This is a genomic window from Planctobacterium marinum, from assembly GCF_020687805.1.
GTDB lineage: Bacteria > Pseudomonadota > Gammaproteobacteria > Enterobacterales > Alteromonadaceae > Planctobacterium > Planctobacterium marinum.
The window spans coordinates 1-115,343 of sequence record NZ_JAJEWQ010000009.1 but is presented as its reverse complement, the minus strand read 5'-3'; the positions used below and the strand labels follow the sequence as shown (position 1 = coordinate 115,343).

Annotated in this window: 107 protein-coding genes and 3 pseudogenes (1 of these 110 running past the window's edge); 77 read left to right on the top strand and 33 right to left on the bottom strand. The window is 44.3% G+C overall.

Going from position 1 to position 115,343, the window contains the following annotated elements; genetic code table 11:
* The 13 genes from LJ740_RS21695 to rpsQ form a co-directional block, all read left to right on the top strand.
* Positions 1 to 17 carry the end of a hypothetical protein gene (locus tag LJ740_RS21695; protein WP_229531232.1) on the top strand. Its footprint begins 160 nt before the window's first position, so 17 of the gene's 177 nt are visible here — the last part of the coding sequence; the start codon falls outside the window, past its left edge; its stop codon occupies positions 15 to 17.
* Positions 18 to 98: 81 nt separating this feature from the next.
* Positions 99 to 311 (top strand): hypothetical protein, encoded by a 213-nt coding sequence (locus LJ740_RS21690; protein ID WP_229531231.1) that lies wholly within the window; start codon positions 99 to 101, stop codon positions 309 to 311.
* 221 nt (positions 312 to 532) lie between these two features.
* Positions 533 to 844 (top strand): 30S ribosomal protein S10, encoded by a 312-nt coding sequence (gene rpsJ, locus LJ740_RS21685; RefSeq protein WP_229531230.1) that lies wholly within the window; start codon positions 533 to 535, stop codon positions 842 to 844.
* An 18-nt stretch (positions 845 to 862) separates the two neighbouring features.
* The gene (gene rplC / locus LJ740_RS21680) at positions 863 to 1,501 is read left to right on the top strand and encodes a 50S ribosomal protein L3 (protein ID WP_229531229.1); all 639 of its coding nucleotides are present in this window, start codon (positions 863 to 865) and stop codon (positions 1,499 to 1,501) included.
* 17 nt (positions 1,502 to 1,518) lie between these two features.
* Positions 1,519 to 2,124, top strand: coding sequence for a 50S ribosomal protein L4 (gene rplD / locus LJ740_RS21675; protein WP_229531255.1), 606 nt, complete (start codon positions 1,519 to 1,521; stop codon positions 2,122 to 2,124).
* Positions 2,121 to 2,420, top strand: coding sequence for a 50S ribosomal protein L23 (gene rplW, locus LJ740_RS21670; RefSeq protein ID WP_229531228.1), 300 nt, complete (start codon positions 2,121 to 2,123; stop codon positions 2,418 to 2,420). Before rplD ends, rplW begins: the two co-directional genes overlap by 4 nt.
* A 14-nt stretch (positions 2,421 to 2,434) precedes the next feature.
* The gene (gene rplB / locus LJ740_RS21665; protein ID WP_229531227.1) at positions 2,435 to 3,259 is read left to right on the top strand and encodes a 50S ribosomal protein L2; all 825 of its coding nucleotides are present in this window, start codon (positions 2,435 to 2,437) and stop codon (positions 3,257 to 3,259) included.
* 15 nt (positions 3,260 to 3,274) lie between these two features.
* Positions 3,275 to 3,550, top strand: coding sequence for a 30S ribosomal protein S19 (rpsS, locus tag LJ740_RS21660; protein ID WP_229531226.1), 276 nt, complete (start codon positions 3,275 to 3,277; stop codon positions 3,548 to 3,550).
* A 10-nt stretch (positions 3,551 to 3,560) separates the two neighbouring features.
* Positions 3,561 to 3,899, top strand: coding sequence for a 50S ribosomal protein L22 (gene rplV, locus LJ740_RS21655; protein ID WP_229531225.1), 339 nt, complete (start codon positions 3,561 to 3,563; stop codon positions 3,897 to 3,899).
* Between the two features lie 3 nt (positions 3,900 to 3,902).
* Positions 3,903 to 4,607: a 30S ribosomal protein S3 gene (rpsC, locus tag LJ740_RS21650; RefSeq protein ID WP_229531224.1), complete on the top strand. Its 705-nt coding sequence runs from the start codon at positions 3,903 to 3,905 to the stop codon at positions 4,605 to 4,607.
* A gap of 2 nt (positions 4,608 to 4,609) precedes the next feature.
* Entirely contained in the window at positions 4,610 to 5,020 is a 411-nt protein-coding gene (gene rplP, locus LJ740_RS21645) for a 50S ribosomal protein L16 (protein WP_229531223.1), read from the top strand.
* Positions 5,020 to 5,211 (top strand): 50S ribosomal protein L29, encoded by a 192-nt coding sequence (gene rpmC, locus LJ740_RS21640; RefSeq protein ID WP_229531222.1) that lies wholly within the window; start codon positions 5,020 to 5,022, stop codon positions 5,209 to 5,211. The genes rplP and rpmC overlap by 1 nt, the downstream gene beginning before the upstream one ends.
* Positions 5,211 to 5,459, top strand: a complete 249-nt coding sequence (gene rpsQ, locus LJ740_RS21635; RefSeq protein ID WP_229531221.1) for a 30S ribosomal protein S17 — start codon at positions 5,211 to 5,213, stop codon at positions 5,457 to 5,459. Before rpmC ends, rpsQ begins: the two co-directional genes overlap by 1 nt.
* 76 nt (positions 5,460 to 5,535) lie before the next feature.
* Here rpsQ and LJ740_RS21630 read toward each other — a convergent pair whose 3' ends face one another.
* Positions 5,536 to 5,760, bottom strand: coding sequence for a hypothetical protein (locus LJ740_RS21630; protein WP_229531220.1), 225 nt, complete (start codon positions 5,758 to 5,760; stop codon positions 5,536 to 5,538).
* Positions 5,761 to 6,168: 408 nt separating this feature from the next.
* On the opposite strand from LJ740_RS21630, the gene LJ740_RS21625 reads away from it, so the two are divergent.
* From LJ740_RS21625 to LJ740_RS21600, 6 genes are all read left to right on the top strand, one after another.
* Positions 6,169 to 7,236, top strand: coding sequence for a hypothetical protein (locus LJ740_RS21625; RefSeq protein WP_229531219.1), 1,068 nt, complete (start codon positions 6,169 to 6,171; stop codon positions 7,234 to 7,236).
* A gap of 153 nt (positions 7,237 to 7,389) precedes the next feature.
* On the top strand, positions 7,390 to 9,036 hold the full coding sequence (locus LJ740_RS21620; RefSeq protein ID WP_229531218.1) for an AMP-binding protein: 1,647 nt from the start codon (positions 7,390 to 7,392) through the stop codon (positions 9,034 to 9,036).
* 247 nt (positions 9,037 to 9,283) lie between these two features.
* Positions 9,284 to 10,018, top strand: a complete 735-nt coding sequence (locus tag LJ740_RS21615) for a queuosine precursor transporter (protein ID WP_229531217.1) — start codon at positions 9,284 to 9,286, stop codon at positions 10,016 to 10,018.
* 340 nt (positions 10,019 to 10,358) lie between these two features.
* Positions 10,359 to 12,185: a S8 family serine peptidase gene (locus LJ740_RS21610; RefSeq protein ID WP_229531216.1), complete on the top strand. Its 1,827-nt coding sequence runs from the start codon at positions 10,359 to 10,361 to the stop codon at positions 12,183 to 12,185.
* 251 nt (positions 12,186 to 12,436) lie between these two features.
* Complete coding sequence (locus LJ740_RS21605) at positions 12,437 to 14,107, top strand: S8 family peptidase (RefSeq protein ID WP_229531215.1); 1,671 nt, start codon at positions 12,437 to 12,439, stop codon at positions 14,105 to 14,107.
* A 93-nt stretch (positions 14,108 to 14,200) separates the two neighbouring features.
* Positions 14,201 to 17,347, top strand: a complete 3,147-nt coding sequence (locus LJ740_RS21600; protein ID WP_229531214.1) for a ligand-binding sensor domain-containing protein — start codon at positions 14,201 to 14,203, stop codon at positions 17,345 to 17,347.
* Here LJ740_RS21600 and LJ740_RS21595 read toward each other — a convergent pair.
* The 8 genes from LJ740_RS21595 to LJ740_RS21560 all read right to left on the bottom strand — a co-directional run bounded on the left by LJ740_RS21595 (position 17,344) and on the right by LJ740_RS21560 (position 26,430).
* Positions 17,344 to 20,349 (bottom strand): ATP-binding protein, encoded by a 3,006-nt coding sequence (locus tag LJ740_RS21595; RefSeq protein ID WP_229531213.1) that lies wholly within the window; start codon positions 20,347 to 20,349, stop codon positions 17,344 to 17,346. The genes LJ740_RS21600 and LJ740_RS21595 overlap by 4 nt on opposite strands.
* 93 nt (positions 20,350 to 20,442) lie before the next feature.
* Entirely contained in the window at positions 20,443 to 20,913 is a 471-nt protein-coding gene (locus LJ740_RS21590; RefSeq protein ID WP_229531212.1) for a very short patch repair endonuclease, read from the bottom strand.
* Between the two features lie 14 nt (positions 20,914 to 20,927).
* Entirely contained in the window at positions 20,928 to 21,284 is a 357-nt protein-coding gene (locus tag LJ740_RS21585; RefSeq protein WP_229531211.1) for a hypothetical protein, read from the bottom strand.
* A 110-nt stretch (positions 21,285 to 21,394) separates the two neighbouring features.
* On the bottom strand, positions 21,395 to 22,060 hold the full coding sequence (locus LJ740_RS21580; RefSeq protein ID WP_229531210.1) for a response regulator: 666 nt from the start codon (positions 22,058 to 22,060) through the stop codon (positions 21,395 to 21,397).
* 103 nt (positions 22,061 to 22,163) lie between these two features.
* Entirely contained in the window at positions 22,164 to 23,399 is a 1,236-nt protein-coding gene (locus LJ740_RS21575; RefSeq protein WP_229531254.1) for a mechanosensitive ion channel family protein, read from the bottom strand.
* A 5-nt stretch (positions 23,400 to 23,404) separates the two neighbouring features.
* Positions 23,405 to 24,289, bottom strand: coding sequence for an acyltransferase (locus tag LJ740_RS21570; protein WP_229531209.1), 885 nt, complete (start codon positions 24,287 to 24,289; stop codon positions 23,405 to 23,407).
* Between the two features lie 5 nt (positions 24,290 to 24,294).
* Entirely contained in the window at positions 24,295 to 25,185 is an 891-nt protein-coding gene (locus tag LJ740_RS21565) for an acyltransferase (RefSeq protein ID WP_229531208.1), read from the bottom strand.
* Positions 25,186 to 25,233: 48 nt separating this feature from the next.
* A complete protein-coding gene (locus LJ740_RS21560) occupies positions 25,234 to 26,430 on the bottom strand; it encodes an Nramp family divalent metal transporter (RefSeq protein ID WP_229531207.1) in 1,197 nt (398 codons plus the stop codon).
* A 195-nt stretch (positions 26,431 to 26,625) separates the two neighbouring features.
* Here LJ740_RS21560 and LJ740_RS21555 point away from each other — a divergent pair, with 195 nt between their 5' ends.
* The 4 genes from LJ740_RS21555 (at position 26,626) to cydB (ending at position 30,393) form a co-directional block, all read left to right on the top strand.
* Positions 26,626 to 27,321 carry a substrate-binding periplasmic protein gene (locus tag LJ740_RS21555; protein ID WP_229531206.1) on the top strand — a complete coding sequence of 232 codons (696 nt, stop codon included), beginning with the start codon at positions 26,626 to 26,628 and terminating at the stop codon, positions 27,319 to 27,321.
* Positions 27,322 to 27,442: 121 nt separating this feature from the next.
* On the top strand, positions 27,443 to 27,991 hold the full coding sequence (locus LJ740_RS21550; RefSeq protein WP_229531205.1) for a GbsR/MarR family transcriptional regulator: 549 nt from the start codon (positions 27,443 to 27,445) through the stop codon (positions 27,989 to 27,991).
* Between the two features lie 39 nt (positions 27,992 to 28,030).
* The gene (locus LJ740_RS21545; protein WP_229531204.1) at positions 28,031 to 29,398 is read left to right on the top strand and encodes a cytochrome ubiquinol oxidase subunit I; all 1,368 of its coding nucleotides are present in this window, start codon (positions 28,031 to 28,033) and stop codon (positions 29,396 to 29,398) included.
* On the top strand, positions 29,395 to 30,393 hold the full coding sequence (cydB, locus tag LJ740_RS21540) for a cytochrome d ubiquinol oxidase subunit II (RefSeq protein WP_229531203.1): 999 nt from the start codon (positions 29,395 to 29,397) through the stop codon (positions 30,391 to 30,393). The genes LJ740_RS21545 and cydB overlap by 4 nt, the downstream gene beginning before the upstream one ends.
* A gap of 15 nt (positions 30,394 to 30,408) precedes the next feature.
* Here cydB and LJ740_RS21535 read toward each other — a convergent pair whose 3' ends face one another.
* Positions 30,409 to 30,879 (bottom strand): cupin domain-containing protein, encoded by a 471-nt coding sequence (locus LJ740_RS21535; RefSeq protein WP_229531202.1) that lies wholly within the window; start codon positions 30,877 to 30,879, stop codon positions 30,409 to 30,411.
* A gap of 100 nt (positions 30,880 to 30,979) precedes the next feature.
* On the opposite strand from LJ740_RS21535, the gene miaE reads away from it, so the two are divergent.
* A complete protein-coding gene (miaE, locus tag LJ740_RS21530; protein WP_229531201.1) occupies positions 30,980 to 31,552 on the top strand; it encodes a tRNA-(ms[2]io[6]A)-hydroxylase in 573 nt (190 codons plus the stop codon).
* A 12-nt stretch (positions 31,553 to 31,564) separates the two neighbouring features.
* On the opposite strand, the gene LJ740_RS21525 is transcribed toward miaE, so the two are convergent.
* Together LJ740_RS21525 and LJ740_RS21520 are read right to left on the bottom strand one after the other, a co-directional pair.
* On the bottom strand, positions 31,565 to 32,791 hold the full coding sequence (locus LJ740_RS21525) for a class I SAM-dependent methyltransferase (RefSeq protein ID WP_229531200.1): 1,227 nt from the start codon (positions 32,789 to 32,791) through the stop codon (positions 31,565 to 31,567).
* An 18-nt stretch (positions 32,792 to 32,809) separates the two neighbouring features.
* Positions 32,810 to 33,988, bottom strand: a complete 1,179-nt coding sequence (locus LJ740_RS21520; RefSeq protein ID WP_229531199.1) for an O-fucosyltransferase family protein — start codon at positions 33,986 to 33,988, stop codon at positions 32,810 to 32,812.
* A 169-nt stretch (positions 33,989 to 34,157) separates the two neighbouring features.
* Between LJ740_RS21520 and LJ740_RS21515 the strand changes: the two genes are divergently transcribed.
* Positions 34,158 to 35,723, top strand: a complete 1,566-nt coding sequence (locus LJ740_RS21515; RefSeq protein WP_229531198.1) for an O-fucosyltransferase family protein — start codon at positions 34,158 to 34,160, stop codon at positions 35,721 to 35,723.
* 60 nt (positions 35,724 to 35,783) lie between these two features.
* Positions 35,784 to 36,380: an O-fucosyltransferase family protein gene (locus tag LJ740_RS21510; protein ID WP_229531197.1), complete on the top strand. Its 597-nt coding sequence runs from the start codon at positions 35,784 to 35,786 to the stop codon at positions 36,378 to 36,380.
* Here the strand turns inward: LJ740_RS21510 and LJ740_RS21505 are convergent.
* The 5 genes from LJ740_RS21505 to LJ740_RS21485 all read right to left on the bottom strand — a co-directional run bounded on the left by LJ740_RS21505 (position 36,374) and on the right by LJ740_RS21485 (position 42,860).
* A complete protein-coding gene (locus tag LJ740_RS21505) occupies positions 36,374 to 37,396 on the bottom strand; it encodes a glycosyltransferase family 15 protein (protein ID WP_229531196.1) in 1,023 nt (340 codons plus the stop codon). The two genes, LJ740_RS21510 and LJ740_RS21505, sit on opposite strands and share 7 nt — an antisense overlap.
* A gap of 43 nt (positions 37,397 to 37,439) precedes the next feature.
* Positions 37,440 to 38,513, bottom strand: coding sequence for an O-fucosyltransferase family protein (locus LJ740_RS21500; RefSeq protein WP_229531195.1), 1,074 nt, complete (start codon positions 38,511 to 38,513; stop codon positions 37,440 to 37,442).
* A 138-nt stretch (positions 38,514 to 38,651) separates the two neighbouring features.
* A complete protein-coding gene (locus LJ740_RS21495) occupies positions 38,652 to 40,625 on the bottom strand; it encodes an acyltransferase family protein (protein ID WP_229531194.1) in 1,974 nt (657 codons plus the stop codon).
* Between the two features lie 102 nt (positions 40,626 to 40,727).
* On the bottom strand, positions 40,728 to 41,753 hold the full coding sequence (gene gmd, locus LJ740_RS21490; protein WP_229531193.1) for a GDP-mannose 4,6-dehydratase: 1,026 nt from the start codon (positions 41,751 to 41,753) through the stop codon (positions 40,728 to 40,730).
* An 84-nt stretch (positions 41,754 to 41,837) separates the two neighbouring features.
* On the bottom strand, positions 41,838 to 42,860 hold the full coding sequence (locus LJ740_RS21485) for a glycosyltransferase family 15 protein (RefSeq protein WP_229531192.1): 1,023 nt from the start codon (positions 42,858 to 42,860) through the stop codon (positions 41,838 to 41,840).
* A gap of 201 nt (positions 42,861 to 43,061) precedes the next feature.
* Here LJ740_RS21485 and LJ740_RS21480 point away from each other — a divergent pair, with 201 nt between their 5' ends.
* From LJ740_RS21480 to LJ740_RS21460, 5 genes are read left to right on the top strand one after another with little or no spacing between them, the layout of a single operon-like run.
* On the top strand, positions 43,062 to 45,536 hold the full coding sequence (locus LJ740_RS21480) for an STT3 domain-containing protein (RefSeq protein WP_229531191.1): 2,475 nt from the start codon (positions 43,062 to 43,064) through the stop codon (positions 45,534 to 45,536).
* A gap of 58 nt (positions 45,537 to 45,594) precedes the next feature.
* Complete coding sequence (locus LJ740_RS21475) at positions 45,595 to 46,656, top strand: glycosyltransferase family 2 protein (RefSeq protein WP_229531190.1); 1,062 nt, start codon at positions 45,595 to 45,597, stop codon at positions 46,654 to 46,656.
* An 18-nt stretch (positions 46,657 to 46,674) separates the two neighbouring features.
* Positions 46,675 to 47,496, top strand: a complete 822-nt coding sequence (locus LJ740_RS21470) for an ABC transporter permease (RefSeq protein WP_229531189.1) — start codon at positions 46,675 to 46,677, stop codon at positions 47,494 to 47,496.
* A 6-nt stretch (positions 47,497 to 47,502) separates the two neighbouring features.
* Positions 47,503 to 48,255 (top strand): ABC transporter ATP-binding protein, encoded by a 753-nt coding sequence (locus LJ740_RS21465; RefSeq protein WP_229531188.1) that lies wholly within the window; start codon positions 47,503 to 47,505, stop codon positions 48,253 to 48,255.
* A 28-nt stretch (positions 48,256 to 48,283) separates the two neighbouring features.
* A complete protein-coding gene (locus LJ740_RS21460) occupies positions 48,284 to 49,246 on the top strand; it encodes an NAD-dependent epimerase/dehydratase family protein (protein WP_229531187.1) in 963 nt (320 codons plus the stop codon).
* Here LJ740_RS21460 and LJ740_RS21455 read toward each other — a convergent pair.
* Positions 49,243 to 50,346, bottom strand: a complete 1,104-nt coding sequence (locus tag LJ740_RS21455; RefSeq protein WP_229531186.1) for an O-fucosyltransferase family protein — start codon at positions 50,344 to 50,346, stop codon at positions 49,243 to 49,245. The genes LJ740_RS21460 and LJ740_RS21455 overlap by 4 nt on opposite strands.
* A 161-nt stretch (positions 50,347 to 50,507) precedes the next feature.
* On the opposite strand from LJ740_RS21455, the gene LJ740_RS21450 reads away from it, so the two are divergent.
* The 10 genes and pseudogenes from LJ740_RS21450 (at position 50,508) to LJ740_RS21405 (ending at position 62,639) form a co-directional block, all read left to right on the top strand.
* On the top strand, positions 50,508 to 51,512 hold the full coding sequence (locus LJ740_RS21450) for an NAD-dependent epimerase/dehydratase family protein (RefSeq protein WP_229531185.1): 1,005 nt from the start codon (positions 50,508 to 50,510) through the stop codon (positions 51,510 to 51,512).
* 60 nt (positions 51,513 to 51,572) lie between these two features.
* The gene (locus tag LJ740_RS21445) at positions 51,573 to 52,331 is read left to right on the top strand and encodes a glycosyltransferase family 2 protein (RefSeq protein ID WP_229531184.1); all 759 of its coding nucleotides are present in this window, start codon (positions 51,573 to 51,575) and stop codon (positions 52,329 to 52,331) included.
* A gap of 30 nt (positions 52,332 to 52,361) precedes the next feature.
* Positions 52,362 to 53,582: a hypothetical protein gene (locus tag LJ740_RS21440; protein WP_229531183.1), complete on the top strand. Its 1,221-nt coding sequence runs from the start codon at positions 52,362 to 52,364 to the stop codon at positions 53,580 to 53,582.
* Between the two features lie 80 nt (positions 53,583 to 53,662).
* Positions 53,663 to 54,160, top strand: a pseudogene (locus tag LJ740_RS21435) (SPFH domain-containing protein); the annotation flags it as partial.
* 146 nt (positions 54,161 to 54,306) lie between these two features.
* Entirely contained in the window at positions 54,307 to 55,770 is a 1,464-nt protein-coding gene (gene gmtY / locus LJ740_RS21430; protein ID WP_229531182.1) for a gamma-mobile-trio recombinase GmtY, read from the top strand.
* A gap of 7 nt (positions 55,771 to 55,777) precedes the next feature.
* Positions 55,778 to 58,666: a gamma-mobile-trio integrase GmtZ gene (gmtZ, locus tag LJ740_RS21425; protein WP_229531181.1), complete on the top strand. Its 2,889-nt coding sequence runs from the start codon at positions 55,778 to 55,780 to the stop codon at positions 58,664 to 58,666.
* The gene (gene gmtX, locus LJ740_RS21420) at positions 58,666 to 59,352 is read left to right on the top strand and encodes a gamma-mobile-trio protein GmtX (protein ID WP_229531180.1); all 687 of its coding nucleotides are present in this window, start codon (positions 58,666 to 58,668) and stop codon (positions 59,350 to 59,352) included. Before gmtZ ends, gmtX begins: the two co-directional genes overlap by 1 nt.
* A 10-nt stretch (positions 59,353 to 59,362) precedes the next feature.
* Positions 59,363 to 59,803 (top strand): VPA1267 family protein, encoded by a 441-nt coding sequence (locus LJ740_RS21415; protein WP_229531179.1) that lies wholly within the window; start codon positions 59,363 to 59,365, stop codon positions 59,801 to 59,803.
* Positions 59,800 to 61,965, top strand: a complete 2,166-nt coding sequence (locus tag LJ740_RS21410) for an AAA family ATPase (RefSeq protein ID WP_229531178.1) — start codon at positions 59,800 to 59,802, stop codon at positions 61,963 to 61,965. Before LJ740_RS21415 ends, LJ740_RS21410 begins: the two co-directional genes overlap by 4 nt.
* Before the next feature lie 149 nt (positions 61,966 to 62,114).
* On the top strand, positions 62,115 to 62,639 hold the full coding sequence (locus tag LJ740_RS21405; RefSeq protein WP_229531177.1) for a hypothetical protein: 525 nt from the start codon (positions 62,115 to 62,117) through the stop codon (positions 62,637 to 62,639).
* A gap of 12 nt (positions 62,640 to 62,651) precedes the next feature.
* Here the strand turns inward: LJ740_RS21405 and LJ740_RS21400 are convergent, their stop codons facing one another.
* On the bottom strand, positions 62,652 to 62,936 hold the full coding sequence (locus tag LJ740_RS21400) for a hypothetical protein (protein ID WP_229531176.1): 285 nt from the start codon (positions 62,934 to 62,936) through the stop codon (positions 62,652 to 62,654).
* A gap of 250 nt (positions 62,937 to 63,186) precedes the next feature.
* Complete coding sequence (locus tag LJ740_RS21395; RefSeq protein WP_229531175.1) at positions 63,187 to 63,822, bottom strand: SET domain-containing protein-lysine N-methyltransferase; 636 nt, start codon at positions 63,820 to 63,822, stop codon at positions 63,187 to 63,189.
* Between the two features lie 197 nt (positions 63,823 to 64,019).
* On the opposite strand from LJ740_RS21395, the gene LJ740_RS21390 reads away from it, so the two are divergent.
* The 9 genes from LJ740_RS21390 (at position 64,020) to LJ740_RS21350 (ending at position 75,598) form a co-directional block, all read left to right on the top strand.
* Positions 64,020 to 64,655 carry a restriction endonuclease subunit S gene (locus LJ740_RS21390; RefSeq protein WP_229531174.1) on the top strand — a complete coding sequence of 212 codons (636 nt, stop codon included), beginning with the start codon at positions 64,020 to 64,022 and terminating at the stop codon, positions 64,653 to 64,655.
* A gap of 44 nt (positions 64,656 to 64,699) precedes the next feature.
* Complete coding sequence (locus LJ740_RS21385) at positions 64,700 to 66,223, top strand: type I restriction-modification system subunit M (protein WP_324255645.1); 1,524 nt, start codon at positions 64,700 to 64,702, stop codon at positions 66,221 to 66,223.
* A complete protein-coding gene (locus LJ740_RS21380) occupies positions 66,213 to 67,445 on the top strand; it encodes a restriction endonuclease subunit S (RefSeq protein ID WP_229531173.1) in 1,233 nt (410 codons plus the stop codon). Before LJ740_RS21385 ends, LJ740_RS21380 begins: the two co-directional genes overlap by 11 nt.
* 20 nt (positions 67,446 to 67,465) lie before the next feature.
* A complete protein-coding gene (locus LJ740_RS21375; RefSeq protein WP_229531172.1) occupies positions 67,466 to 68,830 on the top strand; it encodes an AAA family ATPase in 1,365 nt (454 codons plus the stop codon).
* On the top strand, positions 68,814 to 69,449 hold the full coding sequence (locus tag LJ740_RS21370) for a retron system putative HNH endonuclease (RefSeq protein ID WP_229531171.1): 636 nt from the start codon (positions 68,814 to 68,816) through the stop codon (positions 69,447 to 69,449). The genes LJ740_RS21375 and LJ740_RS21370 overlap by 17 nt, the downstream gene beginning before the upstream one ends.
* Positions 69,449 to 72,751 (top strand): type I restriction endonuclease subunit R, encoded by a 3,303-nt coding sequence (locus LJ740_RS21365; RefSeq protein WP_229531170.1) that lies wholly within the window; start codon positions 69,449 to 69,451, stop codon positions 72,749 to 72,751. Before LJ740_RS21370 ends, LJ740_RS21365 begins: the two co-directional genes overlap by 1 nt.
* Entirely contained in the window at positions 72,751 to 73,584 is an 834-nt protein-coding gene (locus LJ740_RS21360; protein WP_229531169.1) for a M48 family metallopeptidase, read from the top strand. The genes LJ740_RS21365 and LJ740_RS21360 overlap by 1 nt, the downstream gene beginning before the upstream one ends.
* Before the next feature lie 125 nt (positions 73,585 to 73,709).
* Positions 73,710 to 74,321, top strand: a complete 612-nt coding sequence (locus LJ740_RS21355; RefSeq protein WP_229531168.1) for a transglutaminase-like domain-containing protein — start codon at positions 73,710 to 73,712, stop codon at positions 74,319 to 74,321.
* Positions 74,322 to 74,599: 278 nt separating this feature from the next.
* Positions 74,600 to 75,598 (top strand): SPFH domain-containing protein, encoded by a 999-nt coding sequence (locus LJ740_RS21350; protein ID WP_229531167.1) that lies wholly within the window; start codon positions 74,600 to 74,602, stop codon positions 75,596 to 75,598.
* A gap of 694 nt (positions 75,599 to 76,292) precedes the next feature.
* Here LJ740_RS21350 and LJ740_RS21345 read toward each other — a convergent pair.
* From LJ740_RS21345 to istA, 3 genes and pseudogenes are all read right to left on the bottom strand, one after another.
* Entirely contained in the window at positions 76,293 to 77,723 is a 1,431-nt protein-coding gene (locus LJ740_RS21345) for a hypothetical protein (protein ID WP_229531166.1), read from the bottom strand.
* 273 nt (positions 77,724 to 77,996) lie between these two features.
* The gene (istB, locus tag LJ740_RS21340; protein WP_229531165.1) at positions 77,997 to 78,731 is read right to left on the bottom strand and encodes an IS21-like element helper ATPase IstB; all 735 of its coding nucleotides are present in this window, start codon (positions 78,729 to 78,731) and stop codon (positions 77,997 to 77,999) included.
* Between the two features lie 9 nt (positions 78,732 to 78,740).
* A pseudogene (gene istA / locus LJ740_RS21335) lies at positions 78,741 to 80,264 on the bottom strand (IS21 family transposase).
* A 654-nt stretch (positions 80,265 to 80,918) separates the two neighbouring features.
* Here istA and LJ740_RS21330 point away from each other — a divergent pair.
* The 12 genes and pseudogenes from LJ740_RS21330 to LJ740_RS21275 all read left to right on the top strand — a co-directional run.
* Positions 80,919 to 81,368: pseudogene (locus LJ740_RS21330) on the top strand (SPFH domain-containing protein); the annotation flags it as partial.
* 16 nt (positions 81,369 to 81,384) lie between these two features.
* On the top strand, positions 81,385 to 81,558 hold the full coding sequence (locus tag LJ740_RS21325; RefSeq protein WP_229531164.1) for a hypothetical protein: 174 nt from the start codon (positions 81,385 to 81,387) through the stop codon (positions 81,556 to 81,558).
* Positions 81,524 to 81,844, top strand: coding sequence for an NfeD family protein (locus LJ740_RS21320; RefSeq protein ID WP_229531163.1), 321 nt, complete (start codon positions 81,524 to 81,526; stop codon positions 81,842 to 81,844). Before LJ740_RS21325 ends, LJ740_RS21320 begins: the two co-directional genes overlap by 35 nt.
* A 53-nt stretch (positions 81,845 to 81,897) precedes the next feature.
* Positions 81,898 to 82,773, top strand: a complete 876-nt coding sequence (locus tag LJ740_RS21315) for a DMT family transporter (RefSeq protein ID WP_267498392.1) — start codon at positions 81,898 to 81,900, stop codon at positions 82,771 to 82,773.
* A gap of 155 nt (positions 82,774 to 82,928) precedes the next feature.
* Positions 82,929 to 83,330 carry a 30S ribosomal protein S6 gene (gene rpsF / locus LJ740_RS21310; protein WP_229531162.1) on the top strand — a complete coding sequence of 134 codons (402 nt, stop codon included), beginning with the start codon at positions 82,929 to 82,931 and terminating at the stop codon, positions 83,328 to 83,330.
* 21 nt (positions 83,331 to 83,351) lie between these two features.
* Positions 83,352 to 83,579, top strand: coding sequence for a 30S ribosomal protein S18 (rpsR, locus tag LJ740_RS21305; protein ID WP_229531161.1), 228 nt, complete (start codon positions 83,352 to 83,354; stop codon positions 83,577 to 83,579).
* A 28-nt stretch (positions 83,580 to 83,607) separates the two neighbouring features.
* A complete protein-coding gene (gene rplI / locus LJ740_RS21300; RefSeq protein WP_229531160.1) occupies positions 83,608 to 84,060 on the top strand; it encodes a 50S ribosomal protein L9 in 453 nt (150 codons plus the stop codon).
* A 253-nt stretch (positions 84,061 to 84,313) separates the two neighbouring features.
* On the top strand, positions 84,314 to 84,880 hold the full coding sequence (locus LJ740_RS21295) for an RNA polymerase sigma factor (protein ID WP_377306704.1): 567 nt from the start codon (positions 84,314 to 84,316) through the stop codon (positions 84,878 to 84,880).
* On the top strand, positions 84,873 to 85,406 hold the full coding sequence (locus tag LJ740_RS21290) for a hypothetical protein (protein ID WP_229531159.1): 534 nt from the start codon (positions 84,873 to 84,875) through the stop codon (positions 85,404 to 85,406). Before LJ740_RS21295 ends, LJ740_RS21290 begins: the two co-directional genes overlap by 8 nt.
* A gap of 71 nt (positions 85,407 to 85,477) precedes the next feature.
* Positions 85,478 to 86,434 (top strand): DUF4097 family beta strand repeat-containing protein, encoded by a 957-nt coding sequence (locus tag LJ740_RS21285; RefSeq protein ID WP_229531158.1) that lies wholly within the window; start codon positions 85,478 to 85,480, stop codon positions 86,432 to 86,434.
* A gap of 143 nt (positions 86,435 to 86,577) precedes the next feature.
* Positions 86,578 to 87,990 (top strand): replicative DNA helicase, encoded by a 1,413-nt coding sequence (dnaB, locus tag LJ740_RS21280; RefSeq protein ID WP_229531157.1) that lies wholly within the window; start codon positions 86,578 to 86,580, stop codon positions 87,988 to 87,990.
* Between the two features lie 41 nt (positions 87,991 to 88,031).
* Entirely contained in the window at positions 88,032 to 88,553 is a 522-nt protein-coding gene (locus tag LJ740_RS21275) for an SEL1-like repeat protein (protein WP_229531156.1), read from the top strand.
* Between the two features lie 10 nt (positions 88,554 to 88,563).
* On the opposite strand, the gene LJ740_RS21270 is transcribed toward LJ740_RS21275, so the two are convergent.
* The 3 genes from LJ740_RS21270 to LJ740_RS21260 form a co-directional block, all read right to left on the bottom strand.
* Positions 88,564 to 88,983, bottom strand: coding sequence for a secondary thiamine-phosphate synthase enzyme YjbQ (locus tag LJ740_RS21270; protein WP_229531155.1), 420 nt, complete (start codon positions 88,981 to 88,983; stop codon positions 88,564 to 88,566).
* A gap of 24 nt (positions 88,984 to 89,007) precedes the next feature.
* Positions 89,008 to 89,472: a chemotaxis protein CheX gene (locus LJ740_RS21265; protein WP_229531154.1), complete on the bottom strand. Its 465-nt coding sequence runs from the start codon at positions 89,470 to 89,472 to the stop codon at positions 89,008 to 89,010.
* 147 nt (positions 89,473 to 89,619) lie between these two features.
* On the bottom strand, positions 89,620 to 90,051 hold the full coding sequence (locus LJ740_RS21260) for a transcriptional repressor (protein ID WP_229531153.1): 432 nt from the start codon (positions 90,049 to 90,051) through the stop codon (positions 89,620 to 89,622).
* A 261-nt stretch (positions 90,052 to 90,312) separates the two neighbouring features.
* Here LJ740_RS21260 and LJ740_RS21255 point away from each other — a divergent pair, with 261 nt between their 5' ends.
* From LJ740_RS21255 to dusA, 3 genes are all read left to right on the top strand, one after another.
* Positions 90,313 to 91,545, top strand: coding sequence for an OmpA family protein (locus LJ740_RS21255; protein ID WP_229531152.1), 1,233 nt, complete (start codon positions 90,313 to 90,315; stop codon positions 91,543 to 91,545).
* Positions 91,546 to 91,764: 219 nt separating this feature from the next.
* The gene (locus LJ740_RS21250) at positions 91,765 to 92,835 is read left to right on the top strand and encodes a c-type cytochrome (RefSeq protein WP_229531151.1); all 1,071 of its coding nucleotides are present in this window, start codon (positions 91,765 to 91,767) and stop codon (positions 92,833 to 92,835) included.
* A gap of 126 nt (positions 92,836 to 92,961) precedes the next feature.
* A complete protein-coding gene (gene dusA, locus LJ740_RS21245) occupies positions 92,962 to 93,978 on the top strand; it encodes a tRNA dihydrouridine(20/20a) synthase DusA (protein WP_229531150.1) in 1,017 nt (338 codons plus the stop codon).
* A gap of 45 nt (positions 93,979 to 94,023) precedes the next feature.
* On the opposite strand, the gene nadE is transcribed toward dusA, so the two are convergent.
* The gene (gene nadE, locus LJ740_RS21240) at positions 94,024 to 96,000 is read right to left on the bottom strand and encodes an NAD(+) synthase (RefSeq protein ID WP_229531149.1); all 1,977 of its coding nucleotides are present in this window, start codon (positions 95,998 to 96,000) and stop codon (positions 94,024 to 94,026) included.
* A 296-nt stretch (positions 96,001 to 96,296) separates the two neighbouring features.
* Here nadE and LJ740_RS21235 point away from each other — a divergent pair, with 296 nt between their 5' ends.
* The 8 genes from LJ740_RS21235 to LJ740_RS21200 all read left to right on the top strand — a co-directional run bounded on the left by LJ740_RS21235 (position 96,297) and on the right by LJ740_RS21200 (position 103,821).
* Positions 96,297 to 96,572, top strand: coding sequence for a hypothetical protein (locus LJ740_RS21235; RefSeq protein WP_229531148.1), 276 nt, complete (start codon positions 96,297 to 96,299; stop codon positions 96,570 to 96,572).
* 519 nt (positions 96,573 to 97,091) lie between these two features.
* The gene (gene pspA / locus LJ740_RS21230) at positions 97,092 to 97,754 is read left to right on the top strand and encodes a phage shock protein PspA (RefSeq protein WP_229531147.1); all 663 of its coding nucleotides are present in this window, start codon (positions 97,092 to 97,094) and stop codon (positions 97,752 to 97,754) included.
* A gap of 21 nt (positions 97,755 to 97,775) precedes the next feature.
* Positions 97,776 to 97,976 (top strand): PspC domain-containing protein, encoded by a 201-nt coding sequence (locus tag LJ740_RS21225; RefSeq protein ID WP_229531146.1) that lies wholly within the window; start codon positions 97,776 to 97,778, stop codon positions 97,974 to 97,976.
* A 20-nt stretch (positions 97,977 to 97,996) separates the two neighbouring features.
* The gene (locus LJ740_RS21220; RefSeq protein WP_229531145.1) at positions 97,997 to 98,323 is read left to right on the top strand and encodes a hypothetical protein; all 327 of its coding nucleotides are present in this window, start codon (positions 97,997 to 97,999) and stop codon (positions 98,321 to 98,323) included.
* Positions 98,324 to 98,378: 55 nt separating this feature from the next.
* The gene (locus LJ740_RS21215; RefSeq protein WP_229531144.1) at positions 98,379 to 99,350 is read left to right on the top strand and encodes a DUF2333 family protein; all 972 of its coding nucleotides are present in this window, start codon (positions 98,379 to 98,381) and stop codon (positions 99,348 to 99,350) included.
* Between the two features lie 193 nt (positions 99,351 to 99,543).
* Positions 99,544 to 101,364: an assimilatory sulfite reductase (NADPH) flavoprotein subunit gene (locus tag LJ740_RS21210; protein WP_229531143.1), complete on the top strand. Its 1,821-nt coding sequence runs from the start codon at positions 99,544 to 99,546 to the stop codon at positions 101,362 to 101,364.
* Positions 101,364 to 103,064, top strand: coding sequence for an assimilatory sulfite reductase (NADPH) hemoprotein subunit (gene cysI / locus LJ740_RS21205; RefSeq protein WP_229531142.1), 1,701 nt, complete (start codon positions 101,364 to 101,366; stop codon positions 103,062 to 103,064). Before LJ740_RS21210 ends, cysI begins: the two co-directional genes overlap by 1 nt.
* Positions 103,057 to 103,821, top strand: coding sequence for a phosphoadenylyl-sulfate reductase (locus LJ740_RS21200; RefSeq protein ID WP_229531141.1), 765 nt, complete (start codon positions 103,057 to 103,059; stop codon positions 103,819 to 103,821). The genes cysI and LJ740_RS21200 overlap by 8 nt, the downstream gene beginning before the upstream one ends.
* A 34-nt stretch (positions 103,822 to 103,855) precedes the next feature.
* Here LJ740_RS21200 and LJ740_RS21195 read toward each other — a convergent pair whose 3' ends face one another.
* Positions 103,856 to 104,764 carry a TIGR03899 family protein gene (locus tag LJ740_RS21195; RefSeq protein WP_229531140.1) on the bottom strand — a complete coding sequence of 303 codons (909 nt, stop codon included), beginning with the start codon at positions 104,762 to 104,764 and terminating at the stop codon, positions 103,856 to 103,858.
* A gap of 314 nt (positions 104,765 to 105,078) precedes the next feature.
* On the opposite strand from LJ740_RS21195, the gene LJ740_RS21190 reads away from it, so the two are divergent.
* The gene (locus LJ740_RS21190) at positions 105,079 to 107,313 is read left to right on the top strand and encodes a bifunctional diguanylate cyclase/phosphodiesterase (protein WP_229531139.1); all 2,235 of its coding nucleotides are present in this window, start codon (positions 105,079 to 105,081) and stop codon (positions 107,311 to 107,313) included.
* Here LJ740_RS21190 and LJ740_RS21185 read toward each other — a convergent pair.
* Positions 107,310 to 107,882: a uracil-DNA glycosylase family protein gene (locus LJ740_RS21185; protein WP_229531138.1), complete on the bottom strand. Its 573-nt coding sequence runs from the start codon at positions 107,880 to 107,882 to the stop codon at positions 107,310 to 107,312. The two genes, LJ740_RS21190 and LJ740_RS21185, sit on opposite strands and share 4 nt — an antisense overlap.
* Positions 107,883 to 107,971: 89 nt before the next feature.
* Between LJ740_RS21185 and LJ740_RS21180 the strand changes: the two genes are divergently transcribed.
* The gene (locus LJ740_RS21180; protein WP_229531137.1) at positions 107,972 to 108,322 is read left to right on the top strand and encodes a pyridine nucleotide transhydrogenase; all 351 of its coding nucleotides are present in this window, start codon (positions 107,972 to 107,974) and stop codon (positions 108,320 to 108,322) included.
* On the opposite strand, the gene sthA is transcribed toward LJ740_RS21180, so the two are convergent.
* Together sthA and LJ740_RS21170 are read right to left on the bottom strand one after the other, a co-directional pair.
* Positions 108,302 to 109,738 carry a Si-specific NAD(P)(+) transhydrogenase gene (gene sthA, locus LJ740_RS21175; protein ID WP_229531136.1) on the bottom strand — a complete coding sequence of 479 codons (1,437 nt, stop codon included), beginning with the start codon at positions 109,736 to 109,738 and terminating at the stop codon, positions 108,302 to 108,304. The genes LJ740_RS21180 and sthA overlap by 21 nt on opposite strands.
* A 73-nt stretch (positions 109,739 to 109,811) precedes the next feature.
* Complete coding sequence (locus LJ740_RS21170; RefSeq protein ID WP_229531135.1) at positions 109,812 to 110,945, bottom strand: acyl-CoA desaturase; 1,134 nt, start codon at positions 110,943 to 110,945, stop codon at positions 109,812 to 109,814.
* Positions 110,946 to 111,048: 103 nt separating this feature from the next.
* Between LJ740_RS21170 and fabR the strand changes: the two genes are divergently transcribed.
* Positions 111,049 to 111,660, top strand: a complete 612-nt coding sequence (gene fabR, locus LJ740_RS21165) for an HTH-type transcriptional repressor FabR (RefSeq protein ID WP_229531134.1) — start codon at positions 111,049 to 111,051, stop codon at positions 111,658 to 111,660.
* Between the two features lie 14 nt (positions 111,661 to 111,674).
* Here fabR and trmA read toward each other — a convergent pair whose 3' ends face one another.
* Entirely contained in the window at positions 111,675 to 112,775 is a 1,101-nt protein-coding gene (gene trmA / locus LJ740_RS21160) for a tRNA (uridine(54)-C5)-methyltransferase TrmA (RefSeq protein ID WP_229531133.1), read from the bottom strand.
* 162 nt (positions 112,776 to 112,937) lie between these two features.
* On the opposite strand from trmA, the gene LJ740_RS21155 reads away from it, so the two are divergent.
* Entirely contained in the window at positions 112,938 to 114,206 is a 1,269-nt protein-coding gene (locus LJ740_RS21155) for a DUF5610 domain-containing protein (RefSeq protein ID WP_229531132.1), read from the top strand.
* A gap of 50 nt (positions 114,207 to 114,256) precedes the next feature.
* Here the strand turns inward: LJ740_RS21155 and LJ740_RS21150 are convergent, their stop codons facing one another.
* Positions 114,257 to 114,709 carry an RNA recognition motif domain-containing protein gene (locus tag LJ740_RS21150; protein ID WP_229531131.1) on the bottom strand — a complete coding sequence of 151 codons (453 nt, stop codon included), beginning with the start codon at positions 114,707 to 114,709 and terminating at the stop codon, positions 114,257 to 114,259.
* Positions 114,710 to 115,343 lie beyond the last annotated feature (634 nt).

Below are 115,343 nucleotides of genomic sequence, written 5' to 3'. Positions count from 1 at the left end.
ATGACGCCACACACTAAGATGGTGCTTTAGTCTAACTTTCCGAACTTTCAGTGAAAAATAGGCAGTCCGTCAAGGATTGCCTTCATAGGAGATAGAAAATGAAAGCGAAATTTATTCAGTATAGTATTTTAGGGCTGGCAATTATGAATCTGCTTTCCCTTTTGTATAAAATGTTTTTTGTGGATGGTATTTCATTTGAACTGGCAGAGTTTCAAAATTTTCTGCTGTTATGGATTTTGGCAGAGCTGTTAGAGCAACGAAATAAGGCGGCAAATAGTAATGCCGTGGAAGAGCAACAAGTTCAGTCATAATAGTAGCCTTATATTGCAAATAACCCTTGCACAAATATTAAACATGCGTATAATGCGCGCCCACTGAGTTCATAGAACCAGTCCCTGAATGCATTATTTATAAGGCGTTTGGGAACTAACAGGGCCTCAATTGGAGGTCATCGTTATATAGGCACCCCTCCCCCAATAATAGGGCGGTAGGAGTGTATTTTTTTGTTCTTTATCGTTTGGAGCTTTGGTCGATGGCTAATCAAAGAATTCGTATTCGCTTAAAAGCGTTTGATCATAAATTAATTGATCAGTCTACAGCGGAAATTGTAGACACCGCCAAACGTACTGGTGCGCAAGTAAGTGGTCCTATCCCACTTCCTACTCGCAAAGAGCGTTACACCATTCTTATTTCACCTCACGTAAACAAAGATGCGCGTGATCAGTATGAAATTCGCACTCACAAGCGTTTGGTCGATATCATCGAACCTACCGACAAAACAGTCGACGCTCTGATGAGATTGGACTTGGCTGCCGGCGTTGATGTTCAAATCAGCCTGGGCTAAAGAGAGAGGGTGTAAAAAATGTCGATTGGATTAATCGGTCGTAAAGTAGGTATGACTCGTATCTTCACTGAAGAAGGCGGTTCTGTACCTGTGACTGTTATCGAAGCTACCCCTAACCGTATTACACAGCTTCGTACTGCCGAAAAAGATGGCTATCGCGCTTTGCAGGTAACTGCTGGTACAAAAAAGGCTAACCGTGTTAATAAAGCTGCAGCAGGTCACTTTGCTAAAGCTGGCGTTGAAGCGGGCCGTGGTTTGTGGGAATTCCGTTTAGGTGCTGAAGAAGGCACTGACCTGGAAGTAGGTAAAGAGATCACTGTTGAGATCTTTGCTGACACAAACTTGGTTGACGTAATTGGTACTTCTAAAGGTAAAGGTTTTGCCGGTGCAATCAAGCGTTGGAACTTCAGTTCTCAGCGTATGACTCACGGTAACTCTCTTTCACACCGTGCCCCTGGTTCTATTGGTCAAAACCAATCACCAGGTAAAGTTTTCAAAGGTAAGAAAATGGCCGGTCAGTTAGGTAACAAACAAGTTACTGTACAGTCTCTGGAAGTCGTTAAAGTAGACGCTGAAAACAACCTGCTTCTGGTTAAAGGTGCTATCCCTGGTTCTACCGGTGGTGATGTAATCGTTAAACCAGCGGTTAAAGCGTAAGGTCTGGGAGATAGATGATGGAATTAGCAATTAAAGATGCGCAAGGCGCACTTGAAGTTTCAGAAGCTACTTTTGGCCGTGAGTTTAACGAAGCTCTGGTTCACCAGGTATGTGTTGCTTATGCAGCGGGTGCCCGTCAGGGTAGCAAAGCGCAAAAAACGCGTTCTGAAGTACGTGGTGGCGGTAAGAAGCCATGGCGTCAAAAAGGTACTGGCCGTGCACGTGCTGGTACAATCCGTAGCCCAATTTGGGTTGGCGGTGGTCGCGCATTCGCGGCAAAACCTCAGGATCACAGCCAGAAGGTAAATCGTAAGATGTACCGTGGTGCGATTAAAAGCATCCTGTCTGAATTAGTTCGTCAAGAGCGTTTAATAGTTGTTGAAAACTTCGGTGTTGAAACTGCTAAAACTAAAGATTTGGTTTCTAAGCTTAAGCAGCTGGAACTGAAAGACGTATTAATCGTGACTTCTGAAGTTGATGAGAATCTGTTCCTGTCTGCACGTAACCTTTACAAAGTAGATGTTCGTGACGTACAGGGTATCGATCCAGTTAGCTTGATTGCATTCGAAAAAGTTTTGATGACTAAAGATGCAGTGAAGCAATTAGAGGAGGCATTAGCATGAACCAGGAACGTCTTTTAAAAGTCATTCTTGCTCCTCACGTTTCTGAAAAGAGCACTGTTTCTGCAGAACTGAATAACACATTGGTTTTCAAAGTAACCACTGATGCTGCTAAAGCTGAAATCAAAGCCGCTGTTGAGTCTTTGTTTGAAGTTGAAGTTGCTGGCGTACGCACTGTAAACGTGAAGGGTAAAACCAAGCGTCACGGTCTGCGCACTGGTAAGCGTAAGGATTGGAAAAAAGCCTACGTTACTTTGAAAGAAGGTCATGACATCGACTTCGTCGGTGGCGGTGAGTAATAGGAGTTATTGACATGGCATTAATGAAAGCTAAGCCGACTTCTGCTGGTCGTCGTCACGTTGTAAAGGTCGTTAACCCTGACTTGCACAAAGGTGCACCTTATGCACCTTTGCTGGACAAGAAAAGTAAGTCTGGTGGTCGTAACAACGGTGGTCGTATCACTGTTCGTCACATCGGTGGCGGTCACAAGCAACACTACCGTATTGTTGACTTCAAACGTAATAAAGACGGCATCCCTGCGAGAGTAGAGCGTCTTGAATACGATCCTAATCGTACTTCTAACATCGCTTTAGTATGTTATGCAGATGGTGAGCGTCGTTACGTTTTAGCCCCTAAAGGCATGAAGGCCGGCGATCAAATCTTGTCTGGTGCTGATGCGCCTATCAAAGCAGGTAACACTTTGCCAATGCGTAACATCCCGGTAGGTACTGTTGTACACGCTATCGAGATGAAGCCTGGTAAAGGTGCGCAAATTGCGCGTTCTGCTGGTGCATATGTACAGATTTTGGCGCGTGAAGGTGCATACGTTACCTTGCGTTTACGTTCCGGTGAGGTACGTAAAGTTCCTTCTGATTGTCGTGCGACAATCGGTGAAGTTGGAAACGCTGAGCACATGTTGCGTTCTTTAGGTAAAGCTGGTGCAACCCGTTGGAGAGGCGTTCGTCCTACCGTACGTGGTGTTGCAATGAACCCAGTTGATCACCCACATGGTGGTGGTGAAGGCCGTACCTCTGGTGGTCGTCATCCGGTTTCTCCTTGGGGTAAACCGACTAAAGGTGCAAAAACACGTAAGAATAAGCGTACTGATAAGTTCATCGTACGTCGTCGTAACAAGTAATAGCGAGGATTCACCATGCCACGTTCTCTCAAGAAGGGTCCATTTATTGACCTACACTTGTTGAAGAAGGTTGAGGCTGCAGTGGAAAAAGGCGAAAAGAAACCAATTAAAACCTGGTCTCGTCGCTCTATGATCATCCCAGATATGATTGGGTTGACCATTGCAGTCCATAACGGTCGCCAACACGTTCCGGTATTCGTATCGGACGAAATGGTAGGCCATAAATTGGGCGAATTTGCGCCAACACGTACTTATAAAGGCCACGTGGCCGATAAGAAAGCGAAACGATAAGGAGTAGACAATGGAAGCTTTAGCTAAACACAGTTTTGCTCGTATTTCGCCTCAAAAAGCGCGTTTGGTAGCAGATCAAGTTCGCGGCTTGCACGTAGAAAAAGCTCTTGAAGTTTTGACGTACAGCCCTAAAAAAGCAGCCGATCTGGTTAAGAAAGTTCTTAACTCTGCGATCGCGAATGCTGAGCACAATGAAGGTGCTGATATCGATGAGCTAGTTGTAGCTAAGATCTTCGTTGACGAAGGTCCTACTATGAAGCGCATCAAGACTCGCGCGAAAGGTCGTGCGGATCGCATCTTCAAACGCAGCAGTCACATCACTGTTGTAGTAGCGGACAATCAGGAGTAAACAATGGGACAGAAGGTACATCCTACGGGCATACGCCTGGGTATCAGCAAACCATGGGTTTCTACCTGGTACGCCGGTACAAAAGATTATGCTGATAACCTGTATTCTGATCATCAGGTTCGTCAGTATCTGACTAAGAAATTGAAAAATGCATCTTTGTCAAAAATCGAAATCGACCGTCCTGCGAAAAGCATCCGTGTGACTATTCACACTGCTCGTCCAGGCGTTGTTATCGGTAAGAAAGGTGAAGATGTAGAAGTACTTCGCAAGCACGTGTCTAACCTGGCAGGCGTTCCTGCTCAGATTAACATCGCTGAAGTACGTAAGCCTGAACTAGACGGTCAATTGGTAGCTGATAGCATCGCTAGCCAGTTAGAGCGTCGTGTTATGTTCCGTCGCGCCATGAAGCGTGCCGTTCAAAACGCTATGCGTTTAGGTGCCAAAGGTATCAAGGTTGAAGTAAGCGGTCGTTTAGGCGGTGCAGAGATTGCTCGTTCTGAATGGTATCGTGAAGGTCGTGTACCACTACACACTTTCCGTGCTGACATCGATTATGCAACTTCAGAAGCGTTGACTACTTACGGTATCATCGGTATCAAAGTATGGATCTTCAAAGGTGAAGTTTTGGGTGGTTTGCCAACTAAGGCAGAGCAGCCAGAGCAACAACAGCCTAAGAAGAAGGCGCGTCCTGCTAAGAGAGGAGCGTAATCATGTTACAACCAAAACGTATGAAATTCCGCAAGATGCACAAAGGCCGCAACCGTGGTCTGGCATCTGGTAATAAAGTAAGTTTCGGTACTTTCGGTTTAAAATCGGTTGGTCGTGGCCGTATGACTGCTCGTCAAATCGAAGCAGCTCGTCGTGCAATGACTCGTCATATTAAACGTCAAGGTAAAATCTGGATCCGTGTGTTCCCTGACAAGCCAATTACTGAGAAGCCTCTTGAGGTTCGTCAAGGTAAAGGTAAGGGTAACGTTGAATACTGGGTGTGCCAGATTCAGCCAGGTCGTGTGTTGTATGAGATGGAAGGTGTGCCAGAACAATTGGCGCGTGAAGCTTTCGAACTTGCAGCAGCGAAATTGCCGTTTAAGACCACTTTTGTAACTCGGACGGTAATGTAATGAATGCATCTGAATTAAGAGAAAAGAGCGTAGAAGAATTGAATGCGCACCTGATCGAACTTCTTCAGGAGCAATTCAATCTGCGCATGCAAAACAGCACTGGTCAGTTGGCGCAAACGCACCAATTGAAAACAGTTCGTCGTAACATTGCGCGTGTTAAAACCATTTTGACTGAGAAGGCAGGTGCCTAATGACTGAGAAAACTCGTACAGTACAAGGTCGTGTGGTTAGCAACAAGATGGATAAAACTATCACTGTTGCAGTAGAGCGTCGCGTGAAGCACCCTATCTATGGGAAATTCATCAAGCGTACTACTAAGTTGCACGCACATGACGAAAGCAATGCATGTCAAATGGGCGACGTAGTCACTCTTCGCGAGTGCCGTCCATTATCCAAGTCTAAAAACTGGATGCTGGTTGACATTGTAAGTAAAGCTTAATCTTTTAAGGTTTACAGCGAATTGAAAAACCCGCCTTTTGGCGGGTTTTTTGTTATGTCGGCTTCCCGGTAAACAATTACAGGGTAAATGGCACAATCAACGGTATCAGCAAATACTCACTGATAAGAATGCCAAAGAACAGGGCAATCCATACGTTGAGCTTCGCCAAAACCCACCGAACACCCGCCAGATTTTCCGGAAAGTCCTGAAACAGTCCAACACCGCATATCCGTTTAATTGCATAGGCTATTAGCAGTACCAGGATGCAGATTAGTGTTGTGTGTAATAAGTAAAGTTTCATCTTCGCTCTGGAATCCTAAATTTGTATTTCTGAAAAAATCCTCGCCAACAATCCTTACCATAAAAATGCCAGGACATGGAGAGGGTTTACCGGAGCCCGGTAAAACTACCAGCCCGTATTTAAGGGTTTTGGCATGGTATCCACAGTAAATTGTTTGGTGGGTGAATACAGCTGTACCAAAGTACAGGTTTGGGTTTGGCAACAAAACACGGGACGACAACCGGGGCTGTGTTAGTAGCAAGAGCACTATTGTGGAGGTTAAATATCCATAAAAATCTGAGACGGTAAATTAGTGATGCAATATTGTGAAGTTTTATGGTTTAACAAGGGGTTCACATTGATTTTTTCCAGAATTATTAGCTAATCTTAAAAGAGCTAACAGAATAAGCCATTCAACAGAGAACTCTCATGAGTAATAGTCCTCGCCCTAAATCAGGAGCCAATGCTCCGAAAATGAATGCTCCGAGACCACCCAATTCATCGGGAGCGGGGCCTAATGCACCCACCATGAATGCACCACGGCCGCCTGGCGGCCCGAATGGCTTAACAGCGGATACTATGAAACGCCTGAACGCTCATATAGGTCAGGGGCGAACGACTATTCATACCCGCAGCGAAGCGCGAATGCATGAAGAGCGCGCTTATATCTATGACCGGATGTCGAAAGGTGCCGTGATGACGGCAGCGTTAAATGCCAAAACTAAAATAAGTCCCTTTTCCACCTTAAAGGGTGCCGACAGAGACAGTCTCACCAAAGAAGCCATGGCACTCAAACCTTTTAAACATGACATGAAGGCCAACAACCCCGAGGGGGCGCGTGCCGAAAAAGTGGGTAAAACCGCAAAGTATACTAAGACCGGAGCAGGTGTAGTGAGTGCCGTCGGAACCGGCGTTACCTTGGTTAATCCATTGGCGGGTGGCATTACCAAAGCTGCAGCTACCGGCGTTGGCATCGGCGCAGGTATAGTCGCTGCGACTGCCTATGATCGGGCCAGTAAAGCATATGGAAAGAATGTTAACGACAATGCCTCCGGAGATGCCATGTTCGCTAGCCATATTGCGGCCGCTAAATCCGACCTCAATAAAGAAAAGCGCAACAACATGATCGCTTCCACCATGCTATCAGGTGCATTCAGCGGTGTGGGCCAATTAAATGCCGAACTGATGAGTGGCGCATCTGAAGGAGTCAGAATGGCCGCCAAAGCGATACATAACACGGCAAAAGGTACATCATCTTATCTGACTAAAGAAGCCATGGATAAAAGTGAAGGACGACACAAATCAGAAATCGTAAACCTGATGATGCATCAGCGCTCAAGGCAACATGACAAACCCGGCCTCATGATGCCGCCCAAAGCGACAGTAATCGGCGCTCCACCGGATCTGCAGCGTCAAAACGCTACCCGCAACGTCAATACCGGTGCTGGCCCACAATTACAACGACAAAACGCATCAAGACCCCTGAAAGGTACCTGAAACCGGAAACTGAGAGTGCTGTAAGGCAATGTCTTAGAACACTAATCAGAAATTTTCTGATGATCATCGTGTGTTAATGCTTTCATTTTTTGGCTACTTCTGACTAATATGAGCCCTTGCACAGTGCAAAATTTACCAGGAGTTTTAGCGTAAATGAATACGGTTAACCTTTCCCTACCTGCTGAAAAGCTTACCTACTGGATGGTTCAGGACAGTCATCGCGAGGTTTTGTTTCAACCCAGAGGTGGGCAAATGCTCACGTTTACCTGGAAAGAAATTGATACTGAAGCCCGAAAACTACTTAGTTTTTTTCGCGCTCAAGGGCTGAAGTCGGGCGACAAGGTTGCCATTTTATCGAAAAACTGTGCCCATTGGATTATCGCAGATATTGCGCTGATGTATGGCGGACTGGTCAGTATTCCAATTTATCCCACAGCCAATGCCGAAACCATCAGTTATGTGCTGGAGCATTCAGAAAGCAAAATGATGTTGGTGGGTAAACTGGACGACTGGCAATCTCAGGTGAGTGGCATTCCGGATACTATGCCTAAAGTGGCTTTTCCTTATCCCACTATGCCGGCAGAAAATCAGTGGGACACGATTATGCAGGACAATGAGCCCGCTGATAGTGTTTCACCGGTTGCCGCAGACGATCTAATGACGATTCTGTATACGTCAGGCAGCACCGGTAATCCCAAAGGGGCCATGCACACCTATCAGAGCTTTGTAAACGCCGGTAAAAATGTCGGAGAGCGTTTAGCGGTTACACCCGACGATCGCATTATGTCCTATTTACCGCTCTCTCATTGTACTGAACGGGCTTACGTGGAATCCACCTTGCTGAACTATGGATTAAAGGTGTACTTCGTGGATAGCCTGGATACCTTTGCAGCCGACCTTGGCTATGCCAAACCCACAATTTTTGGTTCGGTACCGCGTCTCTGGACTCAATTCCAGAAAAAGATCCTCACTAAAATGCCTAATAAAAAGTTGCAAACCTTGCTAAAAATTCCTTTGCTGGGCGGTATTGTCAAAAACAAAATCAAGAAGCAAATGGGCCTGGATCAAACCCGTATTTTCATCAGTGGCTCGGCACCTCTGTCAGAAAAAATTCTGCACTGGTACAGCAAATTAGATATCAATATCGGCGAAGGTTGGGGCATGACCGAATCCTTTGCTTGTGGCAGCGTGTTGGGACCGGATATGGAGGTGCGAATAGGCACAGTTTCTAAACCACTACCCGGAACCCAGGTGATTATCGCCGAAGATAATGAGATTCTACTGAAAACCGAATCCGATATGCTGGGTTACTACAAAGAAGAAGAGAAAACCAAGGAAACCATTAACGAAGACGGTTACATTCACACTGGTGACCTGGGTGAGTTAAAAGACGGCTATCTGTCGATTGTAGGACGGAAAAAAGACATCTTTAAAACTGAAAAAGGCAAGTATGTGGCCCCGATCCCTATCGAGTCTGAATTTGGTGACAATGAGTATATTGAGCAAATGTGTCTGATGGGAACCCAGCTTGTGCAACCGGTTTTAGTGGTTAATCTCAGTGAGCATGCCGCGGCAATTGAAAAGAGTGAATTGGAAAGCAGTTTGTTGTCTACCCTTAGCACTGTGAATAGCAAACTGGAAGCGCATGCAAAGGTATCTGCCATTATAGTAGCCAAACAGGCGTGGACGACAGACTCTGGTGAGTTAACGCCAACCCTGAAGGTGAAACGCCATATCGTTGAAAAAACCTTTTTACCTGTGGCTCAGAATGTCGAAAAAGGCAAAGTGAGTTGGTATTAACCCTGTGAACCGTCTTGCGGCTCCTGACTGAAACATGACTGGCGGTACCCCGGGAAAGTCCGGTACCGCCAACTTTCACCGTCGTCAGCATTCACCACAATAGACTTCGTCAGTGTTGACCCTGCAATACTGCTCCTGTATTCGCAGTTATTGATTCTGCGGATAGTCAAAACACCGCTTCCGGTGTATTGTTTTACTGGCAGTTTAACCCCGAACATATCCCTTACAAATTCATTGAGACAGTGTCATGGCCATCAGAAAGTTAACCGCCGCCAGTGAGTTATCAGCGCAACAATTTCGCTATTATGATTTTTTCATGGCAGCGACTTGTGTGATTATCGTTTGTTCCAACATTATTGGTGCTGCCAAAGTGGCCACAATCGCAGGGTTTACGTTTGGGGCCGGCGTGCTGTTCTTTCCGCTGTCCTATGTGTTGGGTGATGTACTCACCGAAGTTTATGGTTATTCACGGGCCCGGCGTGTCATTTGGGCTGGGTTTGCGGCGGCCGCGTTTGCCGCTGCTATGGCGGCATTTATTACTGCAATGCCACCGGCTGATAACTGGAATCAGAATCTCGGCGGTATTGATACCCAAACCGCCTTTGCCCTGAACTTTGGCCAGGTACCACGCATCATTTTCGCATCCATGTTAGCTATCTGGTGTGGCGAAATGGCCAACGCTTTTGTGATGGCCAAAATGAAAGTTTGGAGCCAGGGTAAGGCACTTTATCAACGCACTATTGGCTCTACAGTGGTGGGGCAGGGCGTGGATACCTTACTGTTTTACCCATTGGCATTCGGTGGCATCTGGTCAACAGAATTGCTTGTCACTGTGATGGTGAGTAATTATATTCTGAAGGTGTTATGGGAGGTGATGCTGACGCCGGTTACCTACATAATCGTTGGTAAATTAAAGCAGGCTGAGGGCGTAGATGTGTACGATAAAGAAACCCGCTTCACGCCATTTTCTATTCGCCGCTAATTTCACAAATGCTAATTTTCGAAAAGTGGGGTGTTTTTTAAGATTCACTTATGGGTCGTTCTTCAACTGGTGAGTGTTTAATTTTACCAAATTAATAGATGACCACTGTTCATTAATTGATTAAATTATGTTAAATCAATGCTTTATCATGTTGTCGGCATTGTTCTAAAGTTTGTCGCTATCCTCCTAACTTCAATGCACTTTACCATTCTAAGATGATGTCACCTCAGGGATGACCGCTCATGGCTGCTCATAAAAACAATACTAAATGGCAGCCATGCAAGGACACTTAAAACAAATCCAAGTCCATGAAGTGACATAACAAGTGACGAGAATAATCATGAAGTTAAATAAAATATCAGCCTCTTTATTAGCCGTAACTATGGCTTCCTCTTTTGCAGCTCAGGCAGCTAACGACAGATATATCATTCAGGTAGACGACAGTAAAAAAGGGGTTGTTAAAGCCCTTGCCAAAAAGTTAGGTGGTGAAATCAACGTTGATTCTAACGGCTTTTTCGCTGCGACTTTCTCCGGACAAGATCTGGAATCAGTAAAAGGTTTGCTAAACAACCCACACATTAAATTAATTGAAGAAGACCAGATCCGTAAGCCTATGAGCATCTGGAGTGACGATGCGGGCAACCCGAATACGACACAGATTACACCTTACGGCTATTATCAAGCTCAAGCAGATATGGTGGCTTTCGATCGTAATGCGGGTATGAAGGTGTGTGTCATTGACTCTGGTCTGTCTTCAGATAACCCTGATTTTGAATGGAGCCGCATTACTGGTGACAATGACTCTGGTACTGGCAATTGGTACGATCATGGCGGTCCTCACGGTACACACGTAGCAGGTACAATAGGCGCGGCAGATAACACCTATGGTGTTATTGGTATGGCACCAGGTGTTGAAATGCACATCATCAAAGTATTCAACGAAAGTGGCTGGGGGTATTCTTCTGATTTAGCACATGCAGCAAATCTTTGTTCTGCAGCAGGTGCCAACCTGATTAACATGAGCCTGGGTGGCGGTGGCGCCAACAGCACAGAAGAGAATGCATTTAAAGCTTTCCGTGATGCCGGAGGTTTATCTTTGGCGGCAGCAGGTAATGATGGCAACAGCGTGCGTTCTTACCCAGCCGGTTATAACTCGGTAATGATGGTGGGTGCTGCAGATGCAGACGATAACATCGCAGATTTCTCACAGTTTCCTGGTTGTACTACAGGTAAAGGCAAACGCGCGACAACGGATGATCAAATCTGTGTCGAAGTTGCTGCCGGTGGTGTTGATACCCTTTCAGCGTATCCTGCAGGTACAGCTCCTATTGCTTCTTTAACAGTAGATGGTAGCGGCTTTGCTTCTTCTGCTATGGAAAACTTTGGTAGTGCAGCGGGGGCGACTTACTTTATGGGTACCGCCGAAGCGGTAGACAATGGTGCAGCTGGCAAAGTCTGTGTGATTGATCGTGGTAATGTTTCCTTCTTTGATAAAGTAAATAACTGTGAGCAATCTGGTGGTATTGGTGCGGTCATCGTAAATAACGAAGCTGGCATGCTATACGGAACACTGGGTGACACTAACACTACTTCTATCCCTGCTGTAGGTGCAGCGCTGGAAGACCGCTCAGCAATTGTTGCTGCATCTAATATCGCGATCGATATCGAAAATGGTGATTATGGTTTCATGAGCGGTACTTCTATGGCTACACCAACGGCGACCGGTATTGCAGCATTGGTATGGTCTAACCATCCAACTTGTACCGGTGAAGAAATCCGCTCTGCTCTTAAAGCTTCTGCTGAAGATGGTGGTACTCCAGGTAATGATGTGTACTTTGGTTATGGTTTGGTTAAAGCCGCAGCTGCTGATGCGTATCTGACTGCAAACGGTTGTGCGGGTGGCAATAATGGTGGCGGTACAGGCGGTGACTTCACAATGTCTGCTTCTGGTTATAAAGTTCAGGGCCGCCAACGTGTTGACTTGAACTGGAATGGTGCTACCTCCAACAATGTTGATGTTTATCGCGATGGTAGCCTGATTGATACAACTTCTAATGACGGTGCTTACACAGATAACCTAAATGTTAAAGGTGGCGGCTCTTACAGCTATCAAATCTGTGAAGAAGCCAGCAGCACCTGTACTACAACGGTTACTGTAACATTTTAAGGGTTGATTAATTTTCCCAACCATACAACGCGGGCTTAGGCCCGCTTTTCTGTTTAAAGAAATTGGTTGAAAACTGAACAGTTAATCGCTAATGTGTCCAACCCTGACTTGAGGTCGTACCAGTAACTGTATGTAACAAGATAGAGTTATCGGGTTAAAGCAGTGTTGAAATCCAGGAAATCATAAATATGAAAATAAGTGTTATTACTACTTTTCTGGTTAGCGCTCTCGCAGTTGTTATAACTGTAATAATGAGCATGGATAGTCTGACTCAATCTATTGAACCCTCCATTGAAAGTAAAAGCTATATAATACGAGCTGAAACCTCCAAAGTCGCCTATGCTGCAGTTGAACAGGTAAAAGGGCAGATCACAAAAACACTCAAAATTATTGATGGTGTCGCTGCTGAATTGTCAGAGTCTCAGGTGGATGAGCTGGCAAATCAGGGATACAAAGTATCGTCTGATGCAAAAGTGCAATTAACGACCACCGGCTGGGGCGTGGCTTCTCAGGTATCTCAGTCTGTTGTGCCCTACCAAATGGGGGCGTTGCCAATGCATGACGCAGGCTGGTACGGAGATGGCGTTACAATTGCCGTACTTGATACCGGATTTAAATCCATGACAGGGATCCGCCAGGATGCCTATGGCCGCAAACGCATTTACGGTACCTACAACGCCATTACCGGTAAGATTCAAAATAACGATGAAGAGCAAAATGGACACGGTACTCATCTGGCCAGTATTGCTGCTAATAGTGAGCGTGACATCTACAATCGTTTTTACGGAATTGCTCCGGCAGCCAGGTTAGTCAGCATTAAAGCCTTCGGGGAACAAGGTGAGGGCAGTTATGCCGCGGTAATTGATGGTATAGAGTGGGCTATCAAATACAAAGACAGGTTGAATATCAGAGTTTTAAACATGTCTTTTAGCGCTCCTCCTCAAAGTTTTTATTGGGATGACCCGGTGAACGTTGCTGTAATGAAAGCCTGGCAAGCCGGGATCGTAGTGATTGCTTCTGCAGGTAACAATGGTGGCGCACCAATGACTATCGGTGTACCCGGAAACGTACCTTACGTGATTACGGTGGGGGCCAGTACGGATAACCACACAGTTGCCGATCTCGAAGATGACAGAGTCGCTAAGTTTTCTTCGATGGGACCCAGTATCGAAGGCTTTATCAAACCTGAGATTTTGGGGTACGGTGGACGGATAGTGGGTTTAATGGACAAAAACGCTCATTTAGCGACCGCGCATCCTGAAAACCATGATGGCTCCAAATACTTTGCCATGTCAGGCACTTCGCAAGCTGCCGCGACGGTATCCGGCGTGGTTGCATTGATGCTTGAATACGAACCCACATTGACCCCTGATGAAGTAAAGTGTCGCTTGATGGATTCTGCCACCCCTCTGAATCTCCAGGGGACAACGCAACCTGATGACATCTTTAAGCAAGGTGCGGGGGTTGCCAATGCGACTGACGCTGTATTAAGCAATGCCAGTAACTGTGCTAATAAAGGGTTAGACATTGCCGCGGACCTAGCAGGAAGCGCGCATTTTGTTGGCCCAGTGGCCACTATGGGAGAGCAAACAGTTCAACCCTATCTGACGCGTTTGTTATCAGACGGTTCACTTTGGCATGACGGTTCACTGTGGCACGATGGTTCACTGTGGCACGATGGTTCGCTTTGGCACGATGGTTCACTGTGGCATGATGGTTCACTGTGGCACGATGGTTCACTGTGGCACGATGGTTCGCTTTGGCACGATGGTTCGCTTTGGCACGATGGTTCACTGTGGCATGATGGCTCACTGTGGCACGATACCAGTTCACTAGGTACAGATGCTTTTGGTTCTGATTCAGCTGCCACGCCAAACACGGCAATTAATATTTCAGTGAATGTTTGGGTGAGTGACGATTAGTCACTCTCTGAAATTATTTAAGGCCCGGGTTTGTACCTGGGCCTTTTTATTTGCTAAAAAGGAACTGATATCAGCTTTGCAGAACAATAACGAATGAAGCAATCTCTTCTTATCATTACTCTTATCTGGGTAATGGGCACAATTTTACCTGCTGACGCTACGGAACTGCGCTTCACCCGATTTGATGTGGATAACGGCTTGTCTCACGAAATTATCCGAAAAAGTGTCCAGGATAATCGGGGCTTTATGTGGTTTGCCACCGAAGGTGGGCTCAACCGGTTTGATGGTTTTGAGTTTAAACACTTCCCTATTGTCTTGGGGGAGCAGCAGGTCACCTCAGTGATCAGTGATATGTTGTTCGATGGCGAGCAATATATTTGGTTGTCCACCCTGGGAAGCGGTGTGATTGTTTTCGACCCTGAGAGTAACTCTTTTTCCAGTGTGGGAACGGATAGTCTTGTCAGTCCCAGAATTAAACGAATTTATTTAGATTCAAAAAAACGGTTATGGGTGGGGAGCCTGGAAAATGGCTTGTCTCACATTGAAATTTCCAATCAAAACAAAGTTATTAATTATACCGGTGAAATTCGCGGGGTATCACATCCTGCCGTGACCGCGTTGACAGAAGACTCTTTAGGTCGTATCTGGATCGGTACCGATGGTGGAGGTATAGATGTACTACAGCCGCAATCTGGAAAGTGGTTAAGTTTCAGAGCCAACAGCACTGACTCTTCAGAAAGTATTAATGGCAATCGAATACGGAGTCTATTAACGGATTCCGAGGGGGATATCTGGATTGGTACATTAACGGCCGGGCTAAGCCGTTATTCTCTAAAGACAAAGCGATTCAGCCATTTCCGTCACAGCCCCGAAGAACCCAATAGTTTAAGCAATGACTTTGTTTTGTCGTTATTTGAAGATCGTCAAAAACGGTTGTGGGTTGGTACGGATAACGGCATTTCTTTATATGCTGACGATAAATTTGAACGTATTTTGTCAGATACCAGTAATCCAGAAAGCTTGAGTAATAGTCGCGTATTTAATGTTTTTCAGGATCAAGCCAATATTATATGGATCAGCACTTACAGTGGATTAAATAAATGGAATCCTGCCAATAGTGCATTCAATCATACGATTCCCAGAACGAACACAGTACTTAATCATGCTGTAGTTACAGATTTTGCGAAGGATTCAGACGGGCGCTTATATGTAGCCACTTACGGTGGTGGAATAGCTATTCAATCGCCGGATACCGGATTGTGGACAGCCATTACCAAAGAACAAGGCTTAGCGGATAATCGGATTATGTCGATTTTAATCGATAGAGATGATGGGCTTTGGGTGGGGACCCGCGCACAAGGACTGTTATACAAAGGAGCTGATACGTCAAAGTGGCACCAATTTTTACACAATGAGACCAACCCTGAGTCACTGCCATCAAACGGTGTTACTGATATTCTGCAGGACAGTAAAGATCGCATCTGGGTGGCCACCTACAACGGCGGTTTAAGTTTACATAGCGCCAATGGCTTTACTAATTTTGTGCGCGAACAAAGCGAGCTAAATAGTCTTTCCAGTAAAAATATCATGCAGATTCTGGAAGATCAGGAAGGCTATATTTGGGTTGCGTCGGAAAATGGGCTGAATAAAGTAGACCCAAACGATGGGGCTATTACGTCCTATCTTTATAATGAGGCTGAACCATCAGGCTTGAGCGGCGAACTAACCTGGCAGATATTTGAAGACTCCAGAGGCAACTTTTGGATAGCAACTCACGGACATGGTATCAGTGTCTGGTCTTTTGCGGATCGTACACAAGGAAAGTTAGCGATGCGCCATATCACTCAGGAAAATGGCTTAAACAGCAACACGGTTTACGGCTTTGCGGAAGATCGATTCGGTAATATTTGGTTCTCATCATCACGTGGAATCAGCCAGATAAATACCGAATCTTTCGCCCTTGAACACTTTGATAAAAGCCACGGATTGCAAGGTTATGATTTCAATCTGGGAGCCGTGTTTACCGATGCAAATGGCAAAATTTATTTTGGTGGTACAAACGGCTTCAATCAGTTTCTGGAGCAGGATCTAAAGATCCATTCACCAGCGCCAAAAGTCGAGTTGTTAGGAGTTACAGCTGTTGGAAACAGGTTAGCGTTGCCTGAGGGGAAACCCTTGGAGTTAAACTATAAAGATTATCTGGTGGCTTTCGACTATGTAGCTCTGGATTTTGCGGCGCCAGAAAAAAATCAGTATGAGTACAAGTTGAGTCCATTAGACAAAGATTGGATTAAGGCCGGTAATTTGCGCAGAGCAACCTATACCAATTTGCCTTCCGGTGACTATGTGTTCAGCGTCAGAGCCACCAATATTGCTGGTATTACGGGCAACGCTGAAATTAATCTGCCGGTAAAGGTTCATCCTGCTCCCTGGCGAACACCTTTGGCCTATAGTGCTTATGTACTTTGTACGGCAATACTATTGCTGTTATTTGTTAGAAGCCACATGAAAAAACTGGCGCTGGAAGAAAAACAACGCAAAGAGTTGGAGTGTCAGGTTGCTCAGCGAACGCTGGAATTGGCGGAACAGAATCAAAAACTTACCAAACTGAATAAGGAGTTGGAAAAGGCCCATGTTGAAGATGCATTAACCGGGTGTAAGAATCGACACTTTCTGGATATGTATCTCAAGAAAACATTGCCTGATTACGAGCACCAGAAAAATCATCAAATGTTAGTGCTATTAATAGACTTGGATAACCTGAAACCTTTAAATGATGCCTTAGGTCATGCGGCAGGTGATGCCTTAATTACCCATTTAGCCAACGTATTCAGGCAGGCCATTTCTCCTGAATTCAAGTTGATACGATGGGGAGGTGACGAGTTTATGATTGTTGGTTCTGTAACCAAAAGAGCAGAGTCGATTAAATTAGTCAATCAGATTAAACAACATGTTCACCGCTCAGAATTTCATTGGTTGGGGAATGTAGTTAGTTGCAAATGCTCAATGGGGTTTGCTCACTACCCATTTGATGAATCAGCTCCCAAAGCATTATCCTGGGACCAGGTTTCTATGTTGGCAGACAAAGCATTGTTTAGCGCAAAGCAGAATGATGGCATTTCCTGGGTGGGGGTAATGTCGCCTAAACGCGAAATTAACGAACTGATGTTATCGGAATTGATGCATTGCCAACGCATTTCTCAAGTGGATGATTTGGTCGAGATCGTTAGCAGCTCTTAGGCTTCCCGCTCCGGGTTAACCGACTTTTGATATTCGGATGGGGTTTGCCCACATTGCTGTTTAAAACAACGGGTAAAGTAATTCTGATTAGCAAATCCCACTTCTTCGGCCACCCTGCCTATTGGCATGCCCTGAGCTAAAAGCTCACGAGACTTCAGCAACCGATATTCTCTTAAGTATTCACCGGGTGTCATATTCAGTGCCGCTTTTAATTTCCGTTGTAACTGTCGTTCTGACAGTGCCAGTTCACTGGCCAGCTGTGATGGTGCAAAAGATTCATCCTGATAATATTTCTCTGAAATACCTTGTAATTTGTCCAAAAACTGCTGGTGGGGGAGTACTTCCTGAGCAGGAACCTCGGATGGCAGAACATGAGATTTTGCTCTGTTTAATGTTTCGTGCTGCAGTTGCTCTCTGAGCTGTTGCTGCTGCCGCGCCCGGTTTTGTAACAGGTTCCCCACTCTGAGTTGCAACTCTTTATGGTGAAAGGGTTTGGTCAGGTAGTCATCTGCCTGATGTTCCAACCCTTGTAATTTGCTTTGCGTATCGGATTTGGCAGTTAACATTAAAATCGGAATATGCTGAGTTACCGGGTGCGCTTTTAACTGTTTGACTACTTCAAATCCAGAGATATCCGGCAGCATCAGATCGCAGATGATCACGTCAGGAATGTCGATGATAGCCTGCTCAATGCCAGGTTTACCATTGGTAATAATGTCCGTTTGATACAAATCAGCCATGAGATGACGCAAATATTCCTGCATGTCCGGGTTGTCTTCGATGATCAGCAATTTATTGTCAGGAGCATGAGCTTGTGTCGCGTCTTTTGGGGCTCTGCGGCCCGTGACTTTTTCGACATCAGCCTCTTCGACGTTAAAGTCAATAACTTTTACCTGTTCTGCTGAGGATTGCTCCGGACTGCTGCAAGGTATCTTAATGGTAAAGGTGGTGCCTTCATTTAGGGTGGAGTCAACGGCAATGTGCCAGTCGTGTAATGTGACTAATTCGCTTACCAGTGACAGGCCTATACCCACACCAAATGTGTCGGAACGCCTGGCGGAATCTGCCCTTTGGAAACGTTCAAAAAGCCGCGCTTGTTCTTCTTCTGTCATACCACAGCCGGTATCGCTGATGGTGAGAAATAAAACATCGCTCTGAACCTGTGCACTCACTTCGATTTGACTGTCGTGGACAGAGTACTTATAAGCGTTGCTAAGCAGGTTGTATAGAATTTGTTGTAAGGCATCGTCATGCACGTTAATCCACGCGCCTGGTGTCACCTTATAGGAGAAGCTGATGTTTTTATTTTGGCACAGTTGCGCAAATTGCTGACAAGTGTCATTGATTATCTGGGACGCAGGCTGTGCTACTTTGTCTAGTTTCGGCGCACTGGTTATTTTTGACAGATTGAGTAATTGCTCCACCATTTTGAGAATTCTGATGGCATTCGTCCTGGCGGCATTCAGGCGGGTGGTCAGGGTGTCGTCTGTGCAGTGTTCAATACCTTCATCCAAAGCGCCCTGGATAATGGTCAATGGCGTGCGGAATTCGTGTGTAATGTTGGCCAAAAACTTGTCCTTGATACTCAGGGCTTGCTGTTCTGCTTCATGCAATCGGCTTACATCAACCAGTGAAGCTACATAGCCACCCTCTTCCAGTTCGGCAAAGGCGACATAACAGGTCAGTTGTTTGCCTTGTTGATCTCTGAAGAAAGCTTCTCTCATACCCTGCGTTACCAGTTTTGATTCTGTAAACGCTGACTCAGAAAAGCGTAACATGGTTTCCAGTGGCTCATCTTTGGCCAATAAACCGCTAAAAAAGGTACCAATGAGTGCTGACTCTGAGTAATTGAACTTCTCGGCCGCTGCACGATTGCAAAACTCAATTTTACCCAGCTTGTCTAATACAAAACTGGGAAACGGTAGATTTTGGGTAATATTTGGCTTTTCTATTCCCGTAGATTTATTGAATAACTCCGGTGTGATGTCCTGCTTTTGATTTTGAGTAAACCACTGCCTCAGATAGATAAAGGCGGCAAATATGACCACCCAACATACCAAAATATATTCCCGTAATGGTTTTAGGTCTTCTGCGAAAACGCCGCTTCCGTAACCTGCGGCGTGCACTATGGGCAGTAACACCAAGCCCACAAGAGTATGATCGGGCAGCCAGGTTGGCAGGGTTTTTGGCGATTTTACCAGGGTATAAATATGCGTATTTGGCTGAAATGCAAAAGCCAGTGCGACATAGGGCAGATACCATAAGAGTGAGAAAGTCCCCTCAATCTGCATCGGTAGAATACCGGCTTTAATGCTCAGTTCAGTGAGATCCAGGAGCAAAAGTAATCCAAAACTGAGTGAAATCCAGGTAAACCGTTGTCGCCATAGCGCTTCCGAGGCCGACTTAGCACTGATGGCATATAGGGTGAATAAATACAAATCCATCAGTATATAAAACAAAAAGGATGAATAATGTTGGTTAAATTCAGTGTGGGCACTTTGAGAGGGGATCACCACCAGGTAAACAAACAAGCCTCCCATCAAACACAGTGACACAATTTGCGTTAAAGTACCGTGCTGGGGGTGTTTGTTGACTCCGGGATGGTCCTGATTACTAAAAAAAACCTGAGCAAAACAGGCCACCAGAAAAAAGGCAAAATAACCATAGTCTGCCAGCAGATAAATCCAGTCTGACAGCCTGGCAGACATCAAAATTAATAAGCTGATCTTAGTCAGAAGCCAGAGAAACATGGCGAAACTAAAACAAAACCAGAACAGCTTTTCTTTTAGGTCGAGTTCTTCTTTTGGAATAACGCTGATAAAAATAAGAATAATCAGGCTGTAAAGTACATGTGCGCCCTGTAACAACACTGCATAATGCCAGTTAAGCTGGTGGGCAACATTGGTGAGCAACAAGAGGAAATGCACAAAGAACAGGGCCGCGAACAATGCACAGACAAATATTCGCTTAGTGAACAGCGGTGTTAAGGGAGAAGTAATCAAAATCTTTTTATTCTTTTTTTGTTACCTTGGCACTTTACCAAGCGCGGCTTACAAAAGAAACGATTAGTCAAACATCAGACCATTTGCAATTGGTTATGCTCTAATCTCAAATCCCTGATGAGAAATTTCAGCATTCTCGTTACCAGACAATACAAACTCTTCCAGGCGCATTGATAATTCAGCTGGCGCCAGGCGATGTTTCCCCTTGAGGCTACACTCCCAGATAATCAGGCGACGAATACTGTGTAGTTTTAGCGTTTCCTGCACTTTCTGGTCGCGTTGTTGATTGGCTTTAATCTTGTGTAGCCAAAATTCGGTTCTGGTGGCGGGGACTTTAAACAGATGACATTGATGCCCATGCCAGAAACAGCCGTGCACAAATAAGGCAAGCTGTTGTTGCGGCAGGTAAAAGTCCGGTCTGGTGTCGTGGAGGTGAGGTTGTGCCTGGCTATCGAATTGCAGGTCCTGCAATAATTTGGCTATTTGCAATTCGGGTTTGGTGTCACGATTTTTAATCGCTGACATGTTTTTGCGTCGTTGTTCCCGGGAGTGCACATCGGTCATGATTTTACATCGGTTCAGGGTCTGAGTTCGATGCGGGTAATTTCGCAGTGGCCAGGATCTTCTGCCCGTTGTTCTGAATCTTCTCTGGAGATATGAAAATTAACTTCCACAGGCCTGTTTTGCCGGATAGCGAGTTTGGCGATTTCAATACCTTGCAGATCTTGTGGCGCAAAACGCAATTCAGGGCAACTGGCCCGCTCACTGGTGCCCTTTAATACTAACCAGGTGTGAAATGCCGCTTCCGCGCTTTGTGATGCCTGTGAATAAAAGGATTTTACCAGTCCACGGCCGGAAACTTCGACGTAATGGCTTTGTGCCGCCAGTGAACCACTTAAACTAAGTGCGATGAGGATTGTATTAACGCTTTTCACAATAGTCTGACTTTTGTAATGAGATCAAACTACAGACTAGCAGGCTATGCTTAAATTAAAAATGAACAGAGCCACAACGGAAGTGGCTCAATCTGTCGAAATCATCTGTTTTATGCCGGCAGTCGGAATCGGTATCCGGCACCGTAGACTGACTCTATGATGTTTTCTTTAACACCTGAGTCCTTGAGCTTTTTGCGAATATTCTTGATGTGGCTGTCAATTGTGCGATCAGTAATGTCGTCGGTATTGCTGTACACTAAATCAATAATTTGTTGTCGGGAATAAATGCGTTCCGGGTTTTTAAACAGCAAACGATACAGGCTAAATTCCAGAGACGTCAGCGGGATTTCACTACCTTTGTAAGAAATCTTGAGTTTGTCGTCATCCAGACTAAAGATAGAATAATACACGTGGTCTGAGGTGCGACGCAGAATCGCCTGAACCCGCATTACCAGTTCAGGGGCGCTGAAAGGTTTGCACATGTAGTCATCGGCACCGGCTTCCAGTCCAATAAGTCTGTCGACTTCCTCGGATTTTCCGGTCAGCATAATAACCGGAATATTAGAAAATTCCCGAATCTCGCTACAGCATTGCAAACCATCTTTACCCGGTATAACCAAATCCATAATGACCAGATCAGGTTTATGATCACGTACATAATCGACGACGTGATCCCCTTTTACAATGTGATGAGTTTTAAAACCATTGGCTTCAAGAAAGCGTTGTACCTGTAATGCAATATCAGGGTTGTCTTCAACTACGAGTATTTGCTGCATATTTGTTATTCACCTGTTAATCACTTTGGCGATTATGTCATTTGTTGTGTGATGTAGGAGGCTAACATAATGATGAATTGTGCAAACAAAATGAAGAAGCAAGCTATTCGGAATTTACGACGGCAGACTGCAACTGAAAAGGCTTGAGCTTAAACTCAGGCAGTATGGCAATACAATGGTCAAAGATATCGGATTGAATACCTTCATAGTTTACCCAGTCTTTGTCCTGACTAAAGCAGTAAATTTCAATGGGGAGTCCGGTTGGCGCCGGGGGTAACTGGCGAACAATCAGGGTCATGTCCTGATTTACCTGTGGGTGTTGTTTCAGGTAGTTTTCAACGTATTTTTGATACACACCAATGTTGGTAAATTTGTTCACGTGCAACGCTTTATCTGGCGCAATTTTCTGATCAGATTTTTGCAATTCGGCCTTAAAGGCTTTGAGGTAATCAGACAACAGTGTAATCTCACTTAACCGGGACAATTGTTCATCGCTGCAAAAATCGATGGACTGGATATCAATATGGATGGCGCGTTTAATTCGTCGGCCACCGGACTCCTGCATTCCTCGCCAGTTTTTGATGGACTCATTCATCAGTGCATAGGTTGGGATCGTGGAGATGGTCTTATCCCAGTTTCGCACTTTAACCGTGGTTAGGCCGACCGCCATTACTGTGCCGTCTGCATTGTATTTTGGCATCTCTATCCAGTCGCCATTGGTAACAGTGCGATTGGCGACGATGTTTATGCCAGAAACAAAACCCAGAATAGTATCCCGGAACACCAGGATGATAATCGCCGTAAGAGCACCGACGCCTGACAATAACAGCGTGGGGGATTTGTTGAGCAATTGCGATACGATTAATAATATCGCAATGACCAGGAACAACAGTTTAGCAACCTGGATAAAGCCATCAATAGGCACCCGGCTGGCATATCGTGAGTTGGCGTATATCGCCTGAACACTGTTAAAAATGGCGAAGATGGCTCTGGCGGCGGCTACAATTAAATAAATGAGGCTCAGTTTAAGGGTAATCAGCAACGCAATGTGTTCAGCTTCCAGCGCATAGGGGGCTCCCAGATGCAAAAACGTTGCGGGAATGATATGGGCAATGCGCCTGAAAAACCGGCACTGGTGCAGGGTCTCATTCCAGTGGGGTTTGTTACTGAAGATCAGGCCGGTTAAGCGCTGTTGTAAAAATAGTCGGGTTATCCGCAGGCTTAACCAGGCTGTAACCACCATCAAAGCCAACATGCTTGAAATGAAAAGCCAGTCAGACTGCGCCACTGAAATCTGGTGTTCGTTTAGCCACTTTGCCAGGGTTTCCCCAAGGTGCATGTCTTTCACGCTTTTAATTCCTCAAGAATGGCGGTTATTTTGGCATCTTTTTGTTGCCAGCGCTGATTCAGATCTTGTTGGAACCCAATGCGAAACGTTTCATCATTAAAATAATCACCAATCAGCTCCTGGCTAACCGGCAATACATCCACCACAAAAACGATTTGCTTCAGGTTACCGCTTAACATGTCCCGCATAACTACTCCCTTGTTGCCAGGGTAAATCAGAGTGACATCCAGAATGTTTTGAAACAGTTCTCCCATGGCTGCAAAAGTAAACGCAATACCTCCGGCCTTGGGCGGTAACAGATGTTGCAATTGATTGCCTTTGGCCGCTTTTTTGGCTGGCGTAAAGCGGGTACCTTCCACAAAATTGATAATGGTGGTGGGCGCGTTGCGGTACTTTTCGCAGTGCTTTTTAGTGGTTTCTATGTCTTTGCCTTTCAGATGTGGGTGCTTATTAATGTAGGCCTGGCTATAGCGCTTCATAAAGGGCATTTCCAGTGCCCAGGCAGCGACACCCACAAAAGGTAGCCATATTAATTCCTGTTTCAAAAAGAACTTCGGTGTAGGAATGCGTTTATGGGTAAAAGCAATCAATAATATAATATCCAGGTAACTGATATGGTTCGCGATAACCAGATACCAGCCCTCAGGGTCCAGTTCCCCATTGATTTTATATTCCACATCAATATTGTTGAAAAACTTAATCATGGCAACGCTACAGGTACCAAAACGAGCCACTATCACTTTTAGCACAGCGTCTACCGGCCTTCGCAATATTTTGGGCGTAATAAATTTGAGCAACCCAAAAGTAACCGCCAGCGTTGCCCAAATCGCCAGATTTACGGCTTGCAGGGTAAAATGGAGAGGAAAAATAATCAGTCCCATGGGCATCAATATCCGTTTTTTAGTGCTTGTAGTTGTTGGTCTTTATGCTGCCAACGTTGATTTAACCATGACTGAAAAGCCGCTCTTTGACTGGCGTCATCAAAGTAATTACTGGCAATGACTCCTTGCTGTCTCAATGCCGGGATAGAAAGGGTTTCTACCCGCACCTGAATATGCTTCACCTTGCCACATACGAAATCCCAATAATTTGGCGTTCCACCGGGGTAGTAGATAGTGACATCCAGCAACACATTCAGGTTTTTCTGCATCGCTTCCAGCACGAATGCCATGCCACCTGCTTTGGGCTTCAGCAGGTGAGTAAATTCTGATTGTTGTTTCTGGTGTTTTTTCGGGGTTATGCGTGTGCCTTCCACAAAATTCATAACACTGACCGGTTTAAATTTGAATTTGCGACAGGCTTCTTTAGTGGCTTCCAGGTCTTTGCCTTTCATTTCCGGGTGTTTTTCCAGGAATTTGCGGCTGTAGCGTCGCATAAAGGGGAAGTCCAGTGCCCACCAGGCCAGACCCAAAAAAGGCACCCATATCAGTTCTTTTTTTAGGAAAAACTTGAGGAAGGGAATTTTGCGATTGAATACCCGCTGTAGCACCAAGATATCCACCCATGAACGATGATTGGCGATCACCAGATACCACTCTTTAGGGTTCAATTTGTCGATGCCTTGCACATCCCAGCGGATATTACTCAGTAAGGTTTGATTGAGATTATTGACGCTGATCCAATTGGAGGCGCAACCATCCAGAATATAGGAAATTAAGGTTTGCCAGGGCTTAACCGGGAGAAGCTTCAGAAACGACAATCCGAAAATAGGAATAAACCAAAAGACGGTGTTTACAAAATAAATAAGTACCGAAAAAGAACCAACTAACTGACGCATTGTTTACCACTCAACCAAACGAGGCGACATAATACTGAATTTTACGCTTTAGCTAAACAGCGAAATAACTTTGTATAAGCCCAGGCCTGTTACCAGCAACACAATACAAATGCCCAGTAAATTCTGCCACCCCGAGTTGCGCCATTGTCCGAGGACTTTGGCGTCATTGCAAAACCACAACAGACAAAGTGCAATAAATGGGAGTAACAAACCATTACTGGCCTGAGCCAACATAATGGCTGTTAGCGGTTTCAGAGATAAAAAGCACAGCAGAGTACCTATGGTGATAACGCTTAACCAGATCATTCTGAATCGGGGCGACTGCAAATCAACGGACCAACCCAGTGCGCCACATAGTGCGTAACTGGTGGCCAGCGGAGCTGTAACCGCACTGGTTAACCCGGCGGCAAACAGGCCTAATGCAAAAAATGCCGGAGCAAAGTCGCCAAGCAGTGGCCTTAATTGCTCGGCGATATTGGTCATATCTGGCGCAATACCCTGGCTAAACCAGGTGGCGGCGGCTGTCGACAATATTGCGATAGTGACTAATCCCCCCAGACCAATGGCAAAGAGGCCGTCTTTGCGCAATAGTGAAAGTCGCTGTTCGTGACTTTTTTCTGTCTGAAACTTTGCTGCCAGACTGGCGTGTAAAAACAGGTTGTAAGGCACCACAGTGGTACCAATCAGGGCAATCGTGGTAATTGTCGCTGCAGAGGGTAATGAGGGAACGAACAGACCAGATAACAATTGATTAAACTGAATATCAGATGCAAAAAAGGTGAGCAAAAACACCAGACTCATCAGTAAAACCAGTAAGGTTAGTATCGTCAACAAGGTTTGAAATTTGCCCTGATATAAAATCGCGGCAGCAGCAATACCGAGCAACAGGCTCCAATACTGAATTTCACCCCCTAACAGATTGGTTAGTCCCATGGCGGCACCGGTCAGGTTGCCTGCCTCGTAGGCGGCATTGCCAATACCAATGGCGCAGACTATCAGGGAAATTATTGACCACTTAAACAGCGGTTGACTAAATCGTTTGTTTAGCGCTTCGGCCAAACCGGCTCCGGTGGCAACGCCCAGTCGGGCTGCCATTTCCTGCAACACCATTGTTGCAACAATCGAAAACAGTACCGCCCATAGCAGGGCATAACCGTAGTGAGCACCAGCCAATGTCGCTGTTGTGACCGTACCCGGACCGACGAACGCGGCGGCGATCAAAAATCCTGGACCTGTTTTATTCATGTTTCTGACGTCTCTTTTTCTGGGATTTCCACATCAGAGTAAAAGGGATTGCTTAATTTAGAAAGTCCTAAATATTGTGACGCTCGTTTGTTGCAAAGAATATGATCCACTATGCTTATATCACAGGCTTGAATCTGCAGGTCAGTATGTTGAAGGTTCCTCCTGGTAATGTGCTTATTTACTTGGCAGAGAACTATGAAATCTTTGTTATTGGTTTTTCTATTTGCTCCCGGTCTGATAGCTTGTGAAGCAATGCTAAAAGTTGGTGGTGATCTTGAGTGGCCTCCCTATGCCTACATTCAGCACATGGAAGTACAGGGCGAAGATGTGCAACTTGCAAGAACTGTATTTGACAAAGCCAACTACTGTTTAACCTTTATTGACATGCCATCTGTAGACCGGGGCATAGAGGAGTTGCACGAAGGTGACCTGGATGTTCTGATGGCGGCTAGTTTTAATGAAGCTCGTGGCAAAAAGGCGTGGTTTAGTTCGCCTTATCGCCAGGAAACAGTCATATTGTTTAGTCATACCCAAAGTCAAATAACCGGAAAAACAATACAGGATCTGTTTCAGCGAGGTGCTAGTTTCGCGGTGAATTCTGGTAGCTTCGCGGGAGATGCTTTCGGCATACTGCAACGAGAATACGCACAACAAATTATTTATTTGTCTTCAACTGCGCAAAGGCTTTTAATGCTGAATTCCGCCAGAATTGATTTTGTCGTAGAAGATCAGTTTGCGGGTCTGCATATTGCGAAAGAAAATCAGCTACTCAATATAAAAGCCACTGAGCACATTGTGTACCAAGACCCAATTCACTTTATGCTCAGTCGAAAACGCTTTGATCAGCAACGAGTATCACAAATAAATCGGATCATTGAAGCACTACAATAGTCACTATTGTTAATGCCTCGCTAATACATTCCTCATTATTCAGTTGCACCTGAACAAATAAAGCTTGCTTTAAATTAATAATATTTTAAACTTTCAGAAAATATTGAAACTTTAGAAAATTGTGAATATGACACCAATCGTAGAATCCTTTGTTTTGCATTTCGGCGAAATGGGCAGCCGTTGGGGCTTTAATCGTACAGTGGGGCAAATGTATGCCTTGTTGGTCGTTAGTAAAGACCCTCTGACGGCAAATCAATTGGCCGAAGAGCTTAATATTTCCAGAGGTAATGTTTCGATGGGGATCAAAGAGCTGCAATCCTGGCAGCTGATCTGTACCAAACACATACCCGGAGATCGCAAAGAGTATTACCTTGCGCTGGGCAGTATCTGGGATATGGCCATGAAGGTGTTTGAAGAACGCCGCAAGCGGGAGGTGGATCCGACGCTATCCATGTTGCGCGGTGCTTTGCTGCAAAAATCCGGAAATGATAAAGACGCCTATGCTCAGGAAAAATTGCACGAAATTCATGACCTGTTGGAAACCGTTACCACCTGGTCTCACGAACTGCAAAGCATGAATCCAGACAAATTGAATACATTGATGAAGCTGGGATCAGGTGTTGGCAAAGTACTGGATTTCAAAGAAAAGGTACTTAAAAAGTCCAGTTAGGTCGCTGTAAATCATTATTTGGCAATCGGGGAAATAACCATGTTAGATGTTGTCTTGTTGTCGCGTATTCAGTTTGCGCTGAACATCAGTTTTCACATTCTGTTTCCTACTATCACTATCGCGCTTTGCTGGTTTTTACTGTACTTCAAAGTACGCTTTGATTTGTCGGGACACCCGGTGTGGATGCGTATTTACCGCTTTTGGGTAAAGGTATTTGCTCTGACATTTGCCCTTGGCGTGGTGAGCGGTATTACGATGTCTTTTCAGTTTGGCACCAACTGGCCCGGTTATATGGAAACCGTGGGTAATATCGCCGGGCCTCTGCTGGGTTATGAGGTAATGACCGCCTTTTTCCTTGAAGCGACATTCCTGGGCATAATGTTGTTTGGTATGCACCGTGTTCCCCAGTGGTTGCATACCTTATCTACTTTAATGGTGGCAGTCGGTACGACACTTTCTGCATTCTGGATTTTGGCGCTAAACAGCTGGATGCAAACTCCTGATGGTTTTGTTATGCAGGACGGCGTTGCTCATGCCACTGATTGGTGGGCGGTAATCTTTAATCCGTCATTTCCCTACCGGTTTTTCCATACTTTGTTGGCCTCCGGCCTCACCGCCAGCTTCTTTATCATGGGTATTTCTGCTTATCGCATTTATCGCGGTGACGCTAAGTTGGCACCTAAGATAGCCTTGAGGACGGCAGTCATCGCCGCTCTGATGCTAACACCTACGCAGATTCTGGTGGGCGATTTACACGGCCTGAACACCTTTAAACATCAACCGCAAAAGGTGGCGGCGATGGAAGGGATTTGGGATACGGAAAAGGGCGCAGACATGCTGTTGTTTGCTATTCCTGATGAAGCGCAGCGAACCAATCATTTTGAAATTGCCATTCCTAAGCTGGCCAGCCTGATCCTCACACATGATCCCGATGGTGAAGTAAAGGGCTTAAACGAATTTATTGGGGCGCATCCCCCTGTAAAACCGGTATTTTTTGGTTTCAGAGTCATGGTGGGGATGGGAATGCTGATGTTATTAACGGCACTCATTGGCTGCTGGTTACTGTATGTCCGAAAAACCTTGCCAAAACAGTTTCTGATGCTGGCCGTCGCCATGACATTCTCTGGCTGGATAGCCACATTAGCAGGTTGGTATGTGACAGAGATTGGCCGGCAACCCTGGCTGGTGAGCGGGGTATTATCAACGGCTGACGCAGCAACGCAAATTCCGGCCGGCAATGTGGCTTTATCCCTCACCTTGTACGCAACGGTGTATGTGTTTTTACTGATTGCCTATATTAAAACCTTGTTCCTGATGGCTCGTCGCTCCGTGGAAATAGAAGAAATTCAGCCGGAGGAGCGGCTTACACAGAAATCGCTTCGAACTGCTCAAGGAGCCAGCTCATGATCCCCGATAACCTGTTACCTGACATTTTTGCTGCACTCATGGCGTTAGCCATTCTTATGTACGCCATTTTGGATGGCTACGACCTTGGGGTTGGTATGTTGTTGCCCAAAGATAATGTGCACCAACGGGATGTTATGATTGCCTCCATTGGTCCTTTTTGGGATGCCAACGAAACCTGGCTGGTGTTGGCGGTGGGGCTGCTGTTAATTGCCTTTCCGCAAGCGCATAGCCTGATCCTCGGTGAGTTGTATTTGCCCATCGTGGTGATGCTTATTGGCTTGATATTGCGTGGTGTGGCCTTTGATTTCAGAGCAAAAGTGCGCCAGGGGCGTAAGGAGCGCTGGGATTTGATTTTCAAAATAGGTTCTTTTCTGGCGGCGGGCACCCAGGGCTTTATGTTGGGGCTTTATGTCATGGGATTTGAACACAGCCCGGTATCCTATCTGTTCGCCTTGTTGAGTGCCACCGGGGTGATTGCGGCCTATTTGTTAATTGCTGCCTGTTGGTTAATCATGCGTACCGAAGAGGATCTGCAAATAAAAGCTCTGGGTTGGGCACGAAAATCCCTGTACTTCTGTATGGCGGGAATTCTGGCCGTGTGTCTGGTAAATCCGCTGGTGAATGACAGCATATTTTACAAATGGTTTGCGGCTGAGTCGGTTTGGATGCTGGTCATTGTACCCAGTCTGGCACTGCTAACCTTGTTGTTAATTTGGCGGGCGCTGGGAGATGTCAGGGTGTTGCAGGACAAATATTGTCTACAACCTTTCGCGCTGGTGGTAGTGTTATTTTTGTCCTGCTTTGTAGGCCTGGCTTTTAGTTTTTATCCCTATGTGGTGCCGGGTGAGATGACCATTCAGGCAACCGCCAGTGCGCCTGAATCACTGCGATTTATTTTGGTTGGCGCCATAATAGTGATGCCGTGCATCCTGGCCTACACGGTATTTTCCTACCGGGTATTCCGCGGCAAAGTAACCGAGCTGCGCTATTATTAACGCCGGTTTAATGCGTTAGATAAAACTGCGGTAATTTCCCGCATGGGGCTCAAATTCACTAAGGGTTTGAGCCTCGTCTTTCAGAAACACAAAATCCTTAAAATCGAATCCAGGCGCTACTGTGCAACCCACCAGGGTGTAACTGCCGGTAGACTGGGCTGCCTGATAGTGTCCGCCCGGGATTACATGATGATAATGGCCGTTTCCAGCCCCTAAAATGATTTCCTCGCATTGGTTCTGATGTAAATCTATCAGACGCAAAGGTGCACCTTCGTAATAGTGCCAGATCTCGTCGTGCAGCACCCTGTGAAAGCGGCTGATGTCACCTTCGGTCAACAGGAAGTAAATTTGCGTCACACTGTTGCGTGTTGCACCGTTGACTGGTGAGGCTACTTCAGTGGTACAGCGGTAGGTTTCTTTATACCAGCCACCTTCCGGGTGAGGGCTAAGGTGATATTTGGCGATAAGTTCTTCGGTTTTGGACATCTGCATTTGACCTAGATAAGCATTGAGGTACTCTAACTTTTGCTTTGGGTTTTCGCTATGTATAATTGCGCCTTTTTGGCAGTTGGAACCGCACAGAAGTATGTTTGATTTAAAATACAAAACCCCTTTTCACTGGACTGAAGCAGTTCTGGCGGACTTTGATACTTTCCTGATTGATCACGCGGCGGCTGAAAAAAAGGCTTCAGGTATGGCGATGTCCATGCTGTCCCATTATCCGGATAAGGAAAAGTTGGTGAAAGCCATGGTAAATCTGTCAATTGAGGAAATGACCCATTTTCGCCAGGTGATCAAAATACTTTACGACAGAGGGCTTACCCCAGGTTCTGACACCAAAGACGAGTATGTTAATCAATTTCGTCAACATTTTCGCAAGGGTACTAACGAATATATGTTGGACCGACTGCTTATCGGCGGCATTATCGAGGCCCGAGGCTGCGAGCGTTTTGGCCTGGTGTCACAGGCATTACCCAAAGGGCCAATGAAAAACTTCTATCGAGCGATTGCCGAATCAGAAGCCGATCATCAGGACTTGTTTGTCGAGTTGGCCATGGAGTATTTCCCGGAAGCGACAGTGCAACAACGCCTTGAGCAATTACTCGAAGCGGAAGCAAAGATCATCGCGTCAATCCCGCATACCGCTGCGCTGCATTGATTCAGTGTTGTATTACTGAGGGTCCAGGATCGGATAGATAAGCGTGTGGTCAGTAAACTTGTTATCTTCCTCAAAAAAACGCCAAAGATGCCAGGGTAAAACCAACAGATAGTCGGGGGCTTGTTGCAATACAAGACTTTCTGCCTGTATTGGGAGCAAAGTACCCGGGGTAAACTTGCCAAATTTATCTGGATTTACTTCGCCGACGACATCAACCAACGAGGCATTAATTGCACAGTATTGCAGAATAACATTGCCTTTAGTGGAAGCACCTATGGCTGCAACTTTTTTTCCCTGACTCTTAATGCTATGTAGTTTTTTTAACAGATTATCCCGGGCTTTTGCTACGTCTTTGGCAAATTGTTGAAATGGCAACAGTGATTCAAATTGGTGTTCGCCTTCGATAACGTGCTGCACTTTGTCTATGTGCTTTTCACCTGAATAGTATGGGTGCGAGATCGTGATAGAAAAGCTCCCCCCATTCAGGTCATTAAAACTGACATCAATGATAATCAGGCCAACCTTTTCCATAATCCATTGAATTTGTTTTAGCCCATAGTATTCAAGATGCTCATGACAAACGGTGTCATACGAGAGCTTTTTTAGCATGGTGGGCATATAGCTTTGCTCCAGAATCCAGATCCCTTGTTCATCCAGGATATCTGCAACGTCTTTTGCAAATGCTACCGGGTCCGTTAAGTCATAAAACATAGAAAATGCAGTTACAACTTTGGCTTTTTGTTCACCGTAATATTTTGAGTATACAGCCTTTGAAAAAAAGTCGGTGATTGTGTCAATGTTCTCGGGATAGAAGTGTTTAAATTTATCGGCTGTAGGGTCTATGCCTACGCGTTTTTTTAGCGGAGCAGTATAGTAACTCAGCGTAGTTCCGTCGTTGCTACCTATATCCAGTACCAGATCGTTGTCGGACAATGTCACGCTAGATTCTATATGCGCGACTTTTTGCTTCAGGTGAGTCTTGATATGCGTATTTAAGCCAGAGCGATATCCGTAATGTTCACCGTATAATTGAGCCAGATCGTAGGTGTGCGCAAGCTGCAATAAATGGCAGCATGATTTGCCGCCATGACACTTTACCAAAACTAAAGGCATTGATGGGATGTGAGTTTCCGCCGATTCGGGAAACAAGCCGGTTAACGTTTGATTGCCCAAATCAAGGACCTCAACCAGGTCTTTATTGCCGCAAATCCGACATTGCGTAATTCGGCTATAACTCAAACTGACTTCTCCGTTACTTTATTTTTTTCGCAATTGCCTGAGCAGATATCTCAATACTCGATGAATAAAGATTGCTACAGGACTGAAATAAGGTCGGTATTTATAGAGATATGCCTGTAGCCTGGTTTGGCTTTTAGCATTCTTATTTTCTTTTAACAGATCTTTATCTTTGAGCAAATACCACGCAGGCTTGGTTTGACTGAGTAACACACCATTCCAGCCCTTGCCATAATCTTGACCAAAGGCGAATCGTTTATCTGTTGCGAGATCCAGGCAGCGTAGCGCCGGATTCATATACAAGGCGATTTCTCCGACGGCCGATGCCCCTTTTAACAGAAATTCGCTGCGGGACAACAAGATAGTATCTATGAGTACATCCTCCCCTTTTTTGTGAGGAGGAATTTCTTTCAGGTTAACCGGCACGATTTCGTTGATTGAGCGATGGCTGTCATACCCTACAACAAGTTCACTGTAACGCTGTTGAAATGCGGTTAAATACTGAGCCTGGTCAGTTGCTACAAATATTTTTGGCCTGTTTTGTCGCCTGAGCCAGTTATCAACGTGCGGAAAGTACTCTGCCGGACTGACAGGTGGCGCATACATCAGGTCTGTTCCGCGGATATGAATTCCCAACATCTGATGTCCATCAAAATGCTGACTATAAAAGTCATTTACCTTCTCAACGATATCCTGTTTTACCCGAATGTAGCGGGAAAACATTTGATGCCCCTTTGTTCTTTGTTCGCGATACCACTGCTGCAAATCTTCGGGGGGATTGTCTCGCCAATCAGCAAAGGTAAAACTGTATATGCTGTCGGTATGATGCTCACAAATGTGCAGCATTTGATTATCGTCTAGGTTTTGCAGGTCGCCAATTGATACCGGGCTATCGGGTGACGCACACAGTGTTAACAGATTCTGATAATCAAAGGGTGGGACAAGGGGTTCAAAGTATTGCTCCCACATGTTTTCGCCACGCTGTTTATCATAAAAGTAGCTGTGACAATCTGCATCGTAATTGACCACCGGAAGAAGATTGTTGCGTTCACAGTAGCGGATTTGGTTCAATGTTTGTAACACCATGGCGCCGAACCCTGCACCGTGCAAATTCATGTGTAACACATAAATACCGGCATAGTTTTCAGGTATTGTCACAGGCATCGTTGCCAGTTTATCGGTCTTGTGGTTTTTCTTCACGGCATTAATTCTGTTGCAAAGTACCTGAAATTCGCAGGGTAAAGTGTGAGGTTAGAAACGTGGCGGTTAAAGGCCAATTTTTTCTGGCGATAACTTTATACCCAGGTTAACGTTGCATTTTATTCGTATCTGCTATCAAAACAAGAAAGAGAACATCTTAAGAGCGCTAATGCAAGCCCCCGTGCTGAACAAATATTCAAAAATACGGGTTATTCGAATAAACCACTCTTATGCGGGTTTTTTTGCCTATCTGAACTTTGCGTTAAACCAGATTTTGTACTGCGAAGAAAAAAATTTAATACCGGTAGTGTATTTTGGCCCCCATTCTTCGGATGGTCCCAATGCTTATTTTGAAGCCAGTCAGGGAGACAACATGTGGGACTATTATTTCGAGCCTGTAGCTGGTTATACCTATGCAGATATTCAACGTTTTATCAGTGATCCAACACACCCATTAACCGAGCAAAATCTGATTTACCCGGATGATGATTTATTGTCTTATCTTCACGCGGGAAACCCGGACAGTATTTACAGTTATCCGTATGGCTATTACACCGATTTAGAGGAAGATGTTGGGCAGTGGTATACCAGGCAAAGAGCGAAAGCGCAGCAAGTAGTTGAAAACTATATTCGATTAAAGCCACATTTGTTAAATGAAGTTGATGCGTTTGTTGAACGCTACTTCAATAACAGACCTGTTTTAGGGATTCATATTCGAGGTACGGACAAAGGTTGCGCCAGTGAAGCCTATCACATTATGCGTATTATCCCGCCTGAAAAATATTTTCCTCTGATCGATGAATTTATCCGGTTACATCCTGATTGCCTGGTTTTTGTTGCTACAGATCAATCGCAGTTTGTTGCGACTCTTAAGACGCGCTATCAAGAACGTATCGTCACTCAGTCGACCATTCTTTCAGACTCCAATATTAATGCCTTCCAAAAACAGGATGGTAATGGTTATCAGAAAGGCAAAGAAGTTTTATTTGATTGTTTGTTGTTATCACGAAGCAATTGGCTTTTGAAATGTTCTTCGGCTGTGGGTGAGTGCGCACATTATTTTAATTCACAACTCACCAGTGTTGACCTGAATGAATATTATGGTCCGTTGACGTCACTTCAAAAATGCTACAGAGCATTTTTAGTGGAACCTTACATATTTCTGAGGGAGTGTTTAAAACAGGCGTTAACATCTAAACTTTCCTCACGTCAGCTTATGACCAGCTTACTGACTGATTTCCCCCTTATTCGCCGTGTTTCAAATGGCCTGGAAGCAAAACAATTTTCCAATAATTCAATTCTGCGTTCGGTATTTTTCATCAAGAAGTATGTTTCTCTTTGTCGTCATAAGGAAGAAATACCGTTGCAACAAGTGGCAGCGTTGGCGAGGCACGCCAAACAACGCATCGGTTCTGATTATTATTCGTTTCGGCAGGCAAAAGGCAAAAAGTATCTGGAAATCCGATGTGATGGCGATCCACAGGCGGCATTTTTTGCACAGTATGTATACGTATTGCAACAGCTCCGTTTTGCTGAAAATCATAATTTGATCCCGGTGGTTAATTTTGATCACAGCTACAATTACTATTTTGACAGCAACTACGATAAAAACGTATGGGAAAATTATTTTGAACCCGTGGCAGGTATCTCCTCTTCAGAATTAAATTCACTACCACCGGAGTCGATTACTTTTCTTAGACGGGAGCAGCAACGAGCGTTATTCATCGGTGAGTGAGATCAGCCGCCTATAGCCAATAACTCCGACACTAAAAAGTGGTGGCAAAAGCAGCGTTCTATGGGAGCGAGGCTGACCAATGAATTTATTCGGGTAAAGACGGGCATACTCAACCAAGTTGAGCTATTTTATGATGCTCATTTTACAGGACATCCCGTGTTGGGGTGCCATTTAAGAGGAACGGACAAATCAACCCGGTTTGACGGCAAACCTTTCGATGGGCCCCGTGAGTTTACCCGCATAATACCGCCGGAGGAGTACTTTCCTTTTATCGACCAATTTATTCAGCAAAATCCTAATGGAAAGCTCTTTATCGCGACAGACCAGCTACAATTTTTGAAAAAGATAGTGGCGCAATATGGCGAACGGGTGATACAAACTGATGCCATTCGTTCGGCGACAGAGCTGGCTGTATTTCAACGCTCTGGTAGCGGTTATCAGCGGGGAACCGAAGTATTAACCGATGCCCTGTTGCTATCAAAGTGTGATTTTTTACTGAAGTGTTTTTCGAACGTGGGTGAGGTAGCGCTGTATTTCAATCCCCGCTTGCCCGTGATTGATATGTTTTATAATCCTCACCCCGACGATTTCGAGAATTTTTTAACGTCTCAAACAATGAGTTACCTTGTTGCAATCAATGACAGCTCGGGTCAGTAGGTTTTGTCGGCATCAAATATTGCCCTGCCATACTGTTGTTCGAAAGCTTTGACCGCATCGGCTTGTTCATCTTGTTTACCCCGCCAAATGCCTCCGTACTCCAATTTGCCATGGCGAATGGTTGCATGTTCATAGGTCCAGTCTTCAAACTTGTGGACTTTCTTTTTATCCATAAAAATTTGTACCGCGGCTGATTGCAAAATTAAATCGTTCCAATGCAGAATATGGCTTGCGCCCATTTGGTCGAAAAAATGCAAAAAATGTTGTACCGGGTCACTTTTCCAAAATGCCATTTTGGAAATAAAGAAGTTATTGAAATAACCCCAATTATCATATGTGCCAGCAATTCGCAGGTTGTTTTTTTTCAGTGGCCATCTGAGTGCCAGCAACTGATGGTAGTAGTTGCACAGTGTGTTTTTCAGGCTGGGTGTCCACACATGTTCATCGAAAAACGTCGGATTGACAGCAAACTTTTCTATGTAGTTATGCAGTGCCTCACTGAAACCTTCTGTTAACCTGTAGGGTTCCTGAGAATCAACCCGGTAACCATATTCAAGATTATGGCTTTCCATGTATTCAAATAGATCGTATTCGATGGGAGAGTGTAAAATCGAATCATCATCAAATCGACATACCCAGTCGTATCCGAGTTCGCTTAACAGATCAAAAATCTGAATAGTGTAAAACCGACACATGTGGCGATGGCCCAGCCCCCACTCGCCATAGGCTTTGCCCGCCGAAGAGACCCAGACATCAGGTACTTTCGATTTGTCCAGGAAGTCGGGGATCTTAAATTCTATTTCATGAAAGGTAATTTCTGGTCTTCCTTTCGACAACTCGCGTTGGTCTTCAAGTGTGAAATCACCTTCATGGAAGATAATAATTGATTGCCGAAATTTGTGGTTGTAATTTTCATAGAGCTTGTCGAGACTGATTTCCAGCATACTGCGAGAATCTCTCCCCCATTGCGGGTCTTTACGGGTATTTTGTGCCAGGTAAACGAAGGTGGGTTTCATGTTGTCGATAGGCCTTTATTTGAATGATGGATAAGCGGGCACATCACGATATACCCTTGAGGAAGTCACGCCATTGTTCAAAGCGAATTTTATTTTGGCGGGTCAGGCGTTCTTGCCATCTTTGCATTTGTCTGCGCAAATTGCCGGGGCGAATGGAAAACGCTTTCAGTCGCATTTTCCAGCCCGGACGATGGGTGTTGATATGCGGCATGTCCGGATCGCTAAGCAGTACAGTTCTCGCCAGACTGGCACCATTGTGTATCAAAATTGTGCAATGTCTCAAGATTAAATAATCCACAACCGCCTCTGCGCCATTTTCCACGGCAATATTAGCATCGCTGGCAACATAAGATGGCATTAATGCGCCTGTAGGGCCTTGACCTGCGGCAGCGCCCTGGGTGTGCATAATACGTGAGCTGCTCAATACATCGTCGCCGAATACGTCTTCTATTGCGGACAGAGACGCTTTTGAGTCAGTTGCAACAAAGATTTTGGCATCCGGTGATTTTTGCTTTTCAAAGGCAATGCACTGCAAATAGCGCTCTAGCACTAATGAGTTTTTTCTGAAGAGCCTGGGCTCTTCCGCCGACAATGCATCAGTCCCCCGGATGTGTAACCCTATAACCACCGAAGTACTAAAATGCTTAGCGATGAAATCTGCAGCACGATCCTGTAAAAATTGTCGAGGCCGAATAAAGGTATTTATCAGACGGCTGCATACCGTTCTTAGCCACAAGTCAGGGTCTTTCCACTCGAAGGGGATTACCAGACATTGGTTTAGCAATTGAGAATGATCGCCAAAGTTATTGCTGAGATAATGGTATGAGTCGAACCTGACTCCCCGGGAGCCGGGATCAGGTGGTGATGTTGCCACAAACGATTTCAGCGTCTCAGATAGCTGGTTACTGTCATATTTTTCTATCAATGGTTCAAAATAATATTCCCAAACGTTGTCTCTCCCTCGATATCCTTGCGGAACCCAGTAACAACAGTTTTTGCTGAAATATACAATGGGGATCATCGAATCATTAAGTGCTCTGGGTAAATTTGCGATGACTTGTTGGAGCAACGAAAACAATCCGGCATCTCGCTCACAGATAATAAAAAAACGGTTCATTTTTGTGTAATTCAGAACGCGTTGAGCGCCATATCCTTAATCTCAATCAAACAATTTTCCAATCGCAGAAATAGAGGGGTCAGTTTGTATATTAACGGTTAGTCGGGCTTAACAACAGCGCAACTGATAAATTTATGCTTACCAGTCAGGTAACTTAAAGCCTTTCAGGAACAACCTGGTGCCGGCATTGGTAAGGTGATTATCGTCCAAATACAATAATTCACCCTGATAGTTATTCAGGCATGCACGTTCCTCTGAATTTACCTCAACAGGACATAGCGCATTAATATTGCCCACCAGTTTAATTTTGTTTTGTTGTTCTAATATTTGTAATAAGGCGAATAGCTCCCGATTCTGTGTCACGTAGGTGCTGTATTTTACCGGGGGGGGAAAGATAACCCGATCCGATGTGGAGAGTTGTAAAGTGCCCTCCAGAATTCTGAAGTTTTGCGCAGGAATTGGCATGAATACGTAGACCTTCATTCCCCGGAGAACTAATGTATTGATAAACTGTTCGATACCCTTTAACAGGGCAGTCTTTCGCTCTGCCTTGTTGGCCGTGAGCGGAGTGACGCCGGCAGAGAAGCGCTCCTCAATAAAATGATAGGTGCCTGTTTGCTTCAGGTCATGGTAATAACTACTCCAAAAGTTTGCCAATAACACATTTTTAACTGAGTGCTTTTCAAGGTCCATGAGGACATTGTTCATAAACTGGTTGCAGCCGGTGTCGTGTGTCTCAGTAAAGGCAGCAATATAGGGGCAGCTATATTTGGTGTATTGCAAAAAAGAGGCACCATTGACTTCAAACACCTCGGCCAGTTCATGGCTTATACTGTATGCGTGTGAGTCGCCCAGTAATGCCGTATTGGCAGCTTCAGATGTTTTTCCTCGCAGACAATAGTTGGTTTCCGTCTGGCTTGCTGGGACCTCACAGTTTTCACGCACCTGTACAAGGCTGGGATCAGCCTGGGTTAACATGAATTTTTGCAGTGCCGCATTGGCAAAACCTTGCTGGGAGTGCAGTAATACCCCGATACCACTGAGGCTCAGTGCCCCAACCAGTAAAAAAGCGATAAATGTTCTGGTGGTAATCGTGGTTTTGTTCCTGAAAGGTATCTCGATAAAACGCCAACTGATGATTGCCAGTCCAAGCGCAATTAAGCAAAGTATCAGTCCATACAGTGTTGCACTGCCGTCATGGCTAGTGTGGCGACTAAAGACCAGAAGAGGGTAGTGCCAAAGGTACAAGCTATACGAGATTAACCCCAATCCCACCAGAGGCTTGTATGCCAATATGCTGTTAGCAACAGTGCCTGGTTGCGCAAAAACAATCAGTAGCGTCGTTCCTGTCACAGGTAAAATCGGGTAAAGCCTGGCAAGTGGCGAGGCGCTATCAAATGCGACAACAAAATAGGCAATGAGTCCGATACCGACAAGCCCCATAACCTGATGCCAGTGGTGTGTTTCTTTCGGTGGGTAGTGGCTAAGATATAGTGCGGCAAAAAAGCCTAACTGGAACTCCCACAGTCTGGAAAACAGAAAATAAAAATTGCCTGTGGGGAAGTGGAACGTGCCCCAGTAATACAAGGTAACACTGGCCAGAAACAAGGGGATCATCCATGCCAGTGTTGCGATCCGGGCTGTGTGTCTTGCGAAAAACAAAAGAAGTGGAAAAAGTAAATAAAATTGCGCTTCGATGCCCAGGCTCCAGGTGTGGAGCAGTGGTTTGAGCTCAGAAGGAGACTCGAAATATCCACTTTCGATCCAAAACAATATATTGGAAACAAACCAGCTAACAGCCACCAGACTCTGGCCAAAGTCTTTTAAAAATACCGGATTCAGGAATAACAATGCCACCGGTATTGACGCCAGTGCGATGATATAAAGTGCAGGAATAATGCGCCTGGCTCGTCTTTCATAAAAGGACAAGAAACTAAATTTGCCCCTGTTGCTACTGTCGAAAATAATCACTGTGATCAGGTATCCACTGATCACAAAAAAAATATCGACACCAACAAAACCACCGGTAAAACCCATTATTTTCGCGTGGAATAATACCACCAATAAAACGGCGATCCCGCGCAATCCGTCTACTTCAGGACGATAGTTCACTGTACACCTGTTGCGCTGTACAAGCAATTTGCTGCAACAGGTTGTTGGATTAATAGCTGATTGTCTACCGGGTTAAACATCTGCCAAGCCGCTTCACTCTATTCAGGGTGCTGTATTTCTTTGCAAATCAGCATTGACCATTGTTCGACATAGTTCCTCCAGCGAGGTTTTAGCTCGCCAACCCAACAGCTTTTGGGCTTTATCAGCGTCACCGCGCAGTATATCCACTTCGGCTGGACGATAGAGATCCTGGCTTACTTTTATCCGTGTTTTTCCTGTTTTGCTGTCGATACCAATCTCTTTTTCAGCGTCGCCTTGCCACACCAGCTCAATATCAACACAATTGAATGCCATATTGGCGAAATTTCTGACCGACTCAGATCGGTTGGTGGCAAAGACGATGGTTTCAGGGCGTTCTAATTGCAGCATTTGCCACATACCCAGCACATAGTCTCCGGCAAATCCCCAGTCCCGTTGCGCATCAAGGTTACCCAGTTCCAGGCAGTCCTGTTTTCCAAGCGCGATCTTCGCCGCGGCATCTGTGATTTTACGGGTTACAAACTCTTTTCCTCTCAGTGGCGATTCGTGGTTAAATGAAATGCCACAGGCACCAAACAGGTTGTAGGATTCTCGATAGTTGATCACCATCCAATGAGCGGCGAGTTTGGACACGCCATAGGGGCTTCTGGGATAAAAATCGGTATTTTCTGTTTGCGGTATTTCCTGTACCTTGCCAAACATTTCGGAACTTGATGCCTGATAAAATCGGATATTCAGGTCGACCATTCTTATTGACTCAAGTAAGTTTAGTAACCCGACAATATTCGTTTGGCTGGTCATTACCGGTTGCCGAAATGCCGTTTCTACGAAACTTTGGGAAGCAAGGTTGTATATCTCGTGAGGTTGGTTGTTGTCGATCAAACGGATACATGCAGACATATCATTGATATCCAGTTCTTCAAAATGAAGAAGGGGATGCGACATAAGGTCCATTGCTTCAAAACGCCAAAAACTATCAGCACTTCTACGTCGGTAAGTCGCGATAACTTTATATTGCTTCTCCAGAAGAAGCTTTGCCAAATAGGCGCCATCCTGACCGGTGGCTCCAGTTATAATTGCTGTTTTCATTCTGCTAAATTAATTCTCAAGGTACAGGATGCTGAAATTATTAGTTTGTGTAGGTCGGCATCAAGCTGTGTTACCGGCTTTATGTTAACGGTTACAGAGCAGTTTTCCATATTGTTTTTTGAAGTCATTCACTGCCAATAACTCATTATCATCAGTGCCGGGAAAGATTCCTCCCCATTCCAGTTTGCCTTCTTTAATAGTGGCATGTTCATAAGTGAAATCCTGGAAATGATGAATCCGGTGGTCTGGCATGAAAATCTGTACCGCTGCGGTTTGGACAATATGATCCGACCAACGGTATTTATAGTTTCCTCCCACCCGGTCGAAATAGCTCAAAAAAGACTGGACCTCAGGTGTCATCCAAAATCCAACGCGAGTGATATGGAAATTATTGTAATAAGTTTGCCGGTTCCATTCAGTGGCCCTGGGCCAGTTGTTTAAGTCGTGATTCAGTTTTTCAGAGAGGCGGTCAATGACATTGGTGACCCGCTTTTTTAAACGACCTTTGAGCGAAAAGTACTCATTGTTGAGTGTTAGTGAATGATCAAAATTCTCCAGGAAAGAGACCGGCTTTATTCGCTCTGCTTTTATATAAGCCAGTACCATTTCAGAAAAGCCATATGTCGGACGCAAAGGCTCTTTAAGAATGGCCCGGTAGCCATAATCACACTGATTGGCGGCCATAAATTCAAACAGGTTGTAATTAATTTTTGTGTGAATAAAGGAATCATCATCCAGGCGCATATACCAGTCATAGCCAAGAGCATTGAGGATAGGAAAAATGCTATAGCAGAAGAATCGCGCCATGTGACGCTGACCAATGCCATATATCCCATCCCATTTTTCGGGTATTTCCCTGGGATTCAAAAATTCAGGAATGGCAAAATTTATCTCGCGAAACTGGATTTGTGAGCGTCCTTTTTTAACTTCTAGCTGGCTGCTTTCATCAAAATCACCTTCGTGGAAAATCAGTACATCATGTTGAAAAGCATCATTGTAATTTTGAAACAGTAAATCCAGACTTTTTTCCAGCATTCCCCGTGAGTCGCGCCCGTACTGGGGATCTTTGGGGGTATTTTGAGCGAGATAAACAATGCAGGGGTTCATTAAATTTAGCTTTTGTGAAATTCCGTGAATGAAATTACCAATAACTGTTCACTTCTCTCGTGGAAGTTATTGGTTTGTAATGGTTTAATATAAGTCGTCCGGGATTATGGCATGTTTTATTCCACAGTTCACCAAACAGCAGAGATTGTCTCATAAGAACCGCTACGGCATAACAATGGCAACGAATACGTTTTAAACTTGATGACTGACGCATACACGCTCTTCAAAAAACCTGGCTCCAGACTCACCACGTTGCTCCTCCTGGCGGCCATCCTCATCGGGGCATTTGGCGCACGTACATGGGGGGCCTACGATTACATTTTTGCGAACCCCGATGAAATCAAATTGCTAGGCGTGGATTCGCTGTTTCACCTGCGCCATGCAAAATACACCTTGGTCCATTATCCTGAAATACAAAGGATGGACATTGGAGCAAGTTATCCGGATGTTCGCCAAAATCATGCTACCGGATTGTTCGGTTTCGCGATTTCCAGCGTTGCCCTGATGCTTTACGGCAGTGATGCCAGCCTGAATGATATCGCTGCCGTCGCGGTTTGGTTTACACCCCTATTAGCCGTGATTGCTTATCTGTTGCTGTTTATTCTGGTCCGGCAATTAACAAATACGTCCGTAGGGTTGTTGGCGACATTATTTTTTTTACTGTACCCCGGTAAATCACTGGATCGCTCAGTTCTTGGGTTTGTTGATCATCATGCTGCTGAATTTTGTTTGTCACTGGCTATCGCGATAGGCATGGTGTTTTTGCTGAGGGTGACACGAGAGCAACGTCAGGGGACACTGTGGAAACCCATTTTGCTTGCTGCACTACCGCTGGTCATACTTATCTATACCTGGCAGGGTGCAGCGTTGGTCGTTCTTCTTATTAACATCGCTTTTTTCGCGTACTGGTCTGTGCTCCAGGCACGCGCAGAACAGATTTCGGAAGTAACCAAAGCGAGCGCTCTGTATGGCTTGGTTCTGTTGTTATCTCTGTGGTTTGTGCCCGGAAATCAGGTTTTTCTGGCTATCGGTGCTGTAATGTTGATTGTGGGAGCCTGGTGTTATTCGCGAATTCAGCAGTATTTGGCACTGCGATTTTCAGCTGCAGCGGTAGCCGGAATAATTTTCATTCTCGTGCTTTTCGTCGCTGCTATTGTGGCGTGTTTTACTGAACTTGGCTTATTGTTAGTGTCGCTCGTTTTAAGCGAATCCACTAATTTTATTCATGAAGAAAGCACCGTCAGTAGCGCAAAATTTATCGAGCAATTTGGTGTCGTTGGCATAGTGGCAATTGCCGGATTGGTGTTGCTGCCGGTGATGGTGTGCAAACGCAGATTATCCCCCGAAACAATTGTCCCAGTCACCCTGGGGGGGTGCTGGTTATTGATCTGGTATCTGTCAGGTGATTTTGATTATGCCGTTCCGCCATTTATTGCGGTTTTAGCCTCTCTTACCTGTTATTCGTTTTGGTTGTTGCTTGAAAAAACTGTATCAGGCAAGTCAGTTGTAACCAGTGTGTGTATCAAGGTCGTAGTTTTGGTACTTGGTTTTGCCTTTTTAATATTGCCGGTTTACCCTTTCAAAGCACTATCTTTGCCGTGGGTTGAAGAATCAAAGTTACAGGCAATGACAATATATCATCAAGCCTGGTACCGTTCGTTGACCTGGCTTGAGCAACATTCTCCGCAACCGGCAAGGACTCCGCTATCACACCCGGATTCACCTGTTGTGGCAGCTGATAGCGAGCAGTCAGACTATGGCATTATGGTCGCCTGGGATTATGGAAATTTGGTGGCTTCGCACGGCAATCGAATTCCGGTTTGGAGCAGTCTTCCATCCAACTATATCCCCCGGTGGTTATTGGCTCAAAGCGAACAAGAATCGTTAGAAGTGCTGTCAGAGAGATTTACCAATGAGCGCACCATTCGTTATGTGATTGTGGACAAGGATACCTATGGTCCACTTATTCATGCGAAGTCGAAATTTACCGATAAACCTGTTGAAGCAGTCAGACACGGGGAGATCAATGTCAATGGTAAGCAAGTTCCTTATATTACCCTGGATAATACCCATAAAAATTCCATGATTGCCCGCTTGTATGCAAATGATGGCAGCGAACTTAGCCATTATCGAATGGTTTATGAGAGTTCAGCGCAGACCTATAGCACAGGCTTTTTGCAACTTTCAGGCACAGGAGATAAGCTTAATTATACGTTTGTTCCCAAGACATTTCCGATTGATACCCCTGATGAGCTTCAACGTTATCAACAATGGACGAAGGTGGATGTTGTCGATACGGGTAACGGTTATCTTTATAATGGTCAAATACATTCAACTATCAAAATATTCGAAATTGTTAGGGGCACGATTATTAAAGGTCAGGCTGGCCCCGGGGATCAGATTCAGGCACGGCTTTCCCTGCGCAGTAAAACCACAGGTCGACAATTTATGTTCAATCGGACAGCGATAGCTGATGGGCAGGGTAATTTTGAATTTGCAGTGCCATACTCCACAGAACAATCTCTATCCGACAGTGATATTATTGCTGAAGGTGACTACCAATTGTGGGTTCGTCCCAAAGGAACTGATAGCTTTTCGCTAAAAGCCACAATGACAGTGCCTGAATCTTCGTTTAAAGACAGAAAGCTCTTATTCACTCCAGAGTTATATCAATGATGCATTACCAGGTTGTTTATGGCGACGGATTTTTAATATTTGCAGCAAGGATGGTAAATTGACTCAGCGTGACCATATCGCACTTTCATTGATTATTTGCTCCAGGAATGACAACTACATGGGCGACCCCATGTGGCGCTTATCTACCAGCATTAATTATGTGAGCCAAAAGATATATGCCCTCAACAGACAGCATCAGGTTGAAATTGTCGTCGCCGATTGGGGAAGCACAACGCCTATCGCTGAGGTCATTCAACTTAGCAAACGGGCCGCAGCGATCACTCGTTTTATTGAAGTTCCTTTGGCGATGGCGCAATCGTTGCAACAGGATAGCCCGTTTGGCGAGGTATATGCACTCAATGTTGCCGCGAGAAGAAGTAAAGGACTCTACATCGGAAGAATTGATCAGGACACTCTGGTGACACAGGACTTTTTAGTGTGTTTTTTTGATGCATTTGAAAAGAAAAGTCTTGTTCCATTTGATATTGAAAATACCTACATGTTTGCTGCACGCAAACAGTTACCCTATGAGTTCGTGGCCAAAAAACCGGGGATGGATGATTTGGACTTCGCGATAAGGCGTTATCAAAAGTTCACGCTCAATGAAGAATTACCCTACTGTTACTGGGCTTCAGCGGTCGGTATATTGATGATGCACAGAAAGCTCTGGGATGAGGTGGGCGGATACGACGAGAGATTGATCTACTATTGGTTTATGGATGTCGACCTGGCAACCAGGTTGATCAAGAAATATCCGGTAGTGAATATCGGCAAGGTGTTTGGCTATCACTTTTTTCACCTTGAACATATTAATGTTGGCTTTAAATTCAGACACAGTCACCGGAAACTCAATCCGGATTGGGCAAAATCATTTAACAAACCCATACTCAATCCTAATGGCAGTAACTGGGGGCTCGGGGACGTCTCACTTGTGGAACAACAGGCAAAATTCAGCGTACCCGACAACAATGACATGGCGCTGCAGGTGCTCAACAAGCATCAGAATCGTTTATTTCTTTTCCTGCAGGTTATTCTTTTGTCGGCAAAGGGATGGTTGTATAACATCATCAGATTCCAGCGTTATCTGGTAAAAAAGTGGTTGGGAAAGCCCTATTTGTAATACAGCAGCACATTTATCATGACAAAACACATTCGTTCCAATAACAAGCGCTTCCGACAGGTAGGTTTCTCCGCGATTTGGCAGTCCCGGGAATTATTGTTGCACATAATGAAACGGGATTTGTTGGTAACCTACAAGCAGACCTTGCTCGGGATCGGTTGGGTTGCAATACAACCTGTTGCGATGGCGTTGAGTATTATCTTCGTTTTTGAACACATAGGTAGTTTTCCTGATTATGGTGTACCATACATTCTCATTGCCCTGACCGCATTGGTTTGTTGGGACTTTTTTGCGGGGGCCGTCAACAAAGCAACTACCTGCCTGACAGATGACAGAGACCTTATCGTCAGAGCAAACTTTCCCAGAATTGTCTTGCTGATCAATGCGTCGTTGAAAAACTTACCAGGGCCTCTTATTAATATGTGTGTGCTATTTGGCTTTATGTTTTATTTTGACGTGCCGTTTTTATTCAGCCTGCTTTTGGTACCGCTTGTCATCATTGCGGTTGCACTACTTAATCTGGCGCTGGGATTGTGGTTAGGTACGCTGAATGTGTTTAAACGCGATTTTGCCACCCTGGTACCTTACGTGCTTCGATTGGCACTTTTTGTCAGTCCGGTAGCCTTCACGCTAAAAAGTGTTCCCGAACAGTGGCAATTGCTATACAGCCTGAATCCACTGGTGGCCATCATAGAATCAATGCGTTTTCTTGTTTTAGGGGAGTCGTTTCGTCCTGATTTATTATGTGTTGCAGTCGGCGCCAGTTCATTAGCCATTTTGTTAATCTCTGGCATTTATCTTTTTGGCGTCAATGAACGCAAATTTGCTGACGTGATTTAAAAAACAATGACAGTCAACGCAATAGAAATTCGAAATCTGGGCAAACGATATCGCATAGTGTCGGGACTACCCGTCATTCAGCAGCAACAGAAGTCTCCCATTCTGGCTGCACTATCCGGCCGCTTAAAAAAGCGCGATGTTTGGGCCATCAAAAATATTAATATCGATATTCAGGCGGGGTCAATTGTCGCTATCATGGGGGACAATGGTTCAGGTAAGTCCACATTGTTGCGTTTGATCAGTGAAATTAGTGACCCGACAGAAGGTGAGATTTTCCTTCGCGGTAGCGTTACACCGATGTTAGAGGCCGGAGTGGGCTTTCACCCGGAACTGACAGGCCGGGAAAACATCTATCTCAACGGGACTTTAATGGGGCTCAGCAGGAAAGCACTCAGCAACCGTTTTAATGATATTGTTGACTATGCGGGGGTACGTGAGTATCTGGACACGCCAATCAAAAGATATTCCAGTGGTATGTGGGCACGGCTGGCTTTTGCGGTTGCAACACATCAAAACCGGGATATTTTAATTGTTGATGAGGTATTATCCGTCAATGATAAAGGTTTCCGTGAAAAATCAATTACCAGATTAAAACAACTGGCAGAAACCGGTGTAACAATCCTTATCGTTAGCCATGATGTGGCGTTGCTGAACGACCTATGTAGTCATGCAATACTGCTGAAAAACGGAAGACTGGTTGCACAAGGCGGTTATCAGGCGATTCACGCCCTGTATTACGATTCTGATAAATACGATTAAGATTGACATTTTGAAAGAGTAGAAATAGGTGCCAACAGCATTAGTTACCGGTGCCGGTGGTTTCATCGGTCATCATATGGTTCGATACCTGAAACAGCAAAATTACTATGTTATTGCGGTCAGCCGCCGCGTCCCGGCGTTTGAGGTGTCTCTGGCAGACAAGTATATCACAGGTGACTTAGGCTGTTCGGAGTTCACAGCTGATTTGTTTAAAGAACCCATTGACGAGGTTTACCAGTTTGCTGCGGATATGGGCGGGGCAGGTTATACCTTCTCCCATGAGAATGATGCCAACATTATGCAAAACTCGTTGCGTATCAATCTCAATATTTTACATGCGATTTCAAATGGTCCGTCTAATAACACCCGGATATTTTATCCATCGTCTGCATGTGTTTACCCCAAACTTAGCGAGAACCATCCGAGTTATCCCAATTACACAGAATCGCTGGCCTATCCGGCAAACCCCGAAAGTGACTATGGTTGGGAAAAGCTGTTTAGTGAACGTTTGTATGCGTCGTATCAACGCAATTATGATATTGAGGTTCGAATCGGCAGGCTCCACACCATCATTGGTCCGCAATGCATATATGCCGGTGGGAAAGAAAAGGTGCCGGCGGCATTGGCCCGCAAAGTCATCCAGGCCGACGATGGCGGAGAAATAACCATCTGGGGCAGTGGAGAGCAGACGCGTTCGTTTCTATATGTTGATGACTGCGTAAGAGCGATTTATCAATTAATGCAATCTGATTTCAGCGCTCCGGTCAATATTGGTTCTGAAGAGTTGGTGTCTATCAATGAACTGGCTGGGAAATTGATCGCCTTGTCAGGCAAAACACTGCAGCTTAAACACATCGACGGACCGGTGGGACCATCAGCGCGTAATTCAGATAATCATCTCATTAGAGAAAAACTGGGGTGGACACCCAAAATCTCACTAAACGAGGGGCTGAAAATCACCTATGACTGGATACAGCAGCAGATGAGCTAGTGATTAAGCCATCGTCTGACGTGTGCAGAACGTTTATAGAAGAAGGCCACAATTTTCCAACTGTAGATTCGTTTAACGAGTTTCTCCTTCCACTTTTGCTTTGCTAGTTGTCCTGCTTGCAACTGGTCAACATTTAATGCTGAAAATGCACTGGAGAGCTTATCATAGGGTTTGGCGTGAAACTCACTCTGCAGCGCAAGATCGGTAATATCATCGTGGTCAGTAAACCAAAGTGCCATTTCCCCGAGTGCAGCAGGCCCTTTAATAATATGATGACAGCGGGAAAGTATCAGCATATCTGTCAATACTTCTTCACCTTTTTGATAACCACTCAGAGTGCTCAGTTTGAATGGCGCAATGTGATTTGATGAGCGTGTTGCATCGTAAGCAATAACCCGACTGCCATATCGGTTGCTCAGTTCCTGAAGATACTGCTTCTGATCGGTGGCAACGAAGATACAATATTCCTGTTGCGCTAATCCGGCGATTAGTGTGTTTAACTTCTCCATGTAAATACGGGTATGTAATGGTGTTGCGTAATTAAAGTCAGTTCCTCTTATGTGAACTCCAAAAACCAATTTTCCTTTAAAATGTTGTGTGCAAAATTGCTCAACTTTATCGGTAATGTACGCCTTTGGTTTGACGTAGTTGCTGATGTATTTTCGACCCAGCTCTCGTTTAGCTCTTATCCACGCAGCTTTGTCTTCAGGTGCACACCAAGCCCAAAATGTGGCCAGTCTGTCGGGATCATGATGATGTAAATAGCCAAACTCATCAGCAGATAGCCGCGCCACTGTGTCCTGTTTTATGGTCCCTGATTTTAACCACGCGTTAATTTGAGTAATATTAAAAGGACTGACAGGTTCGAAAAAATACTCCCAGATTGAATCACCTCTGGATTCATCATAAAAATAACAGGTATTTTGTGCATTAAAATCAATCACCGGAATGGCGTTGATGGCCTTAGCCTTGCGTAAACCATTTAATGCAAACACAATCAACGCACAAAAGCCCGCCTGAATATCGTGGTTTTCAATAATGAGAAACTTATCGTATTGTTTGTTGTTCCACACCAGTGGCGTTTGTTCATTGGATCTCAAAATTCACTTACCTAATTTCAGTCATAGCCTGCCATTTGAGTGCTTTCTACGTTGCCAGGTCTCTGAACTATTCACATTGACTGTTGCATTTAAATCGCGAGCTTATAATAACGATTAAGTGTATGATTAAAAATAGATTTGCCAAGAGGTTAGAGGACAAAATGAAAGTAGCTCTTGTTACCGGGGCTGGCGGGTTTATTGGTAGCCACCTGGTCACATTTCTTAAGTCAAAGGGTTACAGGGTTATTGGTGCAGACCTGAAACTTCCCGAGTTTTCAGTAACAACCGCAGACGAATTTAAAATTGGCGATTTACGGAGTATTGAGTTTGTTGAGAGCCTGTTTTCGATTCCGGTAGATGAAGTGTATCAGTTAGCGGCTGACATGGGGGGCGCTGGCTATTTATTCACCGGTGAAAATGATGCCGATGTGATGCATAACTCTGTCCTTATCAATTTAAACCTGTTAAATGTGGTAACCCAGAAAAAGGTCGATAAAGTGTTTTATTCTTCATCGGCGTGTATCTACCCGGAGTACAATCAGATGGATGCCAATAATCCAAATTGTACCGAAGGATCTGAGTATCCGGCTGCACCCGATAGCGAATATGGGTGGGAAAAACTATTCAGCGAGCGCTTGTATTTGTCCTACCAGCGCAACTATGGGCTCAATGTCAAAATAGCCAGGTTTCACAATATTTTTGGACCGCAAGGGACTTTTGATGGCGGCCGTGAAAAAGTGCCGGCTGCCCTGGCCAGAAAAGTGGCAATGGCGCAGGATGGTGGGGAAATAGAAATATGGGGCGATGGTACACAAACCCGTTCTTTTCTGTATATCGATGACTGCGTGGAAGCGGTATTCAAACTGATGCAATCGGATTTTTCAGGTCCGGTCAACATCGGTTCTTCTGAGTTAATTTCGATAAATGCACTGGCAAAATGTTTTATGCGCATTTCGGGTAAACAATTAACATTGAAACATGTAAAAGGTCCAATAGGGGTGCAGGGAAGAAACTCCGACAACCGTCTGATTGCTGAAAAGTTAAATTGGTTACCGGGAATTCCCCTTGCGTCAGGCCTTGAGCAAACTTACCAGTGGATAGCACAGCAAGTGAACGCAAGGGCTGGACAAACATCAGAATTAGCAAACCAGCAAAAAACCGCATAAGTTTTTGTATCTGTTTGGTACTGACTAACCTAAACCTGTAAACTGATGTACTCGTAATCGATGAAGCTAAGCATTATCACCGTATGTTTAAATAGTGAGACCACTATTGCCGATACTATTCATAGTGTCTTAGGGCAATCCTTCAGCAACTACGAGTACATTATTTTTGATGGTGGCTCTACGGATAATACCCTGGATATCATTAAGACATTCGGCAGCCAGATTACCCTTATCCAGGGTAAGGATAACGGTATCTTTGATGCCATGAATCAGGCGATCACCTTGGCCTCTGGTGAGATTATCGGTATCCTTAACTCTGATGATTTTTACAGCCACAATCAGGTGCTTGGCAAGGTTGTGAGTGAGTTTGACTCAGCCAATGTTGACTCTGTCTATGGTGATTTGATCTATGTTCAACGCGAAAATATTGACAGGGTATGGCGAATTTGGAAAAGCGGCGATTTTAAAAAATCTAACTTTGATCTTGGATGGGCACCACCGCACCCCACGTTTTTTGTCAAAAAGAGTATCTATCAGAAGTATGGCGTATTTGATAGCGACTTTCGCATTTCTGGCGACTATGAATTGATGTTGCGCTTTTTGTATAAGTATGAGGTTAGTACTGCTTACCTGCCAGATTTTATGGTTAAGATGCGCACCGGTGGCAACAGTTCCGGTAAGGCATTGAGCAAAGTAAAATCCATCGCTGAAGATATTCGGGCATGGCGAGTAAACGCACTGACTCCTCGTTTTTTTACCGTCCCGCTAAAGGTGCTGCGCAAACTACCGCAATTTTTCGTGGGTCAATCAAACCAATGAGACTCGCTGAAAGGCAATCCAGATAACAATATGAATTCTGACAAAACCGCCAGGAATATCACTAAGTACTTAGCAAAATATGCTGAGCCGGAAGTATCTGGACTCGCGGATTTTCCCGAAAACCACTACGACTATGTTGTACTGATACCGGCGTACCAGGAGTCAGCCGAGTTTGTCGTTCGATTTGTTCGTCAGTTTTGCGACATCAGAGTTCTACTGATTTTAGTGGTGAATCAGCCACAGGGCAGCAAAAGCACATCGTCACAACAGGCACTCTGCGCGCACCTTTGCGAATTAAGTGAAACTCAATGGAGTGCTGAAAATCATAGATTACAAGTCTTCTCAGGTAGCGCAGTACAGGTTTTAATCGTTGATAGGTATTCCGAAGGTCTTGCCATTCCAAAAGCGCATGGAGTGGGGTTGGCGCGTAAAATCGCTGCAGATATGGCTTGTTGGTTAATCCAGCAAAACAAAGTAAAAAACACGCAAATTTATTCCACGGATGCCGACACCAAACTCCCCGACGATTATTTCCTAAATAGTCATTTGCCCAAAAATAGTGCTGCGGGGGTGTTTCAGTTTAAACATATTGCCAGTGGTGACGATGAAATCGATGCTGCGACACACCTTTATGAACAGCGACTGGAACATTATGTCAGTGGACTCAGGTTTGCCGGCTCTGCGTTTGCTTTTCATACCATAGGGAGCTGCTTGCTGGTGGATGCACTGGCTTATTGTCAGGTCAGAGGGCTTCCCAAAAAAGCCGCAGGTGAGGACTTTTATCTGCTCAATAAGCTGGCAAAGCAGGGAAAGGTACAAGCCTTGTCGCCACAGTTGATGATTCAATCCCGTGTTTCAGACCGGGTGCCTTTTGGTACCGGACCTGCCGTGCAGGAGATTGTGCAAAAACAGCTAACCGAAGAGACCTATCCAGTTTACCATCCGCAAATATTTGTGCATTTAAAGACCTTGCTAAAGGCTTTTTCAGCACTGACCCCTGACACTTTAGGATCACTAAACGAAGCGCATTTTGATAGCATCAGTCAAGACTATCTGGTGCAGGCCGGGTTCTGGCAAACCTGCAAAAAATGGCAAAAACAGGGATATTCTCAAGCACAACTGCAAAAAGCACTGACCGACTGGTTTGATGGCTTTCGCACCCTCAAGTATGTGCACTTTCTGCGCGGGTCTGATTACCCCGATATTCCGCTAGCGCAGGCGTTACAAATCAGAGCAAAACTGGGCTTTTAAGCGCCAAAAAATATCCACATTTTTATTTCACCATCTGCTATATTGAGATGAACTTCAAATGTTGCTCAAGGAATTTATGTATGGATATGATCTTTGAATACTTGCTGACACCGCAAGTTTTTATTCTGGTGCTGGTCATCGTTATATTGCGCTCATCCATTAAGTTTGTGCCGCAAAACCGCGCTTTTATTGTTGAGCGTTTCGGAAAATATCAATCTACTAAGGAAGCCGGACTCAATTTTATTGTGCCCTTTATTGATAAAGTGGCAGCTGATCGCTCATTAAAAGAGCAGGCGGTAGATGTGCCCAGCCAGTCTGCTATTACCAAAGATAATATCTCTTTGTCTGTGGATGGCGTGCTGTATTTCCGGGTACTGGACCCATACAAAGCCACTTACGGCGTTGAGGACTACGTGTTTGCGGTAACGCAACTGGCACAAACCACAATGCGTTCCGAACTGGGCAAAATCGAACTGGATAAAACCTTTGAAGAGCGGGACACCTTAAATGCGCGGATAGTGTCGCAAATTAATGAAGCTTCATCTCCCTGGGGTATCCAGGTGATGCGCTATGAGATTGTATCCCCCTAAATATTTCTACCACTTCGTATTTTTTCCACTCATTTACTTCCTGTTTTGACTCACCCGCTAGCTAAAGCGAAACTTGTAATTTTCAATGAATCCCCCTAGTATATACCAAGTTACCACTTTGTAGTGAAATACAAATGTCAAATCTGACTCAAAATATGACAATTTCTCCTCTTAATATAGAGCCGTTTTCGAGTCGCGTTGTCGTAACATCAAATGGCATATTTCCCGCTCACATTAATTATTTAATTAAAAACAGGAAAAAATCTCAAAGCTGGTTAAGCAAGTCATCATCTTCGATTGTTAAATTACTTGATTTTGCTGAAGCAACTAAAGGGGCTTACAGGAATCCTCGTGTTATGTTTGAAGCATTTGCTGAAATTCTTCCTGACGGAACTATCGATGAAAATGAAAATGATTTATTTGGATTATACTGGGAACCAATTTCTGCTGAACACGCAAACTCAATAATTGAACATATTACTCAGTTTTCTGATTTTCTTTATGAGAAAACTGGAGATGAAAAATTATTACTTAACCCATCAGTCGAGGCTTCTAAAAGTGAACGCATTATGTCGCTGGCAGCATATCATCACAAGAAGAACAATTCATTTTTATCCCACACATGGAATGACCAAGCCGCGACTGAAAAAGCAAAATCAGCAAAGCTAGTGAAAAAGTATAAGACACGAAGCGATAGAAAAGAGATAAAAGCAACAAAAGAAAGTGTTAATCAAGATCTTATTTTGAACGGCTTTTGGCGGTATAAATATAAACGTCATGATGCATCATTTTTAAATATAAAGAATGTCTTAATAACAATGCTTATGCATTACGCGGGTTTAAGAATTAGTGAGCCATTTCACATTTTTATTTCAGATATTAAGCCTGATCCTACAAAAAGTGATCGTGTAACAATTACCATACAAGACCCAGAACATGGCGAAGCTCCTGAATATTGGTGTAATCAGCCGGGTAACAAACACGACAATATCAAAGCATATCTGAAAAAAAAATATGGCCTGAAGCCTCGCACTAAGATTCAAGGGAACTTGCAAGCTGGATATAAAACCAAGGGGAAAAAAATAAAAGTTGAAATGTTTCCGACGTTTCAATGGGAATGGTTCACATTGGCTCTCGACTACTACATAAAACACCAGAGAAAAACGAATCCATTGCATCCGCACCCTTATTTGTTCACTGATGAAAAAGGGAACCCTGCCACGATAAAACAGTATCGTAAAGCTCGTGAAAAGGCACTTATTAAACTGGGGTATGATCCATCTAAATACTCTGGAAACAATCCTCACGGTAGTCGACACGCATATGGTGAAAAACTAACAGATTTGAATGTTGATAGGATGATTATCAAAGAAGCAATGCATCATAAAAGTATTAATTCACAAGAAGCTTATACGATAAATGCGCAAAAACGAAAGGCCGCTAGTGCTATAAGAGAAGCGGAAGCTAAGTTGTTTGAAGGTAGTGATGATGACACTTCTAAAACTAATTATTTCAATGCAAATGATTTTTTAAATGAATTTAATCACTTTAGAAGATATTCAGAAGGTAATCTCCACGTAGTGGATAAAGGAGATTAAAACGTCCATGGAAAAATATTACACATATCAAGAGTTAATTGAAGAGGTGCATAAAACTGGGCTTAAAGATTTGTCGGAATACACGATATGGCAAAAGGAGAATCCTAAGGCTCCTTTATCAATTATTCAAACGTATGATGAATATGAATATGATGAGGTCTTCCCAAAAGAATTAACGTTGGATAGCTTTCGTAAACTAATGAAAAAAAAAGCTATTACAAAAAGAGTTCAATATGAAGAGGATGTGGTTCATATATCACCTAATTACCCAAAAGACCCTGTGAAATATTTTCATGCCAAATCTTTTTCCGATTTGATTAAGTTTGAGTTTTGGGAACTGGACAAGGTTATCGAGTATATCAATAAGCATAAAATAGACAGTTCGGCAGAATACATAAGGCACGCCAAAAATAATCCATATTTACGCGCTCACCCCAATAAAACAAATGGTTTTGTCGGTGAATTGCATTATTACAAAGCAAAGCCATTTGATAAGTTTCTCGATAAATATCAAGAATGGGAAAGTTGGGCTAAAAAAGCTAAAGAATATATAGCGACAGGCTCAAACATAGCCAAAAGAACAATGGTACTTGAGAAGCTTTTGGTTTGGTTTGCTGAGAGTAATGTCGCCCCCAACCCCGTTGTTTTTTTTCATATGGAGTCAAAAGCCCCTAACTTATCAAACTTTATTGGAACATTTTCAAAACAACAGCAAGACACAAATACGGTCTCAATCGTTAATGAATATCTTCACCTGCTACTAAAAGAGTATTGCGCAGATGAAGATGAAGATACAGGTGAAATTACGTGGCTACCTGAATTTAGGAATCCTTACCAAAATTATTCTTTGGGCGGAGAAGTATCAAGGCGGAGACCTAATGAAACAGTAAAGGCTATTTTGCCGTTTGCATACATAGAAAAAGGGCGTGAGTTTTTATGTCCTAATGAAGCAAATACTTTTTCTGATTTGAAAGATGCGCTTGATATCTATCAAGCTGACTACTTTGAAGTTAAAGAATCGCAAATAGATAAAAATGACCCCAATTGCGTGTGGCGTACACGCGAGATTTCTCATAGAAAATTAGGTCGCCACAAGCAAATAATCCATGAAATGTGGTCTCCAGTTCGTACTGTTGCGATGCTTACACTCTTAGAGCTAACGGTGCGTGGGCAACAAATTATGTGGAATGACTCAGGTGAAGCCGATCCTTATCTGCCTTACCTTGAGGATAATAAGATTGTATGGAAACCGAACCCTAATCCACTTGCAGGCATTTTTAAAAAGCCTCAAGGGTTTATTAAGCAATATGACAATGATAGTTCAGGTTTTTACTGTACAACCAATAAAACGAAAAATGCTGAAGGAGGTTATTCAGCTCCTTACATGCCTTTACACTTGGCAAAGTGGCTTATTCGACTCAGGGAGTGGCAAATCAAATACAACCCTATTGATGAAGCGGTTAAGTGGTCGAATAGCTTTATCAAAAAAAGTAGTCATGTAAGCGACTCTAGGCTTAATCGAAGAGGTTATAAAGGTAAACAGTGTTTCCTTTTCCGTGATCCTTCAGCCAAAGATAAAAATCTTCGTTCCTTACCTTTAAACACTTCTGTATTAAAAAATGGCTTGCCTATTTTACTTTATTTCACTCAAGACAGTCGTTTGAAATTAGTCGAGTACCATGGTGAAGGAAGCACTAAAACCGATGTAGAAAGGGTTTTGAATCGTTATAGCTCAGACTATTCACCGCATTCCTTACGAGCGAGCCTTATTACTGCTTATTTGGTTGACCATAATTTATCACCAACTTTAGTGGCAAAGCTAGTCGGACACGCTAGCGTGGTCATGACCATTTACTACTCAAAAGTTAGAGTTCCAGCCATGAGACGGGCTTTTGAAAAAGCTGAACTTGACGCACTGGCGAATAGTGAACGCTCCATTCAAGATGCAATTTTTGACCAAAAATTCAAAGATTTAATACCCCAATACGTTGATAACGAAAGTGGCTGGTTATTAAGAAATATAGAAAACTTTAATGGCAGTTCGTTTGTAGATAAGGGGGTTGGCCTCTGCCCTGTTGGTGGTCAAAGCTGTCATGAAGGTGGTGAAAAAGTAGCTGATAAAGCAAGTTTCCGTCTTCCGGTTCCAACATCATTGGTTATTGGTAAAACTAACTGTGTACGCTGCCGTTTCTTTATGACCTCTGCTCTTCATTTGAGCAGCCTGAAAGCGCTGTCAGACGCACTTACGTTGAAAATAAATGATGCAAAGGAACGGATGGAAACGGTAAGCGAAGAGCTTGAGAATTTAAAAGACTTGCGTGATGAATGTGAAATGTCAGGTGAGCGATTTGAAAAAGCATATGAGCTATCAAGAGCGCAATCAGTATATGAAACAGCCGCAACCGAAATTGACTCAGCTATGTCAGATGTTATTGCCACGTTCCGCTTGGCTGATGCCGCGATAGGGCTTCTTAATAATGAGTCAGCCGCTGGTAATAACAAGAACTTACCCATGATCATGAATGAATCAATTCTTTCGGTGGATCTGCGTGAAGTATCTAAATTCGAACACTTAAATGAAGTTTGTCAAAATGCTGATGTTTATATGTTCTCAGATTCAAAACATGCCGTTATCGAGCGCTCTCAGAAGATTGATAAATTGTTATCTGATAATGATATAAGTTCTAAATTTTTTAGCTTATCAATCGAGCAACAACAGAAGCTTGGCAATTACATGATAAGTGATCTTGTTAAAAAACTCGGTGGCTGGGAGCAGTTAGATAATGTTGCTGAACAAAGAAATATGCTTCGTGATTATCTTGAACCAAGTGAACTTAAACAGCTAACAATTCAAGCTAATGCGCTGTCAAGTACGATTAATATTGGAACCTTATAATGACTGAAGAAAATCAAGAAATTAAGGATTTGTATGAGGATCTTAAGTCGGGTGCACGTTCGGATGTTCAGTACAAACTGAAAAAATTGAAAGAAGTGCTTGACGAACACGTTGAAAATAATGTCAAAACGTTCAGTTTACAATACGTGTCAGACTTAGCTTCCAAACGCGGTGGTCCTGCTTATCAGTCCATAGTCAATAAAGCAGGCAAGCGTTACAGAACACTTTTTGATAAATATGTTGAAATCTATGAAGAAAAGCGTTTAAAGCCTGTTGTGAAATCACAAGATAGCTGGATTGATGATATTCCTGATACTGCTTCACAGTATCGAGTTAGACGTCTTCAAGCAGATCTTAAAAAGTACAAAAACGAAAACGACACTTTGAGAAACCTTAAATCTAAGATCGTGCTAGAAGTTCCCAATTATGATGCTTGCAATGATCTTGAAGTTATCGGTAATCAGAAGCCTGAATCAGCTGCGTTACCTAATCTTCTTACTTCAGAGAAGGAAACATTATTACAATTATTGGATGAAAAATACCTCAGAAGAACGAGACTTCATTACAACAACAAAGGAGCACTCATTCTCACTACAGAGCAAAATGAAGAAATTCAGATATCAGACAGAAAGTTACAAACAGCGCTTGAAAAGATCTTAACCGTTCTGGACGTAGAGGCCAACTAATATGAGCGGCATGAATGGACAACAAAAAGCAAAACAGAACCTTGAGGCGTTTAAAGCTTGGGCTGCAACTCAGACCGACCAAGACTTTAAACAAATAATCCATAATGGGCAGCTGAAACGCATCGAAGTGGCCAAAGGTGTAGGTTGCTGCGTGTCAGCCCTCAATCAGAACCCAGAAGTTAAAAAGGAACTCAAGAAGTTAGAAGATGATTTACGTACTCCAGAGCGGGACATTTTGCCACAACTGACCAAAACTGCCAAAAACAACACCGATAAACCAAAGTCATACGACAGCAATGCGAATCGCAAGCTGCGCGACTCTCAACGAGTGTCTACCCTAGAGGCTGAAAACATCGAGTTGAAAGCCAAGGTTAAGGAGTTGGAGAGTAAACTAGAGCGATTTGGTGAGCTGAATGAAACCCTATCTGAAATGGGATTCATGCCGCGATGAGCACCCAATTGCATCAAGACCAAATGCGAGTCACTAGTATCCCTTACTGCTCGTCAAAGATGGTGATATTCAGTGGCGTACCACTGGAAAAAAACTCATACAAGACCAACAGTGGGAAGTATTACGTCACGATTAAAGCCAATCCAGATGAAATTCCCGTTCAACCCACTCTCGGTCAACACTGGTCGGTAAAAGGTTTGCGCTCGATAGAAGAAATGGAAACGGGCGATTACATGATGCAGCAGCATACTTATGAATCGCCAGAACACATCGAATGCAGCCTGCCAGAAACGGGAGAGCAACTCATTCGCTTTATCGCAAAAGAAGCTGACTTTAAAGGCATTGGAGAAAGCAAAGCCAGAGCACTCTGGAAGCTGCTAGGTAAGAACTTTCACTCCACAGTTAAAAAAGATACCCCAGATTCAAGAGGTCGGCTTAGAAACGTCCTGAGTGAAGACTCTGTCAATGCGTTATTTGCAGGCTACGCCAAATACAAGAATCTGGCCTACTGCAACTGGATGACCGATCACAAGATTCCAGCAAGTATTCAACAGCGCTTATTGAAGCATCATGGAGAAGATTCCATTGAGGCCATCAAGCAAAATCCTTATGTGCTGATTGGCTTTGGTATGTCCTTCTCAGATATTGACATACTGGTTAAGGAAGATCGGTTTGAAGTCACTGATTGTGACCATCGTAGACTAAGTGCAGCACTTGAAGCTTCCATTAGAAAAGAAATCGAAAAAGGCCACACATATACAACTCAGGCTATTTTGCGACCATACCTAACTAAACTTCTTAAAGATAAAGAGTTAGTTGCGAAAGCCTTCAAAGCGGGTCACGATAAGGCGCAATACATTCTGAATCCTGACACTGGCACCTATCATCCAACGGCGCAGTTGTTAATGGAAAATGTCGTTGCCAGACGACTGAGGGCTGTTGCTTGCCTTAACAACCTTTATGATAATGATGCAAATGCAGCCTTTGTTTCTGCTGTTAGTGAATTGCCATACGGACTAAACGAGAAACAGTTTGAGGCAGTGACAACGTGTCTGGACCATGCAGCAAGCTGTATTACTGGCGGAGCGGGTACAGGTAAAACTACTGTGCTTAGAACCGTGCTTCGAACCTACCATCAAATGGGATTCGAAATACATGCAGTGGCACTTAGTGGTAGAGCGGCTTTGCGCCTGCACGAATCGATTGGTTTTTCTACCTCAACGATAGCTGCGTTGTTACGTGATGGGCCTGTTGAGCCAAATTTACGTCAACCAAAGCATCTGCTAGTTATTGACGAAGCTAGTATGATTGATTTGCCAACCATGTATCAATTGGTAAATCACATTCATCAATCGGTTCGCATAATCTTCACTGGCGATCCAGACCAATTGCCGCCGATTGGCTGTGGCAAAGTGCTGGCAGATATTGTTGACTCCAGAGTCATAGCAAATACAAAGCTGAAAATCGTTGAGCGTCAGGAAGAATCAACGGGGATCCCTGAATATTCCTTACTCATTAACGACGGCATCGTGCCCAACAAATTAAGCACAGGCGCTATTCACTTCCATGAGACCGCTAAGAGCGACATAGCAAAGGTGTGTTGTGGACTCTATAAGCAGTCACCTGAAAGCAGTCGCATTATGGCACCCACTAAGGCACTAGTGGCTGAAATCAATAAACTAACCCAAGAAGATGTTAATTCAAATGGTAGCATGCTTGAGTTTGAGTTGCATGGCGAACAGTTTTACCAAAACCTAAGATTGAACGACGCAATACTATTCACACAAAATCACTATGACAAAGGTGTTCAAAACGGCTCTCTTGGCACGCTAACGAGCGTTGAAGCATCAGGTGACATTTACGGTGAAGTAACACTGGATACGAAGGACAGGGTTGAAATCACACAATCTCTGCTTGATTGCATGGGGCTGGGTTATGCAATAACCCTTCACAAAGCCCAAGGTTCGCAGTTCCCCAGAGTTATAATCGCATTACAGAAAGGTAAAATTGTTGATAAAGCGTGGTTGTATACTGCAATCACTCGTGCAGAGCTTGAAATTCATATTGTGGGTAGTTCTGATGATTTTAGGGATATTACAACAACCGACAGCAACTCACATAAGCGAAACAGCTATTTAGTTGAGCTGCTACGCCAAAACTAGCAAAGCCGCATGGATGCGGCGACACCCCGATGTTTACCGCTTGAAAAATTCCCTTCCAGCTAAACCAATGACACAAACACACCGATTTCTCCCGAATTGTTGGAACAAGTCGCGCTCAAAAGTTACAAATTAACACAGAATAAAAATTCATGGATGAATGCTTATCCGCCGATGTGAATGATAGTGATCGGTTCTTGCATATTCTGGTGCACTTGATAACTGATTCCGGCTTTCCCGATCACCATCGTTCCCGGTTGCCCGATCAGTCTGAAATCATTCATGTGCTTTCAATGGATACATGGCTTGAGATTGCTGTTCTTAGAAGACAAATTATTGAAAGGGGAAAATGGGTCAAGGAGGAGTTCAAACGCAGTGTAGAAAGCTCCTTGAGGCTTTTTCCAATTTCAGTTTCAATACTTTTAAGAACAGGTATCCTCACTAATTTAAATCGCTTAAACAGCATTACTTTTTTAAACTATTTGCAAAGCGATCGGGTATTCCAGAATTTGACTGATCGGTTGTCCAGAATAAGTGATGGGGTAATACCTAATACGCAGTTATCCAAAATTACTGAACGAGTGTACCATAAAACACATCTGGAAATAACAAGCTCTCCGTTCGTAGGCGTAGTAATGCAATATAGGTGGTGGGATACAGATTTTAATTACCACTAACCATTGAAATCATTACGATTTCAAGCGGCGAAGTTGGGACGTAATGGTTAAATCTAACTGGCGATCTCTCAAGTCCCGCAAATAGATGTTGGTTGGCTCAACCTCCAGAGATTCACTTTGAGCTTTTAGGTGGTTAACCAATGCCTGAACTGCATTGATGTATTGAACAGGTATCCGCATTACTTTAGTTTTGCCATTTGGAGCCTTGCGTCCGGCACCATTTCTGGCACCACCGTGGTTATTACTCGATTTGGCTTTGGTTCGTGCTCCATTTAATGCCGGGGTACGAGCTGGCACATTTGAATTCGTTACAGTATCAAGAAAGCTGCCATGGCTGACTTCCCTTTTTGTAGTTTTAGGTTGTGTTGAGTTGTTGTGTTGTGTTGCTTTGCGTTGTCATTTTCAGTTTCTTTTGTGTCATTCATATAAAGGCCTTCACTTTGCGATTTTGAAAGTGTTACGAAATCATGATTCCTGTTTTGTTTTTTATCTTTGGCTACGCATGCCTGAGCTAACTCAAATATGCGTAAAATGACTTGCCTGCATCTCACAAAGACTGGCTTTCAAAACCATAAAGCCTTTTCAAATCGTGATTTATGGCACTTAAATCAGCGTAATACGCACGATGTTCAGGCAAGTACCAAATTGTGACTTCCTCCCCGGCCTCAATTGGACGCATCGCAGCGACAACGACTATATTATTCAAAAACGCAGTGTATGAACGACATGCATGTCCTACGGCGGCGTTGTAATTGTTACTGTGATTTAGCCTGTTACAGAATGGAGAGAGTTGAATTCGAAATGTCTGTGGCGGAAACGTTATTCTCATGTAGTACTGACAGACGACTTTCCAGATGTCGCGTAGTTCTTCGAATGGCAATTTATTTTCATATGACAACCTTCTCAGAAAACGGTTATCTGCATCCGGCATACTAACTGAGTGCTTTTCATCACAGTTTAGTTTCAGCTGTTTGAATTGTTTCATCATTGCTTTTTTTTCAATTAGCTTTTTAACCAGAAAACAGGCATCACTGGCTTTTATGCGTATCTCGTGACTTTTCATATAGTGAAATACGTGACTACGCTCTGTCAGAATTATTTCGCCCTCTTCAATGTCCTGTTTTGCAAACACACCTAAACCATGAACATCTGAGTCTCTAACTATTACCTTTGGTTTGTACATGGAATCTCTCTTTTTATTGCAATAAACAAATACTGCAATAAAACTAACAGGTGATTTGATATTGGTAAATATGCAATAACAAAATGATGCAAATTATTGACATTGGCGGTAATAAATGACAACAATGCAAACATATTAAGATAAAAAGATGTTTATATTTCACATTGCGGGGTTTGGCTCGGTGCTCACCATTTGTTTTGTTTGAACGACCGGGCTTAATTATTCAGGAGGTTGCTATCATCAATGAAAGCGTGAAGTTGTTAGAAATTGCGACTGTCCGGGCGGGTCACCCATTTCGTGGTTCAGTAACTCACGATGACGAAGGTGATGTTAATGTGGTGCAGGTAAAAGATACTGACGTCACTGGAAGGGTTGATTACCTTTCAGTTACTAAAACAGTGCTAACGACTAAAAAGCAGCCCGACTGGTTGAAAAATGGCGATGTCTTGTTCGTCTCAAAAGGCGTAAAGCACTACAGTGTGTTTGCAGAGGATGTGCCGGAGCAAACAGTATGTTCACCTCACTTTTTTGTTGTGCGCTTAAAGCCTGAAGCGCACAACCTGATTATGCCTGAATTTTTATGTTGGCAACTTAATCAACTACCTGCACAGCGTTATTTCATGACTACAGCAGAAGGCTCAATGTATCTGAGTATTCGACGTCAGGTACTGGAAAATGTTCCTGTAAAGATATTACCGCCTGAAAAACAGAAACAGCTCACAGGTCTTTTTCGAAAGGCAGTGAGAGAGCAGGAATTACTGCAACAGCTTATTGAAAACAGGCAAAAACAACTTGAAGCCATTGCAATGCAGGCGTTGGGTAGCGTTGCCTGACATCAACCCAATTTAACAATATTACTAATAAGGATTTGAAACCAGTGGACACAATAAAAAGTCAAATAAATCAAGATGATATCAACAAAGCGGTATGGAACGCGTGCGATACTTTCAGAGGTGTCATCAGTGCTGACACCTATAAAGATTTCATCCTCACCATGTTATTTTTAAAATATATCTCTGATGTATATAAAGACGAATACAACAAGCTACTTGTTCAATTTGGTGATAATCCAGAACTCATTCGCGCTATGATGTCGAAGCAACGATTCGTATTGCCAGAAGGTGCCAGTTTCTGGGACTTACACGAAAAACGTTACGAACCGGGAAACGGCGAGCGCATTGATAAAGCGCTACATGCAATTGAAGAAGCCAATGGCAGTAAGCTAAAAAATGTCTTCCAAGATATCAGTTTTAACACCGACAAATTAGGTCAGGAAAAACAGAAGAATGACTTACTGCGTCATTTGCTGGAAGACTTTGCCAAAGACATTTTAGATCTGCGAGCGGAACGGGTTGGCAACCTCGACGTCATCGGGAACGCCTACGAATACCTCATTAAACACTTTGCCGCAGGTGGCGGGGCGACGGCTGGCGAATATTACACGCCACCAGAAGTCTCAACACTGCTCGCTTCGATATTAGAGCCTGTTGAAGGTGACCAGATTTGCGACCCCGCCGCAGGAAGTGGTTCATTGCTACTAAAGTGTGCCGCTATGGCACGTAAAAACTCGGATTCAAAAAAATACGCTTTGTTCGGGCAGGAAGCTATTGGCTCCACGTGGGCGCTGGCCAAAATGAACATGTTCCTGCATGCCGAAGACAATCACCGAATAGAATGGGGTGACACCATTCGCAATCCCCTGCTATTAGATAAAGATGCCAAGGGGTTGCTTCATTTCGATGTGGTGACAGCTAACCCCCCTTTCAGTCTCGATAAGTGGGGGCATGAAGATGCCAGCAGCGATCCATTTGGGCGTTTCAGGCGAGGCATTCCACCAAAAACTAAAGGTGACTACGCGTTTATCAGTCACATGATTGAAACCCTGAAGCCAGTGACTGGCAGGATGGCTGTGGTGGTGCCACATGGTGTGTTATTTAGAGCGTCAAGTGAAGGCAAAATTCGCCAGCAACTGATTGAGGAGAATTTGCTGGATACTGTTATTGGCCTGCCAGAAAAATTGTTTTTTGGTACAGGTATCCCAGCTGCAATATTGATTTTTAAGAAGCAAAAGGCTGATAACAATGTGTTGTTTATTGATGCAAGTCGTGAGTTCAAGTCAGGCAAAAACCAAAACCAGTTAACTGGCGATAACATCCAAAAAATCATCGATACCTATAAAGCGCGGGACAGTGTTGATAAGTATGCTTACCTTTCCAGCTTTAATGAAATTAAAGAAAACGACTTTAACCTCAACATCCCCCGTTATGTTGATACGTTTGAGGAAGAGGTAGAAATTGATTTAGTGGCAGTACGGAAAGAGCGCTTGCAACTGAAGGAAGAGCTACAAACTCTTGAAGCAGAAATGGAAGGCTACTTAAAGGAGTTGGGGTATGGTGCCTGAAGGTTGGAGCAGAATTGCACTTGCAAAAATTGCAGAGGTTCGTTCTGGTGTTGCAAAAGGAAAAAAAGATATTAAGAATCCTGTTCAAGTTCCTTATTTACGCGTCGCCAATGTTCAGGATGGATATATTGATTTAACTGAAGTTAAAAAAATTGAGGTAGAGCAGGACAAACTTGAGCGGTATTCGTTGAAATATGGCGATGTTCTAATGAACGAGGGAGGGGATTACGATAAATTAGGCCGGGGAGACGTCTGGTTAGAGCAGATTCAGCCATGTTTGCATCAAAATCACGTATTCGCAGTTCGCCCTGATAGTCGTATTCTAGATTCTTTTTTTCTTGCGGCGTTGGCAGCAAGTTACTACGGAAAAACTTACTTCTTAAGTTGCGCTAAAAGAAGTACCAATCTGGCAAGTATAAACTCCACTCAGTTGAAGGAATTTCCCACACTAGTCCCCCCACTCCCAGAACAACGCAAAATCGCCACAATTCTATCCACTTGGGATAAAGCGATTAGCACCACAGAGCGCCTAATCGACAACAGCAAACAGCAGAAAAAAGCCCTGATGCAACAACTGCTTACTGGGAAAAAACGACTGCTTGATGATTCAGGTAAACCGTTTGAGGGTGTGTGGGAAGAGATTACTTTAGAAAACCTTGCTAAATATAGACGAGGCAGTTTCCCGCAGCCCTATGGTAATCCCGCATGGGTCGATGAAGTTAATGGATATCCATTTATCCAAGTTTACGATATCGATAAGAATATGAAGCTAAAACCTGATACCAAGATCAAAATCAGTGATGCTGCTATTGGTAAGAGTGTATTCATGCCAAAAGAAACGGTTATTGTGTCGTTACAAGGGTCTATTGGTAGAGTTGCAATAACGCAATATGATGCTTACGTAGACAGAACGGTTCTATTGTTTCAAGAATTTATTGTTCCTATGGATAAAGTCTTTTTTGCCTACACGATACAAAAGCTATTTGAGATCGAAAAAACAAAGGCTCCGGGCGGAACAATTAAGACTATAACAAAAGAAGTATTAAGTAACTTCAAGGTTCATATTCCATCCTTCAATGAACAACAAAAGATATCTTCCGTGCTGATCAATGCAGACCAAGAAATTGAAGTGTTAGAACAACAACTTGCTGATTTAAAACAAGAGAAAAAAGCACTGATGCAGCAATTGTTAACAGGCAAGCGTAGAGTTAAATTAGAGTAAACTGACTTAAAGGCGAATCAATGGAAATTAAAAAATTAACTTTACACAATGTTGGTCGTTTTAAAGAGTTGCCCGTTGCACTAGCTCCTCTCGAAGATGAAAATGTCAACGTAACGGTTTTTGTCGGCAATAATGGGTCTGGAAAAACCTCAATTTTAAAGGCACTCGCAACGTCTTTGAGTTGGTTAGCAGCTAGAATTCAAAGTGAGGCAGGGAAAGGCAGTCCAATACCTGAACTGGTAGTAAAAAATGGTCACAGCTCCGGGGCTATAGATGTTGAAGTGCATCACTACGATGGTGACTTATTTAGTCTCCAATATGGCAACAGCTTCTTTTGGCGTATAGCTAAATCGAGAAAAGGGCGCAAGGGACACCATAAAAGTGATTACACAGGGGTAACTGCATTAGCAGATTTGTATCGCGAAAAGTTGACTCACAATGAAAAAGCTTCATTACCCTTAGTGGCGTTCTACTCAGTAGAGAGAGTAGTTGTGGACGTTCCCCTAAAAATTAGAGGTAAGCATACGTTTCATCAGTTGGATGGATTCGATAAATCTTTAACGCAAGGTGTCGATTTTAGACGTTTTTTTGAGTGGTTTAGAAATCGAGAAGATACCGAAAATGAATCGGGCTTGTCGGACGATATATTTGAGCGTATTCGAGGAATGTTAGGTGAAGATGAAGACACATGGACAAAACTCAAAGAACTCAAAGCTTCCAGTAAAGACCGACAATTAAGCGCAGTTCGCTCAGCGATTTATAAATTTATGCCTGAGTTTTCCAATTTAAAGGTTCGGCGCAAACCCCGGTTACACATGTCTATTGATAAGGGAAGCGAGTCTTTTGATGTCGCACAACTTTCTCAGGGAGAGAAGTCTTTAATGGCATTAATTGGAGACATTGCTCGTCGTTTGGCTGTCATGAATCCCAATCTTGAAAACCCGTTAACAGGAGATGGCATTGTTTTAATTGATGAGGTTGATATGCACTTGCATCCAAGGTGGCAGCGGACTTTGATTACTCAATTGACCAATACTTTTCCTAAATGCCAATTTGTTTTGACAACTCACTCACCTCTAGTGATAAGCGATAGCGAAAACGTACTAACCTATCTTATTGGACACGATGAAGTTAAACCTTTACCTCCGCTGTTTGGCTTAGATGCGAATACTGTATTACTTGAAATTATGGACACAGATATACGTAACTCCGATATAAGTGAGATGTTGAGTGATTTACTCGACTCAATACATGATTCAAATATTGACGAAGCATACAGGCAATTAAATAAATTAGAAAAAGCTCTTCCCTCTAATAATCTGGAGCTATCTAAAGCTAGGTTATTACTTAGAAAGCAGGAGTTGAAAATTGCGAACAATAACTAAAAGAGTTGGGTTTGAGCCGACAAGCCTTAGTAATTTTAAAAGAACGCACCCATATGGTAAATACAGTGATTTAGAAGCACCTGAAAGAAATGAAATTCGAATAGAGTGTGCAAAAGAGCAACATTTTTTATGTGCTTATTGCTCAAAGCAAATCACTGGAACAAATCAAGATTCAATGAATGAGCATGTTGAAGCAAGGCATATAGCACCTAATCGTAGTCTTGATTTTACTAATATAGTTGCGAGTTGCACAACACCAAGGCAATGTGATGAATCTCACGGTTCACAGCCACTACCTTTAACTCCTTTTATGGAAGCTTGCGAATCCGAATTGCAATTTAAGTTAAGTGGAAAAGTGATTGGCCTCAGTGAAAGAGCCAAAGAAACGATTAGAGTTTTAAACTTAGGTGATACGTTAGCAAATAACCGTTCACTTATTGAGCAGCGGAAACAATTAACAGAGTCATTGCTCTTGGTTAATGGTATCGACCCCAATGAAGGACTAGAGGATGACGAGCTAATTGATTTGGTTTTAGATGATATTACAACCCCAATAGATGGAAAGCTAGAAGCATTCTCACCTGTATTGGTGAATATACTTAAACAATGGATTGATTAATGTTTTATCAAAAAAATGCAACGCCCAATTTCCAAGAAGAATTCAGCGCCAAAATACCCGCACTGACTTTGTTAACTAATATGGGCTATACCTTCATTCCACCTAGTGAATGCGAAGCGCTTCGTGGTAACACTTTAGCCAGCGAGAAGAAAAGCACTCATCAGGTTGTTTTGCTATATGTAATGCGTGACTTTTTAGCTAAACAAAAATTTTCATTTGCAGGTAAGCAGCATTCGTTGTCAGTAGCGGCGATTGACAAGGTTATGCATGAGCTAAACCCTGCTATGAACTTAGGGTTAAAAGCGGCTAATGAGAAAATCTATAATGCTTTAATGTATGGCGTTAGCGTTACCGAATTCATCGACGGAAAAAAAGCCTCTCCCACCATCAAGCTAATTGACTGGCACAATATTGAGAACAACCAATTCCATTTTACTGAAGAGTTAGTGGTTCAAAATGCCGAAGGCACTGGTAATCGCATCCCTGATGTTGTCTGCTACGTCAATGGTTTGCCATTGGTGGTCATTGAAGCGAAACGACCAGACTCAAATAAAGAGGGGAAATCTACTAACGGTGAGGCGATTTCGCAGCATATTCGCAATCAGGGACAGTCGGAAATTCCTCATTTGTATGCATACAGCCAATTACTATTGGCAGTAAACGGGAATGATGGTTTATATGCTACCTGCGGTACTCCTGAGAAGTTCTGGGCGAAGTGGAAAGAAGAGCAAATTCCTGAAGCGGAATTTGTCAGGTTAAAAAATCATAAACTGAGCGATGAACAATTAAATAAGCTGTTTAATCATCGTCCTGCCAAAGCGAAAGATGACTACCTATCATTGGTTGCTGCGGGTGACTTAACTGTTACCGATCAAGATAGGCTTATTGTTAGCTTGCTTCGCCCTGAGCGCCTATTGGATATGACTCGTTTGTTTACCTTGTTCGATAAAAAAGCAGGCAAGATTGTCGCTCGATATCAACAGGTATTTGGCATAAAAGCACTTATTGAACGAATTAACACCTTTGATGACTCAGGTGCTCGTGAAGGTGGTGTTATTTGGCACACCACGGGTAGTGGTAAATCATTTACTATGGTGTTCTTATCAAAAGCGCTTATTTGGCTAGAAGAATTGGCACAATGCCGGGTAATCATTGTGACCGACCGGGTAGATTTAGAGGACCAGTTAAGCCGCACATTTGCTTCTGGTGGTGTACTTACAGACCGCGATAAGAAAGGCGCGATGGCAACGACTGGGAAGCGTTTGGCGGAGCAGATCGGCACAGGGAATGAACGGGTTATTTTCTCGATCATTAACAAATTTGGTTCTGCAATTAAATACAAGGAGTGTTATAACGATAGCCCCAATATTATTGTGTTGGTGGACGAAGGACACCGAAGCCAGAACGGCGAGAATAACATTCGAATGCAGCAGACATTGCCTAAAGCTGCTTATATTGCTTTTACTGGCACACCTCTGTTACAGGATGATAAGACCGAGAACAAGTTCGGCAAAATCATTCATTCCTATACCATGCAACAAGCGGTTGAAGATAAAACAGTAACACCGCTTTTGTACGAAGAGCGTATTCCTGAGTTGAATGTTAATGATAAAGCGATTGATGCATGGTTTGAACGCAGCACCAGTAAACTCAGCGACAAACAAAAAGTTGATCTAAAGAAAAAATTCTCACAAAAAGGCCAAATCTATCAAACTGAAGGGCGAATTGATCTGATTGCTTATGATATTGCGGATCACTTCCAGAACTTTAAACAACAGGGCTTAAAAGGCCAGTTAGCTTGCGACTCTAAAGCCTCTGCGATTCGCTATAAGAAGGCCTTGGATAAAATTGGTACGGTTACATCTGTCATTGCGATGTCGGCTCCTGATACTCGTGAAGGCCATGAAGCTGTTGATCAGGAAAGTAAGGACATCGTACAAAACTGGTGGAAGGATAATGTCGATAAAATGGACGAGAAGTCTTACACCAAAGCCATTATTGAAGACTATGGCAGAGAAGATGGCCCTGACATCATGATTGTGGTGGACAAGCTGCTCACGGGCTTCGATGAACCGAAAAACACGGTACTTTATATCGACAAACCTTTAAAAGAGCATAACCTGATTCAGGCAATAGCCCGTGTAAACCGTTTGCACACCAAAAAGCAATTCGGTTACCTGATTGATTACCGTGGCATATTGAAAGAACTTGATACCACCATTGAAAAATACCAAGATCTCGCAGAACGTACCCAAGGTGGCTTTGATATTGACGATCTGAAAGGCCTTTATAATCGCATGGACACGGAATACAAAAAACTTCCGGGTTTACATAGTGAGTTATGGGCAATATTTGAGGGTGTAAAGAACAAACAAGATGGTCCTGCTTTACGGCAGGCGTTAGCGCCAAAAATACAGGATATTGCGGGGAAACTCACTGATACCAATCAGAAGAAACGAGATGATTTTTATGCCGCATTATCCGCATTTTCAAACTGCATGAAAGTGGCACTTCAATCAGCAACGTATTTTGAAGATAAGTCATTCGATGATAAACGTGATTTATACAAGCGTGACCTGAAAGCTTTCGTCGATCTGCGCAAACAGGTGCGCGAAGATGCTGATGAAACCGTAAACTACGATGAATACGCTGAAGACATCAGAAGCCTTCTTGACAAGCATATTGCAGGTATCGAGGTAAAAGAGCCTGAAGGTGCTTATCTGGTGGGTAATTTGGGTAAAAACACAAAACCTCAGGAAATGAGTGAGGACGAAGCTCGTAACCAGACAGATAAGATCACCGGACGGATCACCAAAATGATTGAGCAAGACTTAGCTGATGATCCTTATGCTCAGGAATACTTCTCCAACATGCTCAAAAAAGCGATTGAAGATGCCAAGGCAATGTTTGATGCGCCAGTTAAGCAATACATTTTGTTTGCTGATTTTGAGCAGCAAGTAAAAGATCGTAAAATTGCTGATGTGCCCAATGATTTTGTTGATGACACAGGCAAGCTGAATAAACATGCTCAGGCCTACTTTGGTTTGTTTAAACATTTATTTGATTCTGCGCTTTTAGCTTATAACGCTTTAGACAACGACAAACTGGTGGCACTGGCATTTAATATTGATGAAGTGGTCAATACCGCAGTTGCTGAGTATTCAATCAACCCCGCTGAAATCGAAAATGCAATCCATAACAAGTTATTACCTATGCTGTTTGCGGAGGTTGGCCTTGAGCATGCTCAAAAGCTGATTGAGGAGGTGCTCAAAATCACCCGACTAGGATTAGCGCGGGGTTAATGGAAATGGCAAAACACGCTGTTGCTTTCTCTAACAATGCTCAAGAAAGCGCAACGATAACTAATGAACGAGGTATGTTTACCTACGGTAACGATACCATTGTGTATGATGTGATCCGCAAGTTAAAACCTACAGAATCAACAGGAGGCCAAGCTCGCAAGGCCATCATAAAGGTTCATCCTGACCTGCGAGTAGTCGTCACTGTGCCGAATGATGCAAGTGAGGATGCAATTCATGAAGCCATTCAAAAACGCGCAAGATGGATTTGGAAAAGTATTGCTGGTTTTACCAAACAAAAAGATACGGTTTCGCCGAAACGTTATGTCAGTGGTGAAACTCAGTTTTATCTTGGTAGACGCTATGTCTTGAAGGTTATGGTTGATGCCGAACAATTACCAAACGTGAAACTCAGCCGTGGAAAACTTAACGTCACAATAAAGCGGGAAGTCAGCAAAGACTGCGATAAACGGTTGGTGGAAATTAAACCATTAATCGATAAATGGTATAAGCAAAAAGCCAAGGCAATTTTTCACGAGCGGCTTGCTGTTCTGTTGCCCAAGGCCAATTGGGTTTCTGGTATTCCTTCATTTCGTCTTATGGCGATGACAAAACAATGGGGCAGCTGCTCTACCAATGGTAACTTGATACTCAACCCACACCTCGTCAAAGCCCCCAAAGAGTGCATTGATTACGTGATTTTGCACGAGCTTTGTCATATTGCTGAGCACAACCATAGTGAGCGCTTCTGGCGTTTGTTAACGCAGGTCATGCCTAACTGGCAAGAAGTAAAGGCAAAACTGGATGAAATGGCAGAGATGTATTTGAATGAGTAACAGCTTTTAATTTGGTAACTCGGCTCTTAGCGCTTCTTCTGTGTATATTTATCGGAGTATTGAATGGTTAACAACGTCGTTAACTAGGTGGCATTTTCCGCCCGCTTCCTCCACAATAATTTTTCATGGATAGCGAACTGAAGGTAAAAATGAGAATTTTGCTAATATTCTTATCGTTCATACTCACGGCTTCATGCTCGAAAGAATTCGTCCATATTCCTGATGGATATGATTACAATTCTTATAAAAAGGCTTTAAAACTTTCCGAGGAGGCAGCGGAGGATTTTGTTTTAAGTCACAACCTTACAAGACAAGAACTGGATTCAAATTTAATACGCAGAATTGAAGATGCCGTTAAATCCAATGTCATTTATGAATATGACGAAGTCGACACTATTAAGACTGCACAAGAAACACTTTATGATGGAGCTGGAGATTGTGAAGACCATGCAATATTAGTATCTTCTGTATTAAAAGCTTTGAAAATTAGAACAACGATCATCAGAAGAAATGAAATAAATGAAGGAGAACCGGGACATGTATTTGCCGCTTATGCGGTTGATGAGAGCTACAAGGGAAATAAAGCCTTATCGAGCTGTGGAACTCGATGGTTAGCATTAGATACAACATTTGATAGTAGCGAATTGAATGGAGAATTAGGCATGAGAGAAGGATTTAATGGAAATCAATATAGATGTTTTAACAAAGAAAATGACAATTGCTGTCTGTCATTTTAGATATTCTTTAATTTCATATGCATCTTTTAGGGGCTGCGTCATTACTGTCATAGATTGTAAAAAAAGCTTGAAAGCGACGTAAACTCAGAAGGTGGAAGCGAGCTTACACTTGCACTGCTTGGACCACTACTTGCTCAAAATAACCGTCCGCTCTAGACACAACCAGCCCTGCCAATCAATCTCAATTTAAATCTAGTTGAGGTTATCAATTAATTAAGCTCTTGAGCAAAATTATCTGGTCAGGTTACTGCCTCTAGGCTAATGTAAAAAGTCCTATTATGAGCGGCCAAAATCAAAGTGTTGCCCGCTTCGCATGGATAATGGAAAGAGGAAGTTACCTTTTTTCGAAAATCAACCCAAAGAGCCACACGGAGAAATCTGGATTTATGAATTTAGTTAACATAGTTCTTACCGTTATTATTCTGGTATTTCTTTTGTTTTCGGTCGTAATCACTCGTCAAAAAACGCTAAAGCACATTGTCTTTCTTGGAAAGTACTGGAGAACAGCATCTCCGGGGCTTTCGTTCAAAATACCTTTTCTATCATGGGTAGATAAAGTTAGCGACACCAACATTAAAGAAATTGAAGTTCCTTTGCGTCTCAAAACCAGAGATCAGGTTACCTTTAGTATCTCACTCAAAGTTTTTTACAAAGTGGTAGAAAATACTTCAGAGGCCTTTAAATCAGCATACAACTTAGATTACTTTGAGCACCAGATTGTCAGTATTGCAACTGATAGTGCAATACCTGTGGCTAATAACGTACTCCTCGAAGACATTTTTAACGCAAAAGAAAAAATTCTTGATGAAGCCAAACTGCGCTTATCAGACTATTTTATTAACTATGGTGTTGAAATTGAAAAAGTCGTGGCTGATGAGCCGCAATTACCTCAAGAGGTTGAAGAGTCAGCAAACGCTGTGATAGCAGCAAGACGACTCAACGATGCAGCTCGATTCAAAGCAGATGCAATCAAAACAGAAAAAGTTGGTGAAGCCACAGCTGATGGAGAGAGCGTCTCGATCAGAATGAAACGTGTTGGCGATGCGAGGAAGGCTTATGCAGAAACTACCGCCGATGCCGTGAAAATTTTAGTCGAGTCTGGTGTTGATGCTAACACTGCTCTTCAGTTTCTGAGCCGTGTGGGTGAGCAAGACGCATTAGTCACAGCATCAAGAAATAGCGATACCGCTATTATAAACACAGGTGGGCAAACGAATATCAGTGAAATAGCGTCTATGCTAAGTGCGCTTAATCGAAAGGAATCAGCTGAAGAGTAAATAACCTAACATGCATCAAAACATGTTTGAAAAATAGTGAAATTTAAAGCTTTGATTTCACTATTTTCTTAAATTTCTTGCTGTAACGGTGAAAAACGATAAAACATTGATGATAAAAGGTTTTTACACTTTTCACTATACGTTAACGAAAGAAGTGGCTTTCATCTGAAGGCTAACTTTCAAATAAGCGGCGGATAACAGTTGGCTAAAATTGTGTAGCGAAGTGGAGTGCAGCTAACTTTTGTGAGTCAGGCTTGATTGCTTTGTTAAATATTGTTGGCATTGAAGAACGACTCCCAATTAGTTACAACCTGATTTGCGAAATCTAGTATTTCAACTTCACGACCAGAAGTAAGCTGCATTCGTACTGTACTGAACTAGTATTCGAGCCAACAAATATTGAGGCCAAGATGCCATTAAATGTCAGAAATTAGCTCACTATTTATTTCAAATGTCAGAAATCTGAACAGTGAAGTATTGTGAGTTAGTGCCCCTCACCCATAGACCAACAGTGGTGCACGTGCTATCTGAATTCGGTACATATTGTTACTTTCATAACAGTATTATTGACAGTAACCACACCATAGCGGCCAGTCACTTACGCCGTGGTCACTGTTAAATTGGTGCATATTCTGATGCACCTGCGTATTAGGCATTAGGAGCGAAGCAAGAATTTATCCGATTGCAGTGCTACTTAGCCCCACGTTATATGGTTCTTTGTCAGCTCTTTATAAGTCTTATCGTTATGTATCTTGTGAAGAATCTTTTCGTTCTTTATCAAGTAATCGAGAATCTCCTGAATCCTCTCACTGCGAGCATTTTCTTTGAAAAGATTAAGTATACTGACCATGTGCTGCTGACAATATTTATTATCTAGATTTACTCTAACTTCGTTTGAATGCATGGCGATTAGCGCCAAGATAATGTTCTCATCCCCCAATAAGGATAAGAATCTATCATATAGTGGCTTTCCGCTAGGTGACACGCCAGAGTTATAGGAAATGCCTTTTCCAATTCTGCAAATCAAAACGATCTTTATTATTTTGTTCACGCGCTCGGGGGGGATATCGTTTTCAGTATCTAGGAAGGTTAATAATTTTCGCATGTGAGGCGGCTCATTATAGAAGTTGTCCCATGCATATCTAGCTTCCAGAAGATCATCGGCATGACCATCTAGAGCTATAATTCTGGATTCTAACGACTGATATTTATTCCCATCACAAAAAGTAAAAAACTCTACTCCTAACTTGTGTTTCTCTTCATACAGATTATTTCGGTAGCCATCTAACATGACTCCAAGCTTATACTTAACGTTATCGCTACTTTTCTGCCATATATGTGGCGCAAACAGTGCAATATTTTTTCTTACAATATTTCCTGTCTTTTCAGCCGTGTATACGCCAAAGATGCTTGTCAGTAAATTGTCTGTATTTTGCAGCGATAGGTTGGCGAGTGGGCGCTCCATGCTTTTAATGGTAGCGTCATTAAGTACGCTTACCGAAACCTTGAGATTATCTACAAATGACTTTATCTGAATGGCTGATTCAGAAGGTTTGTCATTAAGAACATCCTTAACACAAGTTTGCAGCCATCCCATTAATTCAAAACCATTAATTGAATAGGTGTTTGGGTGCGAAGCTCCGATGTCGTTTCGCATAGTAAGTATATGTTGAAGCTTTGTGTAAACGATATCTGATATAAGCTCTAGTTTTCGGCATGTGTTTATAAGTGTGTTGTCTTTAATTCCCGACAAGTCTTCTTCGGTTGAATAAAGTTCACGACGGCTACCACCTACCGCAGCATCGAAAAACATATCCAATCCATAAACGACTGCCTTTTGACGAAGGCTTAGCACCACCTCATTCCATACATAATTTAAGGATGCATCAAAAAGACCGACTGCGGCGCCAGCGACGAACTTCGATAAGTATCGCGCATCTCTTTTAACTTCATCAGGTAATGAAGCTATAAAGCCGGGTAGGTTTTGCTCGATTACCTGCCTTTCATTAACTTCTGCAATGATGTTGTCAGTCGGCAATCCTAGATGATTGAGATACTCTTCGAACCTCGTGATATCCGTTGTTAAGAGCGACCCTTCTTCTTTTGCAATAATTTCTGTAGTCATTTTCGCCTCAAAAATTCGATTTTTTTCATCATAGAGCTAACAATGTAATAATGAGTAAATTGCGTTTTTTCTATTTTAACTTGGGTCGATTATATACTAGTACCTGCGATAACAAATTTAACCAAAAAAGTCCGTTCATGGAGCGGTTGCGTATTAGCCATTACCCGATCGCTTTTTCTGGCCACCCGATCACCTGAATTCTGCTATACCCGATCACTGATATTCTGATTTGCCCGATCAGATGTGGCAGACGGGTATCTGCCACAGGTGTTTTTACCTCATATTTTGTTTTTTTCTCATGGACTCACCAGACAGAGTAATCCGGTGAGCGTTGTGTATAAGGCGATCCAATAACGCATCGGCGACGTTACCGTTACTTATCATTGAATGCCATTGGTCAACAGGTAACTGGCTACAGATAATGGTACTGCTGACGCCATGTCTGTCTTCAACAACCTCCAGAAGATCCGTTGCCTGTTTGATCGTAAGCTTTTCCAGCCCCCAGTCATCCAGAATCAATAACTGCTGCTTAGCAATCTGAGCTAACTGTTTTGTGTAACTTCCGTCAGCATGTCCGATGTGCAGGTGTTCATTGAGTCTGGGTAATCGCCAGTATCTGGCACTCATTCCCTGACGACAGGCCTGCTCTGCAAGTGCGCAGGCCACATAGGTTTTTCCGCCCCCTGTAGCGCCAGTGATGATGACATTCTGATGGTGGTTTAAGTAACCGCCTGACAGTAAATCAGCCATTCTGGATTTATCCAGTCCGCGCCCATTGCCATAACTCAACTCCTCTGGCGTGGCACTTAACCTGAGTCGTGCCTGCTTTCGAAGTCGGTTAATTCGGTTGGTGCGCCTCTGATTTATTTCATGGTCAATCAGCAGTGACAGCCTTTCTTCGAATGCCAGTTCACTGTAAGTGTTGGGTTGAGTACGCTGCTGTTTTAACATATCCGCAATCCCTGTCATGCGCAGTTGTTGTAATTGCTGTATTAATAAATCGTTCATGCTGGTTCCTTATTTGTAGTATCTGGGGCCACGGATGTTGTGATGAGTGAGATTAGGCGTTTCAACTTCATCCTCTTTCGGGGCATTATCAAGGTGTGTCTGTAACAGCGATTTCACGCTGGCGCGGCAGGGGTTACCAATGTCGATGGCCCGACGACAGGCCTTCTCCAGTCGATTCTCTCCGTACTTCTTTGCGAGATTGAGCAATCCCAGACAGGCCCGGTAACTTTGCTCCGGGTGGGGTTTGCTCTTAAGAATGGTGTCGGTTACTTCAAGCGTGGCCGGACCAATCTGTTTCGCCCAGTTCTTCAGTCTTCCCGGCGACCATTTCTGGTGCTGATGATTGGATGGCATATGCTCATCGACGCAGGTAAAACCGCCTTTGCGATCACTACGGACATGCTGGGCAATACACTCCCGTTGGTAGTAAATTCGGATCAGACGCTGTGAGGCGTGTACTTCAACGGATTTACCCACAAACAGATGCGGGACGGAGTAGAAGTGATCTTTATGGAGCACATGATAATCAATACCGACTTTAGCGATATGGATATCGGTATATTCCCATGGTGTTGAAGGCAACGGGGCCAGTTCAGGTTTATCCAGTGACTCGAACAGGGACTGACGGTTTCCCGGTAACCGCTGGAATGGCTTTTGATTCAGCTCATGCAGTAATTCCCGGATAGCGACGTTTAACCCTGACAGAGTATGGAATACCTGATGCCTCAGCCTTGCCATGATCCAACGCTCAACAATCAGAACGGCATTCTCAGCCTTAGCTTTATCTTTGGGTTTCAGTGGTCTGGCTGGCATCACTGAACAGCCATAATGGTTTGCCAGTGACTGATATGCGGTATTCAGCTGCGGCTCAAACCGGCAGGCTTTAGTGACTGCTGACCTGAGATTATCCGGCACCAGCAATTGCGGCACGCCACCAAAGAAGGTGAACATCGCCACGTGCGCATTCAGCCAGCTCTCAAGCTTCTGGTTTTCTGTCGCAACAGCAAAGGTGTAGTTGGATGCGCCAAGGACAGCGACAAACACCTGCACATTGCGCACTTCTCCTGTGTCAGGGTTTATTACCGGTAGCGTTGGCCCACAGAAATCGATAAACACCTTTTCACCCGCTTTATGGGTAAAGCGCATAGATCGTTTTTGCTGTGCTTTCCAGTCCCGATAGTTATCACAGAACTGGCTGTAGCAATAACAGGCTTCCGGGTTGGCAGCCTGATACTCTTCCCACAACAGGAGCTTTGTGACACCTTTGCGCCTCAACTAAATATCCATCAGCGCGTAATCGGGCTTTACCCGTCCTGCTTTTCTGTCCGGATACAATGACTGATGCAGCCATGAATCGGTGGTATGCTCTGGTAAAGGCCAGCCACAATTCAGGCTTTTAAATTTCCCGAGAATATCTGAGATTGTTGCAGCACCAACATTCAATCGTCTGGCAATATCGCGATTACCGAGGTTTTCGTCGAACTTAAGACGGAGAACCGCTTTAACTCGCTTAATGTCAGTAGGTTTTGACATACTTGTTTCCTCTTTAAAAATTAAAAGAAGCTAACAAGCATAAATGGCTGATCGGGTGGAGCAGAAAAGTCCTATGATCGGGTGCCCGGAATGGTGGTGATCGGGTTATCCAGAATTACTGATCGGGTGCGTCAGAATACGCAGCGGTAAAGAATTCTTAATATCTGGTCTAAGGGCTGAAACGACCTACTGGATCGCTTTCCTCACTGTGGGAGCAAACTATTGTTTAAATTGTTCAATCGAAAAATTCTTAATGGCTGCAATTGGCGCATTGCCGTCGTAGAATGTCGCTAATTTTGGCTAAAGCGACTGGCAGCTATCTTATATTCTGGCACTTCGCGGATAGCATCTGAGGCATTACTGCGTCGGCGTCAAAAAGCTCTCCAACATTACAAAACATGCTCTCCTTAAATTGACCTGATCGGGCAAATCAGAATACTAATGGTCGGGTGTGCCAGAATCCGAATCTTTCATGATTTCTTAAGTGATTGACTTGAGAGTACCATAAACGGATAGTCACAGAGGCCTATCCTGAACTGGTAATTGAAGTGGTATATTACCAGTTTAAATGGGAGGGCGAAAATGTTAAATCCATTGTAAATAAAGGGTCACTCACTCACTCACTGGAAAGGTGGTATATTTTGGGGGAATACTTATGAACTCAAAGACATAGTTCCGCCTGAGTCAGTGATGAATGCCATGGAAGCGCAAATGAAGGCAGAGCGTATGAAACGGGCTCAGATTCTTGAATCAGAAGGACAACGCCAGTCAGCGATTAATGTGGCCGAAGGTGAAAAACGGTCACAAATTCTGGCTGCAGAAGCAGATAAAACCGAGCAGGTGTTAAGGGCAGAAGGTGAAGCTAAGGCGATCATCGCTGTGGCAGACGCCCAGGCAGCCGCATTAACCAAAGTGGGTACTGCCGCCAATACCGAAGAAGGCCAAAAAGCCGTACAGCTGGATCTGGCTACCAAAGCCATAGAGGCGAAACAGGCCATAGCCAAAGAGTCTTCCGTGGTGCTGTTACCCGACAGTGGTTCTGATGCCGCCACCGTAGTGGCGCAAGCCATGACTATCATTAATAAGCTCAACAAGGCTGAATAATCACAAGGAGTTCGCTATGGACTATTTGCACACACACCTGATGGAAACTTTGGTGGTACTGGGATTAGTGCTGCTGGCAATTGAAGTGATGATTTTGGGGTTTTCTACCTTCTTTTTTGTTTTTTGTGGGTGTGGCGGCCTTAGGTACTGCGCTGTTGTTTTTTCTGGGCGTACCGGAAACCTGGCTTAATGCTTTATTAGGCACCGGCGTATTAACCGCCCTAAGTGCCGCGTTATTGTGGAAGCCACTTAAAAATATGCAACTGAAAACCGAAACTCATAAGGTCAAAAGCGATCTGATCGGTATGGAGTTCGAATTACCGGAAGATATTAAGCCTGGCAAAACTACCCATTTTCGATTCTCGGGTATTAAATGGCAGTTGAAGTGCAACAGTGAAGAAAGCGCCGGTACGCGGGTGAAGGTCACCGATATCGAAGTGGGTATAATGCACATCGCTGTGGTTGACGAAAGCTAAATCACAGTTACAATCCCCGGCCCTGATATCACTGGATTCAACCGGAGACTGTTTTGATTGGAGAAATTGCTGCACTGAGTACGGCGTTATGCTGGGCTGTTGCCTCGCGTATGTTTCAGATCCTTGGCAAGAGTTTTTCACCGCTGGCGCTGAACTTCTGGAAAGGGCTGGTGGCCGCTATCGTGCTATTTGCGGTGACGCACTTTTTCTACCCGGATTTCACGCTTACACAAAATCAGGTGTTTTGGTTGTTACTCAGCGGTGCCATTGGTATCGGGCTGGGAGATACCTTCTTTTTTCAGGCCCTCAATAAAATTGGCGATAGCCAGGCTATTTTAATTGCTGAGACGCTGGCCCCCATTATTACCGCACTGTTTGCCATGGCCTGGATTGCCGAATGGCTTACCTGGCAACAGTGGTTGGGTATTGCCGTGGTAATTTTGTCGGTAGACATGGTTATCAAGCTGCAGAAGAAACAAAAAATCCATCACTTTGAAATGACCGGCTATGTGTATGCGGCGCTGGCGGCAGTGTGTCAGGCGTTTGGTGCGGTCATTAGCCGGGACATTTTAACCTCTACCGACATTGATCCGGCCAATGCCAGTCAGATCCGTTTGCTGGGCGGAATGGCCATCATAGTGGTGCTGATGATGATTAAAAAGGACCGTTGGTTGCCCAAAACCGACACCCTGAAACAAACCTGGCTGCTATTCGCCGGTGCCACCATTATCGGTACTTTTGCCGCACTATTTTTGCAAATGCTGGCCTTTACCTACACCAAAGCGGCGGTGGTACAAACCCTGTTTGCCACCAGTGTGATTTTATCCCTTGGGGTGTCTCGCATTATGGGTGAAAAAGTCAGTGGCCGGGTGATGTTGTGGTCGATGGTGGCACTAGCCGGCGTGGTGTTTTTGGTGGCTATCGAATAGCCAATACAGACAATTACCCACTGTACAAAAATAAACCTTGCTATAAGCGGTGCATTTCTATAGAATTCGCGCCCTTAAATCAGCCACTTAATTTAGTTCCTTGCCTTCAAGCAGTCTGGCTGTGCTGTACAAGGCCTCAACCGTAAGGAGCAATCATGCGTCATTACGAAATCGTATTTATGGTTCACCCTGACCAGAGTGAACAAGTTCCTGGTATGATCGAGCGTTATACCAACATCCTTACCAACGATGGTGGTCAAATTCATCGTTTGGAAGACTGGGGTCGCCGTCAACTGGCTTACCCAATCGAAAAGCTTCACAAAGCGCACTATGTGTTGATCAACGCAGAAGCAACTCCAGAAGCTGTTGAAGAGTTAGAAACTGCTTTCCGTTTTAACGATGTTATTCTTCGTAACATGATCATGCGCACTAAAGCCGCTGTAACTGAGCCATCTCCAATGGCTAAAGAGCAGCAGTCAGAAAGCCGTGAAAGACCTGCGCGTCCTGCTCCTGCTGAAAAAGCAGCAGAGAAAACAGAAAACGCTGAAGAAGCATAAGTTAATTTAAGGAGACTTATTATGTCTAACTATTTCAGACGTCGTAAATTCTGCCGTTTCACTGCTGAAGGCGTGCAGGAAATCGATTACAAAGACATTTCTTTGTTGAAAAACTACATCACTGAAAGTGGTAAAATCGTGCCTAGCCGTATTACAGGTACCAGCGCTAAGTATCAGCGCCAGTTATCTTCTGCTATTAAGCGCGCACGTTCTTTGGCGTTATTGCCGTACACTGACGGCCACAAGTAATTTTTGGCGAAATTAAAGAGGTAGCAAGATGGAAATCATTCTACTAGACAAGATCGCCAATCTGGGCGGTTTAGGTGACACTGTTAGCGTTAAATCTGGTTATGCACGTAACTTCCTTTTCCCTAAAGGTAAAGCAGTTCCTGCAACTAAAGTAAACGTTGAAAAATTCGAAGCACGTCGTGCTGAGCTTGAAGCGAAAATCGCTGCTGAATTAGACGCTGCGAACGCGAAAGCGGCTAAACTGGCTGAAATTGCTGAAGTAACTATCGCGGCACCTGCAGGTGACGAAGGTAAGTTATTCGGTTCAGTTGGTACGCGTGACATTGCTGATGCAATCACTGCAGCTGGTCTTCAAGTGGCTAAAGCTGAAGTTAAATTACCTACTGGTACTATCCGCGAAACGGGTGAATTCGAAATCGACATCCAGTTCCACGGTGACGTTACTGCTAGCGTGAAATTGCACGTAATCAGAGAAGCTTAATCGCTTTCTGACTCAATTCTCAAAAACCGCTGCATCTGCAGCGGTTTTTTTATGGGAATAAGAAAATACTTTCAGGCGTCTTTTTATTGCAGGTCCTTGCATTTAGAACCTGAATGGAAGTCTTCTCATTGGCCATGAATTTCGTGGCCTTTTTTATAAGCAATCTAAAAACTTTTATAAAATTCAAATTTCTATTTAAACCTTTATCAACTAAGCTGCGTCTTACTCATCAAACAAAGCAAACAGATAAATATTGAGTTTGGAAACGAGCGTCCTTGATGCTGAACCCGTATTGCGGGAACAGCGGCTGAAAAACCTTATTGAGTCCGCAAAACAAGGGGACCGTAACGCCTATCAGCAGATCTATCAACAACATGTAGGGCAGGTGTATGCCTTGTGTTTTCGTCTGACAGGTAACAAGGAAAATGCCGAAGAAGCCGCTCAGGAAGTATTTATCCAGGTTTGGCAAAAGTTAGCAAATTTCAAGGGTGACAGTAAGTTTTCCACCTGGTTGCACAGTGTTACGTCGAATGTTGCGATATCTTATTTGCGCAAGCAGAAAGGTTGGTTACAAAAGATGTTTAACCTCGAAGATAGCAGCGTGGCGGAAATCCCTTGTGAAGGATTAAGTGGTGAGATTGATTTGGATGCCATTATTGTCAGGTTACCGGAACGGGCGCGCATTGTCTTTGTATTGCACGCTATTGAAGGTTATCGCCACGAAGAAATCGCACAGCGTATGAACATTGCGGTGGGTTCCAGCAAGGCACAATTTCACCGGGCTAAGCAGTTGATGAAAGATTGGATGGGTTATGAGTAACGACAATTTTGAACAGGCTTTACAAGATAAAGTGCGTACTCTGCCAAAAGAGGTACAGCCGGAAAAAGACTTGTGGCAGGGTATTGATATTGCGCTGACGCCAGTCGGGCAACACCGGGCATCAGCTGAGTCTGTTGCAACCAGCTCAACAGTGGTGCGCCTCTTTGAACGCCATAATATTCGAAATTTGGCGTTGGCAGCGAGTCTGGCATTGGTGGCCATTTTAGGTTGGAACGGGTTGCAGAAGTCACCAGAACTATCACCATCATCGACACTGGTAAGTCATATGATGCAGCAGCACGACGAGCAAAAATCGGTATTACTGGCTTCATTGTCTGATTCGCCGGAGTTAACCGATAACTGGCAGACCCAGCTATTGGAGCTGGAACAGGCGGCATCGGCGATAGAGGCGGCTTTGCAAAATGACCCGAATAATATTACGTTGCTTAAAATGTTACAGCAGGTGCATCAACAACAGTTGGCGTTGATAGAGCGGGTTCACGCACCAGCCTGGCAACAGATTTAACCGCTGAAATTTACTGCTTCGCCAGGGAGCGAGTCAGAGAACATTTCACCCTGAACAGAGAAGGTATCAATATGAAGTACGCATTTTTAACTCCCCTATTGGCAATTGTGTTTTCCATGCCATTGTTTGCCGGTGAAAAGGTTAACGAAACGCGACAGGTCAAAGGTGATATCGACGTAGAAATCGAACACACTAATGGCAACATCACCATACGCGGTTGGGACAAGCAAGAGATAAAGGTGGAGGGTGAGCTGGATGATAAAGCCGAAGAATTCATCTTTGAAGAACGCAACGGTCGCATGGTCATACAGGTAAAAATGCCCAAACACAAAGGTAACTGGAATTCAGGCGGTCCCGGTGACGACCTGGAAGTTCGGGTGCCTTTTAAAAGTCACGTCAGATATTCAGGAGTTAATGCTGATGCGGATATTGCTGATTTACAGCGTGGTTTAGATGCTAACACTGTCAATGGCAATGTGGAGGCTAAAGCGGTTTCAGGGCGTGTCGGACTGCAAAGTGTTAATGGCAAAATTGAAGCGGCGGATATTTCGGGTGATATTAATCTAGAAACCGTGAATGGTCGTATCCGGGATCGCAACTCCAGTGGCAAGACGCTTAAATTAACCTCGATAAATGGCAATATTGAAAGCAGCAGCAAGATTAAAGATGTCACCGTTGAAACCGTTAATGGCTGGATAGAGTTAAAACTGGGTGAGGTGGATTCGCTGGAAATGGTGACGGTTAATGGCGAACTGGACGTGAGTTTGTCTTTGTTAGAACGCGGCGAAATTGAGGGCTCTTCAGTGTCCGGAGGAATTACTCTGGAGTTGCAAAAAGATGTATCAGCCACGTTTGATATCACGGGTCATGCCGGTGGCAATATCGTCAATCGCATTAGCGACGATAGGATGCAAAAAGCCAAGTATGGTCCAGGTCGTTGGTTGGAGTTTGCGGTTAAAGGCGGTAAGGCGAAAGTGGATCTGTCCACGGTCAGCGGCCGCATCGTTCTGGATACACACAACAACTAGAGCACTGAACCTCGACACAGCCAAGGCCGGTAGGAGACTACCGGCCTTTTTGTTGCACAGATTTTTTTAGTTTTACCACAGCTCTGGCGAGTGGCCGCAGAATAAGTGATAATACGCCATCCTGTTAACAAATAAGGTTTGATGTGAAAGCGGTAGGTGGGCGCGACACAGGTGGTCGTGAAAAAGACGCAAATATAGAAAAGCTGAAGACGCCTCCTCACTCAATTGAGGCTGAACAATCGGTTTTAGGTAGTATGTTGATCGCGCCAGATTCCTGGGATCGCGTTGCTGAAATCGTGATTCAGGACGATTTTTACAATCGCTCTCATCAAATCATTTATGCCGCCATTATTCGACTGCTGGAAAAGTCGCAACCCGTGGATCTTATTACGGTCTCGGAAGATCTAGAGCACCGTCAGGAACTGGAAGATGCAGGCGGGTTTGCCTACCTGGCGGAACTGGCCAAAAATACGCCCAGTGCGGCTAACGTGGTGGCCTATGCCAATATCATTAAAGAGCGTGCCATCCGCCGAGAGCTGATTGGTGCTGCCAATGACATCGCCGAAACCAGTTATTATCCGGAAGGCCTGGAGTCTTCTGAGATTCTGGATCAGGCTGAAAACAAAGTTTTTCAAATTGCAGAAAAACGTACCAGTCAGAGTGAAGGACCACAGGACGTCAACTCGGTACTGAAGGCCACCATCGATCGGTTGGACGCCCTGAACAAGCAGGGCGCAGACATAACCGGGGTATCAACCGGATATGCCGACCTGGACAAAATGACCAGCGGCTTGCAGCGCTCTGACCTTATCATCGTGGCAGCTCGTCCCTCAATGGGTAAAACCACTTTCGCCATGAACCTGTGCGAAAACGCGATGATGGGTTCGGATAAACCGGTTCTGGTTTACAGCCTGGAGATGCCCTCAGAACAAATCATGATGAGGATGTTAGCCTCGCTGAGTCGGGTGGATCAAACCCGGGTCAGGACCGCTCAGTTGGAAGACGAAGACTGGGCCAGAATTTCCAATACCGTTAAGCAACTGGATGAGAAAAATAATCTGTTTATTGATGACTCCTCCGGTTTGACACCCATGGAAGTACGCTCCCGCGCCCGTAAAATCCATCGTGATCACGGTGGGCTTAGTTTAATCATGGTGGATTATTTACAGTTGATGCGGGCACCGGCATTTTCTGATAACCGGACCCTGGAAATTGCCGAGATTTCACGCTCATTAAAAGCGTTAGCGAAAGAGCTGGAAGTACCGGTAATTGCTCTGTCTCAGTTAAACCGGAGTCTGGAGCAACGTGCCGACAAACGTCCCATTAACTCGGACCTGAGGGAATCAGGCTCTATCGAGCAGGACGCCGATTTGATTATGTTCATCTATCGCGATGAAGTGTATAACGAAAATTCACCGGACAAAGGCGTGGCTGAGGTCATTATCGGTAAGCAGCGGAACGGCCCCATTGGCTCTGTGCGCCTGACCTTCCAAGGTAAGTTCTCCCGATTTGACAATTACACCCCCATAGTAGCGACTGATTACCCTCAGGAATAACACCGCAAAGGGAAATCCGCTGTTCAGGCAAGGAAATAAATATGCATAACGTACGGAAACTCATTGTCAGCGCCTGGTTGATAGCTGTGCTGGCGGGCTGCCAAAGTACCGGTATAGAACATGTGAACCAAAAAGGCATGTTCATAAATGAGCGCCTGGGTATTAAAAAGTATCTGGCGGGCGAATATCAGGAAGCGTTTCAGTTACTCAGTGAAACGGCGAGTTGGGGATTAAAGGAATCACAGTATTTTCTCGCATTTATGTTTATGAAGGGGCAATATGTGCAACAGTCTCAGGTATTGGGGATGGCCTGGTTAGGCGTTGCGAATGAAGTGGGTAAGGAAGACTGGCAGCATCAGTATAATTCATTCTATCAGGCGGCCTCACCTGAAATACGCGCCAGAATCGATGCAAAACAGCAGGAGTATATTGGCAAATACGGCTTAAAGGCACAAAGAATGACCTGCTCTGAGCAAATTCAGGCCTACTCGATTAAGCGGGTACCCCGCTGTAGTAAAAGCGCAGGTGTTACTACCTTGTATCCGGTTGAATTGTCAGAGTAGTGAGACGGGGCTATTCGCCCTGCACTGTCACCATTAGCTTTCTCTGTCCTCCGTGGTCCCGGTGTTCTCCCAGATAAATACCTTGCCATGTACCCAGAGCTAATCTGCCCTGGCTAATGGGCAGGGTCAGGCTGTTGCCAAATAAACTGGTTTTGATGTGCGCTGGCATGTCATCCGGACCTTCATAGGTATGTTCATAGTAGGAAGCGTTTTCCGGCACCATGTGGTTTAGGTGAGCTTCCATATCACTGCGTACAGTGGGGTCGGCGTTTTCATTGATGGACAGGCTGGCACTGGTGTGCAGAATAAAAAGATGGCACAGCCCAACATCAACAGTAAGAATGTCCTCGATATTAGCCAGAATTTCATCGGTGATCAGATGAAAGCCTCTGGCTCTGGCTTTTAACGTTATTTGCTTCTGAAACCACATACCGGGAGCAAGGTTACCGCAAAACTACTTGTCAAAGCAGATTTCAATGTAAGCTTTGCCGCCTTCAGCTTTAAACGGCATGATCATCTTATGACCACTGACTTTGTGATTGATAGTATGCTCTTTACCGGAAACTACAACCGGGGTAGCCATGCCAATGTCGTAGCCCTTCTTGGCCAATTCTTTTTTGGCACCACCCGCCACCATATTGGTGATTTCGCCCACCATATCATTGACTTCATCATCAAGAGCGTCAGGGCATTCGCCCAACATACCCTTCATTACTTGCAGGGCAAGGCCCTCTTCGAAGGTGATAGACATTGAGCCGGCAATGTTGGGGCCCACCATACCGATAAGACCAGACACGTCGCCACGGGCTTTTGAGTCAGATTTCTTTTTAGGCTTACCAATTTGTAGTTCAACTTGAGCCATCGTTTTTAACACATTTACAAGTGAGATGATAAATGGGTTAACGAATTCAGCATTCATTATTCAGAGACTTCCAAAGTTAGTTATTGTTGTTTTTCTTTACGATACACAAGCTTAGCAAAGAAACCGTCAGTTTCATCGCTATTTCACTAATTGCTTGTATTATACACATTTGCGACATTAATTTACCGAATCAAACCACTCAGGTTATTGGCACTGGGCGCATAGCCCGTGTGCTTCAATGGTTTGTTTCTTGACTTTAAACCCAAGGCTGGTTGCCTGCTCTTCAAGTTGTTCTTTTAGTCCTGAGGACTGAATTTCTTCAACGTTGCCACAGGATTCGCAGATCAAAAACTGAACCGGATGATGACAATCGAAGTGGTGGCAGGCAATAAAAGTATTGTCAGATTCAAGCTTATGCACCAGGCCCATTTCCAGCAAAAAATCCAAAGAGCGGTAAACTGTCGCGGGCTTAGCTGAGTCCTCAGTCGCTTTTAACTGATCAAGTAAATCGTAGGCACCCACGGCACCGGAGTGTTCCAGCATCAAAGCATATACTTTTTCTCGTAATGAGGTAAATCTGACGCCTTTGGCATCACAGTAGGCTTTGGCTTTTTCTAAAATGAGTTCCTGGGTCATATTACATCGCTAAGACAAAATCATTAAAAATTGTATCACATAGTTCGAGAAGGTGCGGCACTCAATATATGCTTTTTTATGAGTCGTTGAAACTGAAAAAGTTGCATTAATTATTGTGAGAAATCTGTGACTTTAGTCGACAGGTGCTTGTCTTAGTTACTAAATTGTGTGAATTATTTCTCAGTAAGGCTGAATTAATTTCCTCAAGCACTATAATGTACAAAATTTTGTGAAAAACAACTCATTTGGAGCATATTGCACATGCAACGCGTTTTTAAAAAATCTGTAGTTTTAACCAGTATCTTACTTGCCGGTTCTTACACCTCAAATGTAATGGCAGCGGATACCTGTTTTGATCAGAATACTCAATGTGCCCCTCAGCTTGGCTGGTATCTGGGTGGTGAGTTTGGTCAGTCCGTAAGCGATTTTGATGGAGAGCGCTTTATGAGTTTAGCTGACTCAGCTGGACTACAAATCAGTTCCTTTGCGTTCGATGACGCGGACACCTCTTATGGATTGCTGTTCGGCTATCAATTTTCTGAGCACTTTGCGCTGGAAGGTGGATATCGTGATCTGGGTGATTACACTTCTACTTTTGCCGGCAGAACCACGGATACCCAACAGTTTTTAGACGATGCCAGCGCTCAGGTCCCCGAATCGGGTGACGGCCTTAGCTTAGGCCTTGTGGCGTCATTGCCATTTGATATTATGAAAATCTCTGCGAAAGTCGGTTTGTGGGACTGGGACAACGATGTTGATTCAACGCCCTTTTCCTCTGTGGTGTCTGATTCAGGCACGGACCTTTACTATGGTGCTGAAGTTAGCTACCAGGTAACTGAAAAGATGCAGGCCTATATTTCAGCGGTTCGTTACGAATTCAATCGTGACAAGTCCGATAACGTTACTTTAGGTTTGCGTTATTTCTTTGATACTGCCGCGCCGGCCAAATCTGCAGCGGCGCCAGCCAGAGCAACACCTAAACCCGAACCTGTACCTGCTAAAGTCGCAGAGCAAATCGCTCCGGCTGACAGCGATGGTGACGGCGTCACTGATAACAGGGATAAATGCCCGGCAACACCTCGTGGTCACGTGGTAGATAGTGACGGTTGCACTGTTTATGAAGCCGTACAATATCAACATCAACTCACCGTTTATTACGCCAACAACAGTGATGTCATTACTTCCGATTATTATGCCAGAATTCAGGAGTTGGTAGATTTTGCCCGTGACAATAGTATTCGTTACCTGCAAATCGTTGGACACACCTCTGCACCCGGTACAGATGAATACAACATGGATTTATCTAAGCGCCGCGCTGAGTCACTGAAAAAGATCTTAATTGAACGTCACGGTTTCACTGCGTCTCAAATTGAGACAGTGGGTAAAGGTGAAACTGAATTAGCGGTACAGGGCAATACAGAGTCTGCTCATAGCAAAAACCGCCGTATAGTGGTGAATTTATCAGCAACCGGTAAAAACCCTAAAATGAGATAATCAGCGAACTATTCAGCAGAATTATTCGCCAGAATTATCGACCCCGGGCCAGTGCTAAATCCACTGGCCTTTTTTATTCTGCGTTTGAACCTGTTATCGCTTGATTGCCGGTGCGGGTTCAGTGGTAATGACAGCCACAAGCACAATTTCTTCACGGATGTAGTACAAAGACATGCTACATTTTGAGATTCAGGCAATTAAATAGGCAACCTGTGACCCATGAATAAACTTTCTCTGAGCATCGCCTTGTTAACTTTGTGGTTTAGCGCATCTTTGCTGGCTGACTCTTATCAAAGACAAAGTCCACCACGCACTTTAACCGCGGAACAGGCCCAGCGGGCCGCTGCAAATTATCAAAAATATTGCAGCTTATGTCATGGTAAGGATCGGGAAGGCCATGCTAACGATCATGCCCCATCGCTGCGCAGTAAGAGTTTGATGGAGTCGGGTATACCTCATGGTATTTTAAGGCCTTTAAACTACGGTCGTGAAGGCACCGCTATGGCAGGTTACCTCGATGAAGTGGGCGGCCCTTTGACCCTGGATGAAGCCTGGGATTTGACCTATTGGTTGTTTTGGGAATCCGGCTTTGATCGCATCAAATTAAGCGAAGATAAGGTTGAAGGGAAAATTCAGGCAGGAGAAAAAATTTATCAGCAGCACTGTGCCAGTTGTCATGGTGAAAACGGTGAAGGGATAACCGCTCCTGCGTTGGGTAACCAGTCGTTTTTGGCTCACAACAAAGATGAATTTATTCGCTATGCGATAGAGCAGGGCAGACAAGGCACACCGATGCAAGCCTATGGAGAGTTGTTGTCTGCAGATGGCATTGACAATGTCACCGCCTTTATCCGCAGCAAAGCCAGCGGTTGGGTACAGCAAAAAATGCCGCTGCGGCCCATTCCCACTCCCGACCAATATGTGCAGAATCCCGATAACGACAATCCCCGCTGGCAGCTCAAAGATGGCCAGTTTATTGATTCCGAACAGCTTTACAGTGCGATGCAGGCAAAAAACAAAATGGTAATTCTGGATACCCGAGTTCCCTCGGTGTGGCAACGCGCGCACATCGAAGGCAGTATTCCTTTTCCCTACTACAGCAATTTAGCTGACAAAGTGAAAGACTTACCGAAAGATGCACAAATCGTGGCCTATTGTTCTTGTCCCAGGGCGGCCTCCGTATACCTGGTGGATCAACTGAATAACATGGGCTTTGAAAACACCGCGGTCTTGTACGAAGGTATCTTCGGTTGGATGAACAAGGGCTTTCCGGTAACCCGCTCTGAGTGATCACAACCGGGGAACAGGTGTCTGTTGTGCGCTGAATTATCGCAAAATTCAGTGTATTTTTTGCGATAACCTGGGTATTTGTTGTACACTTCGCGCCCGTTTTTAAACTGAAGCTCAATTAACCTGATGGCAAATACCGATATTAACACTGCGCGCAAGTTTTCCGTTGCACCCATGCTGGACTGGACTGACCGTCATTGCCGCTATTTTTATCGTTTAATGAGTCAAAATGTGTTGCTGTACACCGAAATGGTGACGACCGGCGCCATTATTCATGGCAAAGGGGATTATCTGGGATTCAACAGCGAAGAACATCCGGTGGCATTGCAGTTGGGTGGTTCTGAAGCCAAAGACATGGCTTACTGTGCAGAGCGGGCACAGCAGCTTGGTTATGATGAAGTGAATATCAATGTGGGCTGTCCGTCTGATCGGGTTAAAAACGGTAGCTTTGGTGCCTGTTTAATGGCCGAACCGGATGTGGTAGCGGCCAGTATTTCAACCATGCAGGCGGCGGTTGATATTCCGGTAACGGTAAAATCCCGTATTGGTATTGATGATATGGACGAGTATGAAGATCTTACCCGATTTATCCATATTGTGGCTGAAGCCGGTTGTCAGCACTTTATTGTTCATGCCCGCAAAGCCTGGTTGCAGGGACTCAGTCCCAAAGAAAATCGGGAAATTCCGCCGCTTAAATACGAACGTGTTTACCAACTGAAACAGGAATTCCCGGATTTGCACATCAGTATTAATGGCGGTATTAAAACCCTGGAAGATGTGCACAACCATCTGCAGTACACTGATGGGGTGATGATGGGCCGCGAAGTATATAGCAATCCGTGGATCTTAACTCAGGTAGAATCTGAGCTATTTGCGCAGACTGCTGAGCTGACCCGCGAGGCTGTGGTGCAACAGATGATGCCGTATGTAGAGCGTCATATAGCTTCTGGAGGCAGAGCCTGGCATGTTATTCGTCATATGCTGGGGATATTCCAGGGGCAACCGGCGTCACGGGTTTGGCGTCGTCATCTCAGTGAAAACGCCATTAAACCGGGCACCCAGGCCAGTGTGCTTACGGATGCGCTGGATGCCATGTTGAGCACCCGCGCCAAACTTAAAACCCGTGAGGAATACCTGGCGTAATTGAGCCAATTTTAATTTCGCCAATGTTGATTTGGTCTACCCGATTCAGGCTTGCTCTGAGTATTGTTGCATGGCCAGCACCTGTTGCTTTAACTGCTGATACTTCTCGCCCTGGTAGTTGGGCAACTGACTTTCCCGAATATCAAAGCCATAGGCTGAGGGGCTGGTTAAAACGATAGGGGGGGATTGAATTCGCTTAAACACACTTTTGCGGATCCCGTCATAAAACCATTCTAAATCTTGCATGAAGGTACCGGGATCATCAATACCCCAACGGGGAATGAGCGCCTCATCCATGTTCAGCTTTTTCGCTAAACAGCCTTGCAGATACCAGCCCATCACATCTTCTGCGGTGACTTTTTGAAACGAGGTACAGGCTTCCAGCAATTGGCAGTGATAACCAAACTTCATGGGATCTATTTGGGCATCTCTGAGTTCAGCGCTGGGGGCAATGGCTTCTTCGGTAAAGCGAAACTGATCGTCGGGTAACAAACTTTCGGGGATCACTTCATCCTTAAATACCTGTCGGTTCAGGTAGCGTACCATGTCAAACACTTCCGCCTTAGTCAGATCGCCAATAGGGGCAATAACTCCACCCACGTCACCGTACAATGTGGCGTAACCGAGCGCGATTTCCACTTTGTTACCGTTGTTGGTGAACATGCGTCCGTAACGGCCGGCAATATTTGACAGGATGCTGGTGCCACGGATTTTAGCCTGAATGTTTTCGTCCGACAGTTTTCTCATCCAGTCCGGAGACTCGCAGCTGGCATCCAGTTGCGCAAATACTGACATTTGCTCTTCTACCAGAGTCTGAATTGGCACCACGATGTGCCGGACACCCAGTTTCTTACTTATCCAGGCGGCGGCATCTTTGGTTTTGCTGGAGTTATACTGAGTGGGCATGTTCACAGTCCAGACATTTTCAGCTCCGAAGGCCAGTTTCAGCAAACAGGCCACAAGCGCACTGTCTACGCCACCACTGAGTCCAATAACGAATTTGGGGTCTTCCTGCCAACCCAGCAGTTCAGGGATATGGCGTAATCCGGTAACAATCGCCTGATATTTTTGTGCGATTTTATCGGTTTCGCTGCGGCCGACACGCATATCATGTATCGCTTCGTGATCCACTAATAACAGGGTTTGCCGGAAGGGTTTTGCACTGTTGGCCGCCAGTTGTCCATTGTGGTTATAGGCGGAGGTATCACCATCAAAGGTGATAATGTTTTTGCCATTATTTTGTGCGCCAACATTATTGGTGTAATAAAAAGGCACAAACTGCAGATCTGCCTGTTCTATTTCCGCTTTGAGGAATTGCAATCGTCTGTCCCGCGCGTCATTTTTGTGAAATGTCCATGGAGAGGCAGAGATATTGACTAACATTTCAGCGCCATTTTGGATCAGATATTTTGAAACATTGACACTTTCGCCCTGGATTCGGTAGTCCTTGCACCAGAGATCTTCACACACCTCAACGCCAATTTTGACATCGCCACCGGCTGTGGGAATGACAAAAGGTTGTGCCAGCGTGTGTACCGGAACGGCAAAATCCTGAGCGACATCCACTAAAGAGAAAAAGTATCTCTGATCATCGAAGAAACGGTAATTGGGTAACAATGCTTTAGGGTGAATGCCTTCCGGCAGTATAAATTCGGTGCTTTCAGGTCGTTTGGCATAAGCGCCATCGTGCATCACATAGGCGGCATTGTACAGGCGACTGCGGCCATCTTTGTTGGGGTGGAATCCACCGGCCTCATTACTGGGTATTTCGCAAATATTGCCATATATCAGGGTTATGCCGCGGCTGGCTTCCAGCAGGCGCTCATTATATTGCATTAGATCCTGACAAAATTGTCGATTAAGCCACTGATCAGACAGCAGGTAGCCGCTGATACACAGCTCCGGAAAAACCACGACATCGGCATGTTGCTGTTTTGCGTCATCAATCATGCGCAACATAGTTTGAAGGTTTTTTTCCAGTTCCATGGGAACGACGTGCATTTGCGCAAGCGCTATTTTCATCTGTTGTGTAATTTCTAAGGAAACTTAACAATATTGTCAGTTGCCTGCACGGCTTTGTAAAGCCCACTCTGTTAACTTGGTGAAATTAACCACATGCCTGGTTAATTTCACCAGGCATTAGACTTTAGCACTAGTTCAACTTCAATGTGCTTTATATCTGTAAATATTATTTTCTTTTAAAAACAAAGGCTTATTAAATTTATTATTTTTGGCACAAGTATCGCTAAAACCTTTTCATCGCAAGACGCGACATATTGGGTAAATCAGTTCGGTTCATTGTTTCAGGAGTAAAGGTCATGTTAGGCAAAGTAAAAGGGTTATTGGTTTTAGGTACGGGCGTTTTGGTTTCAGGTGTAGCGACTGCCGGTGAAGTGTCATTGAGTGAAGTGACAGATTTTTATGTCTATTCAGCAACCAGCAGTACCAGCTACGAAGTGCAAAATGAGGTGTACAGCGATATATTAAATACCTCACACAAAGTGGAACTGGAAGATATTGGCGTGGAAACCAAAGTGCTGATCACGTTTGACAGTACTGTGTCGTCATCTGATGTCACTGAAGCCGCCGAATAGGGGCTGGCTATGGTTTCTTCTGTTAGTTTACTGGCCATTTTAATGGCACCTGTTTTAACCTTTGGTTTAAGTGCTTTTCTGGTCAGCATGTTGCACAACATGCGACCGGATAAGCACCAAAGGCGGTGTTAAAGAGAATATCATTTCCTGGTATTCTCTTTTTTATATTCCCCTCGTTTATTCCTGCGTTTCAATCTTAACCATTTCCATTTTTTCACAGCAATTTCACTTGCCTGTTCTGGTGTTTTTAACCGCTTGTAAAACTGCCCGTTGTGCTTTTAAGACAGCTGTTTTAAGAGACCCAAAGAAGCATTGGCGAATCTCACTCATTGTTGACAAATATCACTAAAATTTTGTTTTGCTTGTTTGAATGAAATACGATGTTTTTTGTGGTTTTCAAAAAAAACACTTTAAAAACAATGCTTTAAAAGTTTTTCAAAGCTGGCACATGGATTGTAAATACATTTCTGTATTACGAAACACAGTTGAATAACAAGTTAATAAGCAAGGAGACCTGTCATGGGTGTATTTTCAAGAATGTCTGACATATTACAAGCCAATATCAATTCAGCGCTGGATAAGGCTGAAGATCCGGAAAAACTCTTATCTCTGATTATTTCCGAAATGGAGGAAAACCTGGTGGAAATCAGAGCCATCGCCGCCAAACATTTAGCCGAACAAAAAACCATTCAGCGCAAATTGCGCAACCTTACCAAAACAGCGGATGACTGGCAGGCAAAGGCGCAAAAAGCCATTGAAAGTGACCGGGAAGATCTGGCAAGGGCCGCCTTAATCGAAAAACAAAAAGTGGCATCAGAAATTGAGCACATCACTATTGCAAACAGTCAGGTGACAGAGAACCTGGAAAAAATTCAGGAAGATTGTGCTCGTCTGGTGGCGAAGCTGGCGGAAGCCAAAGCGAAAAGAAAATCCATGCAGACCCGTTTTGAACATGCCAAAACCCGTTTGGAAGTAAAAAAGCAGGTGGAAACTTACAATGTTGAACATGTACTACACCGATTTGAAAGTTACGAAAGTAAAATCGACGAACTTGAGGCCAAAGTAGATGCTTACGAGTTCACCTCACAATCAGGTAGTTCCTTACATGCCGAGTTTGCGCAACTGGAGTCAAACGACAAAGTCGAAGCGGAATTAGCTGAATTGAAAAAGAATGTTGCCTGATACCGATAGTGGAGACTAGCCATGAAAAATTATTATGAATCAAATCGCATTTATAAGAGTCGTATTAACAGAAAGGTTATGGGGGTTTGTGCCGGCGTGGCTCATCATTACGGCGTTGAAGCGTGGATGGTGAGGCTGGCGACAGTGCTGGCATTTCTGGCCTTTCCGCCAGCGATACTCATTGCTTATATTGTCGCTACACTACTATTGCCCAGTCGCTAGGCTGGGACGCAGGAGGCATCATGAAAACTATTGTGATCGCAATTTTAATATTGATGGGGATCTTCTTTGTCTTTGGTGAATTATCTGAACATTGGTTCATCTTTCACCTGGATGGTGCCTATATTGTTGATCCCTTTATCAATGCTATCGTATTTTGTGTCGTTGCCGGTGCGTTAATTCTGATGGGGTTTTTGCTGGCGGTGAGCCTGATCGGGGCGTTAATCTTGGGGTTGGGTGCGGCACTGTTTGGTGTCTTTTTTATCGGATTAAGCTTGTTTTGGCCGGTATTATTTATCGCGCTAATCCTGTATTTGGTTGCAGGGGGAGGTAAACAAGCGGCATCATAGTCGATAGCGATATATACTCTGTAACAGAGTGCCTGTTGAAGTTGGAGAATGCAGAATGGACAAAAAACTGGATCGTCGGTGGATAATCGCGTCAGTATCTACCTTGTTAGTGATAATCGTATTGTTGGTTTTTTATTGGAGTAATGAACCTGACACTTTTGATGTCAGACAATCACCTAACGCTTCTTCTGTAACGGGAGCAACACTTACCGCAACGTTGGTGAAAGTTGGAAGTTCTTTGTTAGATAAGCCCGGCGGCTATTTGTCCAATGACGTGATTCCGCCTTCTGTTTTTATGGATGATATGCCTTCATGGGAATTTGGCGCATTGGAAATGGTGAGAGATTTAACTCTGGCAATGCGCAAAGATTTTAGCCGCTCTCAGTCACAATCAATAGAAAACGCTGCATTGGCAAAAGCTCAACCGCCACTTAATACCAGTCACCGAGACTGGATACTGCCGTCTGCAGAGTCAAAATATCGGGAAGGATTTGATGCTATCAATGACTATCTGCTGGATTTGCAAGATCCCAATCGCGGCGATGCACAATTTTACGCCCGCGCTGACAATTTGCGGGAATGGTTAAAACAGGTTGAAAAGCGTTTAGGCAGTTTGTCTCAACGGTTAAGTGCCAGTGTAGGCCAGGAACGAATAAACACGGATTTGGCCGGAGACCCCGATGCCCGACAGTCAACACCTTCCTCTGGGCGTTTACAGGTAAAAACCAGCTGGTGGATGCTGGACAACTATTTTTATGAGGCACGCGGAGCAAGTTGGGCCTTGTTGCATTTTCTCAAAGCGGTAGAAATTGATTTTGCCGATGTATTGGAAAATAAAAATGCCACGGTGAGTCTGCAGCAGATTATTCGCGAGTTAGAAGCAACGCAACAAACTATCTGGAGTCCTATGATCTTGAATGGCAGTGGATTTGGCGTGTTGGCTAACCATTCACTGGTAATGGCTAACTATATTTCCAGAGCGAATGCCGCTATTATTGATTTGTCCGAGTTGCTTGCAAGAGGCTAACCTGAGTTCGGAGACTGTTGTGTTGTTCTGACAAACCACGGCAGCGCTCCGATGAATTTGCCGATCCCTACCTGACGAATTCTTTCACGCTTCGTTAATCTTTTTGGTTATTAAAAATCATCTTTAATTCTTTCAAGTTATGAATAAGTAACGCTAACCTAGTATGGTGTTTTATTAGGTTTGTATAATTATTATGGCTACTTCAGGAAATCCGGCCTATTCGCCGGTTGCATTATTAGATGAGAACCAATGGCAGCAATTAAATACTGCGGCTTCAGGATTGGACGCTTCACAATTATTGTGGGCAAGCGGCTATTTAGCTGGCTTAGCACAAGCCGGTCAGGTGAGTGCTGCACCTCAACCACAAGGCGCTGCCGTGGCAGATAAAAGCGTGACGATTTTATATGGCTCTCAAACCGGTAATGCCAAAGGTGTCGCTGAGCAATACCACAACAAATTAAAAGCCGATGGTTTAAGCGCTAAGCTGCTAAACATGGCTGATTACAAACCTAAAAATATCAAAAACGAAAGCCACGTGGTTATTGTTGTCAGTACTCATGGCGAAGGTGATGCGCCTGATGATGCCGTGCAATTGCACGAATTTTTAGGCGGCAAAAAGGCGCCTAAACTCGACGGTCTCAAGTACACCGTTCTGGGCTTAGGTGACAGCAGCTACGAGTTCTTTTGCCAGACAGCAAAAGACTTTGATGAGCGCCTGGCCAAACTGGGTGCTACAGCATTATTACCACGGGTCGATTGTGACGTAGATTTTGAATCAGACGTTGATGTGTGGAGCAATCAGGTCAAAGCCAAGTTGCAGGAAGACTTTAAATCAGCAGCGGTTGTGCCTATGCCGGGTCTGCAGTTAGCCGCCGGTAATAATACGCAAGATGCTGCTCAGCAGTACTCCAAGAAAAATCCCTTTCCAGCTGAGCTGGTCGAAAGCCTTAAAATTACCGGCCGCGATTCGGTAAAAGACATACGTCATATCGAAATCTCGCTTGAAGATTCAGGGATTCAGTATGAACCAGGTGACGCACTGGGAGTGTGGTTTTTAAACGATGCAGCGCTGGTGGCGGATATTTTAAATACGCTGAATATCGATGCCGATACAGAAGTATCCATCAAAGATGAAACATTAACAGTGCAATCGGCTTTACAAGAGAAACTTGAATTAACGCAGAGCTATCCCGGGTTTGTGCAAAAGTACGCGGAATTTAGCGGTGATCAAAAAGTTGCAGAATTATTGGCCGATAAAGCACAGCTGCGCGAATATCTGGCCGACAGACAAATTGTCGATATCGTTAAGGAGTTCCCTTCTGCGATCACTGCGCAACAATTAGTGGACGCCTTGAGACCACTGATGCCTCGATTATATTCCATCGCCAGTAGCCAGGCGGAAGTCGAAGATGAAGTGCATCTGACCGTTGCCCTGGTAGAGTACGACAAGTTTGGTTTTACCCATCAGGGCGGCGCTTCTGGTTACCTGGGAACGCGCCTGGAAGAAGGTCAGCAGGTTAAAGTTTACGTTGAGAAAAACGCTAACTTCCGTTTACCAACCGATCCCAATACGCCCGTGATTATGGTAGGGCCAGGCACCGGCATCGCACCATTCAGAGCCTTTATGCAGGAGCGTGAAGCCCAGGAAGCTGAAGGCAAAAACTGGTTGTTCTTTGGCAACCCACATTTTACTCAGGATTTCCTCTACCAGGTTGAGTGGCAGCGATTTTTGAGCGAAGGCACATTAGACAAAATCAGCCTGGCGTTTTCCCGGGATCAGGCTGAAAAAGTGTATGTCCAACATCGTTTGTTAGAAAACGGAAAGGAAGTGTGGCAGTGGCTGGAAGAAGGCGCCCACTTTTATGTTTGTGGCGACGCAACTCACATGGCCAAAGACGTCAACGACGCGCTACTGAGTATTATTGCTGAACATGGCGGTAAATCTGCAGAAGATGCGGAACAATATTTAAACGATCTACGCAGAGCAAAACGCTATCAGAAGGACGTATATTAATGAGTATCGGAAACAATCACGGCAAACCGTCACCCAATGAGCGCATGAAGGGTGAAAGTAATTTTCTGCGTGGCACTATTGCTGAAGATCTGAAAAATGATGTCACTGGTGGCTTTGGTCCGGACAATTTTCAGTTAATTCGTTTTCACGGTATGTATCAGCAAGATGATCGTGATATTCGCGCTGAACGTGCAAAACAAAAACTGGAGCCGCTGCATAATGTGATGTTGCGAGCCCGTTTGCCAGGCGGCATCATCAATCCTGAACAATGGTTGGCCATTGACAAGTTTGCCGATGAGTATTCTTTGTATGGCAGTATTCGACTGACCACCAGGCAGACTTTTCAGTTTCACGGTGTGCTTAAGCCTAATATTAAGCTGATGCATCAGACGCTAAACAAGGTAGGTATTGATTCCATCGCGACGGCGGGGGATGTGAATCGGAATGTACTATGTACTTCGAATCCGTATCAATCTGAATTGCATCAGGAAGCCTATGAGTGGGCTAAAAAGATTAGTGAACACTTACTTCCGAAAACGCGCGCCTACGCCGAAATTTGGTTGGACGGGGAAAAGCTGGAAACCACAGATGAAGAGCCGATCCTGGGAGAAAAGTATCTGCCCAGAAAGTTCAAAACTACCGTGGCTATTCCGCCACAAAACGATGTGGATGTTCATGCCAACGATCTGAGCTTTATCGCTATTGCCGAAAATGGCAAATTGGTGGGCTTTAACGTGCTGGTGGGTGGCGGCCTCGCGATGACCCATGGTGACACGGAAACCTATCCACGCAAGGCAGACAATTTTGGCTATATCGCCAAAGAAGATACTTTGAAAGTTGCAGAAGCGGTTGTTACCACACAGCGTGACTGGGGTAACCGAAGTCAGCGTAAAAATGCCAAAACTAAATATACACTTGAGGCCGTTGGTGTCGATGTGTTTAAAGCTGAAGTGGAACGTCGCTCCGGTGTCAGCTTCGCTGAAGCTAAACCGTTTGAGTTCACTGCCCGTGGTGATCGTATCGGTTGGGTTGAAGGTATCGATGGCAAACACCATTTGACGGTTTTCATCGAAAATGGCCGTATTCTGGATTTTGACAATGCCACGTTAAAAACGGGTTGCGCAGAAATTGCGAAAATCCACAAAGGTGATTTCCGACTGACCGCCAATCAAAACCTGATCATTGCCGGTGTTGCAACCGAAGACAAGGCCGCCATTGAACAATTGGCTCGCCAGCACGGTTTGCTCAAAGATGACGTATCTGCGCAGCAAAAAGCCTCTATGGCCTGTGTGTCACTGCCAACATGCCCCTTAGCGATGGCAGAAGCAGAGCGCTATTTGCCGGAAGCCGTTAATCGTCTGGAAGCCATCTTAACGAAACACGGCATTGCAGAAGAAGAAATAATTTTCCGTATCACCGGCTGCCCGAATGGCTGTGGTCGTGCCATGTTGGCGGAGATTGGCCTGGTCGGGAAAGGGCCGGGTAAGTACAACCTGCATTTAGGCGGTGATTATACCGGTACCCGTATCCCACGGATGTATAAAGAAAACATTTCTGAAGATGAAATATTTGCCGATTTGGATGAGTTGGTTGGACGTTGGGCTACTGAGCGAAATGCGGATGAACGCTTTGGTGACTTCCTCATTCGGGTTGATGTAATCAAACCCGTAATTGATTCAGCGAGAGACTTTTATGATTAATGCTGCACTCAATCCGGTTGCAGATCTCCCGGGTAACAAATTGAATCCTGCTGATGTTTCCAGGGAACAATTGCAGGATCTCAATAGTATGCTGGAGAGCTCCACTGCGCAGGAAAGAATTCAATGGGCTGCAACGCATCTGCCGCAAAACTTTATGGTGTCTTCGAGTTTTGGCATCCAGGCGGCGGTTATGTTGAAGCTGGTGACCGAGCAAATGCCGGATATTCCGGTGGTATTTACGGATACCGGCTATCTGTTTCCGGAGACCTATCAGTTCGCCGATGAGCTGACGGAGCGCTTAGGGTTAAATTTAAAAACCTATCGCGCCAATCTGTCACCTGCCTGGCAGGAAGCGCGTTTTGGCAAGTTGTGGGAAAAAGGTGAAGAAGGTTTAGCTAAATATAACCACATGAATAAAGTGACACCGATGCGCAATGCGCAGGAAGAGCTGCAAATTCAGAGCTGGTTTGCCGGATTGCGTCGCACGCAATCAGATCAACGCAATACCTTGTCAGTGCTTCAGGTGGTTGATAATAAATTTAAGGTTTATCCAATCCTGGACTGGACCAATAAAGATGTTCATTATTTTCTTGAAGAACACAATCTGCCTTATCACCCCCTTTGGGAACAAGGCTATGTGTCAGTAGGCGACTGGCATACTACAAGACCGCTAGAAGCGGGCATGAGCGAGCAAGACACGCGTTTCTTTGGCTTAAAAAGAGAGTGTGGTTTGCATGAATTTGGTGATGGTATCTAGTCTTACAGGTAGCGCTGTACTCTGGCGATGATGCCTAAACCACCTCAAAGTCGGCTGACAAAAAGGATTTCAGCTTTTCCACATAGTGTTGATTGATATCGCTTGAAACCAGCTTGCTGAGTTCTGCCCCAGTAGGGGTGAATTTATAGTAATTTAAAAACAGGCTGCTGCGTTTGGGTGAGAGATGAATAACCGAACTACCTAAACGCCACTCTGATCTGGAGTGAGTTGAGAGCTCACCTGACTCGATTTCTGAATTATATATTAACCCGGCATCCATCAGCGACAGTATATCCGGGTACGGCAGACCAAATTCAGCCAGATTTAACTGATGATTCTTGTGCAACTTAAGAAAGCGCATAAATGAGGGCTTTTGGTAGTAGCCGTACAGTATTTTAGGGCTGTACTCCCCTTTTTTCCTGGAGGCCATACTGACCGCTGCCTGGAACATTTTGGCGTCACGTTGCGTCAGTTCTTTCAGTGTGCGTAAGGTTCTGATAGAAAATGTACCCGGGGTACTCACTTCAACTGCAAATATCTTGCCCCAGATTTCCTGCATCGTAGAGGAATAAATATCTTCGGCCATGTTCACAAAGCTAAAAAACCAGTCTGGATCAATACTTTCTGCGGTTTCAGAATCGGGGCAAAACTCCAGAGCCTTCTCCATGACGTTTTCAAGGTTTTGCAGTTTACGCTGTTCCGAAATAACTCTGCGTCTTTCTGTTTTTTTATGAATATCTCGCTCAAAACCCTCATTTTTTTTGGCGTTGACACCAGCCTGCGCAAACCAATTATGGATACGGGACGTCACCGGTTGCGTATGTTTAGGCTCTTTGGTGGGCGGTGTGGCAGTGTCAGTCGCTTCTTTGCTGACGCTGGTGCTTTTTTTGATGGTTGATGCCGGTGTCTGTGTGCCACTGGTAACACTTCTGATATCGGTCATGAGTTCTTACTGCGTTGCTTGGATTGTACTAAACCAATTATTCGCTGGTTGTTTAGCTGCGTAATCGTCAAAAAATTCTAGGGAACAGCAGCAACTTTGTACCCTGTATTCCGGTTAAATTCAATGAATCTCGAAGTCATTCTGATGAAATCACACAATTCAGTTGGAATAGATGCTTCTCTTTTTTCAAGTTTAGGCTAAGATAAGTTCAATATGATCTAAAAAGCAGAGTTCTGCGAAGCTCTTCAGAACGGTAGTGCAAGGAGAGCTGGTTAAAATCAGGCTTACTATAATAATATTTAGTGAAGAATTTGATGTGTCCCACTGATTACGAGAATGATGAGTTAATCTTCCTGGACGAAGAAGACGCCGAGCTTGAAGCGTCATCCGGGGTGTCCGGAGTTTGGCATGTGTTGGTTGTTGATGATGATGAGGAAATTCATTCAGTAACCCGACTGACACTGTCTGATTTAGTGCTTAATGGCAAAGGTTTGTGTTTTCACCATGCCTACTCTGGCGAAGAAGCGTTAAAGTTTTTGAGCGAAAAAGGCAGTGAAATCGCAGTTTTGTTGCTTGATGTCGTGATGGAGTCAGACGATTCAGGATTGCAGGTGGCCAAAAAGATGCGGGAAGACATGCATCTTGAAGAACCCCGGATTATCTTAAGAACCGGCCAACCAGGCTATGCTCCGGAAGAGAGTGTCATTAAAGAATATGACATCAACGATTATAAAACTAAAACGGAATTAACCCGTAGCAAGCTGGTAACCACGATCATCGCATCGTTGCGTTCTTACCAACAAATACTCACCATTAATCAAAGTCGTAAAGGCCTGGAAAAAATCATCGGCTCTGCGGCTAATTTACTTGAAGAACACTCAGTAAAAGGCTTCTGCGAAGGCGTGGTCGAACAAATTAGCTCGTTAATTGGGCTGGAAGCCGGAGGCGTGTTATGTGCCCGGGCTGGCTCTGTGCTGGATAAAGACGAAGACGGTGTATACGTGCTGGGTGCAGCGGGAGACTTTGCCACCTTTATCAATGAGCGACTGGAAAGCATTCACAACGATAAGATAGTGATGCATGTCACCCAATGTTTGCAAAATAAGAGCCACATATTTGGTGAAGATTTCTCGGTTCTATACATGGACAGTTCTGGTTACGAAGCTGCGGTTTACATTCAGGCTGGCAGCGAAATCAGTGAGGTAAATAAACAGTTGTTGGAAGTTTTCTTGTCCAGTGTTTCTGTGGGCTATGAAAATGTGAATCTGTTCCACCAATTGCGCAATGCTGCGTTCAGAGATTATTTAACCAGACTCCCTAACCGGAATGAGTTCATTAATATGCTTGATGAGCTCAACCGCATGGACAACGATTTTGACGCGGAAGTGATCGCGTTAATTGATATCAGTCATTTTTCTGATATTAATGATGGGCTGGGGCAAGAGGTAGGTAACAACCTGCTGATTGCTGTTGCTGAGCGGTTGATGGAGCGCTTTGGCGACACCTGTATGATGGCCAGAATTGGCGCGGATGTGTTTGGCGTAATTGGCAACAGTACCAACATAACGCCGAAAACCATAGACGCAGCCTTTTCCACGCCCTTTAAGGCCGGAGATCACACCTTACCGGTAAATATCACGGTAGGACTGACCCGATTACTGGAATCAGCCAGTGGTATTAACCTGTTAAAACAAACCAATATTGCGCTTAACCGCGCCAAGAAAAATATCACCACCAACTATGAGTATTACGCGCCGGAAATGGAGGAAAAAACCACCTGGCGTTTGGGTATGATTAGACAGTTACGCGCTGATTTTGCTGAGCGTAAACTTCAGGTTTGGTTCCAACCTCAGATCGATCTGAAAACGGAAAAAGTGGTGGGGATGGAAGCTTTACTGCGCTGGCCTTCGAGAGAAGGTGGTTACGTCTCACCGGCGGTTTTCGTGCCATTGGCAGAATACTCTGGCCTAATCATCGAAATTGGTGAATGGGTCTTGTTGGAATCCTGCGAAAAGTTAAAAGAGTTGGAAACATTGGGGTATAAAGATCTCCGAGTGGCGGTCAATATTTCTATGCCGCAGTTCCGGGATCCAAAATTTGTCCCATTGATAAAATCCACCTTAGATAAGTTAGAGATTCAACCTCGAAATCTGGAACTGGAGATTACCGAGAGTCTGGTTATGGATGATCCTCAGGTGGTGGTCGAATCACTGAAAGACCTGAAGAGCAATGGCATTCAAATCGCGATTGATGACTTTGGTACCGGATTTTCTTCAATGAGTTATTTACAGCAGCTTCCGTTAGACAGACTGAAAGTTGATCGGGCGTTTGTGAAAGAAGTGGAGCCCGGAAAGCAGGCATTTATTGCAGAGACTATCGTAACACTGGGCCAAAAGCTGGGACTCAAAACAATCGCCGAGGGCGTGGAAAAACGAGAGCAGGCAAAATACATGCTGGATCTTGGTTGTGATGAAGCCCAGGGCTATTTGTTCGCTAAGCCCATGCCCTATGATGATCTTATTGAGTTCTTATCCAAATACAATCCTTAGCACTGACTGAGAATTGAACTAACAATACGTTGATATTCAGGTAAAACCTCTGCTTCAAACCAGGGGTTTTTCTTTATCCAAATATTGTTTCTGGGAGATGGATGAGGTAACGGCAGCGTATTTTCACCATAGTCTCGCCAGTTTTTGCAACGTTCAGTTAGTGAGCGTTTGTCGTTCAGGTAGTAGTTTTGCGCGTAACTGCCAACTAATAATCGTGGTACCTGGTTTGAAAAAAACGAAAGCAAAAGCGGATGCCAGGTCGGTGCGCATTCTTTTCTGGGCGGTAAATCACCGCTTTTTCCGCTACCCGGAAAACAGAAACCCATTGGCACCAAAGCAACAACATTTTCGTTGTAAAACAAAGTATTACTTATACTCAGCCAGGCTCTTAAACGTTGCCCTGATTGGTCGTTCCACGGGGTGCCGCTGTCATGGGCTTGTTTACCCGGAGCCTGTCCAATAATGATCAGTTTTGCCTTGGAGCTGAACTGAAAAATGGGTTTGGCAGGGTAGGGAAGACATGCTTCACACAGCTTACATTCACTTATTCTCTGTTTTAAACTAGTCATATAAAAAAAGAATATAATCAAAAACGGTTACATTGATAATTGGATGTGTTACGCTAATATCAAGATTGGCACTTATTCCGGAGGTAAAGATGCGCAAATCCATGCTTATTTTAGCATTAAGTTTCGTTAGTACATTGTCATTTGCCGAGGCTGAGCCGAGCAACAACAACTTGTTTAAATGCGTTGAGTCGAAAGAGCTAACGCTGAACGCTGAATGTTTGTCTCAGACAATCGAAAACAATGTTCAATTTAAAGATTTCCAGGTGAGCTTTCACTCTGAAATGGGAGAGCTTGGCGGCAATGCAATGGCCACCATGCAATTTTATCCAGAACTAATGGAAATCCACATTATCGCTCATGACGACGATAAAGCCAGTGGTGCTCTGGTGCAGCAGCAATCAGAGCAAGCCGAACAGCCATCAGGTGAAAAGTCGGTTTAATCCATTGATTGCAGCGACCCGATAGGCTTCAGCCATTGTGGGATAGTTAAAGGTAGTGTTAACAAAATATTCAATGTTGTTGGCACTACCTCCTTGCTGCATAATTGCTTGTCCGATATGGACAATCTCAGAAGCCCTTTCTCCAAAACAATGAATCCCCAGCACTTCTTTTGTTTCTCTGTGAAAAATAATTTTTAATCCACCCACCAGACTGTGGGCGATCTGCGCTCTGGCAAGATGTTTAAACTGTGCTCTGCCAACTTCATAAGGAATTTTTAGGGCTGTCAGTTCCTGTTCTGTTTTGCCTACAGAGGATATTTCCGGAATGGTATAAATTCCCGTTGGAATGTCTTCTACCAGGGTGGAGTGGCTCTCACCTTTTAACATGGCTTCGCCCGCAAATCTGCCCTGATTGTATGCTGCGGAGGCCAGGCTGGGGTAGCCGATCACATCACCCACCGCGTATATATTGTCTATTTCGGTTTTATAATTGGCGTCAACACTCAATTGGCCTCGCCCATCTGCTTTCAATCCTACGGCGTCCAGATTCAGCATATCGGTGTTACCTGTTCGACCATTGGCAAACAATAAACAATCCGCTTTCATTTTTTTACCAGACTGTAAGTGCAATACAACACCGTCTTCTCGCCCTTCAATTGCCTGGTATTGTTCGTTGTGGCGAATTACGATGCCGCTGTTCCAGAGGTGATAGCTGATGGAATCGGAGATTTCAGCATCCAAAAACGACAATAATCTTTCGCGCATATTCACCAGGTCGACTTTGACATTCATCCCCCGAAATATGCTGGCATATTCGGTACCAATTACCCCGGCGCCATAGATAATAATATTGCTGGGGTCATGGTTTAAAGAAAGAATGGTGTCACTGTTGTAAATACGTGGGTGATTGAAATCGACATCAACCGGTGTATACGGACGTGAGCCGGTAGCAATCGCGAACTGTTCAGCTGTCAGTGTTTCCACTGAGCCGTCATCGTGATTAATCCTGAGCGTGTGCTGATCAACAAAAGAAGCTTCACCGTGCAACACTGTGACCCGGTTTCGTTCATAAAAGCCTCTTCGCAATTGGGTTTGTTTGCGAATGACTGACGTCGCGTGATTGAGGATTTGTTCGAAGGTCAGATGGTGGGCTTTTTCACCGTCATTGTACAGTGGGTTTCCGTTAAATTCGATCAGACGACTCACAGAATGTCTTAGCGCTTTGGAAGGTATGGTGCCCCAGTGAGTACAGCCGCCGCCCACCATTTCATATTTTTCGATAACCGCAACTTTCTTACCTGCTTTGGCTAATTGCATGGCGACACCCTCACCGCCAGGACCAGTTCCAATAACTATGGCATCAAATTGATATTTGGGTTTGGTGGGTACTCTTTTTCGACTTGCTCGTTTAGCCATTTTTGTCTCCAATTCAAGCGCTTATCGACAATCATAGCTAAGTATGGGCCGTTTGTGCAACGGCCCGGAGGATTCAGGCATACTGAAGGGGCATTCGGCTTAGATCCAGCCATTTATTCTTTTGCACTTCCAAAGAGGCTTTTAGTTCTTTGTATTTATAGCGTATTTCCAAACCCTCATAAGACTGGATAAGCGCTTGTTTCTTCAGATCCATAAAAGACTTTCTGGCCTGGTAGAATTCTGTCATCTTCACCATCAGCGCATCATATTCCGCCTGAAGCTTACCTAAAATTTCTTCTTTATTCGGGGGCGACAAACTCAGAGTTTTTTGGGTTGCATAACGCAATTGCATGGCAATACGTGCTTTTTCAATGCGCTCTTCCGGACAGCGGCGTAAATTATAAGTTAATTTCAACCAGGACAATCCCTTGATTAACCACTTGGTGGGATCAAATTGCCACCACCGAATACCATTGCGATAGTCGTATTCAAAAATATGATGGAAATTGTGGTAACCCTCGCCAAAGGTAAAAAACGCCAGAATGTCGTTATCTTTTGCAGTGTTTTGATCTGTATAAGGCTGTCTTCCCCAAAGGTGGGCCAACGAATTAATGAAAAAGGTGACATGATGCACTACCACCAGGCGCAATACACCGGCTAATAAAAGCATGCCAATAACATCGCCGTTTAACCAGCCTAACAACGCCGGGATACCAATATTGGCGGCCAGCGAAATTTTGCCGTAATTATTGTGCTGCCACATAACCACCTTGTCTTTTTGCAGATCGCGGCAGTTGGCATAATCTTCAAAAGGATTCGTTTTGTAATCACGCAACATCCAGCCCAGATGAGAAAACCAAAATCCTTTGTTCGCCGAATAAGGATCTTTGTCATTGTCGTCAACGTGGCGATGATGGATACGGTGATCAGAACACCAGTGCAGAATACTGCGCTGTACGGCCATCGCTCCGAATATTGCGTAAAAGATTTTGACTATTGTATGCGCTTCATAGGCTTTGTGAGACCAAAGGCGATGGTAGCCAGCGGTGATTGACATCCCGGACATCCAAATCAATGCGATACAAGCAGTCACCTCTTTCCAGTCAAAACTGTTAAAATACGCTTCGATTGGCACCACAAAAATTGCGACGGCGGCGGTAAAAATAAAGAATAATAGGTTTACGAGAATAAGAGGTGGTTTAGTCATTTTCAAAGTTTAGCTTACAAGTGTTCGCTAATTTTAGTGTCTTCAACTAATATTGGCAACCTGAAACCGTTAACCCATTGCAGATCTAATTCGGGGAAGTCGATTGAATCGTAAGGAACAAAAGTTAAAAACGCGCAGAGCCATTATTGATGCAGCGTTTTCCATCATGGATGAACAACGAGGTCTCTCCAGTATCAGCTTGCGTGAAGTGGCGCGTAAAGCCGGCATTGCGCCAACGTCTTTTTATCGCCATTTTACCGACATTGACGAATTGGGTTTAACCCTGGTGGATGAAGCCGGGTTAGCGTTGAGGCAACTGATGCGTCAGGCGCGTATTCGCATAGAATCGGGCGGCAGTGTTATTCAAACCTCGGTAGCCACCTTTATGGAGTACGTGTCTGCCAACAGCAATGTTTTCAGGCTGCTCCTGCGTGAGCATACCGGTACGTCACAGGCATTCAGGGCGGCAGTACAAAGAGAGATAGCTCATTTTGTTGAGGAGTTAACGGATTACACGGTGGCCACCACCAAAATGAGTCGTGAAATGTCAGGGCTTCAGGCTGAAGCCATGGTACGTATTGTGTTTAGTGCCGGTGCCGAGGCCATTGATGCGACAGCCGAACAGAAGTTGTTTTTGGCCAGAAGAGTGGAAAAGCAATTGCGTTTTATTGCCATTGGCGCGTTGCGGTTTGCACGCTCAGATCACAGTGAGTAGCGCACAACTGTACGCTATTTTTTTCTGAGAATGACACCGGATTCTATGTGATGGGTATAAGGAAACTGGTCAAACAACGCTAATTCTTCCACGCTATGGCTGGAACTGAGCGTAGTGACATTTTCAATCAGGGTTTCCGGGTTACAGGAAATGTAAATGATCTCATCATATGCGCGAATCAACTCAAGGGTATCATCATCGATTCCGGCACGGGGAGGATCTACCAACACCGTGGAGATTGCCAGGTCTTCTAACCCGGCTCCTTCAAGCCGCTTTTTGCCCTCGCCTGTCTGATAGTATTGGGTAAATTCTTCACTGGACATACGAGCGATAAAGACGTTGTCCACGCCGTTAAGCTTAATGTTGTGGTTTGCTGCAGCTACCGATGTTCTGGAAATCTCGGTACCGACGACTTTGCGAAAGTTTTGCGCTAACGGTATTGAGAAGTTTCCTGCACCGCAATAAAACTCCAGCAGATCGCCAGACTTTCTGTCACGGGTATTGTCAATACACCATTCAATCATTGATTGATTTACGTAGGGATTGGGCTGGGTAAAGCTGTTTTCAACATGCATAAACTGATATTCATTATCGAATACCTTTAAAGACTCAGTAATGAAATCCTGATCTTTTATCAGCTTTTGTTTTTTGGCCCGGCCAACGAAATTAACCTGGTGTGCTGTGCTAAGTTTCGCTTTTAATTTTGCTATTTCTGCTTCCCAGCTTTCGTCAAGCTGACGGTGGTACAATAACGAAATCACCGTATCGCCACTCAAACCACTTAAATAATCGATTTGAAACAGCTTGCGTCTGAGTATTGGGTTTTCCCTAATAGGCAATAACAGCGACACCATCAACTCGTTAATGGTTTCGATTGCTACCGGAAACTGATCAACTCTGTATTTTTCCTTAGTATTCTGGTCAAACATGATGTGATACAGGTCATCGTTTTCATGCCACACCCTAAACTCTGCTCTGGAGCGGTAGTGTTGCAAAGGGGATTCGAAAACGGCCAGTTCTCCGTCGAAAAAAGGACTGAAGAGTTCACTGAGTCTTTTTTGCTTTTCTAAAAGTTGTGTCTGATAAACATCAGGATCACTGGGAATCTGCTGCATAGAAAGTCGTCGCCGGGAAATTGATAAATAAAATTGAAATAGCCGCGCATACTACCATATTTTTACCTTGTTCACCTCTGCCTGTGCCTTTCTTTTAATTAGCGACTAAAATCTAATCAGAGGAAGCCGATAAAAGGGATGAGGTTAAATGAGGAAAGTGTCATGAACTTAGGTGATATCAAATCCACTGGTTCTGAAAAGGCCCCGGTGGAAAATAAAAAGGTAACGCCTGATAAGCTGGCAACAGCGGGAGAAAATCAGGCTTTAAAGGAATTGGCGGCTGAACAGGTCTCCTTGAGTAATAATGCTAAGTCAGTTGCGGCATCACGTATTTTGCAGACTAACTTTGATCAGACAATTGTCTTTTCAGGCCAGCAGGAGTTATTGGCAGGTTTAAAACCCCGGCCTCAGAATAAGCCTTTTGACTTTGAAGAAGTTGCAGAAAATGTACTGACATTCATTGGTGGCGCATTGAAACTGGCTAAGCAAAATGGTGCCGATGATGAAAAGCTGACCGAAATGTTTGAGCAAGCCAAAAAAGGCGTAGAAAAAGGCATTTCTCAGGCCAGAAAAGACCTGGCTGCATTTATGAATGAAGAACTGGACGAAGGCATAACCAATAGTCTTAAAGCGATAACCAAAGGTTTAGATGAATTACGTGAAGAATATTTTGGTGAAGCAGAGGCAGAGTCCGTTACAGCCCAACAGAGTGTATCGGCTGAACAACAAAATAGTAGTGAACTAACGCTGACTACCCGCGATGGCGATGAAGTCCAGATTTCCTTCGAGACTATTCAGCGCTTTAGAGCGCAACAAGAAGTGTTTATCAAACAACAATCTGAACAGCAACAAGGCGGGAATTCTGAACTGACTGCTGGTGCCCAGCAATCATATGAATTTATTCAGGCTGAGCGCTTTAGTTTTTCGGTGAAAGGTGAGTTGAGTGCCGAAGAACTGGAAGATATCGCCGAATTTGTAGAACAGACATCGGGTCTGGTGGATGAGTTTTTTAATGGCGATATTCAAAAGGCATTTAATCAGGCCAGTGAAATCGGTCTGGATGATTCTCAAATTGCCGGGTTTGCGCTGGAATTGTCACGCACTGAAAAGTTGGAAACCGTGCAGCGCTATGAACAGGTTTCAAATTATAAAGACGAAGATAACCAGTCAGATAAACCTGCAATCAAAACCATCTCCCAATATCTTGATAATTTATTGGATACATTGGATCAGAATGATGAGTTGTTTGGACAACGAAATACCTTTGATGAACTGGTTAATGGGCTTATTAGTGAAGTTGAAAATATTAAGACCCCGGAACTGCTGGAAGCCTTTAACCGTTTTCAGGAATTTAATCAGCGCTTGCTGAATGGATTATCAGAAAAAGAAAATCAGGCAAAAGCCGCTGATGTGAATAGAGCTTCAGAATAAAGAAAAGCGCCGGGGGGCGCTTTTCTTTATATTAATGCTGATAAAAAGTGTTATTCCTCTTTATCATTTCGATCTTTAGCGATTCGTACCTTCAGGGTACGATCTTCAAACTCGCTGTCGTTTAGTTTTTTGACAACCTTGTCTACATCGTTCGCAGGAATTTCAACGAATCCAAATCCCTTCCTTTTACCGGTTTTGCGATCGCGAAGTAAGCGCACCGAATTTACGTTGGTTACTTTATCGAAATAGTCCTTAACGGTTTGTTCGTTGACGCGGTATGGCAGATTTCCAACATATAACGTCGCTACTTCTGAATCTGCGTCGCTATCGTCCTGGTTGCTCGCTGAAGTACCGGACATAAAAGAAAGAATTAATGCAGTAATGATGGACCCTAGTAGAAAGGCGAAAGGGGAGTTGATGGCAAGAAGACCGAAATCTAATAGAAAGTAGCCTGCAACACCGACAATTGCGCCAATCGCCAGGCTTGGTAAGAAAAATGGCATGAGATATCCTTTAACTATAATTATTGTAATTTGTCAGGGTAAATGACTTTGTTAGTGTTAATGTTGTGTAAACATCAATTACCCAGTAACAATAGTAACCAATATCTGACTAAACACAATCCTTCAGTTAATTAGCCAATGGCTGATTCTAAAATCACGGTTCACTCACTAGTAACTATCTACGACTAATTGCTAAGTGAATACTGCCTGACGGTTGTCTATTATTCGGCGGTGAGTGAAGTAATTATCGCGGGTATTCTTATCATTCTGCCTTAATTTCACCCGATCAGACTGAAAAATCAGCAACTGAATTAAATTTGGCAATTATTTGCAATAAAGTATTGACGGTGTAAATCATGTCTGTAGAATGCGCGCCTCGCTTGGGGAGACAATCTTACAAGCGGCTTCTTAAGGTGTAAAACTGAATTGAGCGAAAACTCTACAGGCCTTTAAGTAAGCGGGCTACAACAAGTTACCTGAAAAAATAAATTCAAATAACATGTTGACAAGCCAAACGGGAAGTGTAGAATGCGCATCCCGCTTGAGGAGAGACTCAGGCAAACGTTCTTTAACAATCAGCAATAAGACAATCTGTGTGGGCATCGATTGATTTTGATGTCGACCCAAAAAATTT

Coding starts and splice junctions, on each gene's coding strand:
- LJ740_RS21180 (WP_229531137.1), top strand. CDS start 107,972: ATGCGCAAATCCATGCTTATTTTAGCATTAAGTTTCGTTAGTACATTG.
- LJ740_RS21190 (WP_229531139.1), top strand. CDS start 105,079: ATGTGTCCCACTGATTACGAGAATGATGAGTTAATCTTCCTGGACGAA.
- gmtX (WP_229531180.1), top strand. CDS start 58,666: ATGACTGAAGAAAATCAAGAAATTAAGGATTTGTATGAGGATCTTAAG.
- trmA (WP_229531133.1), bottom strand. CDS start 112,775: ATGCAGCAGATTCCCAGTGATCCTGATGTTTATCAGACACAACTTTTA.
- LJ740_RS21360 (WP_229531169.1), top strand. CDS start 72,751: ATGGAAATGGCAAAACACGCTGTTGCTTTCTCTAACAATGCTCAAGAA.
- LJ740_RS21200 (WP_229531141.1), top strand. CDS start 103,057: ATGATTAATGCTGCACTCAATCCGGTTGCAGATCTCCCGGGTAACAAA.
- rplI (WP_229531160.1), top strand. CDS start 83,608: ATGGAAATCATTCTACTAGACAAGATCGCCAATCTGGGCGGTTTAGGT.
- LJ740_RS21625 (WP_229531219.1), top strand. CDS start 6,169: ATGAGTAATAGTCCTCGCCCTAAATCAGGAGCCAATGCTCCGAAAATG.
- LJ740_RS21270 (WP_229531155.1), bottom strand. CDS start 88,983: ATGTGGTTTCAGAAGCAAATAACGTTAAAAGCCAGAGCCAGAGGCTTT.
- LJ740_RS21505 (WP_229531196.1), bottom strand. CDS start 37,396: ATGAAACCCACCTTCGTTTACCTGGCACAAAATACCCGTAAAGACCCG.
- LJ740_RS21485 (WP_229531192.1), bottom strand. CDS start 42,860: ATGAACCCCTGCATTGTTTATCTCGCTCAAAATACCCCCAAAGATCCC.
- LJ740_RS21615 (WP_229531217.1), top strand. CDS start 9,284: ATGGCCATCAGAAAGTTAACCGCCGCCAGTGAGTTATCAGCGCAACAA.
- LJ740_RS21375 (WP_229531172.1), top strand. CDS start 67,466: ATGGAAATTAAAAAATTAACTTTACACAATGTTGGTCGTTTTAAAGAG.
- LJ740_RS21690 (WP_229531231.1), top strand. CDS start 99: ATGAAAGCGAAATTTATTCAGTATAGTATTTTAGGGCTGGCAATTATG.
- LJ740_RS21220 (WP_229531145.1), top strand. CDS start 97,997: ATGAAAACTATTGTGATCGCAATTTTAATATTGATGGGGATCTTCTTT.
- LJ740_RS21235 (WP_229531148.1), top strand. CDS start 96,297: ATGTTAGGCAAAGTAAAAGGGTTATTGGTTTTAGGTACGGGCGTTTTG.
- LJ740_RS21290 (WP_229531159.1), top strand. CDS start 84,873: ATGAGTAACGACAATTTTGAACAGGCTTTACAAGATAAAGTGCGTACT.
- nadE (WP_229531149.1), bottom strand. CDS start 96,000: ATGAAAATAGCGCTTGCGCAAATGCACGTCGTTCCCATGGAACTGGAA.
- LJ740_RS21210 (WP_229531143.1), top strand. CDS start 99,544: ATGGCTACTTCAGGAAATCCGGCCTATTCGCCGGTTGCATTATTAGAT.
- LJ740_RS21215 (WP_229531144.1), top strand. CDS start 98,379: ATGGACAAAAAACTGGATCGTCGGTGGATAATCGCGTCAGTATCTACC.
- LJ740_RS21445 (WP_229531184.1), top strand. CDS start 51,573: ATGAAGCTAAGCATTATCACCGTATGTTTAAATAGTGAGACCACTATT.
- istB (WP_229531165.1), bottom strand. CDS start 78,731: ATGAACGATTTATTAATACAGCAATTACAACAACTGCGCATGACAGGG.
- cydB (WP_229531203.1), top strand. CDS start 29,395: ATGATCCCCGATAACCTGTTACCTGACATTTTTGCTGCACTCATGGCG.
- LJ740_RS21285 (WP_229531158.1), top strand. CDS start 85,478: ATGAAGTACGCATTTTTAACTCCCCTATTGGCAATTGTGTTTTCCATG.
- rpsS (WP_229531226.1), top strand. CDS start 3,275: ATGCCACGTTCTCTCAAGAAGGGTCCATTTATTGACCTACACTTGTTG.
- rplW (WP_229531228.1), top strand. CDS start 2,121: ATGAACCAGGAACGTCTTTTAAAAGTCATTCTTGCTCCTCACGTTTCT.
- sthA (WP_229531136.1), bottom strand. CDS start 109,738: ATGGCTAAACGAGCAAGTCGAAAAAGAGTACCCACCAAACCCAAATAT.
- LJ740_RS21155 (WP_229531132.1), top strand. CDS start 112,938: ATGAACTTAGGTGATATCAAATCCACTGGTTCTGAAAAGGCCCCGGTG.
- LJ740_RS21260 (WP_229531153.1), bottom strand. CDS start 90,051: ATGACCCAGGAACTCATTTTAGAAAAAGCCAAAGCCTACTGTGATGCC.
- rplD (WP_229531255.1), top strand. CDS start 1,519: ATGGAATTAGCAATTAAAGATGCGCAAGGCGCACTTGAAGTTTCAGAA.
- LJ740_RS21610 (WP_229531216.1), top strand. CDS start 10,359: ATGAAGTTAAATAAAATATCAGCCTCTTTATTAGCCGTAACTATGGCT.
- miaE (WP_229531201.1), top strand. CDS start 30,980: ATGTTTGATTTAAAATACAAAACCCCTTTTCACTGGACTGAAGCAGTT.
- LJ740_RS21575 (WP_229531254.1), bottom strand. CDS start 23,399: ATGCACCTTGGGGAAACCCTGGCAAAGTGGCTAAACGAACACCAGATT.
- LJ740_RS21405 (WP_229531177.1), top strand. CDS start 62,115: ATGGATGAATGCTTATCCGCCGATGTGAATGATAGTGATCGGTTCTTG.
- rpsC (WP_229531224.1), top strand. CDS start 3,903: ATGGGACAGAAGGTACATCCTACGGGCATACGCCTGGGTATCAGCAAA.
- dusA (WP_229531150.1), top strand. CDS start 92,962: ATGGCAAATACCGATATTAACACTGCGCGCAAGTTTTCCGTTGCACCC.
- LJ740_RS21450 (WP_229531185.1), top strand. CDS start 50,508: ATGAAAGTAGCTCTTGTTACCGGGGCTGGCGGGTTTATTGGTAGCCAC.
- rpsJ (WP_229531230.1), top strand. CDS start 533: ATGGCTAATCAAAGAATTCGTATTCGCTTAAAAGCGTTTGATCATAAA.
- gmtZ (WP_229531181.1), top strand. CDS start 55,778: ATGGAAAAATATTACACATATCAAGAGTTAATTGAAGAGGTGCATAAA.
- LJ740_RS21465 (WP_229531188.1), top strand. CDS start 47,503: ATGACAGTCAACGCAATAGAAATTCGAAATCTGGGCAAACGATATCGC.
- LJ740_RS21580 (WP_229531210.1), bottom strand. CDS start 22,060: ATGCAGCAAATACTCGTAGTTGAAGACAACCCTGATATTGCATTACAG.
- LJ740_RS21470 (WP_229531189.1), top strand. CDS start 46,675: ATGACAAAACACATTCGTTCCAATAACAAGCGCTTCCGACAGGTAGGT.
- rpsF (WP_229531162.1), top strand. CDS start 82,929: ATGCGTCATTACGAAATCGTATTTATGGTTCACCCTGACCAGAGTGAA.
- LJ740_RS21355 (WP_229531168.1), top strand. CDS start 73,710: ATGGATAGCGAACTGAAGGTAAAAATGAGAATTTTGCTAATATTCTTA.
- LJ740_RS21325 (WP_229531164.1), top strand. CDS start 81,385: ATGGACTATTTGCACACACACCTGATGGAAACTTTGGTGGTACTGGGA.
- LJ740_RS21590 (WP_229531212.1), bottom strand. CDS start 20,913: ATGACCGATGTGCACTCCCGGGAACAACGACGCAAAAACATGTCAGCG.
- LJ740_RS21265 (WP_229531154.1), bottom strand. CDS start 89,472: ATGAATGCTGAATTCGTTAACCCATTTATCATCTCACTTGTAAATGTG.
- LJ740_RS21620 (WP_229531218.1), top strand. CDS start 7,390: ATGAATACGGTTAACCTTTCCCTACCTGCTGAAAAGCTTACCTACTGG.
- LJ740_RS21380 (WP_229531173.1), top strand. CDS start 66,213: ATGGTGCCTGAAGGTTGGAGCAGAATTGCACTTGCAAAAATTGCAGAG.
- gmtY (WP_229531182.1), top strand. CDS start 54,307: ATGTCAAATCTGACTCAAAATATGACAATTTCTCCTCTTAATATAGAG.
- LJ740_RS21250 (WP_229531151.1), top strand. CDS start 91,765: ATGAATAAACTTTCTCTGAGCATCGCCTTGTTAACTTTGTGGTTTAGC.
- LJ740_RS21365 (WP_229531170.1), top strand. CDS start 69,449: ATGTTTTATCAAAAAAATGCAACGCCCAATTTCCAAGAAGAATTCAGC.
- LJ740_RS21275 (WP_229531156.1), top strand. CDS start 88,032: ATGCATAACGTACGGAAACTCATTGTCAGCGCCTGGTTGATAGCTGTG.
- LJ740_RS21350 (WP_229531167.1), top strand. CDS start 74,600: ATGAGCGGCCAAAATCAAAGTGTTGCCCGCTTCGCATGGATAATGGAA.
- cysI (WP_229531142.1), top strand. CDS start 101,364: ATGAGTATCGGAAACAATCACGGCAAACCGTCACCCAATGAGCGCATG.
- rpsR (WP_229531161.1), top strand. CDS start 83,352: ATGTCTAACTATTTCAGACGTCGTAAATTCTGCCGTTTCACTGCTGAA.
- LJ740_RS21345 (WP_229531166.1), bottom strand. CDS start 77,723: ATGACTACAGAAATTATTGCAAAAGAAGAAGGGTCGCTCTTAACAACG.
- LJ740_RS21630 (WP_229531220.1), bottom strand. CDS start 5,760: ATGAAACTTTACTTATTACACACAACACTAATCTGCATCCTGGTACTG.
- LJ740_RS21255 (WP_229531152.1), top strand. CDS start 90,313: ATGCAACGCGTTTTTAAAAAATCTGTAGTTTTAACCAGTATCTTACTT.
- LJ740_RS21410 (WP_229531178.1), top strand. CDS start 59,800: ATGAGCACCCAATTGCATCAAGACCAAATGCGAGTCACTAGTATCCCT.
- LJ740_RS21515 (WP_229531198.1), top strand. CDS start 34,158: ATGCAAGCCCCCGTGCTGAACAAATATTCAAAAATACGGGTTATTCGA.
- rplP (WP_229531223.1), top strand. CDS start 4,610: ATGTTACAACCAAAACGTATGAAATTCCGCAAGATGCACAAAGGCCGC.
- rplC (WP_229531229.1), top strand. CDS start 863: ATGTCGATTGGATTAATCGGTCGTAAAGTAGGTATGACTCGTATCTTC.
- rplV (WP_229531225.1), top strand. CDS start 3,561: ATGGAAGCTTTAGCTAAACACAGTTTTGCTCGTATTTCGCCTCAAAAA.
- LJ740_RS21600 (WP_229531214.1), top strand. CDS start 14,201: ATGAAGCAATCTCTTCTTATCATTACTCTTATCTGGGTAATGGGCACA.
- LJ740_RS21545 (WP_229531204.1), top strand. CDS start 28,031: ATGTTAGATGTTGTCTTGTTGTCGCGTATTCAGTTTGCGCTGAACATC.
- LJ740_RS21225 (WP_229531146.1), top strand. CDS start 97,776: ATGAAAAATTATTATGAATCAAATCGCATTTATAAGAGTCGTATTAAC.
- pspA (WP_229531147.1), top strand. CDS start 97,092: ATGGGTGTATTTTCAAGAATGTCTGACATATTACAAGCCAATATCAAT.
- LJ740_RS21570 (WP_229531209.1), bottom strand. CDS start 24,289: ATGGGACTGATTATTTTTCCTCTCCATTTTACCCTGCAAGCCGTAAAT.
- LJ740_RS21170 (WP_229531135.1), bottom strand. CDS start 110,945: ATGACTAAACCACCTCTTATTCTCGTAAACCTATTATTCTTTATTTTT.
- rplB (WP_229531227.1), top strand. CDS start 2,435: ATGGCATTAATGAAAGCTAAGCCGACTTCTGCTGGTCGTCGTCACGTT.
- rpsQ (WP_229531221.1), top strand. CDS start 5,211: ATGACTGAGAAAACTCGTACAGTACAAGGTCGTGTGGTTAGCAACAAG.
- LJ740_RS21535 (WP_229531202.1), bottom strand. CDS start 30,879: ATGTCCAAAACCGAAGAACTTATCGCCAAATATCACCTTAGCCCTCAC.
- LJ740_RS21605 (WP_229531215.1), top strand. CDS start 12,437: ATGAGCATGGATAGTCTGACTCAATCTATTGAACCCTCCATTGAAAGT.
- LJ740_RS21415 (WP_229531179.1), top strand. CDS start 59,363: ATGAATGGACAACAAAAAGCAAAACAGAACCTTGAGGCGTTTAAAGCT.
- LJ740_RS21150 (WP_229531131.1), bottom strand. CDS start 114,709: ATGCCATTTTTCTTACCAAGCCTGGCGATTGGCGCAATTGTCGGTGTT.
- LJ740_RS21395 (WP_229531175.1), bottom strand. CDS start 63,822: ATGTACAAACCAAAGGTAATAGTTAGAGACTCAGATGTTCATGGTTTA.
- LJ740_RS21500 (WP_229531195.1), bottom strand. CDS start 38,513: ATGAACCGTTTTTTTATTATCTGTGAGCGAGATGCCGGATTGTTTTCG.
- LJ740_RS21565 (WP_229531208.1), bottom strand. CDS start 25,185: ATGCGTCAGTTAGTTGGTTCTTTTTCGGTACTTATTTATTTTGTAAAC.
- LJ740_RS21555 (WP_229531206.1), top strand. CDS start 26,626: ATGAAATCTTTGTTATTGGTTTTTCTATTTGCTCCCGGTCTGATAGCT.
- LJ740_RS21185 (WP_229531138.1), bottom strand. CDS start 107,882: ATGACTAGTTTAAAACAGAGAATAAGTGAATGTAAGCTGTGTGAAGCA.
- LJ740_RS21480 (WP_229531191.1), top strand. CDS start 43,062: ATGACTGACGCATACACGCTCTTCAAAAAACCTGGCTCCAGACTCACC.
- rpmC (WP_229531222.1), top strand. CDS start 5,020: ATGAATGCATCTGAATTAAGAGAAAAGAGCGTAGAAGAATTGAATGCG.
- LJ740_RS21510 (WP_229531197.1), top strand. CDS start 35,784: ATGGGAGCGAGGCTGACCAATGAATTTATTCGGGTAAAGACGGGCATA.
- LJ740_RS21440 (WP_229531183.1), top strand. CDS start 52,362: ATGAATTCTGACAAAACCGCCAGGAATATCACTAAGTACTTAGCAAAA.
- gmd (WP_229531193.1), bottom strand. CDS start 41,753: ATGAAAACAGCAATTATAACTGGAGCCACCGGTCAGGATGGCGCCTAT.
- LJ740_RS21195 (WP_229531140.1), bottom strand. CDS start 104,764: ATGACCGATATCAGAAGTGTTACCAGTGGCACACAGACACCGGCATCA.
- LJ740_RS21560 (WP_229531207.1), bottom strand. CDS start 26,430: ATGAATAAAACAGGTCCAGGATTTTTGATCGCCGCCGCGTTCGTCGGT.